This is a genomic window from Ideonella sp. sgz306126 (assembly GCF_056032705.1).
Genome location: NZ_JBVYWP010000001.1, coordinates 708913 through 820535 on the forward strand (window position 1 = coordinate 708913; position 111623 = coordinate 820535).

Genomic DNA, 111623 nt, shown 5'->3' on the forward strand with positions numbered 1-111623 from the left:
GGGGGCCTCGCCGAGCAGCTTGATCAGCAACCCGGCCGCCAGCAGCAGCGCGACGCGACGCGCCCGCCCCGGCCCGGCGCGCCACAGGTGCCAGGCGATGATCACCACGCCGGCGTGCAGCACCCCGGACAAGCCGGCATAGTGCAGCAAACCCGGTTGCAGCAGCAGCCCCGCCTGGGTCAGCGGCCAGGCGAGCAGCCAGGCGAGCGTCTCGGCCGGGCCCGCGCCAGCGCGCCAGCCCAGCCAGCCGACCAGCACCGCCGCGCCGGCGTTCATCATCGCGTGCCGTCCGCTCCAGTGCACCAACGCCGCCGTCCAGGCCCGCCACGGCTGGTGCGCGGCCAAGGCCGGCTGCCAGTCCCAGCGCGTCAGATCGGCCTGCAGCATCCACGCCGAACCCAGCAGCCAGAACGCCACCAGCGCCGGCCAGGCCAGGGCCCGCAAGCTCGGAGACGCGCCCGTCACGCGTCAAAGACCGCGCGCCACAAGGCGTGGATCGCCTCGCGTTCCCTGGCCAGCAGCGCCGGCTCGAACTGGGTCGGCTGTTCGTCCAGCCTGGCGCGGTGCTGAGCCCGGCGCAGTTCGCGGTAGGCGTCTGCCGCCGCGGTGCCCACCCCCGGCGGCAGCAGTCCCTCGGCCTCCGCGCGCTGCAGCAGCGCGATGTTGCCGGCGTTGTCCAGCAGCCGCGGGTGCCGGGCACCGAACTGCAGCACCAGGTACTGCACGGCGAATTCGGCGTCCATCATCCCGCCATCGCTGTGCTTGACGTCGAAGACCCCAGGCTTGACCGGCCGCGCCGCGCGGACCTTGTCGCGCATGCTGTGGACTTCGGCCTTGAGCGCCTGGGGATCGCGCTCGGCGCCGATCACCGCGCGGCGCGTGGCCTCGAAGCGCTTGGCCAAGCTGGCCGGGCCTGTCACGCAGCGGGCCCGCGTGATCGCCTGGTGCTCCCAGGTCCAGGCGGCGTTGCTGCCCCGACCACGCTGGTAGTTCTCGAACGAGGCGATCGAAGTCACCAGCAAGCCCGAGTTGCCGTTCGGGCGCAGCGCGGTGTCGATGTCGAACAGCTCGCCGGCGGCGGTGCGCAGCGTCAGCCAGCCGATCAGCTTGCGCACGAATGCCGAGTAGACCTCCTGTGCGCGGTCCGGGTCGGCCTCGTCGGCGTCGTCGTAGAGGAACACCACGTCCAGGTCGCTGCCGTAGCCCAGTTCGAGCCCGCCGAGTTTGCCGTAGGCGATCACCGCGAACTGCGGCACCTCGCGGTGGCGCTGCTTCAAATGGCTCCAGGCCCAGCGCACGCAGCAATCGAGCACGGCGTCGGCCAAGGCCGACAAGTCGTCGGCCACCTGCTCGACGGTGATGCGCTGCTCGACGTCGCGCACCAGCGTGCGAAACACCTCGGCGTGGTGCGCGCGGCGCAAGGTGTCGAGCAACGAGCCCTCGTCGGCCTCGCCCGAGCGCACCCAGGCGGCGTGGCGCTCCTCCAGGTCCGCAACGAAACTCGCCCGGCCGAAGCGCTCGGCGATCTGTCGCTCGTCGGCCAATTCGTCGATCACGCCGGGGTGCAGCATCAAGAATCGCATCGGCCACCGCGCCAGGCCCAGCAGGCGCAGCAGGCGCTGCTGCACGGCCGGCCGCTCGACCAGCAGCGACAGGTAGCTCTCGCGCCGCAGCAGCGGTTCGAGCCAGTCGACAAAGCGCTGCGCGGCCTCCAGCGTGCAGTGGCCATCGGCCACGGCAGCCGCGGCGCGCAGCACCAGCCGGCCCAGCCGCAACTTGCTTTCATCCCGCAAGGCCTGCACCCGCGGGCTTTGGGCGAACGGCCTGACGCGCTCGGCCAAGGCCGGCGGCAGCTTGTCGAGCAAGGTATCGCTGTCGAGCGGCAGCGGTCCGCCGCCGCAATGCCGGCAGCCGCCGGGACTCGACGGCGCGCCCGGCGCTCGGCCTTCGTGCAACAGCGCGTCGAACTCGGTCGCGACCAGTTCGCGCACCTCGCCCAGCTTGTCCAGCAATTCGCAGGCATCGGCGCTGCAGTTCAGCGCCAGGCTCGCGGCGATCCAGCCCAGGTCGCCGTCGGCCGTCGGCAGCAAATGGGTCTGCTGGTCGTCCAGGTACTGGATGCGGTGCTCGATCTGCCGCAGGAACACGTAGGCCCGGCCCAGCGCCGCCGCGGTGTCGCCCTTCATCAAGCCGCCGGCGGCGAGCTTGTCCAACGCCTTCAGCGTCGACCGGGTGCGGATCTCCGGAAACTGCCCCCCGCGCGCGACCTGCAGCAGCTGGACGATGAACTCGATCTCACGGATGCCGCCGCGCGACAGCTTGACGTCGTTGGCCCGCTCGGGGCGACCGGCAGCGCGGCGCTGCGCCTCCTCGCGAATCTTGCGGTGCAGCTGGCGCAGGCCCTCGAAGACGCCGTAATCGAGGTAGCGGCGGTAGACGAACGGCGTCACCAACGAACGCAGCTGCAAGGCCCGGCCGCTGAGTACGCTGGCGCGCGGCGCCACCACCCGGCTCTTGAGCCAGGCAAAACGCTCCCACTCGCGGCCCTGGACCAGGAAGTACTCTTCGAGCATCGCCAGGCTGACCACCGGCGGTCCCGAATTGCCATTCGGACGCAAGGCCAGATCGACGCGAAAGACGAATCCGTCGTCGGTGACGTCGCCGATCAGCGCGTAGAGCTTCTTGGCGACCCAGCCGAAGTATTCGTGCGCGCTGACCGCCAGCGGCCCGGTGGTCTGGCCATCGTCCTCGTACACATAGATCAAATCGATGTCGGATGACACGTTGAGCTCGCGCGCTCCGAGCTTGCCCATGCCGACGATCCAGAAGTCGACCGGCTGACCCTGGGCATCGCGCGGTTCGCCATGGCGCTCGTCGGCCTCGCGGCGCGCCTCGGCCAAGGCCAGCTCCAGCGTGGCCTCGGCCAGCGCGGTCATCGCGCCGGTGACCTGCGCCAGCGGTGCGGCCTGCTCGACGTCCAGCACGGCCAGGCGCTCGATCACCAGCTGCCTGGCCACGCGCAGCGCCGACGCCAGCGGCCGCCCAGCCGCTTGCAGCTCGCTCACCAGCGCGGTGATGACGGTCGCATCGGGAACGCCCTCGGGCAGGCGCGGCAGGTCGTCCCCATGGCGACGGCGCACGCGCTGCACGAAACGGCTGTGGTCGGCCCGGGGTGGCAAAAGTCGTGTCACTCGAGGTACGGAACCCATCAAAGGCGCAAAGTGACTGTGCTAGATTGATCCGGTGAGTCGGCGCGCATCGCGGGTGAGTGCCGCCAGCGGTCCTTCAGGCCGGAACACAGCGTATCGGTCTGACGTCTTCATGTCCCTGTCCTCGTCCTCTTCCGTGCCCCAGGCCTTGTCGCGCCGGCACGTCCCGCTGAGGTGGGCGCGCATCGCATGGCGCACCCTGCTGCTGCTCGTTTTAGCGCTGTGGAGCATAGTGCTTGTCGGGTGGCTGACACTGCATTGGGGGATTCTGCCGCACATCGACCATTGGCGGCCCGAGATCGAACGGCGTGTCAGCGCCGCGATCGGCGCGCCGGTCCGCATCGGTCGTATCGAGGTGCGCTCCTCGGGCTGGGTGCCCGCGCTGGAGTTGCGCGACGTGAGCCTGTCCGACCCGCAGGGCCGCGAGGCCTTGCGCCTGCCGCGGGTCGCCGCGGCGATCTCACCCCAGTCGCTGCTGACGCTGAAGCTGCGCTTCGCCCAGCTCTACGTGCAAACCCCGCAGCTGCTGGTGCGACGCGACGCGCAAGGGCGCTTGCATGTCGGTGGCCTGGCGATCGCCGGCGACGCTTCGCTGGGCGGCAGTGGGGCCGGCGACTGGCTCTTCGAGCAACAGGAGATCGACATCGAGGGCGGCTCGGTCACCTGGGTGGACGATATGCATCCGGCGCCGCCGCTGCAGTTGCAGAATGTTCGCGTGGTCCTGCGCAACAGCCTGCGCACCCACGCGTTGCGGCTGGATGCGACGCCGCCCGCGGCCTGGGGCGGTCGCTTCAGCGTTCGAGGTCGCTTCCGCCAGCCGCTGCTGGCGAGGGCGGGCGACTGGCAGCGCTGGAACGGCACGCTGTTCGCCGACCTGCCCTCGGCCGACGCGGCGGCGATCCGGAGCTACTTCCGGCTGCCGGTCGACCTGTCCAGCGGCATCGGTGCGCTGAGGGCCTGGCTGGACCTCGACCAGGGGCGTTGGCAGGCCGCCACCGTGGACCTGGCGCTGTCGCGGGTGGCGCTGCGCCTGGCCCCGTCGCTGGCGCCGCTGGACTTCGATCAGGTGCAGGGCCGCCTGTCGGCCCAGCGCGAACGCCAGGGCCTGCGCCTGACCCTGGATCGCTTCGGCTTCCATACCCGCGATGGCCTGGCCTGGCCGGCCAGCCACGCCTCGCTGGCATGGCGGCAGACCGGGGGAGCGAGCACGCTCGACGCCGCGTGGCCGGCCAGCCGCGACATCAGCGGCGGCGAGTTCAGCGCCGATCGCCTCGACCTGGCCGTGCTGGCCAGGCTCGCCGAGCGCTTGCCGCTGCCCGTCCCGGTGCGCCGCCAGCTGGCCGAGTTGAAGGCGCAAGGCGTGGTGACCGGCCTGACGACGCGCTGGACCGGCTCGCCCGACCAGCCCGCCAGCTACCGGGTGCGCGCCCAGATCGACGACTTGTCGATCGCATCGCAAGCCTCGCCCGAGCCTGACGGGGTCGGCCGCCCCGGTTGGCGCCATGCCAGCCTGACGCTGGACGCCAACGAAACCGGCGGGCAGGCGCAGCTGTCGCTGAAGAACGGCGCGCTGCTGCTGCCTGGCGTGTTCGCCGATCCGGTGCTGCCGCTGGACCGCTTCAGCAGCCAGCTGATCTGGCACATCCGGCGCGCGCCCCATGGCGAGAGCCGGCCCGCCGAGGTCGAACTGCTGCTGCCGGACGGGCGTTTCGCCAACGCCGATGCCGAGGGCGAGCTGCAGTTGCACTGGCAGACCGGCACCGGCTCGGCGCTGGGCAAGGGCGGACGCTTTCCTGGCGTCATCGATCTCACCGGCACGCTGCGCAAGGCCCGCGCCGCGGCTGTGGCCCGCTATCTGCCGCTGGGCGTGGCGGCTTCGGCACGCGACTACGTGGCCGCGGCCGTGCGCGACGGCCAGGTTCCCAAGGCCGTCTTCGTGGTCCGGGGCGATCTGGCGGACTTTCCTTTCGACCAGGCCCGCGATGGCGATTTCAAGGTGCAGGCCCAGGTCGAGAACGTGACGCTGGCCTACGTGCCGGACGATCCGACCGCGCCGGCCGGGCAGCCCGCGTGGCCGCCGTTCACCGGCGTGCGCGGCGATTTGCTGTTCGAGCGCGGATCGATGAGCATCCGCAACGCCCGCGCCAAGCTGTGGGGCATCGACCTGCGCAACGTCAACGGCAGCATCCCCGACCTGACCCAGCAGGCCGCGCTCCACATCGAAGGCGCGGGCCGCGGGCCCTTGACCGATGCGCTGAAGTTCGTCGCCTCGACGCCGGTGGGCGGCTGGACGAACCGAACGCTGGACGCGGCGATCGGCGGCGGCGACGCCGACCTGGCGCTGGCGCTGAACATCCCGCTCGAGCATGCCGATGCCACCACGGTGCGGGGCAGCGTCACGCTGGCCGGCAACGACCTGCGGCTGAGCCCCGCCGTGCCGCTGCTGGCCCAGGCCCGGGCCCGCATCGATTTCAACGAACGCGGCTTCGCCATCACCGGCGGCAACGCGACACTGCTGGGCGGGCCCGTCAGGATCAGCGGCGGAACGTCGGCCGATGGATCGGTGCGCATCGCCGCCACGGGCACCGCCACGGCCGAGGCGCTGCGCCAGGCGCAGGAGTGGGGGCCGCTGGCCCGGGCGGCCGCCGCGATGAGCGGCCAGGCCCGTTACCAGCTGCAGCTGGGCTTCGCCCGCGGCCAGACCGAGATGACCCTGAGCAGTCCGCTCACCGGCATCGCGCTGGACCTGCCCGCGCCCTGGCGCAAGGCGGCGGCCGAAACCTGGACGCTGCGCGTGCAGACCGCCCTGGTGAAGGACGGTGCCCCCCGCGCCACCCAGGATCACCTGCACATCGATCTGGCGCCGGCGCAGGGCCCGGCCTTGCAGGCCGACTACCTGCGCGACCTGGCCGGCGACAGCCCCCGCGTGCTGCGCGGTGCCGTCGGCGTTGGAGGCGACCTGCCGCCGCCGCCGTCCAACGGCGTGGCCGCGCGGGTGACGCTGGGGCGGGTCGATGCCGACGCGTGGTGGGCGGCAGCCCAGGGTCTGCTGGGCCCGGCGGGCGACGGGGCGGCCGCCGGCTACGCGCCGACCACGCTGCAGTTGAACGCCCAGTCGCTGAACCTGCACGGTCATGCGCTGACGCATGTGAGCGCGCTGCTGCAGCAGCCCGCCGTGCCCGCCCAGCCGTGGCGCGTCGCGCTGCAATCCGACCAGGCGCAGGGGCAGGTGGATTGGCAACCGGCAGGCGCCGTGCCCGCCCGCCTCAGCGCCCACCTCGACCGCCTGGTGATCGAGCCGGGCGCGGCCCCTCGGTCCGCGGTCGCCGGCATTTCCAAACCGGTCGACGACGGGCCCCAGGGCGCGCTGCCGGAGCTGGACATCGTCGTCGACGATCTGCTGTGGCACGGCCAGCACCAGGGCCAGCTGCGACTGGCGGCCGATGCCGCGCCAGCGACGGCGACCACCTGGACGCTGCCGCTGCTGTCGCTGGTGTCGCCCGAGGCCCAATGGAACGGCAGCGGCGTCTGGCTGCGGGGCCCGTCCGGCCACACCACGCTGAACCTGAGCTTGTCGATGCAGGACGCCGGCAAACTGCTGGAGCGCCTGGGCATGGGCCGCGTGCTCAGTGCGGGCCAGGGCCGGGTGACGGGCCAGCTCCGCTGGCCCGGCAATCCCGCGGCCTTCGACGGCTCACAACTGGGCGGCCATCTGGCGCTGAGCGTCGACAAAGGGCAGTTCCTCAAGGTGGAGCCCGGCGCCGCGCGCCTGCTGGGCGTCCTCAGCCTGCAGTCGCTGCCGCGCCGGCTGACGCTGGACTTCCGCGACGTGTTCGACCGCGGCTTCTCGTTCGACAACGTCAGTGGCGACATCGCGCTGAACCAAGGCATCGCCCGCACGGACAACCTGCGCGTGCGCGGCGTCCAGGCCGCCGTGCTGGTCTCGGGCCAGGCCGACCTGCACCGCGAGACCCAGGACCTGCACGTGGTGGTGGTGCCGGAGATCAACGCCGGCACGGCGTCGCTGGCCTACGCGGCGATCAACCCGGCCATCGGCCTGGGCACCTTCCTCGCGCAATTCCTGCTGCACGGGCCGCTCCAGCAAGCCGGCACGCGCGAGTTCCATGTCAGCGGCAGCTGGGATCAGCCCAGTGTCGAGACCGTCGAGGTCCACGCGGCCCCCGGCCCCGCCGCCTCCGGCCCGGTTGCACCGGCGGGCGCCGCATCGACCCCCGATCTCGCGGCGCGCTGAACGACCCGATGACCGAAGAGCCGCAGGGCCGCCGCCGCGGCCTTATGCTGTGCGCATGAAGATCGCCGCCCTGCAAATGGTGTCCACCCCCGACGTGGACCGCAACCTCGCCACCGCTGCCCGCCTGATCGCCCAGGCCGCCGACGCCGGTGCCCGCCTGGCCGCGCTGCCCGAATACTTTTGCCTGATGGGCCGGCGCGACGACGACAAGCTCGCCATCGCCGAGGCCGATGGCCAGGGCCCGATCCAGGCGTTCCTGGCTGCCGCGGCGCAGCGCCACGGGCTGTGGCTGGTGGGCGGCACGCTGCCGATCCGGGCGAACGCGCCCGGCAAGGTGCGCAATGCCTGCTGCGTCTGGGACCCGAGCGGCGCCCGCGTGGCCCGCTACGACAAGATCCACCTGTTCGGCTTCGACAACGGCAGCGAACAGTACGACGAAGGCCGGGTGCTGGAAGCGGGCAGCACGCCGGTGGCCTTCGAGGCCGAGAGCCTGCGGATCGGCCTGTCGATCTGCTATGACCTGCGCTTCCCCGAACTCTACCGGGCCTTGATGCACCCGCCTTGCGACCTGCTGGTGGTGCCGGCCGCCTTCACCCACACCACCGGCCAGGCCCACTGGGACTTGCTGCTGAGGGCGCGGGCAGTCGAGAACCAATGCCATGTGCTGGCCAGCGCGCAGGGCGGGCTGCATGAGAACGGCCGCCGCACCTGGGGGCACAGCCTGATCGCCGACCCCTGGGGCCAGGTGCTGGCGCAGCAGGACGGCGGTGAAGGCGTGGTGCTGGCCGAACTCGACACGGCACGCCGCGACGCCGTGCGCCGGCAGTTGCCGGCGCTGGCGCACCGGCGCCTGGCCTGACGCCAGGTTTCAGGCGCAGGCTGCGGCGATGCGCGGCGCATCAGCGCAAGCCCGCCGCCGGCCCGCGCAGCGTGGCGGCCAGGGCCTGGACCCGCACGCCGTGGCGGGCCAGCATCGCCGCGAAGGCGTCGCTGGCCAGCACCCGGGCCTCGGCTTCGCGCGCCGGCAGCAGCGCATCGTTGACGCCGTCGGCCGCGACGGCCGGGTGGACCATCAGCACGTCGCGCTCGGTCGCCCGCGCCAGCCAGGCATCGAGCAAGGACTCGAAGCCGGCGTCGTCGTGGTCGAAGCGGCGCACGCCCAGCAGGTGCGCGCTCTGCGCCAGGCCCAGGCGGCGGGCTCCGCGGGACAGGGCCTCGCAACCGAGCGTCTGGATGATCCAGGGCTTCACGCGCTCGGGCCACGGCAGGCCGGGCGCGCCCTGCAACGCCGGCGCCGGTCGGGCGCAGCGCCTGAGCCAGGGCCGCGCAGCAGAGCCGGGCCACCGCCGTGCGATCTCGCTCAGCAAGGCGTCGCGCACGACAGGCAACTGATGCACGTGCTGATGGCCATCGATGAAATCCGGACGGCGGCCGACGATCGTTTCGAAGGCATCGAGTTGGCGCGCGATCTCGCCGGCCAGCGCCGCGGCCACGCCCGAAGCGGCCAGCGCGCCGCGGTAGGCGTCGACGATCAGCGTGTTCAGCGGCCGGACCCAGCGCGCGCCGGGCAGCGCTTCGGTCAGGTTCAGGTGCAGGCCGCATTCAAGGGTATCGTGCGACACCTCGCCCAGTCCGCGGACCACCTCGGCCATCGCCGGCCCATCGACCAGACAGCTCCATGACGACACCCTGCCCTGTTGCGCCAAGGCCCGTGCCGCGCGGTTCACGCCGGCATGCAGGCCCAGATCGTCGATGCAGACCGCCAGCGGGCGCAGTGCGGGAGCTTGGGAGGCGGGGGCAGCAGGCATCGGCGTCCTCGTGGGGGGCGGCATGACCCGCCAGTTGTTCTGGTTCGTGATCGTCGGCATCGCCGCGGCAGCCACCCATCTCGGCGTCGTCGCGGTGCTGGTCGAGGGCCCGGGCCTGGCGCCGCAGCACGCCAACGTGCTGGCTTGGGCGGTGGCTTTCGGCGTGTCGTTCAGCGGGCACTTCCGGCTGACATTCTCCGGCAGCGGCGCCGCGCTGGGGCCGGCGGCCAGGCGATTCGCGCTGGTCAGCTTCGGCGGTTTCCTGGTCAACCAGGGCGCCTACACCCTGCTGCTGCGCTGGAGCCCGTGGAACTACGAGTTGCTGCTGGCGCTGGTGCTGGTCGGCGTCGCCGCACTGACCTTCGTGCTCAGCCGCTGGTGGGCGTTCCGCCACACAGCGCGGCGCGGGCCGCCGGAGCACTGAGGTCCAGCCGCAGCAGTTCGAGGTAGCGGGTACGGGCGATCAAGCTCGCCGTGGTCAATTCCGGCGGGCGCTTGACTTCGCTGACGACGACCCAGGTCACCGCCTGGCGGCAGAGTTGCGCGCGCAGGTCGCGCTGGTCGATCAGCACCCGCCGCGCCGCCGCCGGATCGAACTCGCCGGCATCGAACAGCTCCTTCTGCCAGCTGTCGCGCTTGAGCGCCACGGTGTCGTGCCAGTCGGTCACCGCCGCCACCGGCGCGGGCTCCTTCAGCAGCAGCGGCAGGTCGTAGGTGTAGCGGCCGACGATCAGCAGCGGCTCGCCCGGCTGGCGCTGGGCTTGCAGCGCCGGCACCAGCGGTGCGGCCGATTTCTTGTCGAACACCGTAACCGCGACGATGAAGGACAGCGACAGGGCCGCCGACAGCAGCGCCACCGCGTTGAAGCGGCGCGGCGGGACCTGGGCCCGCCAGGCCGCCGCCAGCACCGCCGCCAGCGGCGGCAGGGCCGGCAGCACGTAGCCGATCAGCTTGGACTTCGGCATCGAGAAGAAGCCGACGATCACCGCCATCCAGACCCACATCAGCAGGTTCAGGCGCAACGGATCGCCCCCCTCGCCCACCTCGCCCGCCACCGCCCCGCGCCGCTTCAGCGCCCACCACGCCCCCAGCGACCACGGCAGCACCAGCAACAGCGTGGCCGGCACGTAGAACCAGAACGGCTGCTGGTTGTTGAAGCCGCCTTCGGCGAAGCGTTGGAACTGCTGGTAGATGAAGAAGTAGTGCAGGAAATCGGGGAAGCGCTGCTGCATCGCGACGAACCACGGTCCGGCCACCGCCAGCATCAACAGCGGCCCGGGCCACCACAGCAGGGCCAGGATGTGCTTCGGACGGCGGCGCCACACCAGCCAGACCAGCAGCACGCCGCCGGGCAGCACGATGCCGATCAGGCCCTTGGCCAGCACGCCCAGGCCGGCCAGCGCCCAGGCCAGCAGCAGGCTGCGCCGATGCGGCTGGCCCAGCTCCAGCGCGCACATGGCGTCGACAGCGGCGCAGACCGTGGCGCTGATGCAGCCCGCCACCAGCATGTCCAGGTTGGCGTATTGCGCGCCGCCGAACAAGAACGGCGAGGTCGCCAGCACCAGCAAGGCCGCGCGAGCCTGGGCCTCGCCGGCGCGGCGGCGCAGCAGCCCGTAGAGCGAGCCGCCGGCCAGCATCGCTCCGATCAGCGGCGCGATGCGACCCGACCACGGATGCACGCCGAACACCTGCAGCGAGACCGCGGTGATCCAGTAGAACAGCGGCGGCTTGTGGAAGAACGGCAGGCCGTCCAGCGTCGGCACGCGCCAGTCGCCGCTGCGCAGCATCTCCCAGGCCACGCCGACGTAGCGCCCCTCGTCGGGCAGGGCCAGTGGCCGCAGCCACAGCGTGCACGCCAGCCAGAGGAACAAGGCCAGCAGGACGCGCGGCGGCGTCCAGGGGGATTTTTCGGTCATCAGGAAACAGTCTTGTCGTCGCTGCCGCCCAGACGGCGGCGCACCAGATAGATCGGCCGGGCCTTGACCTCGTCGAAGACCCGCCCCAGGTACTCGCCCAGGATGCCCACCGACAGCAGTTGGATGCCGGCGAACAGCAGCAGCAGCACGACGATGGTCGTCCAGCCCGACACGTCGGCGCCATAGAGCAGGTAGTTGATCGTCACGAAGGCCCCGTAGCCGAAGGACGCCAGCGCCAGCACCGCGCCGACGGCGCTGAACAGCCGCAGCGGCCAGGTGGTGAACGCGGTGACGCCCGACAGCGCCAGGCCCGCCAGCTTGAGCGGCTTGAAATGGCTCTGTCCGTGCACCCGCTCGTCCGGGCTGTACGGCAGCGCTTCGGTCCGAAAGCCGACCCAGGCGTACAAGCCCTTCATCAACCGGGTGCGCTCGGGCAGGGTCTTGAGCGCGTCGACCACCGCGCGGTCCATCAGCCGGAAATCGCCGGCGTTGTCCGGGATCGGCACCGGCGATCCGATGTTCATCAGACCGTAGAACGCCTTCGCGCCCAGGCGCTTGAGGGCTCCCTCGTCGTCGCGGTCCTGGCGCGCGGCATAGATCACGTCGGCACCGGCCTGCCAGCGCCGCACCATCTCGGTCACGTAGCGCAGGGGATGCTGGCCGTCGGCGTCCATCAGCACCACGGCCTCGCCACGGCTGGCGTCCAGCCCGGCGGTCAGCGCGGCCTCCTTGCCGAAATTGCGCGACAGCAGCAGGGCCCGGAAACCCGGCCGCCCGCTCCACTGCGCCAGCACCTCCGCGGTGTCGTCGCGACTACCGTCGTCGACCATCACGACCTCCCAGCGCGGGAAGCCGGCGCGCAGGTAGGCTTCGAGCTGCGGCAGCATCAGGCGCAGATTGGCCGCCTCGTTGTAGCAGGGCAGCACGCAGCTCAGGAACGGAGGGGCTGTGCGCCCGGCGGCGGTGCGCGGCGGCGAGGCCGCGTCGGCGTTGGCGACGACTTCGGGCACGATCGGTTCGATGGCGGGACGCACGACTGTGAAGGAAGCGGCCATTGTCGTGCATTGCGCCGGGCCAGGCCGCGTCAGCCCGGTGCAGGGCATCATGCGCAGAATGTGGCATCCGTCGCCGCGCCAGGAAAGGCCCCGCCCTTGCCCACCGCCTTCAATTTCAACGCCTCGCCGTTCGATTGCCTGAACAGCGAAGAACGCCAGCTGGTGCGCGAGCACCTGGATATCGCCTACTACCGCGAAGGCGAGGCGGTGCTGGAGCCCGGCACGCCCCCGACGCACCTGTTCATCATCATCAAGGGCTTCGTGCACCAGTTCGATGGCGACGAACCGGTGGCGACCTACGGCCCGGACGACAGCTTCGACGGCCGCGCCCTGGTGGCGGGCAAGGTCAGCAGCCGCTTCGTCGCCGCCGAAGAGCTGCTCGCCTACCAGCTGGCGCACCAGGCGGTGGCCGAACTGATCTCGCGCAACGCGACCTTCGGCGCGCTGCTGTTTGCCGATCTGTCGAAAAAGCTGTCTGCCTTGTCGGCGCAGGGCGATCCGCACGAAATGCAGGCGCTGACGCTGGCCCGGGTGCACCAGGCCGCCGTGCGACCGGTGCAGACCGTCGCGGCCGGCTGCGACATCGTGTCGGTGGTGCGGCTGTTCACCGCGGCCCGCACCGACCACGTGCTGGTGCGCGACGAGGCCGCGCAGCCGCCGCGCCTGGGTATCTTCACCACCACCGGCCTGCAGCGGGCGATCCTGAACGGCACGCCGCTGGCGCAGCTGGCGGTCGGTGAACTGGCCACGTTCGACCTGGTCAGCGTGCGACCCGACGACTACCTGTTCGACGCGCTGGCCACGATGATCCGCCACAAGGTCCGGCGCGTGGTGGTGGCCCAGCCCGGCGCGGAGGGCCCGCCGGCCATCCTGGGCACCTTGGACCAGCTCGACCTGCTGGGCTTCCTGTCCAATCACTCGACGCTGATCACCCGCCAGATCCTGGAGGCCGACGCGCTGCCGGCGCTGCAGGCCGCGGCCCGGCAGATCGACACGCTGATCGCGCTGCTGTACCGCGGCGGCACCAAGGTCGGCATGATCGCCCGCCTGGTGCAGGAGCTCAACGCCCAGCTGTTCGAACGCGCCTGGCGCTTGATCGCGCCGGCCGAGCTGGTGGCCAACAGCTGCCTGTTCGTGATGGGCAGCGAAGGGCGCGGCGAGCAACTTCTGAAGACCGACCAGGACAACGGCCTGGTGCTGCGTGACGGCTATGCGCCACCGCCCGATCTGGACGCGATCTGCCAGCGGTTCTCCGATGCGTTGGCCGATTTCGGCTACCCGGAATGCCCGGGCCGCATCATGGTCAACAACCCCGCATGGCGCCAGAGCGCCGCGGCCTTCCGTCAGACGGTGCGTACCTGGCTGCTGATCCCGACGCCGGAGACGCTGATGGCGCTGGCGATCTTCATCGACGCCCATGCCGTCTGCGGCGATGCCAGCCTGCTCGAAGCGGTGCGCGCCGAGATCTTCCAGCTGACCACCGACAACGACGCCGTGCTGGCCCGTTTCGCCTCGGCGTTGAACGCCTTCGACCAGGACCATGGCTGGTGGAGCCGGCTGCTGTCGCTGGGCGAGGATCACCAATTGCTCGACCTGAAGAAGGCGGGCACGTTTCCGCTGGTGCATGGCGTGCGCAGCCTGGCGCTGGCGCACCGCATCGCCGCCACCGGCACGGTGGCCCGCATCGAAGCGCTGGCTGCCGATCAGCGGCTGCCGGCCGATCTGGCCACCGATCTGATCGACAGCCTGCACTTCTTCATGGGCCTCAAGCTCAAGACCGGCCTCCAGGCGCGCGAGACCGGGCAGGTGCCGGGCGGCATCGCGGTGGGCAAACTCAGCAGCCTGGACCGCGACCTGCTGAAGGACACGCTGGGCGTGGTCAAGCGCTTTCGCACCATGCTGTTCCAGCGCTTCCGCCTCGACATGGTGTGACGCCTGATGAGCCTGCCGCCATCCCCGTCGGCGTGGAGCGCGCCCTGGCGCTCCCTCAAGCGCGAGTGGTTGCTGTACCACCTGGGCGATCAGCGCTTTCGCTTCCTCTACGACGCGCCGCCGCCCGACGAGTGGGTCTCGCTGGACTGCGAGACCACCGGCCTGAATCCGAACCGCGACGAGATCATCTCGATCGGCGCGGTGCGCATCGTCGGCCATCGGGTGCTGACCAGCGAGCGCCTGCAGCTGCTGGTCAAGCCCAGCAAGGCCATCTCCGCCGATGCGATGAAGGTGCACGGCCTGCGCGAGCGCGATGTGGCGGGCGGCCTGGACATCGACGAGGCGATGCGCCGGCTGCTGCGCTTCATCGGCCCCCGTCCCCTGGTGGGCTACTACCTCGAGTTCGACGTCGCGCTGATCAACCGCGCGATCTTCCCGATGCTGGGCGTGGGCCTGCCCCAGCCCAAGATCGAGATCTCGGCGATGTACTACGACTGGAAGCAGCGCAGCCTGCCGCAGTACCAGCACGGCGCCAGCATCGACCTGCGCCTGGCCACGCTGATGAACGACCTGGCCCTGCCGACCCGCCACGCCCACGACGCGCTCAACGACGCGATCATGGCGGCGCTGGCCTTCATCAAGCTGCGCGAGCTGCTGAAGGCCCGCTGAGGCGGCGGCGGACCGCGCGCGTCACCGCGGCCGCGACCGGTACGCGTCGATCAGCCTCTCCCACACCACCTCGAGCTCGTAGGCGGTGGAGCGCGCCAGGCCTTCGAGGTCGGGGAACAGCGAAGCGTGCGTGAGATTCATGCGGTAGAGCTGCTGCATCGCCTCGACGCGCATCTCCAGCGGCAGCACGTACTTGATCAGCAGCGGGTCGGGCGAGGCGTAACCCGCCAGGATGCGCTCCAGCGACTGATCCAGCACGCCGGGAATGACGAACAACCCGGACTGCGCCACCAGGCGCCTATCCATTTCCGAGGGTTCGCCAAACCAGATCAGCGGCCAGCGGTTGCCGAGGAAGTAGCGGTTGAAGTGCCCTGGCTGGCGCGGGTCGATGCGCTCGCGCGTCAGCGTCGTGTCGAAGCTGGGCGCGGCCTCCCACAACGCCGGCGTGTTCAGCGCATAGACCGCCGCATCGGTCACCGCCTCTTCCAGCGCGAAGAAGGCCGCGATGAAGGGTGACTTGGTGAAGTCCAGCAGGCGCGTCGGCGCGCCGTGGTGCTGCATCAGCGCCAGACAGCGCAGATCGTCGTCGAGCGCGCCGCGGTCGGGCAGATAGATGTGCGCCTTGCGTCGGAACACGCGCAGCGCACGCTCCTCGCGCAGCGGCCACAGCGTGCGGTCGTCGCAATAAGTCTGCAGGCGCCGCGTCAGCGAACTCACCAGCGGCCACTGCGCCGAGACCTCGCCGCGGAAGGCCCAGCCCGCGTGGGCCGCGGTCAGGCCGACGAATTCGTCCCAACGAGAGAGTCGTATCACCTTCATGCCGTTCTCCGGATCGCGAAGCGAACCTCGGGCAAACCCTCATGGCAAAGCCCGGCTCGTATGCCCATCATACTGCACATGTTCCAGATATGAATCACTGTTTCATATATGAAACGCACATCAAACCGGGCCGGAAGAACCGAAGGCCGGGCCCGGGGCGGGCGGCGTCCCTCACACCTTACAGGCTGCTGCCGCTGAACGGCACCGGCACGAACCCATGATCGAAATCGAGTTCCGTCATGTATGCAAGCGCTTCCCGACCCGGGACGGCAGTGTGCCGGCCTGGGCCGTGCGCGACCTGAACATCCAGGTCAAGAGCGGTGAGGTGGTGTCCATCATCGGTCCGTCGGGCTGCGGCAAGAGCACGCTGCTGAACATGGGTTCGGGCCTGTACCTGCCCACCGAGGGCGAGGTCTACGTGGGTGGCCAGCGCGTCACCAAGCCGATGCGCCAGGTGGCCTTCATGCTGCAGAAGGACTTGCTGATGCCGTGGCGCAGCATCCGCGCCAACGTCGAGCTGGGCATGGAGATCGACGGCGTGCCGGCGGCCGAGCGCCACCGCCGCGCCGACGAGCTGCTGGCGCGCTGCCACCTCAAGGGCTTCGGCGACCACTTCCCCTACCAGCTCTCCGGCGGCATGCGCCAGCGCGCGGCGCTGGCCCGCACGCTGGCCATTGAGCCCCAGGTGCTGCTGATGGACGAGCCGTTCTCGGCGCTGGACGCGCAGACCAAGATGGTGCTGCAGGAAGACCTGGCGCAGATGCTCTCGGAGCAGAAGAAGACCGCCGTCTTCATCACCCACGACCTGGCCGAGGCGGTGGTGCTGTCGGACCGGCTGCTGGTGATGAGCGCGCGCCCCGGCACCGTGATCGAGGAAATCCCCATCGACCTGCCGCACCGCGACGACCCTTTCAAGCGCCGCACCCTGCCCGAGATCGGCCCGCTGGTCGGGCGCCTGATGCAGTTGCTCAAGGTGGGCGACCCGGCCACCGAGCTGCACTGACCCTGCCCCCTCACCGCCCAAGGAGCCTCCGTGAACCTCTTTCTTCGTCCCCCCCTCCGCCGCAGCGTCGCGGCCCTGCTGCTGGCACTGGCCTCCGGGGCCCAGGCGGCGCCGGAAGAAGTGACCTACCTGCTGCCCGCGCCGCAGACGCTGCCGGCCTTCGCGCCGTGGATGATCGCGATGCAGAACGGCTACTACGCCGACGAGAACATCAAGGTCAACTTCGTCGCGGGCAAGGGCGGCGTCGACGTGGCCAAGCAGATCGGCGCGGGCAACGCGGTGATCGGCGGCGCGATCGGTGACACCCCCATCATCGTGCGCGCCAATGGCATTCCGGTGAAGGCCGTGGCGGTGCTGGGCGCGGGCTCGCTGACCCAACTGGCCACGCACGAGGCCGGACCGCTGAAGAAGATCGGCGACCTGCGCGGCAAGACCATCACCGTGATGGCCTACACCGACACCACCTACTACGCGCTGCTGGGCGCGCTGAAGTCGGCCGGCCTGAAGAAGGACGATGTCTCGGCCCAGGCCGCCGGCCCGGCCGGGGTGTGGCAGCTGTTCGCCAGCCACAAGTCCGACGCGATGGCCGCCGTGCCTGAATGGGTGGTCAACGCCGAGGACGCTGGCGCCAAGGTGCGCCTGATCCCCACCGTCGACGCCTTCCCCAGCATGGCCCAAGCCATCCTGGCCTCGGACGAGACCATCAAGAACCGGCCCGATCTGATCAAGCGCCTGGTGCGCGCCACGCTGCGCGGCATGCAGGACATCATGAAGGACCCCAAGGCGGCAGCGACGGTCTACGCCAAGGCCGTGCCCCAGTACAAGGGCAAGGAGGCCGAGGTCGAGCGCATCTTCGATCTGTACCGCGACCGCGTGTACGCCCACCAGACCGTGCTGGGGCAGATCGACGCCAGGCGCCTGGAGGCGGTGCAGAAGTTCTACGTCAGCGAAGGCATCGTCAACAAGGCGACACCGGTGGCCGACCTCTACACCAACCAGTTCGTCGGCGTCGCACGCTGACGCATCCGCCGGAATCGCAAGGACACCCGGGCATGAAACTGCTGAACCGTTCGACCCTGGGCAGCCTCGCGCTGCTAGGCCTCTTCCTGTCACTGTGGCAATGGGGCCCGGGCTGGCTGGGCATGCCCGAATTCGTGCTGCCGAAATTCTCGCGCTGCGTCGAAGAAGGGATCGACATGTGGCGCAACGCCGACCTGCTGCAGCACACCGGCATCACCGCGCTGGAAATCGTCGTCGGCTTCGTGCTGGGCTCGCTGCTGGGCATCTCGGTGGGCGTGGCGCTGGGCCTGTCGCCGGCCGCCGAGTCCATTCTGTCGCCCTACATCCTGGCCTTGCAGATCGCGCCCAAGGTGGCCTTCGCGCCGCTGTTCGTGATGTGGCTGGGCTACACCGTCTACCCGAAGATCCTGGTGGCGATCCTGATCGTCTTCTTCCCGATCATGATCAACGTGCTGTCGGCGGTCCGCACCGTCGACCCCGACATGATCAACCTGGTGCGCACCCTCAACGCCGGCCGGCTGCAGGTGTTCCGCCTGGTCGAATTCCCGTCGGCGCTGCCGGCGCTGTTCTCGGGTCTGCGCATCGGCTCGACCCTGGCGGTGATCGGCGTGACGGTGGGTGAACTGGTGGGCGGCAACCAGGGGTTGGGCTTCCTGCTGGTGTCGGGCGAAGGCCAGGGCGACACCGCCTCGGTGTTCGTCGTCATCACCGCGCTGACGCTGATCGGCATCGCGGCCTACGGCGCGGTCGTCTGGCTGGAAAAGCGGGTGCTGCACTATCTTCCGAGGGCGCAACATGCCACGGTCTGACCTTTTGTTGAGCGGGCGGCGGGTGCTGGTCACCGGCGGCAGCCGCGGCCTGGGCCTGGCTTTCACCCTCGCCATCGCCGCAGCAGGCGGTCGGGTGGTGATCGCCGACATCCGCTCCGACTTGGCCGCGCAATCAGCCGCCTTGCTGCGAGCCGACGGCCATGACGTGCAAGCACTGGCGCTCGACCTGGCCGACCCGGCCTCGGTCGAGCGCTGCGTGGCGCAAGCCGTGGCGCTGCTGGGAGGACTGGACGGCCTGGTCAACAACGGCGCGGTCACCGACTCGGGCGGTCGCTCGGCCGACGAGATCGAGATCGACACCTGGGACCGTGTGATGAACGTCAACGTGCGCGGCACCTGGCTGATGACACGAGCCTGCCACGCAGCGCTGGCGGCGAGCGGTCGTGGCGCGGTGGTGAACCTGGCGTCCGACACCGCGCTGTGGGGAGCGCCGCGCCTGCTGGCCTACGTGGCAAGCAAGGGCGCCGTGATCGCGATGACCCGCACGCTGGCGCGCGAACTGGGCAGCGAGGGCATCACCGTCAACGCCATCGCCCCGGGGCTGGTCGACGTCGAAGCCACGCAGTACGTGCCGGCCGAGCGCCATGCGCTGTACGTCAGCCAGCGCGCCATCCAGCGCGCCCAGCAGCCCGAGGATGTCAGCGGCGCGGTGATCTACCTGCTGTCCGACCTGGCGCGCTTCGTCACCGGGCAGACGCTGGCCGTCAACGGCGGCTTCGTCACGCACTGAAGGTGGCATCGATGAACGCCCTGGACACCCGCTTCCCGCTGCGCCGCGCCGAGTGCGCGCACGGCGTGCAGGCCTGGCGCGAGGCCGGCGCGGGCGAGCCGCTGGTGCTGCTGCACGGCATCGGCTCGGGCGCGCTGAGCTGGGCCGCCCAGCTGGAAGACCTGTCGGCGACGCACCGCGTGATCGCCTGGGATGCCCCGGGCTACGGCGAATCGTCCGCGCTGCCGCAGCCGCGCCCGCTGGCGACGGACTATGCCGATGCGCTGGAGGGCTGGCTCCAGGCCATTGGCGTGGACCGGCTGGTGCTGGTCGGCCACTCGCTGGGCGCGCTGGTGGCGTCGGCCTGGGCGCAGCGCCACCCAGATCGGCTGCGCCACCTGGTGCTGGCCAGCCCGGCTCGCGGCTACGGTCACACGTCGGCAGCCCAACAGGAACAGACGTGGCGCGCGCGCTGCGAACTCGTCGACCGCCTGGGTCCGCAGGGCATGGCCGAGCATCGTGCAGCAGCGCTGTGCAGCCCACAGGCCTCGGCGGCGACGATCGAGGCCGTGCGCTGGAGCATGGCCCGCGTGACCCGCGACGGCTACGCCCAGGCGGCGCACCTGCTGGCGCACGACGATCTGCTGACCCACGCGCGGGGCTTGAGCGTTCCGATCTCGGTGCTGTGCGGCGAGCTCGACCGCGTGACGCCGCCCGACGCGTGCGCCGCTCTCGCCAGCGAACTGGGCGCGACCTGGCACACGCTGCCCGGCGTGGCCCACGCCTGCTACGTCGAGGATCCGGTGCTTTTCAACGCTGCGCTGCGCGGCTGTGTGACCAGAAATAACACGAGGGACGTCCATGTCTGAGACCGATACCGAGCGCTATTCCGTGCCGGGCCTGGAGCGCGGCCTGCGCATCCTGGGCGAATTCAGCCGGCGCGAGCCGACGCTGAGCGCCCCCGAGCTTGCGCGCCGCCTGGGCGTGCCGCGCACGACGGTGTTCCGCCTGCTGGTGACGCTGGAGAGCATGGGCTTCGTCGAGCGCACGCCAGACGGGCACGCCTACCGGCTGGGCCTGGCGGTGCTGCGCCTGGGCTTCGAGTACCTGGGTTCGCTGGGCATGGTCGAGCTCGGCCGTCCGTTGCTGGACAAGCTGCGTGACGCCACCGGCTACGCCGCCAGCCTGGTGGTGCGCGACGGCCGCGACGTGGTCTACCTGTACCGCGCGGCCTCGGCCTCGCCGTTCGCCACGTCGGTGGCGGTGGGCACCCGATTGCCGGCGCACGCCACGGTGCTGGGCCACGTGCTGCTGGGCGACCGCTCGCTGGGCGATCTGCGCAAGCTCTATCCCGAGCCGCAGCTGGAAGGCCGCAGCCCCAACACACCGCGCGATACCGAGGCCTTGTTCAAGGTCGTGCAAGGCATCCGCGAGCGCGGCTGGGTGCTGGCCGAGGCCTACTTCGAGCCGCACATCTGCACCGTGGCCGCGCCGGTGCGCGACGAGACCGGCCACATCGTGGCTGCCATCGGCCTGACGGTGCCGGGCGGCGAGATCCCGGCCGAGCAGCGCGAGCCGCTGGCGCACCAGGTCCGCGACGCCTCGGCCGAGCTGTCGCGTCTGCTGAACTTCCACGACGACGGCCAGGGCAGCCCCCAGGTCGTGCCCCTGCGCTCCGCCTGAGGTCCGCCATGCTGACGATCGACCTGTCCTCTCGTGTGGCCGTGGTGACCGGCGGCAGCTCAGGCATCGGCTTGGCCAGCGCCGAGCTGTTCCTGCGTGCCGGCGCCGCCGTGGCGATCTGCGGCCGCGACGCCGAACGACTGCACGCCGCCGAGCAGCAGCTGCGGACCACCGTGCCCGACGCACGCCTGCTGGCCCAGACCTGCGACGTGCTGGACCCGGCACAGGTGAGCGACTTCGCCACCTCCGTGGCCCGGCGCTTCGGCGGCGTCGACATGCTGGTGAACAACGCCGGCCAGGGCCGCGTCTCGACCTTCGCCAAGACCCCCGATGCGGCGTGGACCGACGAACTGCATCTGAAGTTCTTCTCGCTGATCTACCCGACGCGCGCCTTCCTGCCGCTGCTGGAGAAGAGTCCCTGCGGCGCGATCGTCTGCGTCAACTCGCTGCTGGCGCTGCAGCCCGAGCCGCACATGGTGGCCACGTCGGCGGCGCGCGCCGGCGCGCAGAACCTGGTGCGCTCGATGGCCACCGAGTTCGCACCCAAGGGTGTGCGGGTCAACAGCATCCTGATCGGCCTGGTCGAGTCGGGCCAGTGGCGGCGCCGTTTCGAGGCCCGCGAAGACCGGGCGCAGACCTGGGAACAGTTCACCGCCGCGCTGGCCGCCAAGAAGGGCATCCAGCTCGGCCGCCTGGGCAAGCCCGACGAGGCCGCCCAGGCCATCTTTCACCTCGCCACGCCGCTGTCGTCGTACACGACCGGCAGCCACCTCGATGTCTCGGGCGGCCTGGCCCGTCATCTCTGAACGCATGCAAGCCAAAACCACCCCCATGAAAGTCACGGTCGGATACGTCATCGCGGCCTTCCTCGAGCGCTGCGGCGTCAAGGCCGCCTTCGGCGTGATCTCCATCCACAACATGCCCATCCTCGATGCCGTGGCCGAGCGCGGCGCGGTGCGCTTCATTTCGGCGCGCGGCGAGGCCGGCGCCACCAGCATGGCCGACGCCTGCGCCCGCACCACCGGCACGCTGGGCGTGGTCATCACCAGCACCGGCACCGCGGCCGGCAATGCCGCCGGCGGCATGGTGGAGGCGCTCACCGCCGGTACGCCGCTGCTGCACATCACCGGGCAGATCGAGACGCCTTACCTCGACCGCGACCTGGCCTACATCCACGAGGCCCCCGACCAGCTCAGCATGCTGCAGTCGGTGTCCAAGGGCGCTTGGCGCGTGCGCAGCGCCGAGACCGCGCTGGCCACCTTCCAGCAGGCGGTGCAGGTGGCGCTGACCGCGCCGAGCGGCCCGGTCAGCGTCGAAGTGCCGATCGACATCCAGGCCGCGCTGATCGACCTGCCCGACGATCTGGAGCCGCTGGCCGTGCCGGTGCAGCAGCCCGAGGCCCGCGCGATCGAGCGCCTGGCCGAGGCGCTGGCCCAGGCCCGCCGCCCGATGCTGTGGCTGGGCGGCGGCGCGCGCGGCGCCACTGCGGCGGTGGCCCGGCTGACGGCGATGGGCTTCGGCGTCGTCACCACCACCCAGGGGCGCGGCATCGTGGCCGAGCGCCATCCGCTGTCGCTGGGTGCCTACAACCTGCAGCCGCCGGTCGAGACGTTCTACGGCAGCTGCGATGCGATGCTGGTGGTCGGTTCGCGCCTGCGTGGCAACGAGACGCTGAAATACCAGCTCAAGCTGCCCCAGCCGCTGTACCGCATCGATGCCGATCCGAGTGCCAACGGCCGCTGCTACGAAAGCCGCCAGTTCGTCTGCGCCGACGCCGCACTCGCGCTGCACGCGCTGGCCGACCGCCTCGAAGGCCGCATGAAGGTCGATCCGGCCTTCGCCGCCGACCTGCGCCAGGCTCACGACCGGGCGGTGGCGGCCCTGCGCGACGGCCTGGGCCCCTACGCGGCCCTGGTGGACGCGGTGCAGGCCGCCGCCGGCGAGCGCTTCAACTGGGTGCGCGACGTGACCATCTCGAACAGCACCTGGGGCAATCGCGAGCTGCGCCTGAATGGCCCGCGCGACGGCGTGCATGCGCTGGGCGGCGGCATCGGCCTGGGGCTGGCGATGGCGATTGGAACGGCCATCGGTGCAGCCCAGCACGACACCGGCAAGAAGACCCTGCTGCTCAGCGGCGACGGCGGCTTCGTGCTGAATCTGGGCGAGCTGGCCTGCGCCGCACAGGAGAAGGCCGACTTCACCGTGGTCCTGATGAACGACCGCGCCTACGGCGTGATCAAGAACATCCAGGACGCGCAGTACGGCGGCCGCCGCGTCTACGCCGATCTGCACACGCCCGATTTCGCGCAGATCGCCAGCGCGCTGGGCATCGCCCATCGCCGCGTCGACACACTGGCCGCCGTGCCGGCGACGCTGGCCGAACTGGCCGGCCGGCCCGGCCCGAAGCTGCTGGAAGTGGACATGCTGGCCATCGGCGGCTTCAAGTCGGCCTTTGCCGGTCCGCCGGTGAAAACCAAGGGGGCCTGACATGGCACACCAAGCCCACCCCGGAATGCGCCGCATCGCGATGATCGGCTGCGGCGCCATCGGTGCCGCGGTGCTGGAGCTGCTGCAGGACGACCCGTTGCTGACGGTGACGCAGATCATCGTACCCGCCGCCAGCTTCGATGCGGCGCGGGCCACCTGCGCTCGGCTGGCGTCTCAGGCCCGGCTGCTCGGCGCGCTGGACCTGGACGGTGGCGACGCGCCCGACCTGGTGGTCGAGTGCGCCGGCCACGCCGCCGTCGAAGACCATGTGCTGCCGGCGCTGCGGCGCGGCATTCCGGCGGTGGTGGTCTCGATCGGCGCGCTGCACGAGGCCCAGGCCCTGGCCGAGCTGAACGACGCGGCCGCGCTGGGCGGCACCCAGGTGCACCTGGTGTCGGGCGCGATCGGCGGCATCGACGCGCTGGCCGCGGCACGCTTCGGTGGCCTGCAGAGCGTCGAGTACATCGGCCGCAAGCCACCGCAGGGCTGGCGCGGCACGCCGGCCGAGGCCTTGTGCGACCTGGGCCATCTGAGCGAGCCGTTCACGCTGTTCCAGGGCACGGCCCGCGAAGCCGCGCGGCGGTACCCGAAGAACGCCAACGTCGCCGCCACGGTGGCGATGGCCGGGCTGGGTTTCGACGCCACCCGCGCGACGCTGATCGCCGACCCGGCCGTCACGCGCAACGTGCACCGCATCGTCGCCAGCGGCGCCTTCGGCCGGCTCGACCTGGTGCTGGAGAACGAGCCGCTGGCCGCCAATCCCAAGACCTCGGCTCTCACGGTGTTCAGCATCGTGCGGGCCATCCACAACGCCTCGGACGCGATCTCGATATGAGCGACCCCCTGCAACCCCTGCTGCCGCGCCGCGCGCTGCCGATCTGCGTCGGCGGCGAATGGCGGCTCGGCCGCGGCCATGCCTACGCCAGCCTCTACCCGGCCGACGGCAGCGTCACTGCCGAGCTGTGCGCGGCCAGCGCCGACGACACCGAAGAGGCCATCCAGCGCTCGCACGAGGCCTTCAGCCGCAGCGACTGGGCCACGCGGGCGCCGCACGAGCGCGCCGCGGTGCTGTTCCGGGTTGCCGAAGGCATCCGCGCCCGGCGCGAGGAGCTGGCGCAATGGCAGCGCCGCGACAACGGCAAGCCGATCAACGAGACGCGCGCACTGGTCGACAGCGCGGCCGGCACCTTCCAGTTCTTCGCCGCGGCCTGCGAGACGCTGGAAGACCCGATCACGCCGCAGCGCGGCGCCAGCCTGACGATGAGCACCCACGAGCCGATGGGCGTGGTCGCGGCGATCACGCCGTGGAACTCGCCGATCGCCAGCGAGGCGCAGAAGATGGCGCCGGCGCTGGCCGCGGGCAACGCGGTGGTGGTCAAGCCGGCCGAGATCACGCCGCTGATGGCGCTGGAGCTGGCGCGCATCTGCGAGCAGGCCGGCGTGCCGCGTGGCATCGTCAGCGTGCTGCCGGGCAAGGGCTCGGTGATCGGCGACCTGCTGGTCAAGCACCCGCTGGTGCGCCGCGTGTCGTTCACGGGCGGCACCGTCACCGGCCGGCGCATCGCCCACGTGGCGGCCGACAAGATGATGCCGGTGTCGCTGGAGCTGGGCGGCAAGTCGCCCACCATGGTGCTGGACGACGCCGACCTGGACCACGCGGTGGCCGGCGTGCTCTACGGCATCTTCAGCAGCTCGGGCGAATCGTGCATCGCCGGCTCGCGGTTGTTCGTGCAGCGCCGCCTCTATGCCGAGTTCCTGGACCGCCTGGTGGCCGGCGCACGCGCGCTGCGCGTCGGCGACCCGGCCAGCGAACGCACCCAGATGGGCCCGCTGGTCAGCGAGGCGCACCGCGCATCGGTCGAGAGCTACGTGGCGCGCGGACTGGCCGACGGCGGCCGGCTGCTGACCGGCGGCCAGCGCCCGGTCGGCGAGGGCCGCGAGGCGGGCAGCTACTACCTCCCGACCATCATCGACGGCCTGCGCAACCCGCAGGCGATCTGCCAGGAGGAGATCTTCGGCCCGGTGCTGGTGGCGCTGCCCTTCGACGACGAGGACGACCTGGTCGCCCAGGCCAACGACAGCGTCTACGCGCTGGCCGCCGGCATCTGGACGCGCGACTACCGCCGCGCCTGGCGCATCGCGCGGCGCGTGCAGGCCGGCACGGTCTGGATCAACACCTACAAGCAGTTCTCGATCTCGACGCCCTTCGGCGGCTGGAAGGACAGCGGCGTGGGCCGCGAGAAGGGCCGCCTCGGGATCCTCGAATACATGGAACAGAAGAGCCTGTACTGGGGCCTCAACGACGCGCCGCTGCCCTGGGCGCAATGACTTCATCGCAAGGAGCAATTCATGAGCACCGCCACCGCCACCACGACGCCGAAATACCACCCGCCCGAGGGCATGAACCTCGCGCAGTGGCTCAAGACCCGTGTCGCCACCCGCGCCACGCGCAGCTACGACTGGAACGCGCTGAAGTTCCAGGCCGACTTCGACCCCAAGTACCGCCGCGCCCAGATGCGCTACGTGGGCACCGGCGCCACCGGCGTCGCCAGCGATGCCAATACCGTGCCGGCCGAGCACTTCACCTTCTCGACCATGATCCTGCCGGTGGGCGCCGAAGGACCGCTGCATCTGCACGAGGATGCCGAGGAGGTGTTCTTCGTGCTGCGCGGCAAGGTGCGCCTGATCGCCGAACTCAACGGCGAGACCTGGTCCATGGAGGCCGGCCACCGCGACCTGATCTCGTGGCCGGTGGGGGTGTACCGCGGCGTGCAGAACATCGGCGATGAAGAGGCGCTGATGTGCGTCATCGTCGGCAGCACCCAACCCGAGACCCCGACCTATCCGGCGGATCACCCGCTGTCCAAGATCGATCGCAAGAAGGCCAAGGCGGCCTGAGGCCGGCGCGCGGCCGTTCGTTTCCCGGAGCATCAGCATGAGCATTCAAGGCATCGACGAGATCACCTACGGCAGCGCCGACCTGGCCGCCTGCCGCCGGTTCTTCAGCGACTGGGGACTGCGCCTGGTCGACGAGGACCCGCAGCGCCTGGTCTTCGAGTCGCTCAACGGCTGCCGGGTCAACGTCGCGCAATCCGACACACCGGGCCTGCCGGCCGGCCTGGAGCCCGACCCGACGATGCGCGAGGTCGTCTGGGGCGTGGAGGATGGCGCCACCCTGACGGCGCTGCGTGCGAAGCTGTCCGGCCAACCCGGCTTCGTGGATCAGGGTGCGCGCATCGGCTGCACCGACCCGAACGGCCTGGCGGTGCGCTTCCAGGTCAGCGTCAAGCACGCGGTGGACGTCCAGGGGGCGCCGTCCAACACCTGGGACCGGCGGCCGCGCGTCGACCGACCCGGCGCGGTGTACGAGCGCGCCACACCGATCGAGGTCGGCCACGTGGTGTTCTTCGTCGCCAACCTGAAGGCCACCCAGGCGTTCTACGAGTCGATCGGCTTCGTGGCGTCGGACCGCTACCCCGAGCGTGGCACCTTCCTGCGCTGCGCCCCGCGCGGCGGCCACCATGATTTGTTCCTGCTGGCCACTCCCGACGGCAGGCGCGGTCTGAACCACGTGGCCTTCACGGTGCGCGACATCCACGAGGTGTTCGGCGGCGGCCTGCAGGTCAGCCGCTGCGGCTGGGAAACCCAGCTCGGCCCGGGCCGCCACCCGATCTCGTCGGCCTACTTCTGGTACTTCCGCAGCCCGGCCGGCGCGCTGTGCGAGTACTACGCCGACGAAGACGAGCTGACCGAAGCCTGGCAGGTGCGCGACTTCGAACCCGGCCCGACGGTGTTCGCCGAATGGGCCATCGAAGGAGGCATCGACGGCCACACCCGGCGCCAGATCGGCCGCAAGGCCGACGGCAAGTTCCTGACCGACAAGCGCGATTGAAACTGACATGAGTGACTCCCGTTGCTTCGTTGTCGTCGGCGCTGGCCAGGCCGCCCGCTGGGTGGTGCTGACGCTGCGTGCCGACGGTTACACCGGCCGGATCGTCTGGCTGGGCGACGAGCCCCAGCGTCCCTACGACCGGCCACCTCTGTCCAAGGCGGTGCTCAAGGGCGAGGCGGACCTGGCGCAGCTGATGCTGATCCCCGACGAAGCCTTCGCCGCGCTGGCGGTCGACTTCCGGCCCAGCACCTCGGTCACGGCGATCGACCGCACGGCCAGGGCGCTGCGCACGGCCGACGGCCAGACCATCGCCTACGACGCGCTGTTCCTGGCCAACGGCGGGCGCGCCCGCATGCTGCCGGGGCTGGCGCCGCACCCGCGCGTGCTGGCGCTGCGCACCTGGGCCGACGCCCAGGCGCTGAAGGCCGCGCTGGCCGGCGCCGGGCGCGTGCTGGTGCTGGGCGGCGGCTGGATCGGCCTGGAGGTGGCGGCCTCGGCGCGCCGCATGGGCCGGGAGGTGACCGTGCTCGAAGCGGCGCCGCGCCTGTGCGTGCGCACCGTGCCGCCCTGCGTGTCGCAGCACCTCGCCGACCTGCACACCCGCCACGGCGTGGCGCTGCGCCTGGGTGTGGCGGTGCAGGCGGTGACGCCTGGCGAGCAGGGGGTCGAGCTGCAGCTCGCCGACGGCCAGCGCCTGAGCGGCGACCTGCTGGTGGTGGGCATCGGCCTGGTGGCCAACGACGCGTTGGCCGCCGAGGCCGGTCTGGCCACCGACAACGGCGTGCTGACCGACGCATCGGGCCGCACCGGCGACCCGGCCATCTTCGCGGTGGGCGACGTGGCCAACGCCTTGCGCGCCGATGGCCAGCGCGTCCGCATCGAATCCTGGGAGAACGCGCAGCGTCACGGCGTGGCGGCGGCCAAGGCGGCACTGGGCCTGGCCCACGACCCCAACGCCGAAGGCCCGACCTGGTTCTGGTCCGACCAGTACGACGACAACCTGCAGGTGCTGGGCCAGCCGCTGGGGAGCCAGCGCGTCATCGAGCGCCAGGTGTCGGCCAAGGGCCAGCGCCTGTTCTTCTTCTGCGAGGGTGCGCGCATCCGGGCGCTGGCGGCGGTGAATGCCGGCCGCGAGCTCAAGCTGGTGCGCAAGTGGATGCGCGAAGACCGCTTCCCGCCCCTCGATCAGCTGGCCGATGCCGGCATCGAATTGAGCAAGTTGCCGCTGAGTGCAGCGGCCTGAACCCACGAGCGAGACAGGAGTGAACGCAATGAGTGAATGGACCGACGTCGGCGCCCGCCAGCAGGTGGACGGCGACAACCCGCTGGCCGCCAGCGTGGGCGAGCTGAAGGTGGGCGTGTTCGAAGTGGACGGCGAGCTGCACGCGGTGGAAGACGTCTGCCCGCACGCCTACGCGCTGCTGACCCAGGGCTTCCAGGACGGCGCCGAAATCGAATGCCCACTGCACAACGCCGTGTTCAGCGTGCTCGACGGCCAACATCTGCGCGGCGAACCCTGCCGCCATCTCAAGACATTCCCGGTCCGTGTGGTGGACGGCCGGGTCCAGGTGAGCGTCGCTGCGTGAGCCGCCCGCCATCCCATCCCCTCCACGGAGACATGACATGAACTACGCGATCCGCGACGACAACACCCTGGACGTCGACTTCAACCCGCACATGACGCCTTGGGAGAAGCCGAACCCGAACAACGTGGCCGGCAAGGGCTCGGTCGAGACCCCGGGGCAGGCGCCCAATTTGATCTGGCAGCACCGTGCCGCGCCGCCCTCGGCCTACGAGAACGCGCTGGGCGATGCGCTGGAAAAGGTCTTCGAGGCCGGCGCCACCGAGTTGACCGACGTGGTCCAGGCGCTCAACCGCCTGGGCGTGCGCATGCCCGACGGCCAGGACTGGACGCCCGCGCTGTTCGAAGCCGAAATGGCCCGCCTGGGCGCCTGATCTTCACAAGGACACGATGATGGACACCACGAACAAGGACCCGGCCGTCGAACGCGAGGCCGCCCGCATCCTCGACACCGGTCTGCGCAATCTCTGGCACCCGGTGGCCCCCAGCTGGCAGGTGGGCAACACGCCGGTGGGCGTGACCCGCCTGGGCGAGCGCATCGCGCTGTGGCGCGACGCCGAAGGCCAGGTGCACGCGATCGAGGACCGCTGCCCGCACCGCGGCGCCCGACTGTCGCTGGGATGGAACCTGGGCGAACGCCTGGCCTGCTGGTACCACGGCATCGAGCTCGACCAGGACGGCGTGGTGCGCTCGGTGCCGGCGGTCAAGAACTGCACGCTCGAAGGCAAGAAGTGCATCCGCTCGTACCGGGTGCAGGAGCGCGCCGGTGCGATCTTCCTGTGGTTCGGCCTCGACCCGAAGGCCGAGCCCGCCGAACTGTCGCTGCCCCCGGAACTGGAAGGCGACGACTGGTCGCGCTTCCTGTGCGTCTCGAACTGGAAGGTCAACTACCGCTACGCGGTGGACAACGTGATGGATCCGATGCACGGCACCTACCTGCACGCGGACTCGCACTCGATGGCCGATGGCGACAAGCAAGCCGACATGCGCGCCCGCAAGACGGAGACCGGCCTGATCTTCGAGAAGACCACGCAGCAGGGCGTGAACTTCGACTGGGTCGAGCTGGCCGACACCGGCGGCCTGTGGCTGCGCCTGTCGATCCCGTACCGCAAGCGCTTCGGACCGGGTGGCTCGTTCTTCATCATCGGCTTCGCGACGCCGGTGGACGAGCACAACTGCCAGGTCTATTTCTGGCGCTGCCGCAAGGTCGACGGCTGGCAGCGCGACGTCTGGCGCTTCTTCTATCGCAACCGCCTCGAGGGCCTGCACTGGGCCGTGCTGGAGCAGGACCGCGTCGTGCTGGAGACGCTGCCGGCCGATGCGCGCAAGCAGGAGTTCCTGTACGAGCACGACGTGGGCATGGCCCGCGTGCGCCGCCTGCTGGAACAACGCGCGATGGAGCAGGCCAAGACGCTGGTGGCGCACCAGGCCGCCTGACGCGGAAGCGCCCCCCCCCAAGCGGCCCCTCGGGCCGGCCAACGAAACGCGACGAGACGGGCGGGGATGGACGCCTCGTCGTGCCCTTCCCTGCGTGGCCGCAAGGCCCCGCCGCCATCCCGCGCCCCTATCCAAAGGACAAGAGAGACATGAAGCATTTCCGAATCCAAGCCCAGGTGCTTGCCACCACGGTGCTGGCGCTGACCAGCGGACTGGCCGCTGCGCAGAGCACGGTGCAGGTGTATGGCCAGGTCGACGTCAGCGCCGGCTCGTTCCAGGCGCCCGGCGCCGCGCGCGATAAGCGGGTCGAGTCGGGTGCGATGTCAGGCAGCTATCTGGGCTTCAAGGGCAGCGAGGACTTGGGCGGGGGGCTGTCGGCGCTGTTCGCGATGGAGTCCTTCTTCCAGGCCAACACCGGTGCCGCAGGCCGCACTATCCCGAACGACCCGTTCTGGTCGCGCAGCGTCTGGGCCGGACTGAAGGGCAACGCCGGTCAGGTGCGCATGGGCCGCATGACCACGCCGCTGGCGGTGTCGACCTTCGTGTTCAACCCGCTGGGCGACTCGTTCGATTTCTCGCCCATGGTGCGCACTTTCTTCGGCGCCACCGGCAAGGTCGCCGGGGACACTGGATGGAGCAACTCGGTCGCCTACACCTCGCCGAACTTCGGCGGCGCCACCGTCAATCTTCAGCACGCGTTCGCGGTCTCGCCCAACGGAAGCAACACCGGTGCAAGTGTGATGTATTTTGGCGGTCCGCTGGCCCTGACGGCCGTGGCCCAGCAGGTCGGCTCGCCGTTCGCCAGCGGCAAGCAAACCGCCTACCAGCTCGGCGCCACCTACGACTTCGGCGTCGCCAAGGTCTACGCGCTGTTGGGCCGGGTCGAGGAAGGCGCGACCGGCAAGCCAACCGCCAACAGCCACAACGACCTGGGCAACCTGGCGGCACGCATTCCGGCTGGCCCGGGATCGGTGATCGCCGGCTACGGCCAGTCCCGTACCGGCGGCGCGCTCACCGGCAAGCGTGAACACACGCTGCTGGGCTACGACATGGCCTTGTCCAAGCGCACCACGGTGTACCTGCTCGCCCTCCACGACAAGCTGACCGGCACCGGTACCGGCAACAGCATCGCCCTGGGCATGAAGCACAACTTCTGACACCGGAGCGCGCAGACTGAGGCCGCACGGCTGCGCGGCAACCGTGCGGCCCGTGGGCATCGCCGCGCAGGCTCGCGGCGATGTCCGCCGGTCAGCGTCCCAGCGAAGACTCCAGCTCGGCGAAGTTGTTCGAGTGCAGGTCGGCGCCGATCGGCATGCCGAGCGCGGCCTCGATGTGGCGGGCCGAGAACACACCGCGCAGCACCGGGCGTTCGGCGTGCGGCTCGATCACCAGCAGGTAGCGCAGGCTGTGCTCGCGCAGCGTGGCCACCACGTCGCCCAGGCGGGCGTGGTTCAGTTCGGCCACGTTCGCCACCTGCCATGCCGAGGCCGGGGTCATGACGTGCTGCACCACCAGGTCGTCGTGCTTGATGTGGTCGGCCAGCGCGCGCTGCACCGGCTTCTCGCCTTGCAGGTCGTCGCGGCTGACCATGCCGAGCACCTCGCCGTCGACGCCGCTGACCAGGGCCATGTGGACCTGCGAGCGCAGCATCACGTTGAGCGTGGCGTCCAGGCCGTCCATGTGGTCGACCACCACGCAGGGGCCTTGGCGAAAATCGGTCATCTGGACCAGGGCCGGATCGGCCAGCGCCGCCGGCGCCGTGATGGGCGCCAGCGCCGGGGCGGCACTGACGCCGGTCAGGGGTAGCGAGTGGTATTGCGCAGACAGTGACATCTCAACTCCATTCAGACAGAAGCAGGTGTTGGGGATCTTCGGCTCGTCGCACCGGAGGTGCCCGGCGCACGGCGGAATTCTCGGCCAGATTTTGGGCCGCCAGGCATCAGGGATGCATAAAGACGCCCCTCTTTTGCCGAGCCTAGGGGGCCGACGGGCAAAAAAAACCCGGGCACGGGCCCGGGTGGGTGACGCGGGCGCCCGGTGGGGCGCCCGCGTGACAGGTCGCTCAGTGACCCGAAGAAACGCTGGCACCGAGGCCGGTTTCCGAGCGCACCTGCTGCGCTGCAAAGGCCTCGCGCTCCTTGGCGGCCTGCGGGCTCTTGTCGAGCACGCTGAACAGCCAGATGCCGACGAAGGCGATGGTCATCGAGAACAGCGCCGGCGAGGTGTAGGGGAACAGCGCCGAGCCCTTGGGGTTGTGCAGCACCGCTTCCCACACCGACGGCGAGACCACCGTCAGGCCGACCGACGAGATCAGGCCGAGGAAGCCGCCGATCACGGCGCCCTTGGTGGTGCAATCCTTCCACAGCACGCTCATGAACAGCACCGGGAAGTTGGCCGAGGCGGCGATCGCGAAGGCCAGCGAGACCATGAACGCGATGTTCTGCTTCTCGAACGCGATGCCCAGCACCACGGCGATGATGCCCAGGAACACGGTGGTGATGCGCGACATCTTCAGCTCGGACGCGCTGTCGGCCTTGCCCTTCTTGAACACCGTGGCGTAGAGGTCGTGCGAGACCGCCGAGGCGCCCGACAGCGTCAGGCCCGAGACCACCGCGAGGATGGTCGCGAAGGCCACCGCCGAGATGAAGCCCAGGAAGACGTTGCCGCCGACCGCGTTGGCCAGGTGGATGGCCGCCATGTTGTCACCGCCCAGCAGCTTGCCCGCGGCATCCTTGAACTGCGGGTTGGCGCTGACCAGCACGATCGCGCCGAAGCCGATGATGAAGGTCAGCACGTAGAAGTAGCCGATCCAGGTGGTGGCCCAGAACACCGACTTGCGAGCTTCCTTGGCGTTGGGCACCGTGAAGAAGCGCATCAGGATGTGGGGCAGGCCGGCGGTGCCGAACATCAGCGCCATGCCGAACGAGATCGCCGAGATCGGGTCCTTCACGAAGTTGCCCGGGCCCATGATGGACAGGCCCTTCTTGGCCGCGCCGGCGATGGCTTCGGGCGTCTTGGCCGCGGCCAGCGCAGAAGCGGTCTTGATTTCCACCGCCTTGGCGAACAGCGCCTCGGGGCTGAATCCGAACTGCGACATCACCATGAAGGCCATGAAGGTGGCACCCGCCAGCAGCAGGCCGGCCTTGATGATCTGCACCCAGGTGGTGGCCGTCATGCCACCGAACAGCACGTAGACCATCATCAGCGCGCCGACAATGATCACGGCGTAAAGATAGTCCAGCCCGAACAGCAGCTTGATCAGCTGGCCGGCGCCCACCATCTGCGCGATCAGGTAGAACGCGACCACGACCAGCGTGCCCGAAGCCGCGAAGGCGCGGATCGGGGCCTGCTGGAAGCGGTAGGCGGCCACGTCGGCAAAGGTGAACTTGCCCAGGTTGCGCAGCTTCTCGGCCATCAGGAAGGTGATGACGGGCCAGCCGACCAGGAAGCCGATCGAATAGATCAGGCCGTCGTAGCCGTTGGCCATCACCGCCGCCGAAATACCGAGGAAGGACGCCGCCGACATGTAGTCGCCGGCGATCGCCAGGCCGTTCTGGAAGCCGGTGATGCCGCCGCCGGCGGTGTAGAAGTCGGACGCCGAGCGGGTCTTGGCGGCCGCCCACTTGGTGATGAACAAGGTGCCAACCACGAACAGCGCGAACATCGAGATCGCGGTCCAGTTGGTGGCCTGCTTCTGGGTTTCGCCCAGGTCGGGACCGGCCGCCAGCGCGGCGCCGCCGACCAGCAGCGCAGCCAGGGCGATCAGGACTTTGGAACTGCGGCTCACTTGGTCGCCTCCTTCAGGATTTGTTCGCTCAGCGCGTCGAATTCGTTGTTCGCACGGCGCACGTACAGGCCGGTGATCAGGATGGTGAAGACGATCACGCCGAAGCCGATCGGAATGCCCACCGTGGTCACGCCGGCGCCGATCGGCTGCGCCAGAAAGGCCTTGTCGAAGGCGATGTAGCCGATGTAGCCGTAATAGACCACCATCATGATGATGGTCAGCATCCAGCCGTAGCTCGTGCGCGTGCGCTTGAGCTGCTGGTACTTGGGGTTGGCCTGGATTCGGGCCACCATGGGGTCTGTCATGTCTCACTCCTGTTCAATGCTGAATGACCTACGAACGGCGAAGCGCCGGCGAGCCAATGCGCAGCGCAGTGTGGGAGGGCTGCCTGACCGCTAACTGACCCACGCCCCCCGGAGCAACCCTAGGTCCGCCGCGATGACGCAACGGTGACGCTGGCCAGGGTGGGCCGCGTCGGGCCCCCGGGCCGGCTCGGTCCGGCGCCGGTCGGCTTCGCTATGATCCGCCGCCCTGCCCTGTGAAACTGCCGATGTCCCAGCCCGCCGCGCCCCCCGCCACGCTCAACGCCGCCCAGATGGAGGCGGTGCATTACCTGGGCGGGCCGTGCCTGGTGCTCGCCGGCGCCGGCTCAGGGAAAACACGGGTCATCACGCACAAGATCGCGCGGCTGCTGCAGGCCGGCTTGGCGCCCAAGCGCATCGCCGCGATCACCTTCACCAACAAGGCGGCGCTGGAGATGCGCGAGCGCGCCAAGAGCCTGATCGGGGCCAAGGCGGCCAAGGACCTGGGCATCAGCACCTTCCATTCGCTGGGCGTGCGCATGCTGCGCGAGGACGGACAGCGCCTGGGCCTGAAGCCGAAGTTCTCGATCCTCGACAGCGACGACGTGCTGGGCGTGATCCGCGACGCCGGCGCCTGCACCGACAACAAGCTCGCCCGCCAGTGGCAGTGGACGATCAGCCTGTGGAAGAACCAGGGGCTCAACAGCGCGCTGGCGCTGGCTGCCGCGGCCGACGACGACGAACGCGTCGCGGCCAAGGTCATGAAGCTCTACGAAGAGCGCCTGGTGGCCTACCAGGCGGTCGATTTCGACGACCTGATCAGCCTGCCGCTGAAGCTGCTGCGCAGCGACGACGAGGCGCGCGCGAAGTGGCAGGCGCAGTTCGGCCACATCCTGGTCGACGAGTACCAGGACACCAACGCCGTGCAGTACGAGTTGCTCAAGGCGCTGGTGGACCACCCCGACGAGACCCGCCGCGGCCATTTCACCGCGGTGGGCGACGACGACCAGAGCATCTACGGCTGGCGCGGCGCGACGATCGAGAACCTCAAGCGCCTGCCCGAGGAATTCCCGAACCTGAAGGTCATTCCGCTGGAGCAGAACTACCGCTCCACCAGCGCCATCCTGCGCGCGGCCAACCAGGTGATCTCGGGCAACCCCAAGATCTACCCGAAGAAGCTGTGGAGCGAACTGGGGGCAGGCGAGCCGGTGCGCGTCGTCGAATGCGACGGCGAGGAGCACGAGGCCGAGCGCGCCGTCGCGCGCATCCAGGCGCTGATGGCCCAGGACGCGCGGCTCAAGCCGGCCGACTTCGCGATCCTCTACCGCACCAACTTCCAGGCCCGGCCCTTCGAGCAGAAGCTGCGCGCGGCGCAGATCCCGTACAAGGTCTCGGGCGGGCAGAGCTTCTTCGACCGCACCGAGATCAAGGACCTGTGCGCCTGGCTGCGGCTGTGGGTCAACCAGGACGACGACCCCGCCTTCCTGCGCGCCGTCACTACCCCCAAGCGCGGCATCGGCCACACCACGCTGGGTGCGCTGGGCGAGTTTTCGTCGAAGTGGAAAGTCAGCCTGTTCGAGGCCTTGTTTGCCGACAGCCTGGGCACCGCGTTGCCGGCCAAGGCGATCGGCTCGCTGCACGAGTTCGGCCGCTACGTCAACGATCTCGAATACCGCGCCCGCCATTGCGTCGGCGCGCAGGACGCGCGCGAACTGCTGCTGGGCTGGCTCAAGGACATCGAGTACGAGAAGCATCTGTTCGACAGCGAGGACAGCGACAAGCTCGCCGCCTCGCGCTGGACCAACGTGCTGGACTTCGTCGACTGGGTCGCCAGGCGCTGCGGCGGCGAGATCGCGCAGGATGGCGACGGCACCGAAAGCGAGCGCAAGAGCCTGCTCGACGTGGCCCAGACGATCAGCGTGATCCTCAGCCTGGCCGAGCGTGGCGACGAGCAGGACATGGTGACGCTGACGACGCTGCATGCCTCCAAGGGCCTGGAGTGGCCGCACGTGGTGCTGGCCGGCGTCAACGAAGGCATCCTGCCGTTCAAGTCCGAAGGCGAGGACATGACGCCGGAGCGCCTCGAAGAAGAGCGCCGGCTGATGTACGTGGGCATCACCCGCGCCCGCAGCTCGCTGGTCGTCAGCACGCTGCGCCGGCGCAAGAAGGGCCGCGAGACCGTGGCCGGCGTGCCCAGCCGCTTCATCGGCGAGATGAAGCTGCACGAAGCCGACGGCCAGGAAGATCCGCGCGAAAAACTCAAGCGGCTGCGCGCCGACATGGCCGCCCGCGTCGCCGCCAAGCCGCCGATCGAGCCCGGCATGGAAGGCACGGTGCGCTGAGCGCGGCGCCGAACGGCGCCGCGCTCAGCGGGTCACGGCGCCGTGCAGAGGCAATGCGTCAGCGCCATGAAGGGCCGACGCTGCCCCCCCATCTCGGCCAGCCAGCCCAGGTCGTGCTGGACCTGCAGGCCGACGCGCACCGGCACCGCCGCCGGCATCACCTTCAGGTCGAACTGCCGGGCCAGCAGGTCGGCCGCTTCGGTCTGCAGCGACTCCAGCAGGCGCTCGACGCGCCCCGGCTCGGCCTCCACATAGGTGACCCGGTAGCCGGCCGGCAGCTTGGCCAGCTTGGCGGCCGCCTTCAGCGCGTCGCCGTAGCTGCCCAGCGTGTCCACCAGGCCGCGGTCCTTGGCCTGCGCGCCGGTCCAGACGCGGCCCTGGCCCACCGCATCGATGCGATCGGCCGTGGTTTTGCGGGCCTGCGCGACGCGGCCGGTGAAGTCGGCATAGGTGTGGTTGATCAGCGACTGCATCATCGCCTCGTAGCGCGGGTCCAGCGCGCGGCGCGGGTCGCCGGCATTGCCCAGCCAGGTGGTGGCGCTGCCCTCGGCGTGCACGCCCAGCTTGTCCAGCGCCTTCTCGCCGGTGGGCAGCAGCGCGAACACGCCGATCGAGCCGGTGACGGTGGCCGGGTCGGCGAGCACCTGATCGGACGCCGTCGCGATCCAGTACCCGCCCGAGGCCGCGACGTCGCCCATCGACACCACGACCGGCTTGCCGGCCTTGCGGGTCAGCTCCAGCTCGCGGCGGATCAGCTCGGCACCGAAGGCACTGCCGCCGGGCGAATTGACGCGCAACACCAGCGCCTTGATGTGATCGTCCTCGCGCGCCTGACGGATGAGTGCCGCGGTCGACAAGCCGCCCACGGTGCCGGACGGTGCCGAGCCGTCGACGATCTCGCCCTCGGCGACGATCACTCCCACCTCGTCGGCGCCGGCGCCGTCCGGTGCCGGCAGGCGGCCGAGGTAGTCGTCGAACGAGATCCGGCGGTAGCCGTGGCCCTGGTCGGACTTGGCGCCATGCTCGAGCAGCACCGCATCCAGTTCGTCAGCGCTCTTCAGGCCATCGACGAGGTGGGCCGTCAGTGCGGCCTGCGCCGCGTTGCCGCCGGCCTGTGCGAGCAAGGTGTCGGCATGGTCGATGTAGGCCGTCACCGCCCCTGCCGGCAGCTTGCGGGCCGACTCGACCCCCGACAGATAGGTGGCCCACAGGCCATTGTTGAGGTAGGCCTGGGCTTCGCTCGCCGCGTCGGACGGGCTGTTGGCGATGTAGGGCTCGGCGAAGCTCTTGTAGATGCCGACCCGGATCAGGTGCGCGGTGATGCCCAGCTTGTCCAGCGCATCGCGGTAGTAGTTGCGCAACTGGCCGTAGCCGCGGAAATACACCATGCCCATCGGGTGCATCAGCACCTGGGTGGCGTGGGCGGCCAGGAAATACTGGCGCTGGTCGTAGCTCGACGCCCAGGCCACCACCGGCTTGCCGGTGGCCTTGAAGCGGTCGATCGCCGCCGCCACTTCGCGCAAGGTGGGCAGGCCGGCCCCTTCGAAATTGTCCAGCTCCAGCACCGCCTGGCTGATGTCCGGGTCCTTGGCCGCATGGTCCAGCACCGCCAGCACGTCGCGCAGCAGCATCAGCCGCGGGCCATCGCCCTGGGTCTGCTCCAGCACCGAATCCTTCAGGCTGCCCTTGCGCTGCTCGGCGATCTGGCCGGAGAGATCGAGCACCAGCGTGGTCTTGCGCTGCAAGGGCTCGGGGTGCGACTTCAGCGCCGCCGCCACCGCCAGCACCACGATCAGCAGGAACAGCAAATTGAAGACCAGGCGGCGGCTGGCATCGACCCACCCCCACAAACGAACCAGCCAACGCCACGGCGCCGGCGAACGCGACTCGGACATGCATCACCCTTGAGCGGCACCACCGGGTCCCGCCAGCGCCCATTGTCGACGACCTTGGAGGTTCATCGCCCGGACCACCCGCGGCCGGTGGCGAAGGGTGAGGCATGATCGCCGCCGTGAACCTGGATTTCGATTGCACCCAGTGCGCCCGCTGCTGCCAGCGCCTGCGCCTTCCGTTGACCCTGGCCGAGGCGCTGCGCTGGCTGGCCGACGGCCACCCGGTGCAGGTGCTGTGCGAAGCCCTGCCCTGGCCGGCCGAGCCGCCCGCCGACGACGTGGCCGCGGCCCACAAGCGGCGCCGCTCCTTCGCTGCCCACAGTGGCTCGCTGCCGGTGCGGGTGGTGGTGGTGCTGGCGGTGTCGCTCGAAGGCGCCTGCCCTTATCTGCGCGCCGACGGGGCCTGCGGCCAGTACGCGACCCGCCCGCTGGTGTGCCGGATCTACCCGGCCGAAGTCCACCCGCTGCTGGCGCTGGAGCCGGCCCACAAGGCCTGTCCACCCGAAGCCTGGGCGCCGGGACGAACTCCGCTGCTGCGCGGCGGGACACTGGTGGACGAGCGGGTCGAGGCCTGGGTGCGCCAGTCGCGCGACGCCGACGCGGCCAGCGTCGGCGCCAAGCAACGCCTGTGCGCGCTGCTGGGGCTGCAGGACGCCGCGATGGCCAACGACGGCTGGGTGATCCATGACCCCGACCCCGACGTGCTGCAGGCGGCGCTGATGTCGCTGGTGCGGCCCGGCGCCGCCGCCGAGGCGCCGGTTGAACCGACCAACTGGCGCCTGGTGTCGAACCAGCGCGAAACGCTGCAAATCCTGAACGAGATCGGTGCGAGCGCCGTGTTCAGCGACGCCGGCCTTCCCGGCGACGCCGTCTTCCAGCCGCTGCGGCCGGCCTGAATCGCATCACGTCGCCCCGCGGCCGACGCCGGCATCGGTCGCGCCCTCCGGCGCGAGCGCCAGCATCTGGTCGTAGAGCGCCCAGGCCTCCCGGGCCGCCTCGGCCGACACCTTCTGGACCACGTTGCCGAGGTGGATCATCACCATGTCGCCCGGCACCACGGTCTCGTGCTGCAGCAGGAACAGACTGGCGAGGCGCTCCACGCCCCGCGCCTCGCAGCGCACCGCCAGCCCGTCCACGGCCAGCACGCGCATCGGAATCGCCAGGCACATCGCGCCGCCTCCCTCCGGAGGTCGCCACGCGCCGACGGCCGCAGCCCCCCTAAGGACATCATAGGCCCCGGTTGGGCTGCCGGTTGTTTGACGAATGTCAACCACGCAGCCTGTCAAGGTCCCTACTGTCGCCCCAGGCTCCGACCCTCGGGGCTGGGCGAGGCACGCATGCCGGATTTCGATGACATCCTGGTGCTGGGTCTGGGCAACCGCCTGCTGGGCGATGACGCCGCCGGCCCGCTGGCGGTGGACGCGCTGGCGCCCCGGCCGGGCGTCCGGTTCCAGGACGGCGGCACGATCGGCCTGAGCCTGCTGCCGCAGATCGAGCGTGCGCGCGCGTTCATCGCGGTCGACGCGGCCACGTTCGGTGCGGCGCCCGGCACGGTGCGCGTCTTCGAGGGCGAGGCCATGGACGCCCAGCTCGGCGGGCGCAAGCGCAGTGCGCACGAAGTGGCCTTGTTCGACCTGATGGCGGCCGCCGCGCTGTGCGGCCACCTGCCGGCGCGCCGCGCGCTGGTGGCGGTCGAGCCGGCCAGCACCGCGCTCGCGCTGGCGCCGTCCCCGGCGGTGGCCGCGGCGATCGGCCCCTTGTGCCACGCGGTCGACGAGGTGCTTGCGCGATGGACCCGCTGCTGACCCCGCCGGCCATCCCGCCAGCGCCAGGCCCCGGCGTGGTCTGGGCCGTGCTGAACGAGGTGGCGCGCCTGCTCGCGCTGCTGGCCCGCGATCCGCTGTTCAGCGAGGCGATCGACCTGCAAAGCCTGCCGCTGGGCGAGCCCGAACGCGATCGTTTGCGCCGGCAACTGGGGCGGGGCGAGGTCGAGGTGCGGCTGGACCTCGCCGGCCCGAGCGAGGTCAGCGAGACCGCTTACGCCGGGGTCTGGTGGCTGCGTCACGCCGACGGCCAGGACCACACCGTGGCGGAGCAGATCGTGGTGGCGCGGGTGCCCGAGCTGCTGCTCGCCCACCCGCTCGACATCGGCGAGGCAGCCCGCCGCCTGGCGGACGATGTTGCGGCGGCAAGCCGCCAGGAGACGGCCCATGGCTGAGGTGAAGACACTGGGCGACCTGCTGCGCGAGCAGGGCGTGTCGCGACGGGTGTTTCTGAAGTACGCCAGCTACCTCGGTTCGCTGATGGCCTTGCCGCCCTCGGCCGCCGGCGCGATCGCCGAGGGGCTTGCGCAGGCCCGCCGCCAGGCCGTCATCTGGCTGTCCTTCCAGGAATGCACCGGCTGCACCGAATCGCTGACCCGGTCGTTCAGCCCCAGCCTCGAGGAGCTGATCTTCGACTTCATCTCGCTGGACTACCACCACACCTTGCAGGCGGCCTCCGGCGAGGCGGCCGAGAACGCGCGCCGCCGGTCGATGCGCGAGAACGAGGGCAAGTACATCGTCGTCGTCGACGGCTCGGTCCCGACGGCCGACGGCGGCGTCTACTCGATGATCGCCGGCCAGACCAACCTGGCGCTGTTGTCCGAGACGGTGCAGCACGCCGCCGCGGTGGTGGCCGTGGGCACCTGCGCGGCGTTCGGAGGCCTGCCCGGCGCCGACCCGAACCCGACCGGCGCGGTGCCGATCTCCACGCTGGTCTCGGGCAAGCCGCTGATCAACATCCCCGGCTGCCCGCCGATGCCGCAGGCGATGGCCGGCACGCTGGCCCACCTGCTGGCGTTCGGCAAGCTGCCCGAGCTGGACGCGCTGAACCGGCCGCGCGCGTTCTTCGGCGAAACCATCCACGACCGCTGTTATCGGCGCCCGTTCTACGAGCGCGGCCTGTTCGCCAAGCGCTTCGACGACGACGGCGCGCGCGAGGGCTGGTGCCTGTACGAGCTGGGCTGCAAGGGCCCGGTGACCTACAACGCCTGTGCGTCGCTGAAGTGGAACGGCGGCGTGTCGTTCCCGATCCAGTCGGGCCACGGTTGCATCGGCTGCTCCGAACCCCGGTTCTGGGACCGGGGTGGCCTGTACCGCCCGCTGTCTACCGGCACCACCGATGCCCGCAAGGTCATCAGCATCGCGGCGGTGGCGGGGGTCGCGCTGGGCGCCGGCGCGGCGGCGCTGGCGCGCGGGCGCCGTGCGGGCCGCGACCTGCCCGCTGCCCCTCCGAAGGAGTAAGCCATGAACCTGCTCGATTTCGCGCGCGGCCCGGCGCTGACCTTCGCCGGCGCGGTGTTCGTGCTGGGCACGCTGTGGCGACTGGCCGGCGTGCTGCTGCTGCCGCGCCTGCGCGACCTGTCGCCCCCCCGGGAAGGGGCGCCGGCGCCGTGGTGGGGTGCCTTGCGCGCGATCGTGCGACGGATGTGGCCGCGCCGGGAATTCCTGGCCACGACGATGTTCGCCACGGTCAACAGCTACCTCTTCCATCTGGGCCTGGCCATCGTGGTCTTCGGACTGGCGCCGCACATTCTGTTCATCCGCCATGTCATCGGCTGGAGCTGGCCGGCGCTGCCCAGCAATCTCGTGTACGCCGTGGGCGTGGTGACGCTGGCGGCGTTGCTGGCGGCACTGGCGCGGCGGCTGACCCATCCGGTGCTGCGGCTGATCTCGAACGGCGGCGACTATCTCAGCTGGGCCGTGACGGCGCTGCCGGTGGCCACCGGGCTGCTGGCCACCAGCCACCTGGGCGCACGCTATGAAACGCTGCTGGCCGTGCACATCCTCAGCATCGCCGTCTTCCTGATCTGGTTTCCGTTCGGCAAGCTGATGCATGCCTTCCTGTTCGCGTTTTCGCGCGGCGCCACCGGCATGCGCTTCAGCCATCGGGGGGTGAACCCATGACCGCCGCCACAGCGCCGGCGTTCGACCGGCAAGGCACACAGAGCGACGCGGCGCGGGTCGATGCAGCGATGCGCAGCTTCGTGCGCGAGTTCGGCGTCACCGCCGCACTGCACATGGAAGCCTGCGTGCATTGCGGGATGTGCGCCGAAGCCTGCCACTTCCACGTGGCCACCGGCGAGGCCAAGTACACGCCGGTCTACAAGCTCGAACCGTTCCGCCGCGCCTACCAGCGCGAAGCCGGTCCGTTCGCCCCGCTGGTGCGCGCGCTGGGGCTGGTGAAGAAGCTCGGCATCGACGAGCTGCAGCAGTGGCAGGAATTGATCTACGACGCCTGCACGATGTGCGGCCGCTGCACGATGATCTGCCCGATGGGCATCGACATCGCCGAACTGGTCAAGGAGGCGCGCCACGGCATGTTCAAGGCCGGCCTGGTGCCTGAGCGGCTGGCGCTGATGGACCGGGCGGCGCAGCAGTGGGGCAGCACGGCCACGCCCGGCGAGGACCTGGCCGACATCCTGCAGGAGGCGGCCGAGGAACACGGCGTGGCGATTCCCTGCGACCTGCCGCAGGCCGAGATGCTGGTCACGGCCGCACCGGCCGAGCTGGGCGAGCACACCAAGGCGCTGGCGGCGGCGGCCAAGATCCTGAACCACGTCGGCCTCTCGTGGACCATGCACAGCAGCGGCTTCGACGCGTCCAACATCGGCTTCAACAACGGCGACCTGGAACTGCAGGAGCGGCTGACCCGGGCCCTGGTCGACACCGCCGTGAAGATCGGCGCCAAGACCGTGCTGCTGCCCGAATGCGGCCACGCCTACGGTGCGGCGCGCTGGGAGGCGGCCCGGTGGTACGGCCGGGATCTGCCGGTGCGCATCCTCCACATGACCGAATTTCTCGACGAGATGATCTCGGCCGGTCGCATCCGGCTGAACCGGATCGGCGACAGCGCGACCTTCCACGACCCGTGCCAGATCGTGCGCCGCGGCGGCCTGGAGGCGGCGGCGCGGCGGGTGGTGGCCGCACTGGGCCTCGATCTGATCGAGCTGCAGGACCACGGCATGCTGGGCTACTGCTGCGGCGGCGGTGGCGGCGTGGTGTCCAACCAGCGCGCCGCGCCGTTGCGCTACAAGGTCTTCGAGATCAAGCGGGCCCAGGTCGACGCCACCGGTGCCAAGCGCTTCGTGACCAGTTGCGGCCAGTGCCGCATCACGCTGGAACAGGGCGCCCAGCATGCGCACTGGAACAAACTGCCCGAGAGCCTGCTCGAGCTGGTGGCCGACCAACTGATCGACAACCCGCCGCCGGTCGCTGCCCGCCCGCTCGCCTGAGGACACACCATGGTCAAGAGAGTTGTCGTCGACCCGATCACCCGCATCGAAGGCCATCTGCGCATCGAGGCCGAAACCGCCGCCGACGGCCGCATCACCGGCGCCTGGAGTTCGGGCACGATGGTGCGGGGCATCGAGCTGATCCTCAAAGGCCGCGACCCGCGCGAGGCCTGGGCCTTCGCCCAGCGCATCTGCGGCGTCTGCACCCTGGTGCACGGCATCGCTTCGGTGCGCGCGGTCGAGGACGCGCTGCACTGGCAGATCCCCGCCAACGCGCAGCTGATCCGCAACCTGATGGTCGCGGCCCAGCACGTGCATGACCACGTGATGCACTTCTATCACCTGCACGCGCTCGACTGGGTCGACGTGGTCTCGGCGCTGAAGGCCGACCCCAAGGCGACGTCGGCGCTGGCCCAGTCGATCTCGGGCTACGCCAAGTCCAGCCCGGGCTATTTCGCCGACACGCAAAAGCGCGTCAAGCAGTTCGTCGACAGCGGCCAGCTGGGCATCTTCGCCGGCGGCTACTGGGGCCACCCCGGCTACAAGCTGCCCCCCGAGGCCAACCTGATGGCGGTGGCGCACTACCTGGACGCGCTGGCCTGGCAACGTGAGGTGGTCAAGCTGCACGCCATCTTCGGCGGCAAGAACCCGCATCCCAACTTCCTGGTCGGCGGCTCGCCCAGTCCGATCAGCGCCGGCCCGGGCAGCAGCGGCGCCGCGGCGACCACGGTCAACATCGTGACGCTCGAGGAGGTGCGCGACATCATCCGCTCGATGCAGGCCTTCGTCGACCAGGTCTACCTGCCCGACACCCTGGCGATCGCCGGCTTCTACAAGGACTGGTTCGCCCGCGGCGAAGGGGTGGGCAATTTCATGACGGTGGGCGACTTCCCTTCCGGCGGCGGCAGCGACCCGGCGACGTGGCTGCTGCCGTCGGGCGTGATCCTGGGGCGCGACCTGTCGCACATCGAACCGGTGGACTTGCGCGACCCGGCCCAGGTGCAGGAGTTCGTCAGCCATTCCTGGTACGACTACGCCGGCGGCAAGCAGCAAGGCCTGCACCCCTACGTGGGCGAGACCCGTCTGCACTACACCGGGCCGCCGCCGCCGTACGAGCAACTCGATGTCGACGGCGGCTATTCGTGGCTCAAGTCGCCGCGCTGGCGCGGCAAGCCGATGGAAGTCGGCCCGCTGGCGCGTCTGGCGATGCTTTATGCCAAGGGCCACGAACCGACCAAGGTGCTGGCCGATCAGGTGCTGCGCACGCTGGACCTGCCGCTCGGCGCGATCTTCTCGACGATGGGCCGAACGGCGGCGCGGACGATCGAGTCCAAGGTCTACGCCGACCAGATGATGGGCTGGCTCGACGCGTTGATCGCCAACGTCAAGGCGGGCGACACGTCGGTCCACAACGCCGCGCTGTGGGAGCCCGCCACCTGGCCGGCCGAGGCCAAGGGCGTGGGCTTCATGGAGGCGCCGCGCGGCGCGCTGGCGCACTACCTGGTGATCAAGAACGGCCTGATCGACAACTACCAGGCGGTGGTGCCCAGCACCTGGAACGCCGGCCCGCGCGATGGCGTCGGCCAGCCCGGCCCGTACGAGGCGGCCTTGATGGACCGGCACGCGCTGCATGATCCGATGCAGCCGCTGGAGATCCTGCGCACCGTCCACAGCTTCGACCCCTGCATCGCCTGTGCGGTCCACGTGGTCGACCCGAAGGGCGAGGAACTGACCCGCGTGCGGGTGCGCTGAGCGGCAACCGAGCGCAAGGCCGGACCGGACCGTGCTCGCTCAGCCCGCCGGCTGGGCGGCCCGACTGACCGACTCTCCGTCGCGCGGGTGCAGTTGCCAGAACGACAGCGAGGACAGCGCCGTCAGCGCGCCCATGGTCAGGAAGGCGTGATGCAGGGCCGCGCGAACCGCCGCGTGGTCGCTTTGCGGCAGGTCGCCCAGGTACCCGGCGGTGATCAACGAGCCGCACGCCAGGCCGAAGCTCATCGACATCTGCTGCATCGAGCTGGCGATCGTGCTGGCCATGCTGCTGTCGGACGGAGGGATGTCCGCATAGGCCATCGAGTTCATGCTGGAGAACTGCAGGGAATTGAAGAATCCCTGCGTCAGGCTGAGCAACACGATCAGCGCCAGCGGCGTGGCCGGGCCGACCCAGGCGAAGCCGCTGATCGTCACGCCAATCATCACCGTGTTCATGGTCAGCACCCGGCGATAGCCGAAGCGCTGCAGGATGCGCACCGAGATCAGCTTCATGAACATCGCCGCCGCGGCGGCCGGCATCATCAGCAGCCCGGACTCCCAGGCCGGCAGACCCAGGCCCAGCTGGTACAGCAGCGGCAGCAGAAACGGCAGGCCGCCGACCCCCAATCGGGTCACGAAACCCCCCGCCACCGACACCCGGAAGGTGCGCACCCGCAGCAGCGCCAGCTTGAGCAAGGGATGCTCGGTCCCGCCTGCGTGCACCGCATAGCCGGCCAGCAGACTGAGCGCGAGCAGCAGCAGGATGGCGGCGGAGGTCGGGTCCAGGTGGTGCTCGCCGAAGACCTCCAGCAGCCAGGACAGCAAGGCCGCGCCGGCACCGAACAGCACCAGACCGACGACATCCAGCGGCCGCGCGTGTTCGCCGCGGTAATCGGGCATGTGGCGATGGATCAGCCATTGCGCCAGCAGCCCGACCGGCAGGTTGACGAAGAAGATCACCCGCCACGACAGCCAGTGCACGATCAACCCGCCCACCGTGGGCCCCAGCAGCGGCCCGATCAGCGCCGGGATGATGACGAAGTTCATCGCCGCCAGGAACTCCGATTTGGGAAAGGTGCGGATGATGGTCAGGCGCCCGACCGGCATCATCATCGCCGCGCCGATGCCTTGCAGCACCCGCGACGCCACCAGCATCGGCACGTTGATGGACAGGCCGCACAGCATCGACGAGACGCTGAACAGCGCCACCGCGGCGGCGAAGACCCGCCGGGTGCCGAATCGATCGGCCATCCAGCCGCTGACCGGAATGCACACCGCCAGGCTCAGGATGTAGCTGGTGACGACGGCCTTCAGGCTCAGCGGCGTGACCTGCAGGCTGGCCGCCATCGCCGGCACCGCGGTGTTGACGATGGTGGAATCGAGCTGCTCCATGAACAAGGCCGTCGCCACGACCCAGGGCAGGAAGCGTTTGACGGTGGAGAGATCGGCGCTCATGGTGACGCAGGGGGTGCTGAACACCAGGTCGGTGCGATGCATGCCCCAGCTCGGTCCAGGTGCGGATTGCAGCACAAAGCCCAACCCCCTGTGGCCACCGGGCCCAAGCCAGCGTCGCCGGGCCCCTTGAGGCCGCCGCAAGCGCCATCATCTGGGGTCAGAATGGCCTCCCTGCCCACGCCGCCGCTGGCGGCAAGAGGCGACCACCGAATTCCGCCGCCTGCATGCCTGACGACCTTTCCGCTCCCCCTGCCCACCACGCGGCGGCACAACGGCGGGCGCTGCGCGCGATTGCCGGCTTCGAGGCCTTGAAAGGATTCACGGCGCTGACGGCCGGCCTGGGCCTGTTGAACCTGGTGCACCACGACCTGCATCACCTGGCGGTGAGCCTGATCGACCGCATCGGCCTGCGCCCGCAGGCGCGCTACCCGGCGATGCTGCTGGACTATGTCGATGTGCTGCACAACACCAGCACGCAAACGCTGCTGCTGGTGGTGCTGGGCTATGTCGCGGTCCGCCTGACCGAGGCCTGGGGTCTGTGGCACGAGCGGACCTGGGGCGAATGGCTGGCGGCCTTGTCGGGTGCGCTCTATGTGCCCTTCGAGGTCCGCCACCTGCTGCACGACAGGTCCTGGGTCAGCGTGCTGGTGCTGGTCACCAACCTGACGATCGTGGCCTACCTGGGCTGGCAGCTCTGGCAGCAACGCCGGGCCCATCGGCAGCCCGCCGCGGCGCGAGCACGCTCCGAATGACACCGGCGCCGCCAGCGGCGCCGGCTCGACGAGGGAACTCAGCGCACCCGGTTGATCACCAGGCTCAGGCCCTGGGTGCCCGGTTTGATGACCGCGCTCTCGACGTACAAGTCCCCCGGTGCAGGCATCGCCGTTCCGCTGTGCGAGATGCGCGCCTCGACCACCACCGCGGTCGCGCCCGACAGCGTCGCCTGCGGGCTCATCGCGTTGCTGTCGTCGAGCCGGAAGTCCAGCGGCAGCTGGCCGGCCTTCAGGCGCTGGATCGCCAGCGGCATGCGCGAGCCTTGGCTGGGACGCGCCATCAGGAACAAGGTGTCTTCCGGATTCAGCTTGGCCGCCAGTTCGGGCGCCAGCGAGACATGGCCGGTGATCGCGCTGGCGTTCGCCGCCGCGGGATCCACGGCTGGCGCGGCGGGCGCGTCGCCCGTCTGCGGGCCGGCAGCCGCCATCGCGGCCGGGGCCTGGCCGCCACGCAGCGTGGTCAGCTGCTGGCTGACCCAGCGCGCATCCTCGGAATCCGGCGGCAACAGCTTCAAGGCGTGCTCGAAATAGCCGACCGCCGCCGCGGTGTCGTGCTTTTGCATCGCCTCGGTGGCCGCCAGTTCGACCGCCATCGGCTGATCGGGATCGAGTTGCAGCGCCTGCGCGATCAGCTGCGACGGCTTGCCCGCCATGTTGCCCTGGGCCAGGGTGGCCAGCGCGTCGGCGTATTCGCTCAGCAGCACCGCATCCTGGTTCAGGCTCGGCCCGATGTGCTCGAAGGCCTTGACGGCCTCGTCCATGCGTCCCATCACGTGGTAGCTGCGCGCCAGCATGGACCACCCCTTGGGGTCGTCCGGATGCTGCTGCAGGCGGGTCGCCAGCGTCGCCACCATGTTGTTGATCTGGTCCGGCGTGAAGGTCGGCGCTGCGGTCGTCGTGGCGCCGGGCAGCAAGGCCGCCGGCGTGCCCAGCACGGCGTACAGGCCTGCGGCGGCCAGCGGCAGCGCCAGCACCAGGCCCCAGACCGTGAAGCGACCCAAGCCGGACGCCACCGGCGACGGCGCGACGGTACCGGTGCTGACATCCTCCAGCAGGCGTCGCTCCAGTTCGGCACGCGCGGGCCCGATGTCGCCGGGGGCGAGCGTGCCCTGGGCCTGCTCGACATCCAGATCGGCGATCGCTTCGCGGTACAGCGCGGTGTTCAGGCCGACCGCGTCGGGGGTGGGTGTCGAACTGGGTCGACGGCGCTGCCAGGGACGGAACAACAGCAACAGGGTCGCCGCCACCATGGCCGCGGCGGCCAGCAGGAAATTCAAAGTCAACGCATCACTCCTTGGGCGCCAGCAGTTCGGCGGCGCGCTGATGTTCGGCCTCGCTCAGCGGGCGATCGACACGGCTGCGCAGGCGCTGGCGCAAAAACACCAGCAGGCCGGCCAGGCCGGCCAGCAGGAACAGGAACGGGCCGCCCCACAGCAGCCAGGTGTTGGACTGCACCGGCGGGCGGTACAGCACGAAATCGCCGTAGCGGGCGACGAGGTAGTCCTTGATCTGCTGATCGGTCTTGCCTTGGCGGATCTGCTCGCGGATTTCTTCGCGCAAATCGTGGGCCAGGTCGGCGCGCGAACTGGCCAGCGACTCGTTCTGACACACCAGGCAGCGCAATTCGCCGGCCAGGTTCACGAGCCGCGCTTCGACCACCGGGTCCTGCGCTAGCGGCGGCGCTTCGGTCGCCTGGGCTGCCGAGGCCGACAGCCACACCGCCAGGCAGGCAAACAACAGGCCGATCCAGCGGCCCAAGCCCATGACGCGCTTCATTTCTGCAGCTCCGCAATCTTCGGCAGCAAGGTGTTCTGCAGCACCTCGGGGGTGATCGGGCCGGTCTGCTTGTAGCGGATCACCCCGGCCTTGTCGATCAGGTAGGTTTCGGGCACGCCATAGACGCCGAAATCGATGCCGACCCGGCCCTTGGCATCCACCGCCACCACCTGGTACGGATTGCCGCCCTCGGCCAGCCAGCGCCGGCCGTCGGCATCCTGGTCCTTGTAGTCCAGCCCGACCAGCGGCACCGGCGACTGGCGCGAGAAATCGACCAGCAGCGGATGCTCCTCGCGGCAGGAGACGCACCACGAGGCCCACACGTTGAGCAGCCAGACCTTGCCCAGCATCGAGCGGCTGTCGAAGCTGCCCGGCGCCGCGGCGCTGGCGTCGACCGCCAGCCGCGGCACCGTGAACAGCGGCGCCGCCTTGCCGATCAACGGCGACGGCACGTCGTGGGGATCGTGCTTGAGGCCCAGCGCGAGAAACACCGCCAGTCCCGCGAACACCAGCAGCGGAATCAGGAACAGCTTCTTCACGCCAGGCTCCCCTGCGCCGCCAGCACCTTTTCGCGGTGCAGCCGGTAGCGGCGATCGGCCGCCGCAAACATGCCGCCCGCGGCCATCAGCAGGCAGCCCGCCCAGATCCAGTCGACGAAGGGCTTGTAGTAGACCCGCACGGCCCAGGCCGTGCCGTTGTCCAGCGGCTCGCCCATCGACACGTAGACGTCGCGCAGCAGGCCCGAGTCGATCGCCGATTCGGTCATCGGCATCGCCGACGAGTTGTAGGTCCGCTTCTCCGGCTGCAGCGTGCGCAGGACCTCGCCATGACGCGAGAGTTCGAACTCGCCACGGTCGGCCCGGTAGTTCGGCCCGGGCACGGTCTCGATCTTCTTCAGCGTGAAGGTGTAGCCGGCGACCTCGACGGTCTGGCCGATCTCCATGCGCACGTCCTTCTCGACCTCGTAGCCCTTGACCAGCGTGACCCCGATCACGAACACCGCGACGCCCAGGTGGGCCAGTTGCATGCCCCAGTAGGAAGCCGGGGGCCGTCCCGAGCGCAGCCGCGCGCGGACCTGCGCCGCGACGCTGGCGATGATCCATGTGGCGCTGGCCAGGCCCAGCGCGACCAGCAGCGACCAGGCACCGAACAGCAGCGGCGCCAGCGCGCCGACCAGCACGGCCACCACGCCGGGAACCACCAGTCGCCGGGCGATGTCAGGCAGTTCGGCCCGCTTCCAGCGCGCCAGCGGACCGGCCGCGATCAGGAACAGCAGCGGCAGCATCAGCGGCACGAAGACCGTGTCGAAATAGGGCGGGCCGACGGAGATCTTGCCCAGGCCCAGCGCGTCGATCAGCAGCGGGTAGAGCGTGCCCAGCAGCACCGAGCCCGCCGCGACCACCAGCAGCACGTTGTTGACCAGCAGCAGCGTCTCGCGCGACAGCAGCGCAAAACTGCCGCCCAGGCCGACCTTGGGCGCGCGCCAGGCGAACAAGGCCAGCGAACTGCCGATCACCACGCACAGGAAGATCAGGATGAAGATGCCGCGGCGCGGATCGGACGCGAACGCGTGGACCGAGGTCAGCACGCCCGAGCGGACCAGGAAGGTGCCCAGCAGCGACAGCGAGAAGGCGGCGATCGCCAGCAGCACGGTCCAGTTCTTGAAGCTGCCGCGCTTTTCGGTGACCGCCAGCGAGTGGATCAGCGCCGTGCCCACCAGCCAGGGCATGAACGAGGCGTTCTCGACCGGATCCCAGAACCACCAGCCGCCCCAGCCCAGCACGTAGTAGGCCCAGTGCGAACCGAGCGCGATGCCCAGCGTCAGGAAGACCCAGGCGGCCGTCGTCCAGGGGCGCGACCAGCGCGCCCAGGCGGCGTCGAGCCGGCCCGAGATCAACGCCGAAATGGCGAACGCGAAGGCCACCGAAAAGCCGACGTAGCCCATGTAGAGAATGGGCGGGTGGGAGACCAGGCCCGGGTCCTGCAACAGCGGGTTCAGGTCCTGACCGTCGGCCGGCGCCGGCAGCAGCCGGCTGAACGGATCGGAGGTGAACAGGATGAACATGTTGAAGCCGGCCGACACCAGGCCCAGCACGCTGATCACGCGGGCCACCATGTCCAGCGGCAACCGGCGCGAGAACAGGCTGACCGCCAGCGTCCACACATTGAGCAGCAGCAGCCACAGCAGCAGCGAGCCCTCATGGCCGCCCCACACGGCGGCGAAACGGTAGATCGCGGGCAGCTGCGCGTTGGAGTGCTCGGCGACGTAGCGCACCGAGAAGTCGCGCCCGACGAATGCGGCCGCGAGGCAGGCGAACGACAGCGCGACCAGCAGGAACTGGGTCTGCGCGGCCGGCCGGGCCAGTGCGGCCCACGAGGTGCGGTTGCGCTGTGCGCCGATCAGCGGCAGCACGCCCTGGACCAGCGCGACCAGCAGCGCCAGGATCAGGGCCAGGTGTCCAAGTTCAGGGGTCATGGCTTGAGGGTCTTTGCGGCTTTGGTGGCATCCAGCGCGTGCTGGGCTTCGGGAGGCATGTAGTTCTCGTCGTGCTTGGCCAGGATCTCGGTCGCGACGAACTGACCCGACCCATCGAGTTCACCCTGTGCCACGGCGCCGCGGCCTTCCTTGAACAAGTCGGGCAGGATGCCGGTGTAGCGCACCGGCACCTCGTGGGCCAGGTCGGTGATGACGAAACTCACGGTCATCTCCTTGCGCTGCAGCGAGCCGGACTTGACCAGCCCGCCGACACGGAACACGCGCGCCCGCGGCGCGTCGCCCGCCGCCACCTGGGTGGGGGTGTAGAAGAAGGCCAGGTTGGTTTGCAGCGCGCTCAACACCAGCGCCGTGGCGATGCCAAGCACCGACAGCGCGCCGAGGATGATGGCCAGTCGCTTGTGACGGGGCTTCACGGGCGATTCCTTGTCGTGATCGGAGTGACGGTGGCGGGGGTGGAAGCGGCGGCCTGCGCATCGAAGGCCTCGGCCTGCCGTTCCTGCCGGATCTCTGCCACGGCGCGGCGATGGCGCCGGGCGATCAGCCAGGGTTCGATCAGCATGCCCAGCGCGCAGGCACCCAGGCTGCCCCAGACGTAGCCGGCATAGCCGCCCATCGCAAAAAATTCGGCTGCACTATGCCACTGCATGTTGGGCCCATTGAGTGTGAGATTCGCGCTCGAGCATGACGGCGCGCACGCGCGCCAGTGCCACCGCGATCGAGTACATCCAGAACGACAGGGCCAGCAGCAGCATGCCCCAGAGCATGGTGTGGGCCATCGACGGCGACTTCGTCATCGAGACCGAAGCGCCCTGGTGCAGCGTGTTCCACCACCGCACCGAGAAGTAGATGATGGGCACGTTGACCACGCCCACCAGCGCGATGATCGCACCGGCCTTGTCGGCGCGACGAGGGTCGTCGATGCCGGCTTGCAAGGACATGTATCCCAGATACAGGAAGAGCAGGATCAGTTCGGAGGTCAGGCGCGCGTCCCAGACCCACCAGGTGCCCCACATCGGCTTGCCCCACAGCGAACCGGTGAGCAGCGACAGGAAGGCGAACATCGCGCCGGTGGGCGCCAGGGCCTGGGCCATCATCGCCGACAGCCGGGTCTTGAAGCTCAGGCTCAGCGCGGACCAGAAGGCCATCACGCAGTAGATGAACATCGACATCCAGCTGGCGGGCACATGAACGAAGATGATGCGGTAGCCCTCGCCCTGCTGGGCATCGGTGGGAGCCACGAACAGCCCCATCCACAGCCCGGCGAGGCCGAACATCACTGCCGCCGCCATGAACCAGGGCTGAAGCCGGCCCGCCAACGGGTAGAACGTGGCCGGGGAAGCGTAATGGTAGAAGGTGTCGCTGAAACTTTTCATCACAAACTCACAGGGTCATTCGACGGCAATGCGCAACGCAGCGGTCGTCACCCAGGGGGCAAAAAACACCGCCAGCACCAGCATCGCGGCCAGCACCAGCAGATGACCGCTGGCGCCCAACCCGGCGGCATGGGCCTCGACGGCACCGGCGCCGAAGATCAGCGTCGGAATGTACAGCGGCAGCACCAGCAATGAGAGTAACACCCCTCCGCCGCGCAAGCCCAGCGTGAGGGCGGCACCGATGGCGCCGATCAGGCTCAGCACCGGCGTGCCCAGAGCCAGCGCCAGCACCAACACCCCGAGTGTCCCGGCGTCGAGGTCGAACTGCAGGCCCAGCAACGGCGCCAGCACCAGCAGCGGGGCGCCGCACATCAGCCAGTGAGCGCCGATCTTGCCCGCCACCAGCAGTGGCAAGGGCTGCGGCGAGAGCAGCATCTGCTCGAGCGTGCCGTCGGCGTGGTCGGCAGCGAACAGGCGCGGCAAACCCAGCATCGTCGCCAGCAGGGCCGCCACCCACAGCACGCCGGGGGCGATGCGGCGCAGCAGCGCGGTCTCCGGGCCGATGCCCAGCGGAAACAGGCTGACCACGACGATGAAGAAGAACAACCCGGTCAGCACCTCGCTGCGCCGGCGGGCCGCCAGCAACAGGTCGCGGCGCAGCGCGCCCCAGGTGGCCTGCAGCGGGTTCACAGCGCCAGCTCCAAGCCACCCGCCAGCGGGATCGCCTGGTGGCTGGTCAGCACCGTCATGCCGCCGCGCGCCAGATGCTCCTCGACAAGTTGGCAGAGCAGGGTCACCGCAGGTCCATCCAGGGCATTGAAGGGTTCGTCCAGTACCCACAGCCGGGCCGGGCGCAGCAGCAGCCGGGCCTGCAGCGTGCGGCGCTTCTGCCCCGCCGACAGCACCCGCGCAGGCAGATGCTCGCGCCCGCGCAGGCCCAGCCGCGCCAGCGCCGCATGCAGTGCGTCCTCGCTCGCGCTCAGGCCGTCCAGCGCGAGGGCCCAGCGCAGGTTCTCGATCGGGGTCAGTTCGTCCTTCACACCGGCCTGATGGCCCAGGTACAGCAGGTCGGCACGAAAGGCCTCGGGCTGCTCGCCGATCGGCTGGCGGTTCCAGCAGATGCGGCCCGAGTCGGCCGGCGACAGGCCGGCCAATGCGCGCAGCAGCGTCGTCTTGCCCGAGCCGTTGGCGCCGCAGACATGGAGCCACTGTCCAGGAACGAGCTCAAAGCCCAGGCCGGAAAACAGGGTTCGCTGTCCGCGCGAACAGCTCAGATCGGAAACGGACAGCATGCCTTGCATTGTCGGGGATACGGCAACCGACACCCGGCGGCCATGGAGCCGGCATGATGCATGGCGCCGTCGGCCGGTCTCTTGACAAGTATCAAGAGGCCGGCCGTCGCGCCGCTTTCGGCGGTGACTGCAGGTCGGCACCGGGGCGCCGCTGCCGGGAACCCGGCGGTCGGACTCACTCCTCGTCGGGGTCGCGGTATTCCTTGGGCAGGTGGTGCGCGATGCCCTTGTGGCAATCGATACAGGTTTTGCCGTCGGCCTTGGCCTGCATGTGCTTCTTGTAGACCGTCTGCTTCTGGATCTGGTCGCTCATCGCGTCGAAGTTGTGGCAGTTGCGGCACTCGCGTGAACCCGAGGCTTCCATGCGCGCCCATTCGTGCGTCGCCAGCGTCATGCGCTTGGCTTCGAACTTGGCCGGCGTATCGACGTCACCGGTCAGCTTGCCCCAGACCTCGAACGAGGCTTGCGCCTTGCGCAGCATCATGTGCGGCCAGTCCTTGGGCACGTGGCAGTCCGGGCACGCGGCCCGCACGCCGGTGCGGTTGCTGTAGTGGATCGTCTGCTTGTATTCCTGGTACACCGTGTCACGCATCTCGTGACAGGTGATGCAGAAGCTCAGCGAGTTCGTGGCCTCGATGGCGGTGTTGAAGCCGCCCCAGAAGATCACGCCGCCGCCAAAGCCGACGAACAGGAGCGCGAGCATCGAATACTTCGCGCTGGGACGCTTCAGCGCGTTCCAAAACCGGCGCATGCGGCCGGGCTGACGGACTTGGTCCATTGATTTCTCCGGGAATCGACAAAGGCGCGCCCGGGCATTTCGCGGTCAGCTGCAAAAGGCCGGGGCTGCGCACCCCGTTACTGGAAGCGGTAGCGATAGGCGACGAACAGGCTGTTGATCGTGTAGGTCGGCGCCAACTGGTTGGTCGGCAACATCGTCGAGGCGGTGTAGCCCGCCTGGTAGACGTTGTAGAAGTAATCCTGCGCATCCAGCCGCTGGAACGAGTAGCCCATCAGCACGTCGCTGACCTTGTTCAGCCTGTAGGTTCCATTGACCCTGAAGCGCGCCGACTCGTTCTTGAAGTTGGGCAAGGCCCCGCAACTGAGGTTCGACGTCGCCACGCAGGTCGTGCTCGCGTACCGCAACTGGGTCGAGTAGCCCGTGCTGCCCAGCGAGTAGGACAGGTCCTCGCGCAAAGCCAGCTTGCCGTGCAGCAGGCCGTCCTGCCGACCGCCGATGCCGATCGTGCCTTCCTGGTCATCCATGCGGTTGGTCCACAGGTTGGGCAAGGCGGCCACGGCATTGCGGCCATTGGCGGACAGCAAATCCCGCGTCCTGTCCTGCCAGCTGGCGTAAGCCGAGAACGAACTCGTTTCCGACACGGTGTACGCGGCATCGACGTTGATGCTCGAGGTCCTGCCGTTCTGCACGCCCAGCGTCGAGCCGTACTTGTCGTCCTGGTAGCGGGCGTTCAGGCCCAGGTTCAGGTTCTCGCGCGCCTGGACGTTCACTCCCAGCTTGACCTGCTGTTCGGTGCGCGACGCGTCGAAAAAGGCCAGGTAGCCGAAGTTCTCGAAGCCCTCGCCGCCGTCCTGCACCTGCATCGGGTTGTAAAACGAGCTGTTGACGGTGGCGTCGCGCTTGCCGTAGCTGTAACCGGCGTTGACGCTCACGTTGTCGCTGGCCTTGAGCTTGTAGCCGAGGCTCAGCTTGCTTTCCTTGTCCTCCGGCACCTGCACGCACGACGCGGTGGTGTAGTAGCCGGTGTTGACCGCCGACAGGAAGCCCTGCGCATTGTTCGCAGCGGCGTTGTTGCACCAGCGCTGCATCTGCTCGTAGTCGTAGCCGACATGCAGGCGCTGGCGCGGATCGATCCGGTACTCGGCCGCCAACTCCAGCTGGGTGCGCCGGTAGCTCATCGGCGCATTCGTCACTTCGGTGGTCACGCCGCCCAGATCGCGGAAGGTGTACTGGCTCGACGCCGTCTGGTTGTCACGCTCGTTGTACTTGAGACCGGCCATCAGGTTCAGTGCGGAACTGGCCTGATGGGTCAGCTTCAAGTCGGCATGGGTGTTGACGACCAGACCGCCGAGCGACGCCACGGGAAGGCCCGCCGCCGTGTTGGGTGTGGTGGTGTAGGTCCCGGCGTAGGCGGCGTCCTGCGTGTTGCGGCCATAGGACAGCCCGCCCGACAGATGGGTCTTCGCATCGAAGGCATAGCCGCCCGTCAGACTGAACTGATGGAAGGCATTGCTCGGCGGCGTGCTCATCGTGTCGACCGGGAAACCGCCGGCGCCCGGCGAGGTGCCGGTGGCCGGCGCGACCCAGGCGCCCGAGTTGGCCACGAACGGGTTCGACCAGGACAGGCCGGCATTCGCGTCATCGAACAACGAACCGAAGTACGCCAGGCTGGCGTAGGCTTTCTCGCCCACCCAGTCGAGCGAGAGATTGAAGGTCTCGGTCTTGTAGTTCGTCGGCGTCATCAGGATGGCGATGCGCTCGCCGCCCCAGGCCATGCCGCCGGTGGCCGTCGTGTTGTACGCGTCGGTGCCCGAGCCGATCAGCTTCGCTCCGGACTGGTCGAGCTGGCTGAAGTCCAGCTTCACGCCCCAGTTGCGGTTGAAGTTGTAGGCGGCGCTGAACGTGGCGTTCTTGCGCTCGCTGTAGACATGCTCGGTGTGGAACATCGCCAGCTGGGCCGGCGTCAGTGTCCGGGTGCCGCTGCCTCCGGTGTTGACGACCCCGAAGGACGCCGGCAGCGTGAAGCTGTTGTCGCCCATGGCGCCGACGAACGGCGTCTGGTAGGTGTCGGTGATGTGGTGGCGCAACTGGTCGTAGCCGATTCCCAGCTTCCACACGCCCTGGTCGCTGATGCTGGCGCCCAGCGAGCGCGAGGTCGTGCCCAGGTCGGTGCCGTAGATTGCCCAGCGCCTCAAGCCGCTGCCCTGGCCGTAGGCGTCGCCGCCACGGACATCGAAGTTCCCGACCGCATATGCGCCGGAGGCGTCCAGGCCGTTGTACTCGCCGAACTTGGCCGAGTCCTTCGAGACGCCGCCCAGGCCGATTTCGAAGTAATTGGTCGGCGAAATCAGCGCCTTGACCTCATCGCTGGGCGCGTCCTGCGCCATGCCGATCATCGGCACGGCGACCATCGCCATCATCGCTGCGCGCACCGCCAGGACAATTGCGCTGGCAGCGAAGCCTTGTGCATTCGTTCTCATAGCAAGCTCCATGTTCAGATTTAGCGGTGCAGATAGGCACCGGCAGGCGAGTTCGAACCGTGAACCATGACGTGGCAGTTCATGCAGGCCCGTCCGTTGGCACTGGTGTTCGGGTTGCCGTTGGCCGGCAGCAGGCCGCCTTGCAGGCCCGCGGCACCGGTGCCATAGGGCGCCTGGCTGTTGTGGGGGCCGTCGTGGCACTCATCGCACAGGAAGGGCGCACGCGACTTGAGCAGCGGCGTGATGTTCGAGCCGTGCGGCGTGTGGCAGTTGGTGCAGTCCTCGCTGACCGGCTGGTGCTCCCACAGGAACGGGCCGCGCTTTTCGGCATGGCAGGTCGTGCAGGTTTCGGTGACGGTGTTCTTCTTCAGCAGCTTGGGACCGGCCGAACCGTGCGGGTTGTGGCAATCGCTGCAAGCCATCTTGCCGGCATCCAGCGGGTGGGTCGACACCAGATGGGTCTGCGCGCGCTGCTCCTTGTGGCAGGCGAAGCAGACCTCGGGCTGGGTGACCTTGTTGAGCACCGGGTCCGACTTGACGTGCACCTTGTGGCAGGTGGCGCAGGGGATGTCCTGGCTCTGATGCTGGCTGCCGTCCCAATGGGTGCGCAAGCCGCCCTTGTGGCAGGTGATGCAGGCCGCGACCTGGGTCGCCGCCTCGGAGGGCTTGTAGACGCTGCCCCGCGGCTTGAACAGCACGTCGGGCGCCGGGCGGCTGGCATCGCCGACGCCCTTGCCGCCTGCCACGTGCTGGGTGCTTTCACCGTGGCAGCTCTGGCAGGTCGGGGTGCGGGCATCACCGCGCACGCCGTGTGGCGTCTGGTAGATCGACAACACGGGCCGGGATTCGGACTCGTCGTGGCAGCGGGTGCAGACCGCGTCCTTCTTGAGACCGGCTGCGGCCGTGTCCTGAGCGGCGCTGGCGCCGACGACGGCCAAGGGGGCCGCGCCGGCGGGCGCCAGCCCGACGAGGCCGACCAGCAGCGTGAGCACTGCAGCAATTCGTGAGAAGCACTTCATGGCTTTTCCTCGTGTGATCTGCCGGCGGCGCCGGCGGCGATGTGGGTTTTCAGGACGAACGCATCCCGGGCGGCGGGTTGCCACCCAAGTCACATTCAGCAGGGAAACCTGGCTTAGAGCGACAGGATCCAGTCGACCAGGTTCTTGGTGTCCGCCGCGCTGGGGGCCTTGATGATCTTGTGGTCTTCTTCGTGCCCGTCAGGGAACTTTGCCTTCTCGCCGGTGGTCAGATGCTTGATCAGGCGGGCTTCGGCATCCGGCTTGCCCTTGAGCTTGGTCGCGACATCTTTCCAGGCCGGACCGTCCTTGGCTTTTTCGACGCCGTGGCACTTGAAGCAGTTGTTCTGGCGCGCCAGGGCGCGGGCAGCATCTTCGTCGGCGGCCGAGGCCTGGACGGAGAACAAGGCCAGCGCGAGGGTCACGCCAAGGCCGGCAACGCGGGGAGAGAGTGCTTTCATGATCCCAAGATTCCTTTTGAGCTCTTTTTTTTACCCGGACCCTGGCCTTGGGTGACAAGCGCCGTTGTCCGGACCTCTGACTGCAGGTCCGTTGCCTGAGGTACTTCCTATGCACCGCCCAACGTTTCCGGCATGTATCTACTCTATGCCTGTGAGTAAGTCGTGGCGGGCAAAAAGCCAGGGGGGGTTGAGATATCTCAAGCCGCACCCTGCTCGCCCGGAGTGCTGTTGCAGCGCAGCATCAATCGGGCTGGTTTGATGGAAATCAGTGCCTGGCGGACCGATTCACGACAAGCGGCAAGGACAACCACCTCTTGTGAAACGGGTTTGACAGGCCTCAAGACATTGATTCCGCTCTTGCTTCTATGCGCGCCTCAATGGAGCCGGACCCTGGTTGACAGGGATCACCCAGAGTCCGACCTGATGGCCTTGCGCGCCGACCTTCTTCAGCGCCGCGGAGGCTGACCGACAATCTGGCCTTGTCGCCGCCCCATGGCGCCCCGTCGCCCCCCACCATGTCTGAATCCCTGACCGCCCCGCCCCTGCCGCCCACCAAGACCTCCTCCGCCCGCGGGCGCATGAGCCCGCTGGAGCGGCGCGCCAGCATCACGCTGGCGTCGATCTACGGCCTGCGCATGCTGGGCCTGTTCCTGATCCTGCCGGTGTTCTCGATCTATGCCGCCACGCTGCCCGAGGGCCACAGCCATGTGCTGGTCGGCATGGCGTTGGGCATCTACGGGCTGACGCAGGCGATGCTGCAAATCCCGTTCGGCATGGCCAGCGACCGTTTCGGCCGCAAGCCGGTGATGATGGTGGGGCTGGCGGTCTTTGCGTTCGGCTCGTTCATGGCGGGCGCCTCGCATTCGCTGGAGGCCATCATCGTCGGCCGCGCGATCCAGGGCGCTGGCGCCATTTCGGCCGCCATCTCCGCGATGATTGCCGACGCCACCCAGGACCAGAACCGCACCAAGGCGATGGCGATGGTCGGGATGACCATCGGCATGAGCTTCATCGTCTCGCTGATCGCCGGCCCGATGCTTTATCACTCGATCGGCGTGCCCGGCATGTTCGACCTGACCGGGGTGCTGGCGCTGCTGGCGATCGCCGTGATCCAGTGGATCGTGCCCGACGTACCGATGAGTCACCGCGCCGAGGAACTGGGACCCGGCGCCCCGCGCGATTCGGTGTTCTCGCCCGCGCTGCTGCGCCTGCACTTCAGCATCTTCGTCGTCAACTTCACGCAGATGGCGATGTTCGTGATCGTGCCGCTGGCCCTGGTGCACGATGCAGGCATCGAGGTCAGCCGGCACTGGGAGGTCTACCTGCCGATCACCGTGGGCTCGTTCGTCGTCGCGATCCCCGGCATCATCTGGGCCGAGAGCCGCGGCTACATGCGGGCGGTCTTCCGCTCGGCGGTGGCGCTGATGATGGTGGTGATGCTGGCCTTCGCGTTCAGCTACACCCACCCGGTGGCGCTGCTGGCGTCGATGTTCTTCTTCTTCGTCTCGTTCAACGTGATGGAAGCGCTGATTCCGTCGCTGGTGTCGCGCACCGCGCCGCCTGCGCGCAAGGGCCTGGCGATGGGGGTCTACAACACGGCGCAGTCGCTGGGGCTGTTCGCCGGCGGGGCGCTCGGCGGCGTGATCGCCAAGTACGGATCCGGCGAAGGCGTGTTCCTGGCCTGTGCCGCGCTGGCGGCGGTCTGGCTGGTGGTGGCCTGGTTCATCCAGCCCCCCGCCGCCCGCGCGCACTGAGCCCCGCCGCGGCCGCCGGACGCACGGCCGCCCGGGCTCCCTCGCCCGTCAGTCGAGCAGCGCTTTCGCAAACTCGCGCGCGCTGAAGGTCTGCAAGTCCTCGAGCTTTTCGCCAACGCCGATGAAGTACACCGGCACGCTGGACGCATCGCCGCGCAGCACCGCCCGGTCGCGGGCCCACAGCGCGATGGCCGCCAGCACGCCGCCCTTGGCGGTGCCGTCGAGCTTGGTGATGATCAGGCCCGTCAGTTCCAACGCCTCGTCGAAGGCCTTCACCTGCGCCAGCGCGTTCTGCCCGGTGTTGCCATCAACCACCAGCAACACCTCGTGCGGGGCGGAGGCATCGGCCTTGGTGATCACGCGGCGGATCTTCTTCAACTCCTCCATCAGGTGCAGTTGCGTGGGCAGGCGTCCCGCGGTGTCGGCCAGCACCACGTCGCAGCCGCGCGCCCGCCCGGCCTGGACGGCGTCGAAGGTCACCGCCGCCGGATCGCCGCCTTCCTGGCTGACGATCTCGACCCGGTTGCGGTCGGCCCACACGCCCAGCTGTTCGCGCGCCGCGGCGCGGAACGTGTCGGCGGCGGCCAGCAGCACCTTGCAGTCGTTCTCCGCCAGGTGCCGGGTGAGCTTGCCGATGCTGGTGGTCTTGCCGGCGCCGTTGACGCCCACGACCATCATCACCGTGGGGTGGTGCACCCCCACCACCAGCGCCTTTTCCAGCGGCGCCAGCAGCTCGGCGATCGCATCGATCAGCAAGGCCTTGACCTGCGAGGGCTCGCTGGCCTTGGCGGTCTTGACGCGGCGCTTCAGGTCGGCCAGCAGATGCTCGGTGGCCTTCACGCCGGCATCGGCCATCAGCAACGCGCTCTCCAACTCGTCGTAGAGCGCATCGTCGATCCGGGTGCCGGTGAACACCTGGCTGAGGCTGGAGCCGGTGCGCGCCAACCCCTGGCGCAAGCGGCCGAGCCAGCCCGCGCGCGGCGCCGCGGTCTCCTCGGCTGGCAGGGCGGGCGCCGCCGTGCCGGCAGGCGCTGCGGGTGGGAGGGCGGCGGCAGGCGCCGCGGGCGGCACGGCCGGCGCGGGCTTCTTGCGGAAAAAACTGAACATGGCGCTATTGTCGCGGCAGTGGCGGCGATGCGCCGCAGCGACGGCCCGCGCGGCTGGGCGCCGACAAACAGCCGGCGCTATCACCTGCTGTTTGCGGCTTTGCACGAGGGCACCGGCCTCTAGCATCCGGGAAATCTCCCCCCGCCCGCCCTTCCGCTGGAGACCCCCATGGCCCACACCGCCCGCCGCCGCCCCGCCCTGCCGTTGCGCCCTGCCGCCCGGCTGCTGCAATCGATGCGCCTGGGCACCAAGGCGGCGGTCGTGTCGCTGGCCTATGCCGCCACGGCCTGCGGTGGCGTGGGCCTGGCCTGGCAACTCGATGCGCCGACCTGGCAGCTCGTCGCCCTGGCGGCCGGCTTCGCCATCGTGGCCGTCCTGCTGGGCGCGATCTACGCGGGCCTGGCCGATGGCCTGGCCCAGATCGAAACCGCCAGCCAGGCCTTGGCCCGCGGCGACCTGTCGCAGTCGGTGCAAGTGGCGGGACGAGACCAGGTGGCCGTCATCGCGCAGACCCTGGATGCGATGAACGCGCGCCTGTCCGCGCTGGTGGCCGACGTGCGCAGCGAATCCACGCTGCTGTCGCAGGCCAGCCGATCGCTCGCGTCCGACACCGGCGACCTGGCGGGACGCACCGATCGCCAGGCCAGCAGCCTGGAGCAGACCTCGGCCAGCGTGCAGCAGCTCAGCGGCACGATGCACCAAAGCAGCGCCGACGCCCAGACCGCCGGCCACCTCGCCGGCAGTGTCCACGAACGTGCCCTCAGCGGCGGGCAGGCGATGCGCGACGCGGTGGCCGCGATGAACGCGATCAAGACCAGCTCGCAGAAGGTGCACGACATCATCGGCGTGATCGACGGCCTGGCGTTCCAGACCAACATCCTGGCGCTCAATGCCGCGGTCGAGGCCGCCCGGGCCGGCGAACAGGGACGCGGCTTCGCGGTGGTGGCGGCCGAAGTGCGCTCGCTCGCGCTACGCAGTTCCACGGCAGCGCAGGAGATCAAGACCCTGATCTCGCAGTCCAGCGCCCAGGTCGAAGCCGGCGCCGGCCACATCGCCCAGGTCAACGACCAGCTCACGGCGGTGGTCGACGGCGTCGGCCAGGTCACCGACAACGTCAGCGCGATCACCGCTGCCGCCACCCAGCAGAGCGCCGGACTGGCGCAGATCAGCCAGGCCATCGTCAGCCTGGACGAGATCACACAGAGCAACTCGAAGATGGTGGAGCAGGTCTCCGGGGCGGCCGCCACGCTCGGCCAGCGCTCGCAGCGGCTGGCCGAATCGGTGGCGGGCTTCCGCCTGCGCCAGGGCACGGCGGACGAGGCGTTCCGCCTGGTCCAGCAAGCCGTCGAGCGATTCAAGGCGCAAGGCGCCGCGGCGCTGGCGCAGATCACCGACCCGGCCAACGGCTTCATGGACCGCGACATGTACGTCTTCGCCTGGGACCGGCAAATGGTCTACCGGGCCTTTGCCGGCAAGCCCGCCAACGTGGGCAAGCACGCCGCCGAGATCCTGGGCACCGAGGTCAGCCAGCTGGGGCGCGACGTCTGGGCCGCGGCCGAAGCCGGCGGCGGCTGGGTCGACTACGACTTCCTCAACCCGCAGACCGGCCAGATCGCGCCCAAGACCTCGTACGTGGTGCCAGTGGGCGACGGTCTGGTGCTGGGCTGCGGCATCTACAAATCGGTGAACCGCTGAGCCGTCGGCGGCTCGTCGACGCGCCGCTGCCGCCCGCGCCTCAGACCCGCTCGACGATCAGCGCGATCCCCTGCCCGACGCCGATGCACATCGTGCACAGCGCGTAGCGCCCGCCCCGTCCGCCGTTCATGGTGTGCAGCTGGTTGACCGCCGTGGTCACCAGGCGCGCGCCGCTGGCGCCCAGCGGATGCCCCAGCGCGATCGCACCGCCGTTCGGATTGACGCGGGGATCGTCGTCCTGCAGGCCCAGGTCCCGCAGCACCGCCAGGCCTTGGGCCGCGAACGCCTCGTTCAGCTCGATCACATCCATCTGGGCCAGGCTCAGGCCGGTGAGCTCCAGCACCTTGCGCGTCGCCGGGGCCGGGCCGATGCCCATGATGCGCGGTGCCACGCCGGCGGTGGCCATGCCGACCACGCGGGCGCGCGGCGTCAGGCCGTGCTGGCGGGCACCGGCCTCGTCGGCCAGCAACAGCGCGCAGGCCCCGTCGTTGACGCCGCTGGCGTTGCCTGCGGTCACGGTGCCGTCGGGGCGCACCACGCCCTTCAACTTGGCCAGCGCCTCCAGGCTGGTGTCGCGCGGATGCTCGTCCTTGGCGACGAGCACCGGATCGCCCTTCTTCTGCGGAATCGTCACCGGCGTGATCTCGGCATCGAAGAAGCCGCGCTGCTGCGCCGCCACCGCCTTCTTCTGCGACGCGAGCGCCATGCGGTCCTGCGCCTCGCGCTCGATGCCGAAATCGCTGGCCACGTTCTCGGCGGTCTCGGGCATCGCGTCCACGCCGTACATCGCCTTCATCTTCGGGTTGACGAAGCGCCAGCCGATGGTCGTGTCGTAGATCGCGTTGCTGCGGGTGAAGGCCGACTCGGCCTTGGGCATCACGAAAGGCGCGCGGCTCATGCTCTCGACGCCGCCGGCGATCATCAGGCCGGCCTCCCCTGCCTTGATCGCGCGCGCCGCGGTCCCCACCGCGTCCATGCCCGAACCGCACAGGCGGTTGATCGTGGCGCCCGGCACCGCCAGCGGCAGGCCCGCCAGCAGCGAGGCCATGTGGGCCACGTTGCGGTTGTCCTCGCCGGCCTGGTTGGCGCAGCCGTAGATCACGTCGGTCAGCGCGGCCCAGTCGACCGTGGGGTGGCGGGCCATCAGGGCCTGGATCGGGATCGCGCCCAGGTCGTCGGCGCGCACACCGGACAGGGCGCCGCCGTAGCGGCCGAAGGGGGTGCGCAGGGCGTCGCAGATGTAGGCTTGGCGAGCAGTCATGGGGTCGTCCAGGAGAAGGTGGGTTGAAGAGAGGTCGGCCGGCGCTCCAGGAGCCCGGTCAGACCCCCAGGAAGCGGTGCAGCACGGCTTCGTCGGCGGCGAGATCGTCGGATTTTCCTTCCAGCACGATGCGGCCCTTCTCCAGCACGATGCAGCGGTCGGAATGGGACAGCACCTGGCGGAAGTTCCGGTCCACCACCAGCGACGCGATGCCGCTGGCGCGCACCAGGCCGATGACGCGCCAGATCTCGGCCACCACCAGCGGTGCCAGCCCCTCGGTGGCTTCGTCGAGGATGATCAGGTCGGGATGGGTCATCAGCGCCCGGCCGATCGCCAGCATCTGCTGCTCGCCGCCGCTGAGCTGGCCGCCGCCGTGGCCCAGGCGCTCGGCCAGGCGTGGGAACGTGTCCAGCACCCGCTCGAAGGTCCAGTCCGCCTGGCCCCGGGTGCCGGGGCGCGCGGCCATCACGAGGTTCTCGCGCACGCTGAGATTGGGGAACACGCCGCGCCCTTCGGGAACCACCCCGATGCCCAGCCGCACGATGTGCTCGGTCGGCTCGCGCGTCACGTCGCGGCCCGCCACCGTCACGCGGCCACTGCTGGCGCGCAGCTGCCCCAGCACGGTGCGAATCAGCGTCGTCTTGCCCATGCCGTTGCGCCCCAGCAAACCGATCGACTCGCCGGCGCGGATCCCGAAGCTGATGCCGTGCAGGATGTGGCTCTGGCCGTAATGGGCGTGAAGGTCCTGGGCCTGAAGGACGAACTCGGTGCTCATGTCAGTGGTCGCCCAGGTACGCGACCTGAACCTCGCGGTTGCTGCGGATGGCCTCGGGCGCATCGCTGGCGATCACCCGGCCGTTGACCATCACGGTGATGCGGTCGGCGACGCGGAAGACCGCGTCCATGTCGTGCTCGACCAGCAGGATGGCGTGGTCGCGCTTCAGTTCGTCGAGCAAGGCCAGCATGCGATCGGTTTCTTCGGCCCCCATGCCCGCCAGCGGCTCGTCCAGCAACAGCACCCGCGGTCCGCTCGCCAGGCACATCGCGATCTCGAGCTGGCGCTTTTGTCCATGCGACAGCGTGCCGGCGGGGCGCGCCGCGTGCTCCGCCAGGCCGGCGCGGGCCAGCGCTTCGTCGGCGGCGGTGTTGGCGTTGCTGCAGCGCGTGGCGGGGGTCCACCAGTCCCACGGGCGTTGCCAGCGGGCCTGGGCGGTCAGGCGGCAGTTCTCGCGCACGGTGAAATCGCTGAAAAGGGTGTTGCGCTGGTAGCTGCGGCCCAGCCCCGCGCGGGCGCGACGGGGCTGGCTCCAGCGCGCGACGTCGCGGCCCATCAGCAGCACCTCGCCCCGGGTCAGCCCCAGCTCGCCCGAGAGCAGGTTGATCAGCGTCGACTTGCCGGCGCCGTTGGTCCCGATCACCGCGTGCAGGCTGCCTTCGGACAGTGCGATCGACACCCCCTCCACCGCCTTCAGTCCGCCGAAGAACCGGGACACGTCGCGGGCTTCGAGCAGCATCTCGGGGGCCGGCGTCATGCGGCCTCCCTGCTCGCCCGCAGGCCGATCAGCCCGCGCGGCATCCACGCCACGAAGGCGATGATGGCCAACCCCAGCATCAGCGGCCAGTGCTTGGCGAAGGCGCCGAACACGGCCTGCGACTGAAACAACTCCTGCAGCAGCGTCAGCGCAAGCGCGCCCAGCAGCGCCCCGCGCAGATGGCCCAGGCCGCCCAGGATGATCATGATCAGCACGGCTCCGCTCTGGTGCCAGCTCAGCAACTCGGGGTTCACGAAACCGTCCTTCAGCGCGAACAGATAGCCGGCCAGCGCAGCCAGCATGGCCGACAGCACGAACACCACCAGCTTGTAGCCGAAGGTGGCGTAGCCGGCGGCGCGCATGCGTTGTTCGTTGGCCTTGATGCCGGCCAGCGCGCGGCCGAAGCGGCTGCGCAGCAGCACCGCCACCGACACGAAAGACGCCGCCAGGCAGGCCCACACCGCGTAGTACAGCGTGGCGCCGGCGTCCAGGTCGAAGGGCTTGACGCCGAACAGCGTCGCGTCGGGCTTGAAGTACAGGTAGATGCCGTCGCTGCCGCCTCCCAGCGGGGTGTCGTGCGCGACGAAGTACGCCATTTGCGCGAAGGCCAGCGTGATCATGATGAAGTAGACGCCGCGGGTGCGCAGCGACAGGGCCCCGACACCCAGCGCATAGAGGCCCGCAGCCCCCAACGACGCCGCCAGCGTGAGCCACAGCGAGGCGGGCTCGCCTTGGGGCGACATCAGCGTGACCCCGTAGGCGCCGATGCCGAAGAAGGCGGCATGGCCGAAGCACACCAGCCCGGTCTGGCCGACCAGCAATTCCAGGCTGAGCGCAAAGAGGGCCAGGACCATGATCTTGACCGTCAGGTCCAGATAGAAGCCTTGCAGCACCAGGGGCAGCGCGGCCAGGGCAAGGAAGGCCACGATCACGGGCCAGGACTTTCGCGGCAAGCCCAGCGGCCCTCGCCGAACGGGCTCCGCCAGGCCGCTGAGGGCGCCCCCTTGAGGGGGAGCGCCGAAGGCGCTGCGGCGATGGGTCATTTGAACAGCCCTTCAGGCTTCCACAGCAGCATGGCCGCCATCAGAAGGTACACCGACACCCCCGCGATCTGGGGCAGCAGCACCTTGCCGAAGGTGTCGACGAAACCCACCATCAGCGCCGCGACCAGCGCGCCCTTGATCGAGCCGATGCCGCCGATCACCACCACCACGAAGCAGATGATGAGCACGCCGGCGCCCATGTTCGGATACACCGATGAGACCGGTGCGGCGATCATCCCGGCCAGCGCCGCCAGGGCCACGCCGACGGCAAAGACGATGCGGTACAGCAGTCGGATGTTGACGCCCATCGCGCGCGCCATCTCCCGGTTGCTGGCGCCGGCCCGGATGCGCATGCCCAGCCGCGTCCGGGTCATGACCGCCCACATGCCCGCCGCCACCGCCAGGCAGACCGCCGAGATGAACAGGCGGTAGACCGGGTAGGCCATCATGTCGCCCAGCGGCAGGCTGCCGGTCAGCCAGTCGGGCGGCGACACGCCGTGCACGTCGTCGCCCACCAGGATGCTGCGCAACTCCTCGAACACCAGGATGAGCCCGTAGGTCATCAGCACCTGCTGCAAATGCTCGCGCTCGTACAGGTAGCTGAAGAACGCCCACTCCAGCACATAGCCCAGCAGCACCGACAGCGCGATGCCCAGCCCCAGCGCGGTGAAGAATCCGCCGCCCCAGGTCTGCACCACCGGCGCCAGCGCATAGGCCATGTAGGCGCCGATCATGTAGAAGCTGCCGTGGGCGAGGTTGATCACGCCCATGATGCCGAAGATCAGCGTCAGGCCGGACGCCACCAGGAACAGCAGCAGGCCGTACTGAACCGCGTTCAGGCACTGGATGAGAAAAGTGGCGAGATCCACGGAGGCGTACCAAGGGGTCAGGCGCGTTCGACAGGAGCACACCCTGTCAAGCAACCACGGCGGATCCGGCTCCGCCGGTCCGCTCGTGGTGCCCCCCTGAGGGGGCGCGCGTCAGCGCGTAGGGAGTGGGTCACAACTTGCAGCCGCGGGCAGGATCGGCCAGCGCCTTGGCGGCAATGCCGATCACCTTGTTTTCCTTGCCCACCACCTGGCGCAGATAGATGTCCTGCACCGGGTTGTGCGCCTTGCTCAGCGAGAAGGGGCCGCGCGGGCTGTCGATCCGCGCCTTTTCCACCGCGGCAGCGAACTCGGCCTTCTTGTTCACGTCCCCCTTCACCGCCGCCAGGCCGATCGCCAGGATCTGTGCCGCGTCGTAGCCCTGAACGGCGTACACGTCGGGCTGCAGCTTGTAGGTCTTGGCGTACGCCAGACGGAAGGCCTTGTCGCGCGGGGTGTCCAGGCTGTCACCGTAGTGCAGCGCGGTGACCAGGCCCTCGGCCGACGCGCCCTGCGCTTCGAGCGTGCCGTCGGTCAGGAAGCCCGAGCCGTACAGCGGGATCGACTTCTTCAGACCGGCCGCGTCGTAATCCTTGACGAACTTCACCGCACCGCCGCCGGCGAAGAAGGTGAAGACGGCGTCCGGCTTCAGCGCTGCGATCTCGGTCAGCAGCGCCTGGAACTCGACGTTCGGGAACGGCAGCGTCAAGTCCTTGACGACCGTGCCGCCCGCCTTGGTGAAGGCTTCCTTGAAGCCATTGACGGCCTCGGTGCCGGCGGCGTACTTCCAGGTGATGGTGACCGCCTTCTTGATGCCCTTCTTGGCCATCACCTCGCCCATCGCATACCCCGGTTGCCAGTTGCTGAACGAGCTGCGGAAGATGTTCGGCGCGCACATCGGGCCGGTCACGGCATCGGCACCGGCGTTGGGCACGATCAGCAGGGTGTTGCTGTCCTTCGCCGCCTTGGCCATCGCCATCGCGACGCCGGAGTGCACGGTACCGACCAGCACGTCCACGTGATCGCGCTTGATCAGCTTGCCGACGTTCTCGGTGGCCTTGGACGGATCGGATTCGTCGTCCACCTTGACGTACTCGATCTCGCGGCCGCCGACCTTGCCTCCCTGCTCTGCCACGTAGAGCCTGAAGCCGTTCTCGATCGCGGTGCCCAGGGCCGCGTAGGTGCCGGTGTAGGGCAACATCAGGCCGACCTTGAGTTTGGCGCCTTGGGCCAGCGCGCCGGCGCAGACCAGCAGCGAGGCCGCAGCCGACAGTGCCAGCAAGGGAGTGCGAATGTTCATGGGTTTGTCTCCTTCTTCGTCAGCGAAAACCAGAAGGCAGCGCAAGCCGCCACCACCTGATCGGGTCGATCGCGGTGCGGCGAATGGCCGCACGCATCCAACTTGAGCAGCGTCGTCTGCGCCACGGCGGCCGCGATGCCGTCGATCTGCGCCAGGGTTCCGTACGGATCCTCCAACCCCTGGATGGCGAGTACCGGCGCCCTAATTTGATTTAGTTCTGAAGTAATTTGCCATAAGGGAAAGTCCGGTGCGAGCCAGATGTCGTTCCAGCCCCAGAAGGCCGAGTCCACGTCGTCGTGGTACTTCGCCAGGCCGGCACGCAGGCGGCCGTGCAGATACTGCTGGCGGGCCTCGCGGATGCTGGCCAGGCCGAACTCCTCGACCAGGATGTGCGGCGCCATCACCACGGCCGCCGCCACGCGGTCCGGCGCGTGCGCGGCGTGCAGCAGCGCGATCGAGCCGCCATCGCTGTGGCCGAACAGCAGGTAGCGCCCCTGCACGTCCAGCGCGTCCAGCAGCGCCGGCAACACCTGTCGGGCCTGATGGTGCATGAAGTCCCGTCCCCAGCGTTCGTCGGGCGGACGCGGCGTCGAGCGGCCGTAGCCGGGGCGCGAGTACACCAGGCCTCGCCAGCCGCAGGCCTGGCACAGGCGCTGCGGAAAATCCTTCCACATCGCCACCGAGCCCAGGCCTTCGTGCAGGAAGACCGCCAGCGGCGCCGACGGATCGGTCGCGCCGACCCAGGCCACCTCGATGTCCAGGGCTCGCCCGCCGGTCTGGATCGCGACCCGTTCGCTCACGATGCCTGCTTTTCCTGCTCGCGCAGCTTGAAGCGCTGGATCTTGCCGGTGGCCGTCTTGGGCAGTTCGTCGACGAAAACGATCTGGCGCGGGTACTTGTACGGCGCCAGATGATCCTTGACGAAGGCCTTCAGCGCCTCCTCGGTGGTGCGCTGGCCGGCCTTGAGCACGACGAAGGCCTTGGTCTTGGTCAGGCCGTCGGCATCGGCCACGCCGATCACCGCAGCCTCCAGCACCGCCGGGTGCTGGACCAGCGTCGCCTCGACCTCGAAGGGGCTGACGTAGATGCCGCTGACCTTGAGCATGTCGTCGCTGCGGCCGCCGTAGGTGTAGCTGCCGTCGGCATTGCGCACGTACTTGTCGCCGCTCTTGGTCCAGCCGCCCTGGAAGGTCTCGCGGGTCTTGGCCTGGTTGCCCCAGTACATCATCGCCGCCGACGGGCCCCGGATGTACAGGTCGCCGGGCTCGCCGTCGGGCACCGCGCCGCCCTCTTCGCCGCGCAGCTCGATGTCGTAGCCCGGCACCGGCCAGCCGGTGGTGCCGTAGCGGACCTTCTCGGGCGTGTTCGAGATGAAGATGTGCAGCATCTCGGTCGAGCCGATGCCGTCGACGATGTCGACCCCGAAGTGGCGCTGGAACCGCTCGCCGAGGTCGGCCGGCAGCGCCTCGCCGGCGGACGAGACGAGGCGGATCGCCAGGTCCTGGCGGGCCGGCAAGGCCGGGTGGGCCAGCATGCCGGCAAAGCCGGTCGGAGCGCCATAGAACACGGTCGGCTTGCGTCCCCCGACCTGTCCGAGCCAGCGCTTGAACGTCGCCTCCGGCGTCGGCCGCTCGGCCATCAGGATCACGGTCGCCCCGACGCTCATCGGAAAGGTCAATGCGTTGCCCAGGCCGTAGGCGAAGAACAGCTTGGCGGCCGAGAAGCAGACATCGTCCTCGCGCAGCTTCAGCAACCGCTTGCCGTAGAGCTCGCAGGTCCAGTACGGGTTGGCGTGCGAATGGACGGTCCCCTTGGGCCGCCCCGTCGAACCCGACGAATAAAGCCAGAAGCCCGGCGCGTCGGGGCCGGTGGACGCGGGCCGGGGCAGCGGCGCCTGGCTCGCCAGGAACGCCTCGAACTCGACCTCCGCCGGGTGCAGCGGCGCCACCGGTCGCGAGACGATGACCTTCTGCACTTCATGATCCGACTTGATCAGCGCCGAGGTCAGCGCCGGCAGCAAGGCCCCGGAAACCAGCACCGCCTGGGCGCGCGAGTGTTCCAGCATGTAGGCGTAGTCGTCGGCCGTCAGCAAGGTGTTGACCGCCACCGGCACCACGCCGGCGTACATGGCCCCGAGAAAGGTCACCGGCCAATCGCTGCAGTCCTGCATCAGCAGCAGCACCCGCTCTTCGCGCTTGACGCCCAGCGCGCGCAGGGCGGCGGCCATGCGGCGGATGCGATCGTCGAGCTGGCCGTAGGTCAGCGAGCCCGCGTCGTCGATGAACGCGGTCTTGTCGTGGCGACCGGCGTTCTCGGCCAGCAGGTGCTGGGCGAAGTTGAAGTGCTCGGCGGGTGCGGCGACGTCGGGCGTGGTCGCGGATACGGCGTTGGCATTCATGGCGTCTCCTGGTCTTTCAATAGGGTGCGGGCGTGGCGCCCAGGGCGGCCAGCACGGCGGGGCTGGCTTGCACGGCGGCACGGCGCTGGTAGAAGCCCAGCGCGCGCAGGCCGCCCAGTTCCTCGCCGCCGCCGGCGCGGCCGGGTCCACCGTGCAGCGAGTGCGGCATGACGTTGCCGTGGCCGCTGTGCAATCGGGCCACGTCCGGCGTCACGACGTGAACGCGGCCGTGGCTGTTGGCCAGGTCGGTGGCCATCGCGGCCAGCGCCCCCGGGTCGTCGCCATACAGCGAGCACACCAGCGAGCCCTCGCCGCGGCGGATCAGCGCCGTGGCCTGATCGGCGTCGCGATACGGCATCAGCGTGGCGCAGGGACCGAACACCTCGACGTGGTGCACCCGGTCGGCGGCGTCGGGATCGCGCGTGCCCAGCAGCGTGGGACCCAGGCAGGCGGCGACGGTCGGGTCGGCATCGATCAGCGGCGTCTTGCGGCCATCGTGCAGCACCTCCGCCTGGGCGCTCAGCGCCTCCAGCCCGTCCAGCACGTTGCGCCACTGCTCGCGATTCACCAGCGAGCCCATGCGCACGGCCTCCGAGCGCGGATTGCCCACCGTGACCTGGGACAGGCGGGCGCCGATCGCTTCGGCCGCTGCGTCGTAGAGCGCTTGCGGCACGAAGGCGCGCCGGATCGCCGTGCACTTCTGGCCCGACTTGACGGTCATCTCGCGCACCACCTCGCGCACGAACAGCTCGAACGGCTCGGAACCTGCCGCCGCCCCCGGCATCAGCAGGGCCGAGTTCAGGCTGTCGGCCTCGATGTTGACGCGCACCGAGCGCGCGACGACCTGCTCGTGGGAGCGGATCAGCGCCGCGGTCTCGGCCGAACCGGTGAACGACACCACGTCGAAGGGCTGCAAGGCATCGAGCAGGCCGGCCGAACTGCCGCACAGGATCGACAGCGCCCCGGCCGGCAGCACGCCGGCGGCCACCACGTCGGCCACCATGCGCTGCGTCAGCCAGGCGGTGGTGGTGGCCGGTTTGACGATCACCGGCACGCCCGCCAGCAGCGCCGGCGCGGCCTTTTCCCACAAGCCCCAGGCGGGGAAGTTGAAGGCATTGATGAACAGCGCGACGCCGCGTGTGGGCACCCGCAGGTGCTGCGACTGGAAGGCCGCATCCTTGCTCAGGTCCACCGCCGCACCGTCGAGCAGCACGCGGGCATCGCCCAGGCCGGCACCCCAGCGCGCGTACTGGCCCAGCGTGTAGATCGCCCCGTCGATGTCGACCGCCGAATCGGCCGCCACGGTGCCGGCGTTGGCGGTGGCGATGGCGAAATAGTCGTCGCGATGGGCCGCCAGCACGCCGCCGATCGCCTTGAGCAGGCCGGCGCGCTCGCCGTAGCTCAGGGCCCGCAGCGCCGCACCGCCCCGATCGCGGGCGAACGCGAAAGCGGCCGGCAGGTCGACCCCGCTGCTGGACACCCGCACCAGCGTGTCGCCGGTCACCGGGTCGTGCAACGCGGTGCCCTCGCCGCGGCCCGCCACCCATTGGCCGGCCATGAAGTTCTTCAGCAGTTCGATCGTCATCGGCGTCTTCAGGTACAGGTGAATTGAATCGCCCCTTGGGGCAGCAGGTACAGCACATGGGCCCGGCCACCGGTTACCGTGGGGCGGTGCGCGCTGCCCGGCCCGTAGACCTTCCAGCCGGCGCCCTGGCCGTCGAAGCGCGCATCGCCTTGCAGCGGCAGGACCAGGTCGATCTCGCCCTGGGGGTGCACATGGTGCGGGCCGACGACGTCCTGCATGTCGACCACGTCGACCGAGAAGCCGTGCGTGGCGGGCGTGGCCTTCAGCACCCGCCCGTAGCGCAGGCCGCCAGCCTCGTGCTGGCACATCCAGCCTTCGGCCGCGCCGGTCCGGCAGGCCGCGGCGATCGCTTCGTAGAGCGGACTGCCGGCAGGGTGCAGGCGGTTCAGGTCGGCCGCCAGCGCATCGTCCAGCGCGCGGCCCGCCAGCGTGGCGGTGAGCGAGGCGATCAAGGACTGAAAGTCGTCAACAGAGGTCATGGCAGGGTTCCCCGTTCAAGCCCCAGGCGCAGTCCCGGTTGTCGAGTTCTTGCGCCGGGTCGCTTGTGGAAATTTAGTGCATGACCGAAACTTACCCGGCTGACGAACCGGAGTCAAGCAATATATTGCATACCGCGGGTAGACACTACATCATGGACGACCTCGACACCTCGCTGGCCGACCGGCCTGCCGCCGAACGCACCAGCGATCCGCGCGATCCCTTTCTAACCACGCTGGGCGAGCGGGTGCGCGCGGTGCGTGCCCGTCGCGGCATGACGCGGCGCGTGCTGTCGCAGGCGTCGGACGTCTCGGAACGCCACCTGGCCAACCTGGAATCGGGCGTCGGGAACGCCTCCATCCTGGTGCTGCGCCAGGTCTGCCGGGCGCTGGATTGCGAACTGGCCGAATTGCTCGGCGACGAGACCGCCACCTCGCCCGAGTGGCTGATGATCCGCGACCTGCTGCGCGGGCGCACCGATGACGACCTGCGCCGCGGCCGGCTGGCGCTGGCGGACCTCTACGGCCAATCGGGCCCACCCGACGCACGGCTGCAGCGCATCGCGCTGATCGGGCTGCGCGGCGCCGGCAAGTCCACGCTGGGCCGGCGGCTGGCCGAGTCGCTGGACGTGCCCTTCGTCGAGCTCAACCAGGAAATCGAGCGCGTGGCCGGCTGCAGCCTGCCCGAGATCCACAACCTGCTGGGCGCCGCCGCCTACCGCCGCTACGAGCGACGCGCGCTGGAGGAAACGATCCAGCTCTACCCGGACGCCGTCATCGCCACGCCAGGGGGCGTGGTGTCGGACCCGGCCAACTTCAACCTGCTGCTCGCCCATTGCTACACCGTGTGGCTGAAGGCCTCGCCTGAGGAGCACATGAGCCGCGTGCTGGCGCAGGGCGATCTGCGGCCGATGTCGGGCAACCGCGAAGCCATGGACGACCTGAAGCGCATCCTCAACGAGCGCGCGGCGTTCTACGGCAAGGCCGACCTGGCGATCGAGACCGGCGGCAAGCCGCTGGAGCAGGCCGAACAGGAACTCCAGGCGGCACTGCGAAAGGCGATCAAGCATTAAATTGCATTTTCTGCTTGACGTGTCATGTAGATGCATTATGATGCCTGTCATTCGCGGTCGGGACATTCCGTCGCCACACCGCACTCACAGGCCGCCCACAGGAGACTGGCATGAATGCACCCCTCGCCCCCGAGACCCTGGCCGCCCGCCCGGTCGACTACCGCACCGAGCCCGGCCAATACCACCACTGGTCGCTGAGCGTCGAAGGCCCGGTGGCCACGCTGGCGATGAACGTCGATGAGAACGCCGGCCTGCGCCCCGGCTACAAGCTCAAGCTCAACAGCTACGACCTGGGCGTGGACGTGGAACTGCACGACGCCATCAACCGCATCCGCTTCGAGCATCCGCAAGTGGGCAGCGTGGTGATCACCTCCAGCCGCGATCGCATCTTCTGCTCCGGCGCCAACATCTTCATGCTGGGCGTGTCCAGCCACGGCTGGAAGGTGAACTTCTGCAAGTTCACCAACGAAACCCGCAACGGCCTGGAAGACTCGTCTAAGCATTCGGGCCTGAAATTCCTGGCCGCCGTCAACGGTGCCTGCGCCGGCGGCGGCTACGAGCTGGCCCTGGCCTGCGACGAGATCATCCTGGTCGACGACCGCTCCAGCGCCGTGAGCCTGCCCGAGGTGCCGCTGCTGGGCGTGCTGCCCGGCACCGGCGGCCTGACCCGCGTGACCGACAAGCGCCATGTGCGCCACGACCTGGCCGACATCTTCTGCACCACCACGGAAGGCGTGCGCGGCCAGAAGGCCAAGGATTGGCGGCTGGTCGACGAGATCGTCAAGCCCGCCGCGTTCGCGGCCAAGGTCCAGGAACGCGCGCTGGCGCTGGCGGCGACCAGCGACCGTCCGGCCGACGCGCAGGGCGTGGCGCTGACCCGCATCGAGCGCAGCCAGGATGCAGACAGCCTGCGCTACGAGCACGTCAGCGTCGAGATCGACCGGGCCCGCCGCCAGGCCGTCTTCACCGTCCAGGCCCCGACCGGCCCCCAGCCCGGCACGGTGGACGCCATCGTGGCCGCCGGCGCGGCCTGGTACCCGCTGGCCATGGCGCGCCAATTGGACGACGCCATCCTGCACATGCGCACCAACGAGCTGGACATCGGCACCTGGGTGCTGAAGACCCGCGGCGACAGCGCGGCCGTGCAGGCCCTGGATGCCCAGTTGCTGGCCCACCCAGATCACTGGCTGGTGCGCGAGACCATCGGCCTGCTGCGCCGCACGCTGTCGCGCATCGACGTCTCGTCGCGCTCGCTGTTCGCGCTGATCGAGGAAGGCTCGTGCTTCACCGGCACGCTGGCGGAACTGGCCCTGGCCTGCGACCGCAGCTACCACCTGGCGCTGCCTGACGATGCCGCCAAGGCCCCCAAGCTCGCGCTGACCGAAGCCAACTTCGGCCTCTACCCGATGGCCACCGGCCAGTCTCGCCTGGGCCGCCGCTTCTACGACGAAGCCGCCCCGATGGCCGCCGCCCGGGCCGCGATCGGCCAGGCGCTGGATGCCGACGCCGCGCTGGCCCTTGGGCTGGTGACCTCGGCACCCGACGACATCGACTGGGCCGACGAGGTGCGGATTGCGCTGGAAGAACGTGCCGCGATGTCGCCCGACGCGCTGACCGGCATGGAGGCCAACCTGCGCTTCAACGGTCCCGAGAACATGTTCACCCGCATCTTCGGCCGCCTCACCGCCTGGCAGAACTGGATCTTCCAGCGCCCCAACGCGGTCGGCGAGAAGGGCGCGCTGAAGCTCTACGGCAAGGGCGAAAAAGCGCAATTCGACATGAACCGCGTCTGACCAGACGGCCACCCCACGTACCGAAAGCACACGATGTCCACGATCAATTACAGCGAGAAGATCCCCAACAACGTCGCCCTGTCGGAAGACAAGACGCTGCAGCGCGCGCTGGAACACTGGCAGCCCAACTACCTGAACTGGTGGAACGACATGGGCCCGGACGGCTCGCAGGGATTCGATGTCTACCTGCGCACCGCGGTCAGCGTCGAGGCCGACGGCTGGGCCCAGTTCGGCCACGTCAAGATGCCCGATTACCGCTGGGGCATCTTCCTGAACCCCAAGGAAGAGGGCAAGCAGGTCAACTTCGGCGAGCACAAGGGCGAGGCCGCCTGGCAGGACGTGCCCGGCGAGCACCGCGCCAACCTGCGCCGCATCATCGTCACCCAGGGCGACACCGAACCGGCGTCGGTCGAACAGCAGCGCCACCTGGGCCTGACCGCCCCCAGCCAGTACGACCTGCGCAACCTGTTCCAGGTGAACGTGGAAGAAGGCCGCCACCTCTGGGCGATGGTCTACCTGCTGCACAAGTACTTCGGCCGCGACGGCCGCGAAGAAGCCGATGCGCTGCTGCAGCGCAACTCCGGCGACGCCGACAACCCGCGCATCCTGGGCGCCTTCAACGAGCAGACCCCGGACTGGCTGGCGTTCTACATGTTCACCTACTTCACCGACCGCGACGGCAAATTCCAGCTCTGCGCGCTGGCCGAGAGCGGCTTCGATCCGCTGGCGCGCACGACCAAGTTCATGCTGACCGAAGAGGCGCACCACATGTTCGTCGGCGAATCGGGCGTGAGCCGCGTGATCGCCCGCACCTGCCAGGTGATGAACGAGCTCAAGACCGACGATCCCGCCAAGGTGCGCGCGGCCGGCGTGATCGATCTGCCCACCCTCCAGCGCTACCTGAACTTCCACTTCTCGGTGACGATCGACCTGTTCGGCGCCGATGAATCCAGCAACGCGGCGATCTTCTACAACTCCGGCCTGAAGGGGCGCTACGAGGAGACGAAGCGTGGCGACGACCACCGCCTGCAGGGCCAGACCTACAAGGTGCTGGCGGTGCAGAACGGCCAGTTGGTGGAGCGCGAGGTGCCGATGCTCAACGCGCTCAACGAAGTGCTGCGAGACGACTACATCAAGGACTCGATCGCTGGCGTCAACCGCTGGAACAAGGTGATCGAGAAGGCCGGCATCCCGTTCAAGCTGGTGGCCCCGCACAAGGTCTTCAACCGCAAGATCGGCACGCTGGCCGGCGCCAACGTGACGCCGGAGGGCCGGGTCGTGAGCGCCGCCGAATGGGCCCAGAACGAGAAGCACTGGCTGCCCTCGGCCGAAGACCGCGCCTTCGTCGCCAGCCTGATGGGCCGCGTCACCGATCCGGGCAAGTTCGCCAACTGGATCGCGCCGCCGGTGATGGGCATCAACCGCCAGCCGGTCGACTTTGAATACGTTCGCTTTTCCTGAGGCCTGACGCCTGCGCGGCGGGTGCGCGGCTCGGGCTTGTCCCGACACGCCACCCGCCGTTTCACTTGTACCGTCGGCACTCTCCCGCCAGCCTCCCAGCCGGACCCCATCATGAACGCTCCGATGCCTGCCGTGCTCAAGCAGCACCTGATCGACCCCGAGATCTGCATCCGCTGCAACACCTGCGAGGCCACGTGCCCGGTGAACGCCATCTCGCACGATTCGCGCAACTATGTCGTCGACGTCAACGTCTGCAACTGGTGCAACGCCTGCATCTCGCCCTGTCCCACGGGCTCGATCGACAACTACCGCAGCGTGGCCGCCACCCGGCCCTACACGCTGGACGAGCAGTTCAGCTGGGACGAACTGCCCGCCGAACTGAGCCGCGAGCAATTGGCCGCGCTGGTGGGTGACGCGACGGGTGATGCGGCCGGCGATGCCGCCGTGGCCGATGCCCCTGCTGAAGCCGCCCCCGCGGCAGCCGCCACCACCGCCACGGGCGAGGCACCCTTCCGCGCGGGCGACTACGGCGCCACGCTGCCGCCCTGGTCGGCCGCGCACGCCTACACCAACCTCTACGGCCCCAAGTCGGCGCAAAAGACCACCACCGCCACCGTGGTGGGCAATGTGCGCGTCACCCAGGTGGGCACCGAGTACGACACCCACCACCTGATGCTGGACTTCGGCAGCATGCCCTTTCCGGTGCTGGAAGGACAGTCCATCGCCGTCATCCCGCCGGGCGTGGACGGCGCCGGCAAGCCGCACCACCCGCGGCAGTACTCCATCGCCAGTCCGCGCAACGGCGAGCGGCCCGGCTACAACAACCTCTCGCTCACCATCAAGCGCGTGCTTGAAGACCACTCGGGCAAGCCGGTGCGCGGTGTGGCCAGCAACTACCTGTGCGACCTGAAGGTCGGCGACACGGTGCAGGTGATCGGGCCCTTCGGCACCAGCTTCCTGATGCCCAACCACCCGAAGTCGAACATCGTGATGATCTGCACCGGCACCGGCAGCGCGCCGATGCGCGCGATGACCGAATGGCGCCGTCGATTGAGAGCCACCGGCAAGTTCGAGGGCGGCAAGCTGATGCTGTTCTTCGGCGCCCGCACCAAGGAGGAGCTGCCCTACTTCGGGCCGCTGATGAACCTGCCCAAGGACTTCATCGACATCAATCTCGCGTTCTCGCGCACCCCTGGCGCGCCCAAGCGCTATGTGCAAGACCTGATGCGCGAGCGCGCCGCCGACCTGGGCCCGCTGCTGAAAGACCCCAACACCTACTTCTATGTCTGCGGCCTGAAATCGATGGAAGAAGGCGTGGTGCTGGCCTTGCGCGATTTGGCGACCGGCACCGGACTGGCGTGGGAGACACTGGGCGCCGAGCTGAAGGCACAAGGCCGACTGCACCTGGAAACCTACTGACCTCACGCATGAGATGAGCTACACCACGCTAGAGCTGCAGCACGGACCCGTCAGCCGGGTGCGCATGAACCGCCCGCAGGTCTTCAATGCCTTCGACGAGGCGATGATCGGCGAACTGGACCGGGCCTTCGCCATGCTGGAAACCGACGACGCGGTGCGCGTGATCGTGCTCGAAGGCGCGGGCAAGGCCTTCAGCGCCGGCGCGGACCTGCAGTGGATGCAGCGCGCCAGCGCCGCCAGCCTCGAATGGAACGAGGCCGATGCGCGCCGCTTCGCGGCCATGCTCCATCGCATCCACGCCTGCGCCAAGCCCACCATCGCGCGCGTCCAGGGCGTCGCGCTGGGCGGCGGCGTGGGCCTGACCGCCGCCTGCGATCTGGCCATCGCCGGCGACGACGCGAAGTTCTCGGTCAGCGAGGCGCGCTTCGGCATCCTGCCCTCGGTGATCGGCCCCTATCTGACCAATGCGGTGGGCAAGCGCCAGGCCTTGCGCCTGGCCTTGACCACCTCGCGCATCGGCGCCGCCGAGGCGCTCGCCATCGGCCTGGTGCACCAGGTGGTGCCGGTGGCGGAGCTGGACGCCGCCGTCGACGCGCTGGTGGCCGAACTGCTGAACGGCGGCCCGCAGGCGCAGCGCGAAATCAAGGCGCTGTTCGCCCGCTTCGACGTCGGTACGATCACGCCCGAGGTGCGCGAGCTGACCGCCCGCACCATCGCCCGCGTGCGCGGCACCGAGGAAGCGCGCCAGGGCTTCGCGGCCTTTCTGGCCAAGCAGCCCGCCCCGTGGATTCCCCGAGACGACAAGACATGAACACCTTCGAATTGAGCAGCACCCCGGTGCTGGTGGTGGGCGCCGGCATCATGGGCGCCGGCATCGCGCAGGTGGCGGCCCAGGCCGGCCACGCGGTGCAGCTGCACGATGCCCGGCCGGGTGCCGCCGCCGACGCCAAGGACAAGCTTGCCGCCGGCCTGCAGGCCCTGGTGACCAAGGGCCGGCTGACGGCCGAGAACGCAGCCGCGACGCTGGCTCGCATCACCCCCCTCGACGCCCTGGCCGAAGCGGCCGGCGCAGGGCTGGTGGTCGAGGCCATCGTCGAGAAGCTGGAGGTCAAGCGCGCGCTGTGGCGGGACCTGGAAGCGCTGGTCTCGCCCGAGTGCGTGATCGCCACCAACACCTCGTCGATCTCGGTCACCGCGCTGGCCAACGGCATGGCCCGGCCCGAGCGTCTGGTGGGCATGCACTTTTTCAACCCGGTGCCGCTGATGAAGCTGGTCGAGGTGGTCTCGGGGCTGCACACCGCGCCTGCGGTGGCCGACGCCATCTTCAAGCTGTCCGCGGCCTGGGGCAAGACGCCGGTGCACGCGCGCTCGACCCCCGGCTTCATCGTCAACCGCATCGCCCGCCCCTATTACGCCGAGACCCTGGCGCTGCTGGCCGAACAGGCCGCGACCCCGGCCGTGCTGGACGCCTGCCTGCGCAGCGCCGGTTTCCGCATGGGCCCCTGCGAGCTGATGGACCTGATCGGCCACGACACCAACTTCGCCGTCACCCAATCGGTCTTCGAAGCGAATTTCTTCGACAAGCGCTACGTGCCCTCCGGCGTGCAACGCGAGCTGGTCGACGCCGGCTGGCTCGGCCGCAAGAGCGGCCGGGGCTTTTACCGCCATCCGCAGAGCGAGGCCGACAAGGCCCTGCCCGCGGCGGCGCCGCAGGCCGCACCCGGCGCGGTCACCGTGACCGGCCGTTGCGCCTGGGCCGAACAGATCGCCGCCCGGCTGATGGCCGGCGGTCTGCGCGTGAGCCGTGACACCGGCACCGCCGACGTCGGCCTGACGCTGGCCGCGGGCCGGCTGGTGGTCAGCGACGGCCGCACCGCGACCGAGCGGGCCGCCCGCGGCGGCGAACGCAACCTGGCGGTGTTCGACTGGCAGGTCGGCGGCGAGCCGCCGGCAGGCACGCCCCTGGCATTTTCGGTGGCGGCGTCGGCGACCGAAGGCTTCACCCTGGCGGCCGCGGGTGCACTGGCCGCCGCCGGCTGGCACCCGCTGCGGGTGGCCGATGCGGCAGGCCTGGTCGTCGCTCGCACGATCGCGATGCTGGTCAACGAGGCGGCCGATGCGGTGCTGCAAGGCGTCTGCTCCCCCGAGGGGGCCGATGCGGCGATGAAGCTGGGCGTCAACTACCCGGCCGGCCCGTTCGACTGGCTGGCCCAGGTCGGCACCGGCCCGGTCGTGGGCTTGCTGGACGCGCTGGACGCGCACTACCGCGGCGAGCGCTACCGCGTCAGCCCCTGGCTGCGCCAGCGGCTGCTGGCGGAACAGGCGGCGCGATGAAATTCGCCGAATTCCACGCCGGTCAGGTCATCGAGGCCGGGCCTTACGCGATCAGCGAAGCCCAGATCCTGGCCTTCGCGACCGAGTGGGATCCGCAGTGGTTCCACACCGACCCGGAGGCCGCCGCGCAAGGCCGCTTCGGTGGCCTGATTGCCAGTGGCTGGCAGACCTGCGGGATCGCGATGCGGCTGGTGGCCGACGCGGCGTTGAAGGGGTCCGAATCCTTCGCATCGCCCGGTCTGCAGTACGTGAAATGGCCCCACCCGGTGCGCCCGGGCGACCGCCTGCACCTGGTGGCCACCGTGGTCGAGGCCCGCTGCTCGGACAAGCGGCCCACGCTGGGCATCCTGCGCTGGCGCTGGCAACTCTTCAACCAGCACCAGCAACCGGTGCTGGACCTGGAAGCCACCAGCCTGTTCGATCTGGCGCGATCGCCTCCCGCGCAGCCGCTATGATGCGGGCCTGGCAGGAGAGCGCCGGCCCCTCGGGCCGGCCACCGAAGGCGCAAACTCCCATGCACGCTCAGGTTCCGTACTGCCACGGTCAGAACGCCGTCTGGAGAGCCGTCAGCCACCGCTGATGCACCGAAGGAGCAAGGCCCGGCCCGACCGCCGCGGCTGAATCTCTCAGGTACCAAGGACAGGGGGAGCGGCACGCACCACGCCCGACCGCGTGGCGGGTGCGCCACCGCTTGCTCTCTGGAGAGTTCCCCGATGAACGTCATCGTTCTGGGTGCCGGCCTGCTCGGCACCACGTCCGCCTATTACCTGCGCCAACTGGGCCACGAGGTCACCGTGGTCGATCGCCAGGCCACCCCCGCCGCCGAAACCAGCTTTGCCAACGGCGGCCAGATCTCGGTCAGCCACGCCGAGCCCTGGGCCAACCCCGGCGCGCCGCTGAAACTGCTGAAGTGGCTGGGGCGGGAAGACGCGCCGCTGCTGTTTCGCCTGCGCGCCGACCTGCGCCAGTGGCTCTGGGGCCTGCAATTCCTGCGCGAATGCACGCCCGCGCGCACCCGCCACAACATCGAGCAGATCGTCCGCCTGGGCGCCTACAGCCGGGCCGAGTTGCAGGCGCTGCGCGCCGCGCGCGGCATCGCCTATGACCAGCGCACCCAGGGCATCCTGCATTTCTACACCAACGAGAAGGAGTTCGACGCCGCAGAGGCCCCCGCCGCGCAGATGCGCGCGCTGGGCTGCGACCGGCGCGTCATCTCGGCCGACGAGGCGGTGGCGATCGAGCCGGCGCTGCGCCACATCCGGCCGCAGCTGGCCGGCGCCACCTACACCGCGGAGGACGAATCGGGCGATGCCAACCGCTTCGCCCGCGAACTGGCCCGGCGCTGCGCGGACGATGGCGTGCACTTCCTGATGAGCCACACGGTGACCGCGCTGCGCAGCGCCGCCGGCGAGATCGACCACGTGGAGGCCACCGATGCTGAAGGCCGCTTCCAGCGCCTGCGCGCCGATGCCTATGTGCTGGCGATGGGCTCGCTGAGCCCGGTCCATGCCAGGCCGTTGGGCCTGAACCTGCCGATCTATCCGGCCAAGGGCTACTCGGTCACCATGCCGGTGAAGAACGCCTCGCTGGCCCACCAGGTCTCGCTGACCGACGACGAGTTCAAGCTGGTCTTCTCCAGGCTGGGAGACCGGTTGCGCATCGCCGGCACGGCCGAGCTGAACGGCTACGACCGCGACCTGAACCGCGTCCGCTGCGAAGCCATCGTGCGGCGCACCGAGCAGCTGTTTCCCGGCGCGGGCGACACCACCCAGGCCCAGTTCTGGAGCGGTCTGCGTCCGGCCACGCCGTCCAACGTGCCGTTGATCGGCAGGAGCCGCATCGGTCGCCTGTTCCTCAACACCGGCCACGGCACCCTGGGCTGGACGCATGCCTGCGGCTCGGGCAAGAGCATCGCCCGCATCGTCAGCGGCCTGCCGCCGGAGCTGGATTTCGCCTTCGCAGGCGTCGGGCACTGACGCGGCCTGGACGGCCTGGCCCGGCGGCCGCCGGGCCAGGCCGTCCGTGCTGATCAATCGATCTTCACGTACTCGTAGTCCACCGGCTGTTGGTTGATGCCCATCCGCGGTGGCGCGATCCAGCGGGCGTACTGGCCCGGCGCATGGCAGGGCCGCATCAGCGAATGGATGAAGTCGATGTCGGCCGCGTTGGGCAGCCATTCGTCCTTCAGGGCCGCCCAGCTCTCGGCCCCCAGGATCTCGCCGGTCGGGCTGATCGCGTGGCCGCCGAATTCGCCGATCCGGCGGTTGAAGCCCTTGTGCGGCTGGGTGAACCGGAAGTCGATGCCCGCTTTCTCGATGGTCTTGTTCCAGCGATCCAGCCCGCCCTGGCAATCGGCGATGTAGTCGTCCAGCAGACGGGCGTTGATGGCGCGCAGCGCGGGGGTGTCCTCGACCACCAGCTCGCCGTCGACCACCCGCATCACCGGATACGTGGCGTTCTGCAGCTCGTGGTCGTCGCCGGTCAGCCTGGCCTCGTTGAAGCGCCCCTTGAGTCCGGCGCTGAACGCTTCGGCGGCGTTGCTGCTGATCTCGCTGCCGAACAGGTCGCGGGTCACGCTCATGTGGAAGTTGGCCTTGCGCTGCAGCAGCGGCAGGTCGACCACGCCCAGCGACCGGATGCGCTCCACGTCGTACGGATCGGTGATGCCGGCCTGGACCATCGCGGCACAGGTGGCCTCGACGGTGCGGCCGACGCCGGTCTCGCCGACGAAGAGGTGATGGGCCTCTTCCGTCAGCATGAAGCGGCAGCTGCGGCTCAACGGGTCGAAGCCGCTTTCGGCCAGCGCCGCCAGCTGCATCTTGCCGTCGCGGTCGGTGAAGTAGGTGAACATGAAGAAGCTCAACCAGTCGGGCGTGCGCTCGTTGAACGCGCCCAGGATGCGCGGGTTGTCCTGCTGGCCGCTGCGGCGTTCCAGCAAGGCCTGGGCTTCCTCGCGCCCGTCCTTGCCGAAGTACTTGACCAGCAGGTAGACCATGGCCCACAGGTGGCGGCCTTCCTCGACGTTGACCTGGAACAGGTTGCGCAGGTCGTACAGGCTGGGTGCGGTCGCGCCGAGGTGGCGTTGCTGTTCGACCGACGCCGGCTCGGTATCGCCCTGCACCACGATCAGCCGGCGCAGCAGCGAGCGGTATTCGCCCGGCACCTCCTGCCAGGCCGGCTCGCCCTTGTGGCGACCGCAGGGAATGGTGCGGCCCTCCACCTTCGGCGCGAGCAGGATGCCCCAGCGGTAGTCGGGCATCTTCACGTAGCCGAACTTGGCCCAGCCCGCCGGATCCACGCCGACCGCGGTGCGCAGGTAGACCTCGGCCTGCTGGAAGCCTTCGGGCCCCATGTCCTTCCACCAATCGAGGTAGGCCGGGTGCCAGCTCTCCAGCGCGCGCAGCAACTGCCGGTCGCTGGCGAGGTCGACGTTGTTGGGAATGGCATCGTCGTAGCGGACCTCGACGAAACGGTCGCTGGCGACCGACTCGCGGGCTTCGATCAAGGTGTCGTCCGGTGTGCTGCTCATCGTGGTCTCCTGGGGTGGCTGAGGGAAGGGTTTTCCATGCACTTTCATGCTCTTATCGATGCATGACATGCAGTATCATGCTTATTCACCGGTCGGCAGTTTGCGCTAGATCAGTAAAACGGCACCGCAGCGTCGACCTTCCACGGCCCCCCCAGGAGACACCGATGGCGGCATTCGTCGACGACCCCGACAACCTCGCGCCCCCCCGGGCCGAACGGCTGGACCTGACCGACGGCAGCTTCGTGCTGCGCTCGCCCCAGGCGCTGGGGCCTTATGCGCGCTGCATCGGCGACTGGCTGGAACGCTGGGCGCGGGACACGCCCGACGCGCCGGCCTTTGCCGAGCGCGCGCCGAACGGCGAGTGGCGCCAGCTGAGCTGGGCCCAGACACGCACGGCCGTGGGCCGGGTGGCGCAAGGCCTGCTGGGCCTGCGCCTGCCCGCCGGCAAGCCGGTGGTGGTGCTGTCGGACAACTCGATCGACCACCTGGTGCTGATGCTCGCCTGCATGCACGTGGGGCGCCCGGTGTGCACCGTCAGCAGCGCCTACTGCAGGCTGAGTCAGGACTTTGCGAAGATCCGCGACATCGTGCAGATGCTCGATCCGGCGCTGGTCTATGCCTCGGATGCCAAGGTCTACGGTGGGGCGATCCGCGCCTGCCTGGACCAGGGCGCGCTGCACGGCGTGGTGGTGCTGGGCCAGGGCGCCGACGAGGTGCCTGGCGCCTTTCCGTGGGAGCTGCTGGCCAGCCGCCCCGAAGGCCCCGCGGTGATGCAGGCCTTCCAGGCGGTGCTGCCCGACGACACCGCGAAGTACCTGCTGACGTCGGGCTCGACCGGCCATCCCAAGGTGGCGATCAACACCCACCGCATGCTCTGCGCCAACCAGCAAATGATTGCCCAGACCTGGCGCTTCCTGAAGCGCGAGAAGCCGGTCCTGCTGGACTGGCTGCCATGGAGCCATACCTTCGGCGGCAATCACAACCTGAACATGGTGCTCTGCCACGGCGGCACGCTCTACATCGACGACGGCCGACCGGTCCCTGGGGCGATAGAAAAGACCGTGCGCAACCTGCGGGACTGCAGCCCCAACATCCACTTCAACGTGCCGCGCGGCCTGGACATGCTGATGAACTTTCTCGACGCCGATCCGGCGCTCGCCAGGAAGGTGCTGGCGCCGCTGCGCGCGGTGTTCTACGCCGGCGCCGCGCTGCCGCAGGCGAGCTGGCAACGGCTGCAAGGCATCGCCCGCAAGGTACGCGACGAGCCGCTCTGGTTGACGACGTCCTGGGGCTCGACCGAGACCGCGCCGGCCATCACCAGCGCCCACTGGATGCTGGAAGGCGCGGGCTGCATCGGCCTGCCGCTGCCCGGTATCGAGCTGAAATTCATCCCCAATGGCGAAAAGCTGGAAATGCGGGTGCGCGGCGTCAACATCTTTCCCGGCTACCGCAACGCGGCGCGACTGAGCGCCGAAGCCTTCGACGAAGAGGGCTACTACCGGATCGGCGACGCCGGCTACCTGGTCGACCCGGCCCACCCCGAGAAGGGCGTGATGTTCAACGGCCGCGTGGCCGAGGACTTCAAGCTGACCACCGGCACCTGGGTGTCGGTGGGCACGCTGCGCGTCAAGCTGGTCTCGGCGTTGGCACCGCTCGCGACCGATGCGGTGATCACCGGGCACGACCGCGACGAGATCGGCGCGCTGGTCTTCCTGAGCCCGGCGGGCCAGGCCACCGCGCGCGGCGAGTTGCACGACAAGGTGCAGGCCGCGCTGCAGGAACTCCGGCGCGGCGGCGGCTCGTCGCAATGCCCAGGACGAGTGCTGCTGATGACCGAAGCCCCCAACGCCGACGCCGGCGAAATCACCGACAAGGGCTACGTCAACCAGCGCGCGGTGCTGAGCCGGCGCGCGGTGGAGGTGGCCACGCTGTACGCCGACGCCGCCGACGAGCGCATCGTCACGCTGACCCACTGAAGTGGCAGGCGAACGGCTGCGCCGCAGCGCCGGTGGCCAGGGCATGGCCGTGCGGTTGGCGAATCCCACTGCGGCCTGATCCGTTCCCGCGCCCAAAATGAAAATTTCAGGCTATACTTGCGGGCTCTAGGCGCTTTAGCTCAGCCGGTTAGAGCGACGGAATCATAATCCGCAGGTCCGGGGTTCGAATCCCTGAAGCGCCACCAAAACCCAAGAGGCTTGTAGGTCAACGACTTACAAGCCTTTTTCTTTGCCAGGGGTGCCACTTGGGGGTGCCACTTGGGCTCCGTCGACACACCACGCCTGTACCGCAAACCCTGCGGAACGTACTTCATCCGGATCCTGCTACTTCAGGCTCCGTCTTCCTCAAGTTCCGGCCCGCCCGGCCGTTATACGCGTGTGGAAGTCCGCCAGTCGCTGCGGACCAAGAACCCCGACCTCGCACGAAGCATGCCGTGCGAATCCTCAACCTGCTCGACAGGTTCGTTGTGCACGTGGACCGCGACGAGCGGACCTCCTCGTGGCATCCCAAGGCCTGCGTAGTCCGGTGGTCGTAGACGGCGATCTCGTGCTGCACTGGTTGCTCCGGCAAGTTGAAGGAGCGGCCAGTGTTCCGAGCTGGCCCAGTTCAGACGGAGGACAAATTTCGAACGTCGCTCCCGATCGACGATCGAGCCGGGTGCCAGAGACCCTGCGCCCCGAACGTCGACGGGGCACGACATGCGGGCATCTCCGCCCCGATCTATGGCTTAGGAACCGACGCCCTGGTGAGGGAGTCCGCTCATGCGCCGCCCGAGTGGATCTCCTGACGCAGCTTGTTGGGGCCGACGTTGATAGGATTTAAGCGCCGGGTTTGCCGTGACCCGGCCGGTCGGAATTCAAGGTCGACGCGGCGAGCAGATTGCTTGCTCGGGCTCTGTTACCGAGCGGCATGTGACTCGAATCGACGGCGGCACCAACACGGATGGGGCTTAGGCGTTAAAGATCCAACACCAGCCTGGGTGATCTGGCGCGAGAGCAGCAGAGCAACATTTGATCGTTGGCAGCCTGCTCTTCGGGTGTGAGGTAGACATCGCGATGATCCGGTTCACCCTGCAGTACGCGAGTCAAGCATGTGCCACAGACGCCTTGTTCACAGGCTGTCTGAACCACCACCCCCGCCTTGGCTAGCGCCTGCACGATGGTCTGGCCCCGCTGCACGTCCACCAACTGACCGTTGCTGGCAAGCTGCACTTCGAATGCCATATCGCCATCGGCCACCACCACCTCAGCGCCGAAGTATTCACGGTGCAATTGCGCTTCGGGCCAGCCCAGCGCGCGCGCGGTATTCAGCACTGCGTCCATGTAGCCCTTTGGACCACAAACGTACAGATGACGGTCCACAGGCGGCATCATCAGCAGCGCCCTCAGGTCCAGCTTCTGTGCCTCATCACCGTCGTCGAAGTGCAAGTGCACTCGCGATGCGAAGCTCGATGTCGCGATACGTTCACGAAACGCCATACGGGCAGGAGCACGAGCGCTGTAGTGCAGTTCGAACTCAGCTCCCTCGCGCGCCAGTTGCTCGGCCATGGCGAGAAGGGGGGTGATGCCAATGCCACCGGCCAACAACAGGCTGCGGTGGGTGCCCTTGTGCAGCGTAAAGCAGTTCCTGGGCCTGCTGATGTTCAACGTCTGGCCTTCTTGCAGGTACTCGTGCACAGCTGCCGAGCCGCCGCGCGATGCGGGGTCGAGCAGGACACCCAGCTGGTAGCGGTGGGTCTCCATCGGATCGTTGCACAGCGAATAGGCGCGCATCAGGCCACCCGGCAAATGCAGCTCCACATGAGCGCCTGCTGAAAACGCCGGTAGAGCGCCATCGTCCAGAGCCACCAACTCCAGCCCGCAGATGTCTATGGCTTCATGGCTCTTGCGCGCAACACGCACGGTCAGAAGCGTTGTCATGCCGGTTTCCTCATACGCCCACTGACGCGGTGCCGCCAACTTGTTCCGCCGCGATCACCCGATCGATAACGCGCCGTGCCTGCACACCACCCGAGTCGATGTTGAGCATCAACAGCTTGCGGTCAGGCCAACGCAGCAGGTTGCGCTGTTGGCGCTCCAGCATCTCTCGGTCTTCGGCAAAGATCTTGCCCTGCCCCTCGCGAATCTGGGCCGTGAGTGTGGCGTCCTCGGGTTTGAAGTGGCGCGCCATGCCCCAGAAATAGTGAATCGAGGTGTCGGATTCTGGCGTGATGAAGTCCACCACGATACAAGACACCTTCACGTCTTTGGGGGCAGCGTGACCGCCATGTCCAGCCAGTGCCACGCCGACCTCGATCAGCACATGGCTAGGCGGGGTGAAGTGGCAGATCTGCCAGCGGTCCACGAGCTGGTCGTCGGGCAGGCCGTTCATGCGCAAGGCCATCTTCCAAAACGAGGGAGGCTCGATGCCTTCCATGAATCGACTGGTGATGACCTCCTCGCCTTCGGTGCGCGTTGCGCAGGGGGTTTCATCGATCTCTTTCTGGCCGATGCTCGCGGAATGAACGTAGGTCTCGTGTGTCAGGTCCATCAGGTTGTCGACCATGAGCCGGTAGTCGCAGGCGATGTGGTACAGCCCGCCGCCATAGGCCCACTCTGGACTGTCGGCCCAGGGTAGGTGCTGGATCTTTGCCACCTCGGCCAGGGCCGCGTCGCCGGGCCAGACCCAGACAAAGCCATGGCGCTCCACCACCGGGTAGCTACGGATCGATGGAAAGCCACGCACGCGCTGACCGGGCATGGCCACGGTCTTGCCATCGCAGCCCATTTCCAGGCCGTGGTAGCCGCACACCAGCTTGCCTTCGCAAACGCGCCCCAGCGACAGCGGCGCGCCCCGGTGCGGGCAGTAGTCTTCCAACGCTGCCACGACGCCGTGCCCATCCCGGTAGAACACCATGGGTTCGCCACAAATCTGGCGCCCCAATGGGCCAGCGCCGATCTCGTCGGACGTGCATGCCACGTACCAAGCATTGCGAGGGAACATGCTATCGTTTCCTTCTAAATTGGATCCAATAATTGGATCCAATTGTCGCAATCTAGCCTAAGAATGCACCATTAGGGTAAGTATGTGGATCCAATAGAACCGGTTGCCAGTGCTAGCGTGGTGGCCTCTCTAAGGCAACTCATCATCGAAGGGCGCTTTGCCCCCGGCGAGCGTCTGGCTGAAATTCCCGTGGCCGAACGGCTGGGTGTGTCGCGTACGCCCGTGCGGCTGGCATTTCGCACCTTGGAGCAGGAAGGCCTGCTGCAAAAGGTGGGCAAGCGCGGCCTGGTGGTGCGTGCATTCTCGGAAGCCGACGTCTTCTGCGCCATCGAAGTTCGAGGGGCGCTGGAGGGCCTGGCAGCCAGGCGCCTGGCCGAGCAAGGTCTTCCCGAGGCTGTGCGAGCCAAGCTGCAGGCGTGCGTGGACGAAGGCGAACGCCTGCTGGCAAGCGGCACCTTGGCCGAGGAGGGCATCGGCCCCTGGGGTCGCTTGAACGAGCGTTTTCACAGCACCATCGTGCATGCCGGCGGTGGCCGTGTGGTGGCCGATGCCATCGCACGCAACAATCACCTGCCGTTCGCCTCCGCCGAGTCGCTGATCATCGACCGCACAGCGCTGGACCAGGAGTTTCGCAAGCTGAGCGTGGCTCAACTGCACCACCGACTGGTATTGAGCGCATTGCAACGGGGCGAGTCGGCGCGGGTCGAGACGCTGATGCGCGAGCATGCCTGTGTGGCGCTGCACTATGCACCCCTGTTCGGGCTGAAAGCTGGGGCCCTGTGATGCCGATATTGCGCCAATCAGTGATCCGGTACGCCAGCCTCGCGCCTCAGCAGCCTTTGGCCTGGAAGGTCAGGCTCAAAGCGGCGCCTGGACTGCAGAACAGTGCCGTCGGTGCTGGCGCGGTTGCCAGCCTGTCCCTGGCCTGTGCCAGCCATGCCGCTCAGGCGACCGGTTGACCCAGGAAGTGCCCGCCCTCTACGATCTGCCGCCCCTCGTCGCTGGCCAGACTTCCCGTACGCTTCAAGAGATCTTGGCTTCTCGCTTGTGAGCCTGGATCACCGGGCCGTTGCATGTCGCGACTCTGTGGCGCCGGCCGTACAGCGCATGGGCCTCCCGCAGGTGCGCCAGTGAATGCATGCACCCGCTTGGCGTCAACCATTCGACCGCCTGCCTCGCCGTCGCACAAGCAGGGCCTGATCCTCGGGGCACCCGGCTCCCCGGGCAATGTCGAGGACACCCGCGGGGCCAAGTTCCAGCGTAGAACATTCGACAAACCGCACAGTCGTCTCCACCTCAATGGCTGGCCCACTGGCACCGATGTCGCCGGACCGGGTTGACGGGCGGCAAAAATTGTCTTTCCCATCAACGCGTTAGCTTTTCTACGACCTGCCGCGTCAGGCTGGCACGTCGATTGCGATTCAGTGCCCAGCTGCCACCCAGACAGCAGTTGGAGCACACGATGGACACCGCCAAGCCGATCTACCTGGACTACGCCGCCACCACGCCAGTGGATCCGCGGGTGGTGCAGGTCATGGTGCCCTTCCTGTACGAACAGTTCGGCAACCCGGCGTCGCGCAGCCACGCCTTTGGCTGGGTCGCCGAAGAGGCGGTGGAGATCGCCCGTGAACACGTCGCGGCCTTGATAGGCGCCGACCCGCGCGAGATCGCCTGGACTTCCGGCGCCACCGAATCGAACAACCTCGCCATCAAGGGTGCGGCACAGTTTCATCAAGGCAAGGGCAAGCATCTCATCACCGTGAAGACCGAACACAAGGCCGTGCTCGACACCATGCGTGAACTGGAGCGCGCGGGCTTCGAGGTCAGCTACCTCGATGTGCTTCCCAACGGCTTGATGGACCTGGACGTGCTGAAGGCCGCACTGCGCCCCGACACCCTCCTGGTCTCGGTGATGGCCGTGAACAACGAGATCGGCGTGGTGCAAGACATCAACGCCATCGGCAGGCTCTGCCGCAGCAAGGGCGTCCTGTTCCATGTGGACGCTGCCCAGGCCAGTGGCAAGATCGAACTGGACATGAGCAGCCAGCCGGTCGACCTGATGAGCCTGTCGGCCCACAAGACCTACGGGCCCAAGGGCATAGGCGCGCTGTACGTGCGACGCAAGCCGCGCGTGCGCATCGAGGCCCAGATGCATGGCGGCGGCCACGAGCGCGGCATGCGCTCGGGCACGCTGCCCACGCACCAGATCGCCGGCATGGGCGAGGCCTACCGCCTGGCCAAGCTGCACATGGCGAGCGAGAACGAACGCATCCGCGCGCTGCGCGACCGCCTGTTGCAGCGCCTGTCCAGCATCCCCGAGATCCTGATCAACGGCGACGTGGAACAGCGCGTGCCGCACAACCTCAACGTCAGCTTCAAGTTCGTCGAGGGCGAATCGCTGCTGATGGGCATCAAGGGCGTGGCGGTGTCTTCCGGCTCGGCCTGCACCTCGGCCAGCCTGGAGCCCAGCTACGTGCTGCGCGCGCTGGGCCTCTCGGACGAAGTGGCGCACAGCTCCATCCGCTTTTCCATCGGCCGCTTCAGCACCGAGCAGGACATCGACTCGGCCGCCGAGCGTGTGCGCGTCACCGTGGAGCGACTGCGCACCGTCAGCCCGCTGTGGGACATGCACCAGGCCGGCATCGACCTGGCCAGCATCCAGTGGGCCGAGCACTGACCCACACCCCCTCCAGGAGCACCAACATGGCATACAGCGACAAGGTCATCGAGCACTACGAAAACCCCCGCAACGTGGGCGGCTTCGAGGCCGGTGACGAAGGCGTGGGCACCGGCATGGTGGGCGCTCCCGCCTGCGGCGACGTGATGAAGTTGCAGATCAAGGTGAACCCCCGCACCGGCGTGATCGAGGACGCGCGCTTCAAGACCTACGGCTGTGGCTCGGCCATTGCCAGCAGCTCCCTGGTCACCGAATGGGTCAAGGGCAAGACGCTGGACCAGGCGCTGGACATCAAGAACACGGCCATCGCCGAAGAGCTGGCGCTGCCGCCCGTGAAGATCCATTGCTCCATCCTGGCCGAAGACGCCATCAAGGCCGCCGTGAGCGACTACCGGCAAAAGGCCAGCGGCGCCACGATCGAGAAGGCCGCTTGCGCCCCCGCGAGCAACTGAGCCGTCATCCACCCCCGTCCCCACCGGAGAACCCCATGGCCTGCCAATCCCAACCCAACGCGTCCGGCGCCAGCTGCTCTACTTCGGCCGCGCCACCGCCCATGCGCACGCTGGCCGATGGCGCGCCCGCGCTCAACATCAGCGACGCCGTGGTGGGCAAGGTGGGCGCCATGCTGGCCGAAGAGAACGATCCTGAACTGCGCCTGCGCATCTTCGTCACGGGTGGCGGCTGCTCGGGCTTCCAGTACGGCTTCTCGTTCGACGACGCGGTGAAGGAAGACGACGTGGAAGTCGCGCGCGGCAACATCCGCGTGCTGGTGGATGCGATGAGCCTGCAGTACCTGATGGGCGCCGAGATCGACTATGAAGACAGCCTGGAAGGCGCGCGCTTCGTGATCCGCAACCCCAACGCCACCAGCACCTGCGGCTGCGGCAGCTCCTTCAATGTCTGAACGAGGTTGAAGTCATGGCCGTCACCGTCACCCCCAAGGCTGCCAAGCAGATCCAGAAGGCGCTCACCCAGCGCGGCTCGGGCCTGGGCCTGCGCGTGGCGGTGAAGACCAGCGGCTGCTCTGGCTACGCCTATGCGCTGGAGTTTGCCGACGCCGCCAACCCCGAAGACCGGGTGTTCGCCAGCGAGGGCGTCAACGTGCTGGTGGACGCGCACAGCCTGCCGCTGGTGGACGGCACCGAGCTGGATTGGGTGCGCGAAGGCTTGAACGAAGGCTTCAAGTTCAACAACCCGAATGCCTCTGCCGCCTGCGGCTGTGGCGAGTCGTTCGCGGTCTAGATGGCCCACCCGCTACCGCCTTCGGCGGCCCCCTCAAGGGGGCACCACCAGCGGCCCGGCAGAGCCGGTTCCGCGGCGGTTGCCAGGTTGGGCCTGCGCAAGGCGGCGTGCGGCGCGGTATCGATGCACTAGGTTCGAATTCTCTGGAGTCTCAACATGGCCTTGCTGCAAATCGCCGAACCGGGCCGCGCCGCAGCACCGCACCAGCACCGCCTGGCGGTGGGCATCGACCTGGGCACCACCAACTCGCTGGTGGCCACCGTCCGCAGCGGCCTGCCCGTCGTGCTGCCCGATGAACAAGGCCGCTCACTGCTGCCCAGCGTGGTGCACTACGCGGCGGATGGCGCCACCACCGTGGGCCATGCCGCCCTCGCGCTGGCCACGCACGACCCTCTCAACACCATCGCCTCGGCCAAGCGGCTCATTGGCCGCGCGCTGGGCGACATCGCCCCCGGCGTGGTGCCCTACCCACTCGAGGCCATGGGCCCCAGCGCCGTGGGCGTGCGCACCGTGGCCGGCCTGCAGAGCCCGGTGTCCGTGGGCACCGAAGTGCTCAGGGCCCTGCATGAACGCGCCGCGGCCGCCCTGGGCGGCCCGCTGGTGGGTGCCGTGATCACCGTGCCCGCCTACTTCGACGACGCTCAGCGCCAGGCCACGAAGGACGCCGCCAGCAAAGCCGGCCTGAACGTGCTGCGCCTGCTCAACGAGCCCACCGCCGCCGCCGTGGCCTACGGTCTGGACACCGCCAGCGAGGGCGTCTACGTGGTCTACGACCTGGGCGGCGGCACCTTCGACGTGAGCATCCTGCGCCTCACCCGCGGCGTGTTCGAGGTACTGGCCACCAACGGCGATGCGCAGCTGGGTGGCGATGACGTGGACCAGGCCCTGGTGGACTGGTTCCGCGCGCTGGACCCCGGCTTCACCTGGGCGAGCGCCGACGCTGGCGCGCTGCGCGCCGCCGCCCGCGCCGCCAAGGAATCGCTCTCTGAGGTGGAAACCACCACCCTGCGCTGCGTGCGCAGCAGCGACGGTGCCAGCCAGAGCGCCCTGCTGGGCCGCGACGAATTCGACCGTCTGGTGCAGCCGCTGGTGGAACGCAGCCTGGGCCCGGTGAAGCGCGCGCTGCGCGACGCCGGACTGAAGGCCGGCGAGGTGGACGGTGTGGTGCTGGTGGGCGGCTCCACGCGCCTGCTGCAGGTGCGCCGCGCCGTGGCCAGGCTGTTTGGCCGCGAACCCTACACCGGCATCAACCCCGACGAGGCCGTGGCCCTGGGCGCCGCCATCCAGGCCGACCAGTTGGCCGGCAACCGCGCTGCCGGATCGGAAGGCCTGCTGCTGCTCGACGTGTGCCCGCTCTCGCTGGGCCTGGAGACCATGGGCGGCCTGGTGGAGAAGGTCATCCCCCGCAATTCCACCGTGCCTACCGCACGGGCGCAAGAGTTCACCACCTTCAAGGATGGCCAGACAGCCATGGCCATCCACGTGGTGCAGGGCGAGCGCGAGCTGGTGAGCGAATGCCGCTCGCTGGCGCGCTTCACACTGCGCGGCATCCCGCCCATGGTGGCCGGGGCGGCGCGCATCCGCGTCACCTTCCAGATCGACGCCGACGGCCTGCTGAGCGTGAGCGCGCAAGAGCAGGTGAGCGGCGCGCAGGCCCATGTGGAAGTGAAGCCCAGCTACGGCCTGGTGAACGACGAAGTGGCCGGTATGCTGCAAGACGCCATCGGCCATGCCGAGACCGACGCCATGGCCCGCATGCTGCGCGAAGCCGAAGTGGAAGCGCGCCAGCTGCTGGACGCGGTGGAAGCCGCCGTGCGCCAGGACGACCACCTCATCACGCCGAAGGAACAGTTCGGCATCCTGCGTGCCATGCAGGACGTCGCCGACGCGCTGGAGCAATGCGCCGAGGGCGAAGGCATCACCCTGGCCGAGCAGAAGCAGCTGCGCGAAGCCCTGAAGCGCTCGACCGAGGGCCTGAATCAGGCCACCACCGCCTTTGCTGGCCGGCGCATGGACGCCAGCGTGCGCGATGCGCTGGCCGGCCAGCGCATCGACACGCTGGACGTGGGGCTGCCCACAGGCGCCGCCAGCGCCGACAGCCATACCGCCGCCCGCGCTTGAGCCCTGCCATGGCCGACAGCCTCATCACCTCGACCGTACGCGTGCTGCCCCACCCCGATCTGTGTCCCGATGGCCGGGTGCTGGAAGGCCGCTGCGGCCAAAAACTGGTGGACGCGCTGCTCAAACACGGCATTGCCATCGAGCACGCCTGCGAGAAGGTGTGCGCCTGCGCCACCTGCCATGTGCACATCCGCGAAGGCCTGGACGGCATCGCCCCCGCCAGTGACGACGAGGAAGACCAGCTCGACGACGCCTGGGGTCTGGACGCGCAGTCACGCCTGGCATGTTGCGTGAAACTCGGCGGCGCGCCCCTGGTGGTGGAGCTGCCCCGCTACACCAAGAACCACGCCCGCGAAAAGTAGCCCGTTGCAGCGCGGGCCCGCCAGCCCGGTGCCCACCCTCAAAAAGAATCGCATGCCACCGCCATCACCTACGCCATGCGCTGTATTGATAACACCATAACGATCACCCCCAACCGGACCCACACCATGCCCACGTCTCCCCGCTCCGCCGTCATGCTCGCTCTTCTGGCCTCGCTGGCCTTCGGCGCCCGCGCCGACGAGGTCTCGGTGGCCGTGGCGGCCAACTTCGCCGGGCCGCTGGCCAGGATTGCCGAAGGCTTCACCGCCGCCACCGGCCACACGGTCAAGCTGTCGGCCGGCGCCACCGGCAAGTTCTACGGACAGATCGTGGCGGGCGCGCCGTTCGACGTGCTGATCGCCGCCGACGACGAGACGCCCAGGAAGCTCATCGCGGAGGGCCACGCCGTGGCCGGCAGCAACTTCACCTACGCGATCGGCCAGCTGGTGCTGTGGAGCGCCCAGCCCGGCCTGGTGGACGACGAGGGCGCCGTGCTGGCAAAGGGCCACTTCGCGCACATCGCCGTGGCCAACCCCAAGCTGGCGCCCTACGGGCTGGCCGGCATGGAGGTGCTCAAGGCCAAGGGGTTGGACGCCACGCTGGCACCCAGGATCGTGCTGGGCGAAACCATCGCCCAGGCCTACCAGTTCGTCAGCACCGGCAATGCCGAGCTGGGCTTTGTCGCGCTCTCGCAGGTGGCCGTGCCGGGCAAGCCGGTGGTCGGCTCGATGTGGCGCGTGCCGGCCAACTTGTATGGCGAGATCCGCCAGGACGCGGTGCTGCTCAAGACCGGGGCCGACAAGCCCGGCGCCAAGGCCTTGCTGGCCTACCTCCAGACCGCGCCGGCCAAGGCCGTCATCCAGAGCTACGGCTACGGTCAATGAAAGCCCCTGACCGTCACGAACTCGCCCGCGAGCCCCGCGCAGGCGGGAACGCGGGAGGCATCGCATGACCGACGCCACCTGGGTCACACTGCAGCTCACCGCCGCGTTGGCCGGCCTCGTCACGGTGCTGCTGTTGCTGGTGGGCACGCCGATGGCCTGGTGGCTGGCCCGCACACGCTCGCGCGCCAAACCCTTCGCCGCCTCGCTGGTGGCCATGCCGCTCGTGCTGCCGCCCTCGGTGCTGGGCTTCTACCTGCTGCTGCTGATGGGCCCGCAAGGGCCGGTGGGCCGGGTCACCCAGGCGCTGGGCCTGGGGCGGCTGCCCTTCAGCTTTGCCGGCCTGGTGGTGGCCTCGGTGCTGTACAGCATGCCCTTCGTGGTGCAGCCGCTGCAGCAGGCCTTCGAAGCCATCCCCCAGCGCCTGCTGGAAGCCGCCGCCACGCTGCGCGCCGGCCCCTGGGACCGCTTCGCGAGCGTGGCGCTGCCGCTGGCCCGCCCCGGTTTCGTCACCGCCGCCGTGCTGGGCTTTGCGCACACGGTGGGCGAGTTCGGCGTGGTGCTGATGATCGGCGGCAACATCCCCGCCCGCACGCGCGTGCTGTCGGTGGCCATCTACGAGCATGTGGAAGCGGGCGAGTACGACCAGGCCCACCGCCTGGCCGGCGGCCTGGTGGTGTTTGCCTTGGTGGTGCTGGTGGCGCTGTACCTGGCCAACCAGCCGGCCCGGGAAGACAGGCCCGCGGCCCCATGATCGATCTCGCCCTGCGCCTGCCGCGCGGCAGCTTCATGCTGAACGTGGCGCTGCAACTGCCCGAGCGTGGCATCACGGCGCTGTTCGGCCCCTCGGGCTGCGGCAAGACCACGGTGCTGCGCGCGCTGGCCGGGCTGGAGCACGCGCAGGGCCATGTGCGCTTGGGCTCCGAGGTGTGGCAGGACGACGCGAAACACCTCTGGGTGCCCACGCACCAGCGCGCGCTGGGTTATGTCATCCAGGAGGCCGCCCTGTTCCCGCACCTGAGTGTGGCGCAGAACCTGGCGTATGGGCAAACGCGGGGACAACGCCATGCCGCCGCACCGGCCCCGGGGTTGGACGCCATCGTCGCGCTGCTGGGCATCGCGCCGTTGTTGTCGAGGCGACCAACCACACTTTCGGGTGGCGAGCGCCAGCGCGTGGCCATTGCCCGCGCGCTGGCCAGCGCGCCGCGCCTGCTGCTGATGGACGAGCCCCTGGCCGCGTTGGACGCCGCGCGCAAGGCCGAGATCCTGCCCTACCTGGACCGGCTGCACCGCGAACTGGCCCTGCCCATCGTCTACGTTACCCACGCGCTGGACGAAGTGGCCCGCCTGGCCGACCACCTGGTACTGCTGCAGCAGGGCCGCGTGCAGGCCCAGGGCCCGGTGGCCGAGCTGATGGCCCGCGCCGACCTGCCGCTGGGCCACCTGGACGAGGCCGGCGTGCTGATCGACGCCGAGGTGGCCGAGCACGACCGCGCCTACGGCCTCACCCGCATCGCCTTTGCCGGCACCGGCCTGTGGGTGGGCGAGCTGGCCCAGGCGCCGGGCCAGCGGGTACGCGCCCGCGTGCTGGCCCGCGACGTGAGCGTGAGCCGCTGCGCGCCGCAGCAGTCCAGCGTGCTGAACGCGCTGCCCGTCATCCTGCAAAACCTTCACCCCGCCGACGCCACCACGCTGCTGCAACTGCGCACCGACGGGGCCGACAACGCGGGCGTTCCGCTGCTGGCCCGCATCACGCGGCGCAGTGCCGAGTCGCTGGCCCTGGCGCCCGGCGACCCGCTGTTTGCCCAGGTGAAGGGCGTGGCCTTGATGAGCGAAGGGAGCTGACCGAAGTGGATCGCGCCTCCGACCTGTGGCAGGCCCGCCTGCCCGAAAACCTGCACCCCCACGTGACCCGGCCCGTGCGCGTGGAAGCCCACCACGACGACGGCGTGCCGGCCTCCAAGTGGCGCGGCTACGATGTGCTGGGCCTGCTGTGCTGGTACCGTCACCGATACGCGCAGTGGGACGCCGCCTTCGACGACGATGACCAACCCATGGCCACGCTGCTGCGCGAGGAAGAGTTCGAGGCCTGGCGCACCCTCACCGGCCCGTGGATACGCCGCGTGCAGCGTCTGCAGGGCGACGGCCGACCCTGCGGCGTCCTGGAAGACTCGGGCTTCGAGGTGGTGCCGCCGAACGAGATCCCGCGGCTGTAGGTGCGCGCGGGCCCGCCGCGCCGGCGCAGAACCGGTTTGCGTTCAGCGGCGTGCCCGGCCCAGGTGGGTATCACGGGCAAGGGCAACGCAGCTCCGAACCCTCGGCCTCTGGCCCGACCGCGGTGCCGATCGTCCACCCGACAGCGCCACCAAGGAAGGGCCGCTTTGATGAGCGCAACCAAACCGCTGTCCTGCTTCGCGGCGCCAGGGCGCTTGCAGGCAAGGTGGTGGAGGGCGCCTCGGCATTGATTGGGGCTGATCCGCGGGGATGGTAGATGGCGGCAAGAGACTGACCTCAGGCATCCGAACTCGACTGCCGAACGACGGGTTGACGATCGACAGCTGACGTCCACCATCCAAGTTGGACTGGTGGTGCTCCTGACGATGCATGCCGCTCGGAGGTGGCCGGCTCGGTATCTGGAATGGGTCGAGCCCCGTTCCGCCACTTGACAATCGCTAAGAGATCACGCCAGTAGCATCATGTCTCGGCAAAAGTCATCTGCGGCTTTCCAGCCCAGGTGCAGCACGATCTCATGAGCCATGCTTCTCGTCTGGTACTGGTCAAAGACAGGGTCGAGATGCTTTGCCAAGTGCTCAAAGCAGGCCGTAGTCGCTTTGTGAAAGGACCCGTCTTCCCAGTGCAGAGCCTGGTTACGTGCCTGCCAGATGACTTCGTGCAGAGTCAATCCAGCGATCAACCGCCCATCGGGGCAACCCTTCCTTTCCTTGCCGAAATGAAGCGCTACACCTTGCTTTGCGTACTGGAGGAGCGATCCGCACATCGCGTCGACGGCGAACTCATGCGCCGCAACGCGCTGAATCGCCTCGTCTGCCTCGGCCTTCTTGTGATAGCGATCTTTGTCAGGCCCGAAGTAGGTGTCCCAATGGATTGCCGTTCCGAGGCCTTCGTCGTCTAGTTCCGGATTCATCGCCAAGAACTCCGCGCGCCGATAGCCATCGTCGGTGGCCTCGGTTAGTGCGCCGAGCTCCTTTCGGAGGTCGTCCACACGACTCTGCTCGCCATGGATCGCGGCAATGGCAACGTCGACCGCGTGCCGGACTTCCTTGAGGTAGTCAGGTATCTTCATTTCCGTGGCTTGAGCATGACCTAGCCGGCTATTTGCCCCACGCCTCCAGCCGAAGTGTCACCTCGTCTTTCGGCAGGCGACATCTCACATGCGCCGCGATCCCGGTCAATCCTTGGTGAAGTGTGGCGTGGTCAACGCCGAGTCCTACCAACTGATCAAGCAACCACAGCAGACCGTACGTGGGTGTCTTCTCTTTTTCCGCTTCGCTCCTCAGGTTACGGTCACCCGTAACCAGAGCGTGGTCCTTTCGTAGGGCTAGCACCAGCGCGAAGCAATCAGCCAATGAGAGCACTGGGCGTCGAAGTTTGATCGTCTGAACGAGCTGCAACTCTGGCGGGTCCAGCGCCAAGACCCCCAGTCCCAACGCGCGCAGATAGGGCCCGTTCGTATTCTCTAGTTCATCCTCGTATAGCAAGTCTGGCACCACCATGCTCAGACCGCTCGCGAACGCCGGCACCAACAGGTTGCCGCGCTCGAGATCGATGAGCACAGAGGTGTCCGAGACGAGGAAGGGCATCGACTACGCCCCCTGCACCATGATGCGATTCAGATCGCGGACCGTCATGTGCAGCAGTTCTGCGGCCTTGGCATCGGACAACGCGTCCTCGGCAACGGCGCGCAAGCAGAGCCGCTCCATCCGCTGCGGTCGTTCCGGTGGCAGCTCGTTGGGTTCCTTGGCGCCAGGTGAATTCAAGCCTAGCGCTCGGATGTGCCCCCACAGTTTGCCGTACGCGGCCTTCGACAAGATCTCCAGTTGCGAGCAGCGCACGACTAGACACGCGATGCTCACTTTGAACAGCCTTTGGAGTTCGGCAAGTTCACCGAGTGAAATGTACGTTCGGCTCCCGCCGAGGAGCCGCTTCATCATCTCCTTCGCCATCAAGAAGGCACCGGCGAAACGGTCCGCGGCTTTCTCCTCTTCTTTGTCGCTCAGCCCAACGCACTTGAGCACGAGATGAGCCAGTTCGTGCGCAAGCGTGAATCGCTGACGCATGCCGTTGTGTTTCCCATTGACGACGATGACCGGGACGCCCGGCGCGCCTGGCCTCTGCACGAACGCCTTGGAGCCTGACACCTCCTCCGCGAGTTCGATGGCGATGATCTTGATGCCCTTTTCCTCCATCAGTTCGGCCATCTGCGGGATGGGGTCGACGCCTAGCTTCCAAAGCTCCCGGAGCTTGTTCGCCGCCAATTCCGCGTCTTCGATCCGGCGAATCTGGAACTCCGGCTCGTCGGGTGCTTCCCACGTCGCGTCCAAGTCCGGAAGCAACTCCTCAAGCTCCAAGTACCTCTCGACCCGGTCGAGAACCGCCGCTTCAACTGCGCGCTCTTCCTTCGCGCCCGTATGCGGAGCCTTGCGGAAGTCGATGCCCGTCAGCTCGATCTCGCGCGTGGCCAACAAATAGTCAGGCCGTACCTTCAGAGCCTTGGCAAGCGCCAGCAAGACCGTGGAGCTCGGCATCATCTCGTCTCTCTCGTACTTGCCGATGGCTTGCGCCGATACGAGCCCATTGATCGCTGCTTCCAGCTCCCGCAAGGAGAAGGCCGTGGCTTCCCTTGCTCGCTTCAATCGGTTGCCGATCATGTATGTGCCTCCAGTTCAATCGATGTACCTCCTTGGGTCGTCGCCAATCAGTTTACAGATTGACTTCGTGGATTGTTATTTGTAAACTCAACGCCGTCAACCTTTTGGAGGGCGACATGGGTAATCGAAACAACGTTCATGTGGTGCAGCGCGGGTCCCAGTGGGGGGCGCTCAGGGAGGGCGGCCAGCGAGCGAGCGGCGTCTTTGACACCCAAGCTCAGGCGATCGAAGCCGCCCGCCAGATGGCGCGCCAAGGGCAAGGCGAGCTGCTGGTCCATGGAGAAAACGGGCGCATCCGCGCCAGGGACTCCTATGGCAACGACCCCTGCCCCCCGAAGGATGCGGCTTGACGCTCACACGGTCGGCACAACCAGATGGGAAGGAGCGGAACGTGAAGCACCAATAGAAAACAGCCGAGTACGAAATCGCACTCGGCTGTCGGGTAGAACGAGCGCTACGCAACTCGCTCAGGTTTGGCGACCGCGATTCTCCGTAGCGACCTACCCGCTGTCAAGTGCGCGCCACCCGCCGGCGAATCTGCCGGCTTGGACCTGCACTTTTCGGAGAATCCGATGGAAACGATTGACCAAGCGGCCCACGCGGCCAGCCCCCATCCCAAAGTCCACGACATCGTCGTCAATGGCAAACCTCGCCAAGTCGAAGGCCCAACCATTTCCTACGAGGAGGTAGTCCGCCTTGCCTTCCCCGAGGGGCCGTTCGACATCATCTACACGGTCGCTTACTCGAACCCCCACGGGCACGATGGGACGCTTGCCCCAGGACAAAAGACGGCCGTTCACGACGGGATGGAATTCCGTGTCCGCAAGACCAGCCGCAGCTGACCCCGCGCTGCAGCGGCTTCTCGACGAGGGCTTCGAAGCGGAGGTGCGCCAGCAGCATCTGCTGGTGCACTCCGTGCCCTACACGGACGCAAACCGGGAAGTGAAGCTCGGCACGCTGGTCTGCAAGTACGTCGAAGACGCGGGATCCATCCTTCCCCCCACCGCGCCTGGTGACGATCATCAGGTCTGGTGGGTCGGTGGATTCCCGTGCCGCGCGGATGGCAGGCCTCTCACAGAACTGGTCGCGGACACGCGCCCACAGGCGCTTCACGTCTTCGATGGTTGCATCGCGCAGCACCGTTTCTCGAACAAGCCCGACGAGTGGTCCGGCGGCTTCCCGAATCACTACGAGAAGATCACGCACTACGTGGCCGTGATTCAAAGCCAGGCGAGGGCTATTGATAGTGACGCGGACGCGCGCACCCGACGAATCGTTGAGCCGCGTGAGGAAGACTCCGTGTTCCGATACGCGGACACGGCCAGCGTCCGCGCCGAGATCGTGGCGACCTCCTCGCGGCTGAAATTGCGCAAAGTCGCAATCGTAGGGCTGGGTGGCACCGGCGCCTACGTTCTCGACCAGGTGGCAAAGACTCCGGTCTGGCAAGTGGACATCTTCGATGGCGACGTGTTCAAACAGCACAACGCCTTTCGCGCGCCCGGTGCGGCGACAAAGGACGCCCTTCGCAAGCGGATGAAGAAGGTGGACTACTACTTCGAGCTCTACGACCCGATGCGCAGAGGGATCATCCCGCATCCCTACTACCTCGATACCGCCAACGTCACAGAGTTGTCGGACTTCGACTTCGTGTTCGTTTGTGTCGACCGGGGGCAAGTGCGGAAGACGGTATGCGAGTACTTGGCAAGTCAAGGCATCCCGTTCATCGATGTCGGAATGGATGTCGTGATGGATCCCGAAACGCTTGAGCTTGACGCGACTTGTCGAGTGACCACCGTGACGCCTCGGATGAACGAACACCTGGCGCGTTCAGTGCCGATGGATCTGGATGACGGCGACGCGCTATATCGGCAGAACATTCAGGTCGCCGACCTGAATGCCTTGAACGCGCAGCTCGCGGTCATCAAGTGGAAGCAGCTATTCCGCTTCTACGAGGATGGTGCGCGCTCTCACCACACCGCTTACACCGTCGCCATGCAGTCCCTTACCCGCGGAGAGCAGGGGCAGGAGCCAACAGAGTGAGAGCGAACGACATTCGGCCGCGCTTCGTCGAGTTCATCCCTGAGCATTTGGAGGAAGGTGTCCTGTACATCAGTGAGCGATACCGGACTTGCTCCCACAAATGCTGCTGTGGGTGTGGCGAAGAGGTCGTGACGCCTTTGTCGCCGTCAGAGTGGAAGTTGACGCGGGAAGGCGATCTGGTCTCGCTCTGGCCCTCAGTTGGTAACTGGGAATACGCATGCCGCTCTCACTATGTCATCCGACGCAATCGAGTGAAGTGGGCGGGGCCGATGACCGCCAGGCAAGTTGCGAACGTGCAAAGGCGCGACGCCGCCGACCTCGCACGCATGGTCGCCAAGCGCAATGCAGCGAAAGACAGGGAGGCCTTGCCTGCTCGCGACGACGCCTCCCAGGCGTCGGCTCCATTGGCGGACACCGAGAAAGGTGCTCAACCTGCTCGCCGCCGGAAGAAGCGTCTGCTGAGCTGGCTTCTTGGGGACGACACATAACCGTCTTCCGGGACGCTACGGTACAAGTTCAGCGCAGCGCAAACGCCATCGTCGCCAAGCTCGAGTTGGCCGCAACAGACAGCGCTCACGGCACCACCTCGCTCGCCCGCTCTTTGGCAGAAAGCGTGAGTTGGAAGGGGGATGCGCTAATGGCTGCAAACGCTGCATCGCAGCCGCCCACAACCCCGCGACCTTCACCGCGCGGGCCATGGCCTGGTTGAAGGCCCCGCCCCTCCCGCTGTCAACAACCCGACAAAACCCACACCCCTGCGGCGCACCTGCCTGCGGCCAAGAACCCCAATGAAATCAGACCCTTAGCGGCGGCGAACATCATGGCACACCCCTTGCGTTGAGCACCCGCATCAACGCAGGACGTCACCATGGACACCCCGGACCCGACCTGGCCTTTCACCATCAACGACACCACGCTGCGCGACGGCGAGCAGACCGCGGGCGTGGCGTTCACCGATGACGAGAAGCTGGCCATCGCCCGGGCGCTGGACGAGGCGGGCGTGCCCGAGATGGAGATCGGCGTACCGGCCATGGGCGGGCACGAACTGGCGTTGATTCGAAGCATCAGCCGCCTGGGACTGAACGCCCGCACCATGGTGTGGGCCCGCATGCGCGACGAAGATCTGGCCGACGCGCTGCGCTGCGAGGCCGATGTGGTGCATCTCTCGGTGTCGGTCTCCGACATCCAGATCGAACGCAAGCTGCAGCAGGACCGGGCCTGGGTGCTGCGCACGATCACCCGCTTCGTGCACCTCGCGGCCGATGCCGGCGCGCTGGTGAGCGTGGGCCTGGAGGATGCCTCGCGCGCCGACAATGCCTTCCTGGCCCGCGCCGCCGCCGCCGCGCAGGCCGCCGGGGCCGTGCGCGTGCGCTATGCCGACACGCTGGGCATCCTGGACCCGTTCAGCACCTATCGCCGCATCGCGGCGCTGCGCCGCGAGGTGGACATCGCGATCGAGATCCACGCTCACAACGACCTGGGCCTGGCCACGGCCAACACACTGGCTGCCTGGTGTGCCGGCGCCACGCACGCCAGCACCACGGTGAACGGCCTGGGCGAGCGCGCCGGCAACGCCGCGCTGGAGGAAGTGGTGATGGCCATGCGCCATTTGCACGGCGTGGACAGCGGCGTGCGCAGCCAGGCGCTGGGTGGCATCTCGGCCTTGGTGGCGCGGGCCTCGGGCCGGCGCGTGGCCGAGGGCAAGAGCATCGTGGGCGATGCGGTGTTCACGCACGAGTCGGGCATCCATGTGGACGGCTTGCTGAAGGATCCCGCCAACTACCAGGGATTCGACCCTGCCGAGCTGGGCCGCCGGCACACCACGGTGCTGGGCAAGCACTCGGGATCGCATGCGGTCATGGCCGCCTACGAGGGACTGGGCCTGCCGTTGAGCACCGAGGGCGCCCGCGTGCTGCTGGACAGCATCCGCGCCCATGTGCTGGCCACCAAGCAGTCACCCACGCCGGACGATCTGCGCCGCTTCTACCTCGATGCACTGCAGCCGGCCGACGCACTGCTGGCGGCCTGAGCACCCCACACCCCTACGCTACCTGGAGACCCCCGCGATGAGCGATCTCACCACCCGGCTGAAGGCCCTGTCCAGTGCCAACGAGTTCCTGGAGTTCTTCGGCATCCCCTATGACGAAGCGGTGGTGAACGTGAACCGCCTGCACATCCTCAAGCGCTTCTACCAGTACCTGCACAAGGCCGACGGCCTGGCCGGGCTGGACGAGGTGGCCATGTTCGGCCGTTACCGCGAGATGCTGGCCCGGGCCTACCAGGACTTCACCACCTCGAACGCGGTGGCCGAGAAGGTGTTCAAGGTGTTCCAGGACGCCACCGGCCAGCAGACCGTCTCGGTGAGCAAGCTGCGCGAGAGCCTGGCCGAGCGCCGCGCCGCCTGAGTCATCCACGAACGCGCGCCCGGCGCAGAGCAGGAGCCCACCCCATGCACATCGTCGTCTGCATCAAGCAGGTGCCCGATTCGGCGCAGATCCGCGTCCACCCGGTCACCAACACCATCATGCGGCAGGGCGTGCCGGCCATCGTCAACCCCTACGACCTGTTTGCGCTGGAGGAAGCCCTGCGGCTGAAGGACCAATTCGGTGGCCGCGTCACCATGCTGTGCATGGGCCCGCCGCAGGCCGAGGACGCGCTGCGCAAGTGCATCAGCTTCGGGGCCACCGACGCGGTGCTGGTCACCGACCGCGCCTTCGCCGGCGCCGACACGCTGGCCACCAGCTACGCCCTCACCGCCGCCATCCGCAAGATCAGCCAGGAGCAGGCGGTGGACCTGGTGTTCACCGGCAAGCAGACCATCGACGGCGACACCGCCCAGGTGGGCCCGGGCATCGCCAAGCGCCTGGGGGTGAACCTGCTCACCTACGTCAGCAAGATCAACGAGGTCGACCTGGACGGCCGCACCATCACCGTAGAGCGCCGTGCCGAAGGCGGCGTGCAGCGCCTGAAGACCACGCTGCCCAGCCTGATCACCATGCTGGAAGGCACCAACGAGATGCGATTCGCGACCATGGACGACATGCTGCGCGCCGGCCGCTGCCAGGTGCGCAAGTGGAACAAGGACGACGCTGGCATCGAGGACATCACCAAGATCGGCCTGAAGGGCAGCCCCACCATCGTCAGCAAGGTGTTCGCGCCCAAGGCACGCAGCCAGCGCGCCGAGATGCAGGAAGTGGGCGACGGCACCAGCATCAGCGACGTGTGCCTGAACCTGCTGCAGAAGATCTTCACCACGCACCCGACGCTGGAAGAAGAAACCGTCGAACGCCTGAGCGCCTGACCCCTTCCAGCCCGCACCCCGAACAGGAGCAGACCCACCATGGCCGAACCCGACAAGCCCGCAATGGCCGCCGCTGCGGCGGCCGGCGCCGCCAAGACCGCCGGCCGCTCCGGCCGCAGCACCGAACTGCCCGAACACCTCAAGACCTACAAGGGCGTATGGGTCTTCATCGAGCACGACCGCGGCCAGGTGCACAGCGTGAGCTGGGAGCTGATGGGCGAGGCCCGCAAGCTGGCCGACAAGCTGGGCGTGGACGTGAGCGGCGTGCTGCTGGGCGGCCCGGCCGACCGGCTGGAGGACTTCGCCAAGGAGGCCTGCATCTGCGGCGCCGACCACTGCTATCTCATGCGCGACCCGGCGCTGCAGGGCTACCGCAACGAGCCCTACACCAAGGGCCTGACCGACCTGGTGAACAAGCACCAGCCCGAGATCTTGCTGCTGGGCGCCACCGCCATGGGGCGCGACCTGGCCGGCAGCGTGGCCACCACGCTGGGCACGGGCCTGACGGCCGACTGCACCGAACTGAACATCGACGGCCGCGCGCTGGCCGCCACGCGGCCCACCTTCGGCGGCAGCCTGCTGTGCACGATCATGACGCTGGCCTACCGGCCGCAGATGGCCACGATGCGCCCGCGCACCGCGCCCATGCCGGTGCGTGACGAACGCCGCACCGGCGACATCGTCACGATGGCGCTCGGCATGATCGAGACCGACATCGTCACCAAGCTGCTCGAGTTCATTCCCGACGGCAACCGCAACACGGTGAACCTGGCCTATGCCGACATCATCGTCACCGGCGGCAAGGGCCTGAAGAACGCCGACAACTTCCGCCTGGTGTGGGACCTGGCTCGCGTGCTGGGCGCCGAGGTGGGCGCCACCCGAGCGGTGACGCAGGCCGGCTGGTGCGAAGCCGAGCGCCAGGTGGGCCAGACCGGCAAGACGGTGCGACCCAAGCTCTACATCGCCGCCGGCGTGTCGGGCGCCATCCAGCACCGCGTGGGCATGGAGGCGAGCGACATCATCGTGGCGATCAACACCGACGCCAATGCGCCGATCTTCGATTTCGCCCACCACGGCATCGTAGGCAACGCCCTGCAGGTGCTGCCCGCACTCACCGAAGCCTTCCGAACCCGTCTGGGCAAGCAGATCCGCAAAGTGGCTTAAACCTGACCCGAGGCCGCCTGCGGCGACCGCCCCCCGAGGGGAGCGTCGTTGCTTGGATCGGCCGGGCGCAACGACCTGAGGAGCACCCCATGGGGAGCAAGGAAAAGTTTGATGCGATCGTGGTGGGCGCGGGCCCCTCGGGCAATGCCGCCGCCTACACCCTGGCCAAGGCCGGCCTGAAGGTGCTGCAGATCGAGCGGGGCGAGTACCCCGGCAGCAAGAACGTGCAGGGCGCCATCCTCTACAGCGACGCGCTGGAGAAGATCATCCCGGACTTTCGCGACGACGCACCGCTGGAGCGCCACATCATCGAGCAGCGGGTGTGGGTGATGGACGACGAAAGTTTCGTCGGCACGCATTACCGCAGCGACACCTACAACAAGCCGCCCTACAACCGCTACACCATCATCCGGGCGCAGTTCGACAAGTGGTTCAGCGCCAAGGTGCGCGAAGCCGGCGCGCTGCTGATCTGCGAGACCACGGTGGAAGAGCTGCTGCTCGACGGCGAGCGCGTGATCGGTGTGCGCTGCGACCGCCTGGGCGGCGAGGTGTATGCCGACGTGGTGGTGCTGGCCGACGGCGTCAACAGCACGCTGGCGCGCAAGGCCGGTTTCCACGGCGAGCTGCAGGCGGGCAACGTGGCGCTGGCGGTGAAGGAGATCCTCTTCCTGCCCGAAGAAGTCATCCAGCAGCGTTTCAACGTCAAGGAAGAAGAAGGCGTGGTCATCGAGCTGATGGGCAAGGTGACCGAGGGCATGGTGGGTACCGGCTTCCTCTACACCAACAAGGACTCGCTCACCATCGGCGTGGGCTGCATGTTGTCCGACTTCAAGGCCAACCCGCTGCGCACCAAGCCCTACGAGCTGCTGGAAAAGCTCAAGAAGCACCCCAGCATCGCGCCCATGATCGAGGGCGGCGAGATGAAGGAGTACTGCGCCCACCTGATCCCCGAGGGCGGCTTCAACGCCGTGCCCCGCATCTACGGCCATGGCTGGCTGATCGTCGGCGATTCGGGCGGCTTCGTGAACGCGGTGCACCGCGAGGGCAGCAACCTGGCCATGACCAGCGGCCGCCTGGCCGGCGAGACCGTCATCGCGCTCAAGGCCGCGGGGCAGGAGCCCACGCTCAAGAACCTCAAGGCCTACAGGGACCGCATGGACGACTCCTTCGTGATGAAGGACTTGAAGAAGTACCGCAAGCTGCCCGACGTGCTGCACGGCAACCCGCAGTTCTTCACCGCCTACCCCGAGCTGGTGAACCAGGCCGCCAAGACCTTCTTCACCGTGGACGGCGTGGACAAGGGCACCAAGGAGAAGCAGATCATGGGCAGCTTCCGCCGTGCACGCAGCCTCACCGGCCTGGTGGGCGATGCATTCAAACTCTGGAGGGCATCCAGGTGAAAGCTACTCACGCCCATCGATCGCAGCGGCCTGAGCGCCGGGCCGCTCCCAAGCCAGGCCGCATCCCCTCGGGGATTCGGCTGATGTCCTCATCAGACAAGGGGCCGACATGTCTCCGGTGAATGTGGAAGAAAAGCTGTTCCAGAACCGCTACAAGGTCGACCATGGCCGCCCGCACATCCAGATCAAGGACGTGGCCATCTGCGCCAACGACTGCGCGTCGCAGGCCTGCACCTACATCTGCCCGGCCGGCTGCTACAAGGCCGAGGGCAACCGCTCGGTCATGCTGATCACCGACGGGTGCCTGGAGTGCGGCAGCTGCCGGGTGATCTGCAACGAGCACCTGAACGTGGCCTGGGAATATCCGCGCGGCGGGCACGGCATCCTGTTCAAGTTTGGGTGAGGCTGGACATGAACCGGCGCCTGC

Annotated in this window: 105 protein-coding genes, 1 tRNA gene and 1 riboswitch (1 of these 107 running past the window's edge); of the genes, 64 read left to right on the plus strand and 42 right to left on the minus strand. The window is 68.8% G+C overall.

Annotation, left to right across the window (positions count from 1 at the left end):
• Positions 1-465, minus strand: partial view of a rhomboid family protein gene (locus tag AC0N04_RS03260; RefSeq protein ID WP_474278567.1) — the 5' portion only. It extends 144 nt beyond the left edge of the window; 465 of the gene's 609 nt are visible here — the first part of the coding sequence; its start codon is at positions 463-465; its stop codon lies beyond the left edge, outside the window.
• On the minus strand, positions 462-3191 hold the full coding sequence (gene glnE, locus AC0N04_RS03265; RefSeq protein ID WP_474278569.1) for a bifunctional [glutamate--ammonia ligase]-adenylyl-L-tyrosine phosphorylase/[glutamate--ammonia-ligase] adenylyltransferase: 2730 nt from the start codon (positions 3189-3191) through the stop codon (positions 462-464). The genes AC0N04_RS03260 and glnE overlap by 4 nt, the downstream gene beginning before the upstream one ends.
• A 130-nt stretch (positions 3192-3321) precedes the next feature.
• Between glnE and AC0N04_RS03270 the strand changes: the two genes are divergently transcribed.
• Both AC0N04_RS03270 and AC0N04_RS03275 read left to right on the plus strand, forming a co-directional pair.
• Positions 3322-7461, plus strand: coding sequence for a YhdP family protein (locus AC0N04_RS03270; RefSeq protein WP_474278571.1), 4140 nt, complete (start codon positions 3322-3324; stop codon positions 7459-7461).
• A 55-nt stretch (positions 7462-7516) separates the two neighbouring features.
• Entirely contained in the window at positions 7517-8320 is an 804-nt protein-coding gene (locus AC0N04_RS03275; RefSeq protein ID WP_474278573.1) for a carbon-nitrogen hydrolase family protein, read from the plus strand.
• A gap of 40 nt (positions 8321-8360) precedes the next feature.
• Here the strand turns inward: AC0N04_RS03275 and AC0N04_RS03280 are convergent, their stop codons facing one another.
• On the minus strand, positions 8361-9269 hold the full coding sequence (locus AC0N04_RS03280) for a ChbG/HpnK family deacetylase (protein ID WP_474278575.1): 909 nt from the start codon (positions 9267-9269) through the stop codon (positions 8361-8363).
• 22 nt (positions 9270-9291) lie between these two features.
• Between AC0N04_RS03280 and AC0N04_RS03285 the strand changes: the two genes are divergently transcribed.
• Positions 9292-9693, plus strand: a complete 402-nt coding sequence (locus AC0N04_RS03285) for a GtrA family protein (RefSeq protein WP_474278578.1) — start codon at positions 9292-9294, stop codon at positions 9691-9693.
• On the opposite strand, the gene AC0N04_RS03290 is transcribed toward AC0N04_RS03285, so the two are convergent.
• Positions 9638-11185 (minus strand): ArnT family glycosyltransferase, encoded by a 1548-nt coding sequence (locus AC0N04_RS03290; RefSeq protein ID WP_474278580.1) that lies wholly within the window; start codon positions 11183-11185, stop codon positions 9638-9640. The two genes, AC0N04_RS03285 and AC0N04_RS03290, sit on opposite strands and share 56 nt — an antisense overlap.
• Positions 11185-12195 carry a glycosyltransferase family 2 protein gene (locus AC0N04_RS03295; RefSeq protein WP_474278582.1) on the minus strand — a complete coding sequence of 337 codons (1011 nt, stop codon included), beginning with the start codon at positions 12193-12195 and terminating at the stop codon, positions 11185-11187. The genes AC0N04_RS03290 and AC0N04_RS03295 overlap by 1 nt, the downstream gene beginning before the upstream one ends.
• 141 nt (positions 12196-12336) lie before the next feature.
• Here AC0N04_RS03295 and AC0N04_RS03300 point away from each other — a divergent pair, with 141 nt between their 5' ends.
• Together AC0N04_RS03300 and AC0N04_RS03305 are read left to right on the plus strand one after the other, a co-directional pair.
• Positions 12337-14172, plus strand: coding sequence for a DUF294 nucleotidyltransferase-like domain-containing protein (locus AC0N04_RS03300; RefSeq protein WP_474278584.1), 1836 nt, complete (start codon positions 12337-12339; stop codon positions 14170-14172).
• Positions 14173-14178: 6 nt separating this feature from the next.
• The gene (locus AC0N04_RS03305; RefSeq protein WP_474278586.1) at positions 14179-14841 is read left to right on the plus strand and encodes a 3'-5' exonuclease; all 663 of its coding nucleotides are present in this window, start codon (positions 14179-14181) and stop codon (positions 14839-14841) included.
• 21 nt (positions 14842-14862) lie between these two features.
• Here the strand turns inward: AC0N04_RS03305 and AC0N04_RS03310 are convergent, their stop codons facing one another.
• Positions 14863-15660 (minus strand): FRG domain-containing protein, encoded by a 798-nt coding sequence (locus AC0N04_RS03310; RefSeq protein WP_474278588.1) that lies wholly within the window; start codon positions 15658-15660, stop codon positions 14863-14865.
• A gap of 217 nt (positions 15661-15877) precedes the next feature.
• Between AC0N04_RS03310 and AC0N04_RS03315 the strand changes: the two genes are divergently transcribed.
• From AC0N04_RS03315 to AC0N04_RS03395, 17 genes are all read left to right on the plus strand, one after another.
• The gene (locus AC0N04_RS03315; RefSeq protein ID WP_474278590.1) at positions 15878-16663 is read left to right on the plus strand and encodes an ABC transporter ATP-binding protein; all 786 of its coding nucleotides are present in this window, start codon (positions 15878-15880) and stop codon (positions 16661-16663) included.
• A gap of 30 nt (positions 16664-16693) precedes the next feature.
• Positions 16694-17683, plus strand: a complete 990-nt coding sequence (locus tag AC0N04_RS03320) for an ABC transporter substrate-binding protein (RefSeq protein WP_474278592.1) — start codon at positions 16694-16696, stop codon at positions 17681-17683.
• Between the two features lie 32 nt (positions 17684-17715).
• Positions 17716-18492 (plus strand): ABC transporter permease, encoded by a 777-nt coding sequence (locus AC0N04_RS03325; RefSeq protein ID WP_474278594.1) that lies wholly within the window; start codon positions 17716-17718, stop codon positions 18490-18492.
• Positions 18479-19243 carry an SDR family oxidoreductase gene (locus AC0N04_RS03330; protein WP_474278596.1) on the plus strand — a complete coding sequence of 255 codons (765 nt, stop codon included), beginning with the start codon at positions 18479-18481 and terminating at the stop codon, positions 19241-19243. Before AC0N04_RS03325 ends, AC0N04_RS03330 begins: the two co-directional genes overlap by 14 nt.
• Positions 19244-19254: 11 nt before the next feature.
• Positions 19255-20091 carry an alpha/beta fold hydrolase gene (locus tag AC0N04_RS03335; RefSeq protein WP_474278598.1) on the plus strand — a complete coding sequence of 279 codons (837 nt, stop codon included), beginning with the start codon at positions 19255-19257 and terminating at the stop codon, positions 20089-20091.
• Positions 20084-20905: an IclR family transcriptional regulator gene (locus tag AC0N04_RS03340; protein WP_474278600.1), complete on the plus strand. Its 822-nt coding sequence runs from the start codon at positions 20084-20086 to the stop codon at positions 20903-20905. Before AC0N04_RS03335 ends, AC0N04_RS03340 begins: the two co-directional genes overlap by 8 nt.
• Positions 20906-20913: 8 nt before the next feature.
• Positions 20914-21711, plus strand: coding sequence for an SDR family oxidoreductase (locus AC0N04_RS03345; RefSeq protein WP_474278602.1), 798 nt, complete (start codon positions 20914-20916; stop codon positions 21709-21711).
• A gap of 25 nt (positions 21712-21736) precedes the next feature.
• A complete protein-coding gene (locus AC0N04_RS03350; RefSeq protein WP_474278604.1) occupies positions 21737-23392 on the plus strand; it encodes a thiamine pyrophosphate-binding protein in 1656 nt (551 codons plus the stop codon).
• Between the two features lie 25 nt (positions 23393-23417).
• Positions 23418-24227: an aspartate dehydrogenase gene (locus tag AC0N04_RS03355; protein ID WP_474279050.1), complete on the plus strand. Its 810-nt coding sequence runs from the start codon at positions 23418-23420 to the stop codon at positions 24225-24227.
• Positions 24224-25720 (plus strand): aldehyde dehydrogenase, encoded by a 1497-nt coding sequence (locus tag AC0N04_RS03360; protein WP_474278606.1) that lies wholly within the window; start codon positions 24224-24226, stop codon positions 25718-25720. Before AC0N04_RS03355 ends, AC0N04_RS03360 begins: the two co-directional genes overlap by 4 nt.
• A 72-nt stretch (positions 25721-25792) precedes the next feature.
• Positions 25793-26290: a cupin domain-containing protein gene (locus AC0N04_RS03365; RefSeq protein ID WP_474279052.1), complete on the plus strand. Its 498-nt coding sequence runs from the start codon at positions 25793-25795 to the stop codon at positions 26288-26290.
• A 37-nt stretch (positions 26291-26327) separates the two neighbouring features.
• Positions 26328-27284, plus strand: coding sequence for a VOC family protein (locus tag AC0N04_RS03370; RefSeq protein WP_474278608.1), 957 nt, complete (start codon positions 26328-26330; stop codon positions 27282-27284).
• Positions 27285-27291: 7 nt separating this feature from the next.
• Entirely contained in the window at positions 27292-28527 is a 1236-nt protein-coding gene (locus AC0N04_RS03375) for an NAD(P)/FAD-dependent oxidoreductase (RefSeq protein WP_474278610.1), read from the plus strand.
• 28 nt (positions 28528-28555) lie between these two features.
• A complete protein-coding gene (locus tag AC0N04_RS03380; RefSeq protein WP_474278612.1) occupies positions 28556-28870 on the plus strand; it encodes a non-heme iron oxygenase ferredoxin subunit in 315 nt (104 codons plus the stop codon).
• Between the two features lie 37 nt (positions 28871-28907).
• Positions 28908-29240, plus strand: a complete 333-nt coding sequence (locus tag AC0N04_RS03385) for a recombinase-like helix-turn-helix domain-containing protein (RefSeq protein WP_474278614.1) — start codon at positions 28908-28910, stop codon at positions 29238-29240.
• Positions 29241-29259: 19 nt separating this feature from the next.
• On the plus strand, positions 29260-30303 hold the full coding sequence (locus AC0N04_RS03390; RefSeq protein WP_474278616.1) for an aromatic ring-hydroxylating dioxygenase subunit alpha: 1044 nt from the start codon (positions 29260-29262) through the stop codon (positions 30301-30303).
• Positions 30304-30452: 149 nt separating this feature from the next.
• The gene (locus AC0N04_RS03395; protein WP_474278618.1) at positions 30453-31460 is read left to right on the plus strand and encodes a porin; all 1008 of its coding nucleotides are present in this window, start codon (positions 30453-30455) and stop codon (positions 31458-31460) included.
• Positions 31461-31551: 91 nt separating this feature from the next.
• Here AC0N04_RS03395 and AC0N04_RS03400 read toward each other — a convergent pair whose 3' ends face one another.
• From AC0N04_RS03400 to AC0N04_RS03410, 3 genes are all read right to left on the minus strand, one after another.
• Entirely contained in the window at positions 31552-32136 is a 585-nt protein-coding gene (locus tag AC0N04_RS03400) for a CBS domain-containing protein (RefSeq protein WP_474278620.1), read from the minus strand.
• Positions 32137-32365: 229 nt separating this feature from the next.
• Entirely contained in the window at positions 32366-34090 is a 1725-nt protein-coding gene (locus tag AC0N04_RS03405) for a cation acetate symporter (RefSeq protein WP_474278622.1), read from the minus strand.
• The gene (locus AC0N04_RS03410) at positions 34087-34395 is read right to left on the minus strand and encodes a DUF485 domain-containing protein (protein ID WP_474278624.1); all 309 of its coding nucleotides are present in this window, start codon (positions 34393-34395) and stop codon (positions 34087-34089) included. The genes AC0N04_RS03405 and AC0N04_RS03410 overlap by 4 nt, the downstream gene beginning before the upstream one ends.
• A gap of 245 nt (positions 34396-34640) precedes the next feature.
• Between AC0N04_RS03410 and AC0N04_RS03415 the strand changes: the two genes are divergently transcribed.
• A complete protein-coding gene (locus AC0N04_RS03415) occupies positions 34641-36734 on the plus strand; it encodes an ATP-dependent helicase (RefSeq protein WP_474278626.1) in 2094 nt (697 codons plus the stop codon).
• Between the two features lie 32 nt (positions 36735-36766).
• Here AC0N04_RS03415 and sppA read toward each other — a convergent pair whose 3' ends face one another.
• Positions 36767-38629, minus strand: a complete 1863-nt coding sequence (gene sppA, locus AC0N04_RS03420) for a signal peptide peptidase SppA (RefSeq protein WP_474278628.1) — start codon at positions 38627-38629, stop codon at positions 36767-36769.
• Between the two features lie 104 nt (positions 38630-38733).
• Here sppA and AC0N04_RS03425 point away from each other — a divergent pair, with 104 nt between their 5' ends.
• Entirely contained in the window at positions 38734-39522 is a 789-nt protein-coding gene (locus AC0N04_RS03425; RefSeq protein WP_474278630.1) for a YkgJ family cysteine cluster protein, read from the plus strand.
• Positions 39523-39528: 6 nt separating this feature from the next.
• Here the strand turns inward: AC0N04_RS03425 and AC0N04_RS03430 are convergent, their stop codons facing one another.
• Positions 39529-39795, minus strand: coding sequence for a HypC/HybG/HupF family hydrogenase formation chaperone (locus AC0N04_RS03430; protein ID WP_474278632.1), 267 nt, complete (start codon positions 39793-39795; stop codon positions 39529-39531).
• Between the two features lie 168 nt (positions 39796-39963).
• Here AC0N04_RS03430 and AC0N04_RS03435 point away from each other — a divergent pair, with 168 nt between their 5' ends.
• From AC0N04_RS03435 to AC0N04_RS03460, 6 genes are read left to right on the plus strand one after another with little or no spacing between them, the layout of a single operon-like run.
• On the plus strand, positions 39964-40431 hold the full coding sequence (locus tag AC0N04_RS03435) for a hydrogenase maturation protease (RefSeq protein WP_474278635.1): 468 nt from the start codon (positions 39964-39966) through the stop codon (positions 40429-40431).
• Positions 40416-40844 carry a hydrogenase expression/formation C-terminal domain-containing protein gene (locus AC0N04_RS03440; protein WP_474278637.1) on the plus strand — a complete coding sequence of 143 codons (429 nt, stop codon included), beginning with the start codon at positions 40416-40418 and terminating at the stop codon, positions 40842-40844. Before AC0N04_RS03435 ends, AC0N04_RS03440 begins: the two co-directional genes overlap by 16 nt.
• Positions 40837-41910 (plus strand): hydrogenase small subunit, encoded by a 1074-nt coding sequence (locus AC0N04_RS03445; RefSeq protein WP_474278639.1) that lies wholly within the window; start codon positions 40837-40839, stop codon positions 41908-41910. Before AC0N04_RS03440 ends, AC0N04_RS03445 begins: the two co-directional genes overlap by 8 nt.
• A 3-nt stretch (positions 41911-41913) precedes the next feature.
• Positions 41914-42573 carry a nitrate reductase gene (locus tag AC0N04_RS03450; RefSeq protein ID WP_474278641.1) on the plus strand — a complete coding sequence of 220 codons (660 nt, stop codon included), beginning with the start codon at positions 41914-41916 and terminating at the stop codon, positions 42571-42573.
• Positions 42570-43901 (plus strand): (Fe-S)-binding protein, encoded by a 1332-nt coding sequence (locus AC0N04_RS03455; RefSeq protein WP_474278643.1) that lies wholly within the window; start codon positions 42570-42572, stop codon positions 43899-43901. Before AC0N04_RS03450 ends, AC0N04_RS03455 begins: the two co-directional genes overlap by 4 nt.
• Before the next feature lie 9 nt (positions 43902-43910).
• Positions 43911-45653: a nickel-dependent hydrogenase large subunit gene (locus AC0N04_RS03460; RefSeq protein ID WP_474278645.1), complete on the plus strand. Its 1743-nt coding sequence runs from the start codon at positions 43911-43913 to the stop codon at positions 45651-45653.
• Between the two features lie 39 nt (positions 45654-45692).
• Here AC0N04_RS03460 and AC0N04_RS03465 read toward each other — a convergent pair whose 3' ends face one another.
• Positions 45693-47108, minus strand: a complete 1416-nt coding sequence (locus tag AC0N04_RS03465) for a DHA2 family efflux MFS transporter permease subunit (protein WP_474279054.1) — start codon at positions 47106-47108, stop codon at positions 45693-45695.
• A gap of 224 nt (positions 47109-47332) precedes the next feature.
• On the opposite strand from AC0N04_RS03465, the gene AC0N04_RS03470 reads away from it, so the two are divergent.
• On the plus strand, positions 47333-47860 hold the full coding sequence (locus AC0N04_RS03470; protein ID WP_474278647.1) for a DUF2127 domain-containing protein: 528 nt from the start codon (positions 47333-47335) through the stop codon (positions 47858-47860).
• 38 nt (positions 47861-47898) lie between these two features.
• On the opposite strand, the gene ccmI is transcribed toward AC0N04_RS03470, so the two are convergent.
• The 13 genes from ccmI to AC0N04_RS03535 form a co-directional block, all read right to left on the minus strand.
• Positions 47899-49164, minus strand: coding sequence for a c-type cytochrome biogenesis protein CcmI (ccmI, locus tag AC0N04_RS03475; protein WP_474278649.1), 1266 nt, complete (start codon positions 49162-49164; stop codon positions 47899-47901).
• A 4-nt stretch (positions 49165-49168) separates the two neighbouring features.
• Positions 49169-49657 (minus strand): cytochrome c-type biogenesis protein, encoded by a 489-nt coding sequence (locus AC0N04_RS03480; RefSeq protein WP_474278651.1) that lies wholly within the window; start codon positions 49655-49657, stop codon positions 49169-49171.
• Complete coding sequence (locus tag AC0N04_RS03485; RefSeq protein WP_474278653.1) at positions 49654-50196, minus strand: DsbE family thiol:disulfide interchange protein; 543 nt, start codon at positions 50194-50196, stop codon at positions 49654-49656. Before AC0N04_RS03485 ends, AC0N04_RS03480 begins: the two co-directional genes overlap by 4 nt.
• Positions 50193-52133 carry a heme lyase CcmF/NrfE family subunit gene (locus AC0N04_RS03490; RefSeq protein WP_474278655.1) on the minus strand — a complete coding sequence of 647 codons (1941 nt, stop codon included), beginning with the start codon at positions 52131-52133 and terminating at the stop codon, positions 50193-50195. Before AC0N04_RS03490 ends, AC0N04_RS03485 begins: the two co-directional genes overlap by 4 nt.
• On the minus strand, positions 52130-52567 hold the full coding sequence (gene ccmE, locus AC0N04_RS03495) for a cytochrome c maturation protein CcmE (protein ID WP_474278657.1): 438 nt from the start codon (positions 52565-52567) through the stop codon (positions 52130-52132). Before ccmE ends, AC0N04_RS03490 begins: the two co-directional genes overlap by 4 nt.
• Positions 52564-52800 (minus strand): heme exporter protein CcmD, encoded by a 237-nt coding sequence (gene ccmD / locus AC0N04_RS03500; RefSeq protein ID WP_474278659.1) that lies wholly within the window; start codon positions 52798-52800, stop codon positions 52564-52566. Before ccmD ends, ccmE begins: the two co-directional genes overlap by 4 nt.
• Complete coding sequence (locus AC0N04_RS03505; protein WP_474278661.1) at positions 52787-53527, minus strand: heme ABC transporter permease; 741 nt, start codon at positions 53525-53527, stop codon at positions 52787-52789. Before AC0N04_RS03505 ends, ccmD begins: the two co-directional genes overlap by 14 nt.
• Positions 53528-53542: 15 nt before the next feature.
• The gene (gene ccmB, locus AC0N04_RS03510; RefSeq protein ID WP_474278663.1) at positions 53543-54217 is read right to left on the minus strand and encodes a heme exporter protein CcmB; all 675 of its coding nucleotides are present in this window, start codon (positions 54215-54217) and stop codon (positions 53543-53545) included.
• Positions 54214-54819, minus strand: coding sequence for a cytochrome c biogenesis heme-transporting ATPase CcmA (gene ccmA, locus AC0N04_RS03515; RefSeq protein WP_474278665.1), 606 nt, complete (start codon positions 54817-54819; stop codon positions 54214-54216). Before ccmA ends, ccmB begins: the two co-directional genes overlap by 4 nt.
• Before the next feature lie 175 nt (positions 54820-54994).
• Positions 54995-55597, minus strand: coding sequence for a NapC/NirT family cytochrome c (locus tag AC0N04_RS03520; protein WP_474278666.1), 603 nt, complete (start codon positions 55595-55597; stop codon positions 54995-54997).
• A 77-nt stretch (positions 55598-55674) separates the two neighbouring features.
• Entirely contained in the window at positions 55675-58038 is a 2364-nt protein-coding gene (locus AC0N04_RS03525) for an MtrB/PioB family decaheme-associated outer membrane protein (protein ID WP_474278668.1), read from the minus strand.
• Between the two features lie 20 nt (positions 58039-58058).
• Positions 58059-59057 (minus strand): DmsE family decaheme c-type cytochrome, encoded by a 999-nt coding sequence (locus tag AC0N04_RS03530; RefSeq protein ID WP_474278670.1) that lies wholly within the window; start codon positions 59055-59057, stop codon positions 58059-58061.
• 113 nt (positions 59058-59170) lie between these two features.
• Entirely contained in the window at positions 59171-59515 is a 345-nt protein-coding gene (locus AC0N04_RS03535; RefSeq protein WP_474278672.1) for a c-type cytochrome, read from the minus strand.
• 578 nt (positions 59516-60093) lie between these two features.
• On the opposite strand from AC0N04_RS03535, the gene AC0N04_RS03540 reads away from it, so the two are divergent.
• A complete protein-coding gene (locus tag AC0N04_RS03540) occupies positions 60094-61269 on the plus strand; it encodes an MFS transporter (protein ID WP_474279056.1) in 1176 nt (391 codons plus the stop codon).
• Positions 61270-61317: 48 nt separating this feature from the next.
• On the opposite strand, the gene ftsY is transcribed toward AC0N04_RS03540, so the two are convergent.
• The gene (ftsY, locus tag AC0N04_RS03545; RefSeq protein ID WP_474278674.1) at positions 61318-62376 is read right to left on the minus strand and encodes a signal recognition particle-docking protein FtsY; all 1059 of its coding nucleotides are present in this window, start codon (positions 62374-62376) and stop codon (positions 61318-61320) included.
• Positions 62377-62544: 168 nt separating this feature from the next.
• Here ftsY and AC0N04_RS03550 point away from each other — a divergent pair, with 168 nt between their 5' ends.
• Positions 62545-64071 carry a methyl-accepting chemotaxis protein gene (locus AC0N04_RS03550; RefSeq protein WP_474278676.1) on the plus strand — a complete coding sequence of 509 codons (1527 nt, stop codon included), beginning with the start codon at positions 62545-62547 and terminating at the stop codon, positions 64069-64071.
• Positions 64072-64111: 40 nt separating this feature from the next.
• On the opposite strand, the gene pcaF is transcribed toward AC0N04_RS03550, so the two are convergent.
• The 10 genes from pcaF to AC0N04_RS03600 form a co-directional block, all read right to left on the minus strand.
• On the minus strand, positions 64112-65332 hold the full coding sequence (pcaF, locus tag AC0N04_RS03555) for a 3-oxoadipyl-CoA thiolase (protein ID WP_474278678.1): 1221 nt from the start codon (positions 65330-65332) through the stop codon (positions 64112-64114).
• 58 nt (positions 65333-65390) lie between these two features.
• Entirely contained in the window at positions 65391-66107 is a 717-nt protein-coding gene (locus AC0N04_RS03560; protein ID WP_474278680.1) for an ABC transporter ATP-binding protein, read from the minus strand.
• A 1-nt stretch (position 66108) separates the two neighbouring features.
• A complete protein-coding gene (locus AC0N04_RS03565; protein WP_474278682.1) occupies positions 66109-66864 on the minus strand; it encodes an ABC transporter ATP-binding protein in 756 nt (251 codons plus the stop codon).
• On the minus strand, positions 66861-67796 hold the full coding sequence (locus AC0N04_RS03570; protein ID WP_474278684.1) for a branched-chain amino acid ABC transporter permease: 936 nt from the start codon (positions 67794-67796) through the stop codon (positions 66861-66863). Before AC0N04_RS03570 ends, AC0N04_RS03565 begins: the two co-directional genes overlap by 4 nt.
• Before the next feature lie 107 nt (positions 67797-67903).
• Entirely contained in the window at positions 67904-68776 is an 873-nt protein-coding gene (locus AC0N04_RS03575; RefSeq protein WP_474278686.1) for a branched-chain amino acid ABC transporter permease, read from the minus strand.
• Positions 68777-68906: 130 nt separating this feature from the next.
• Positions 68907-70073: an ABC transporter substrate-binding protein gene (locus AC0N04_RS03580; protein WP_474278688.1), complete on the minus strand. Its 1167-nt coding sequence runs from the start codon at positions 70071-70073 to the stop codon at positions 68907-68909.
• Positions 70070-70876 (minus strand): alpha/beta fold hydrolase, encoded by an 807-nt coding sequence (locus AC0N04_RS03585; protein ID WP_474279058.1) that lies wholly within the window; start codon positions 70874-70876, stop codon positions 70070-70072. The genes AC0N04_RS03580 and AC0N04_RS03585 overlap by 4 nt, the downstream gene beginning before the upstream one ends.
• Positions 70870-72471 (minus strand): benzoate-CoA ligase family protein, encoded by a 1602-nt coding sequence (locus AC0N04_RS03590; RefSeq protein ID WP_474278690.1) that lies wholly within the window; start codon positions 72469-72471, stop codon positions 70870-70872. The genes AC0N04_RS03585 and AC0N04_RS03590 overlap by 7 nt, the downstream gene beginning before the upstream one ends.
• Before the next feature lie 16 nt (positions 72472-72487).
• Positions 72488-74056, minus strand: coding sequence for a 3,4-dehydroadipyl-CoA semialdehyde dehydrogenase (locus tag AC0N04_RS03595; RefSeq protein WP_474278692.1), 1569 nt, complete (start codon positions 74054-74056; stop codon positions 72488-72490).
• Positions 74057-74064: 8 nt separating this feature from the next.
• The gene (locus AC0N04_RS03600; RefSeq protein ID WP_474278694.1) at positions 74065-74535 is read right to left on the minus strand and encodes a 4-hydroxylaminobenzoate lyase; all 471 of its coding nucleotides are present in this window, start codon (positions 74533-74535) and stop codon (positions 74065-74067) included.
• Between the two features lie 152 nt (positions 74536-74687).
• Here AC0N04_RS03600 and AC0N04_RS03605 point away from each other — a divergent pair, with 152 nt between their 5' ends.
• The 8 genes from AC0N04_RS03605 to AC0N04_RS03640 all read left to right on the plus strand — a co-directional run bounded on the left by AC0N04_RS03605 (position 74688) and on the right by AC0N04_RS03640 (position 84588).
• Positions 74688-75605 carry a helix-turn-helix transcriptional regulator gene (locus AC0N04_RS03605; RefSeq protein WP_474278696.1) on the plus strand — a complete coding sequence of 306 codons (918 nt, stop codon included), beginning with the start codon at positions 74688-74690 and terminating at the stop codon, positions 75603-75605.
• A 110-nt stretch (positions 75606-75715) separates the two neighbouring features.
• Positions 75716-77398, plus strand: coding sequence for a 2,3-epoxybenzoyl-CoA dihydrolase (boxC, locus tag AC0N04_RS03610; protein ID WP_474278698.1), 1683 nt, complete (start codon positions 75716-75718; stop codon positions 77396-77398).
• Positions 77399-77431: 33 nt separating this feature from the next.
• On the plus strand, positions 77432-78859 hold the full coding sequence (gene boxB, locus AC0N04_RS03615; protein WP_474278700.1) for a benzoyl-CoA 2,3-epoxidase subunit BoxB: 1428 nt from the start codon (positions 77432-77434) through the stop codon (positions 78857-78859).
• A 111-nt stretch (positions 78860-78970) separates the two neighbouring features.
• Positions 78971-80278: a benzoyl-CoA 2,3-epoxidase subunit BoxA gene (boxA, locus tag AC0N04_RS03620; RefSeq protein ID WP_474278702.1), complete on the plus strand. Its 1308-nt coding sequence runs from the start codon at positions 78971-78973 to the stop codon at positions 80276-80278.
• A 13-nt stretch (positions 80279-80291) separates the two neighbouring features.
• Positions 80292-81089 (plus strand): enoyl-CoA hydratase-related protein, encoded by a 798-nt coding sequence (locus AC0N04_RS03625; RefSeq protein ID WP_474278704.1) that lies wholly within the window; start codon positions 80292-80294, stop codon positions 81087-81089.
• Positions 81086-82612, plus strand: a complete 1527-nt coding sequence (locus AC0N04_RS03630) for a 3-hydroxyacyl-CoA dehydrogenase (protein WP_474278706.1) — start codon at positions 81086-81088, stop codon at positions 82610-82612. The genes AC0N04_RS03625 and AC0N04_RS03630 overlap by 4 nt, the downstream gene beginning before the upstream one ends.
• On the plus strand, positions 82609-83067 hold the full coding sequence (locus AC0N04_RS03635) for a MaoC family dehydratase (RefSeq protein ID WP_474278708.1): 459 nt from the start codon (positions 82609-82611) through the stop codon (positions 83065-83067). Before AC0N04_RS03630 ends, AC0N04_RS03635 begins: the two co-directional genes overlap by 4 nt.
• Before the next feature lie 90 nt (positions 83068-83157).
• A riboswitch (glycine riboswitch) is annotated at positions 83158-83265 on the plus strand.
• A 60-nt stretch (positions 83266-83325) separates the two neighbouring features.
• Positions 83326-84588 carry a D-amino acid dehydrogenase gene (locus tag AC0N04_RS03640; protein WP_474278710.1) on the plus strand — a complete coding sequence of 421 codons (1263 nt, stop codon included), beginning with the start codon at positions 83326-83328 and terminating at the stop codon, positions 84586-84588.
• 53 nt (positions 84589-84641) lie between these two features.
• Here AC0N04_RS03640 and boxB (AC0N04_RS03645) read toward each other — a convergent pair whose 3' ends face one another.
• Positions 84642-86141 carry a benzoyl-CoA 2,3-epoxidase subunit BoxB gene (gene boxB / locus AC0N04_RS03645; RefSeq protein ID WP_474278712.1) on the minus strand — a complete coding sequence of 500 codons (1500 nt, stop codon included), beginning with the start codon at positions 86139-86141 and terminating at the stop codon, positions 84642-84644.
• A 164-nt stretch (positions 86142-86305) separates the two neighbouring features.
• Here boxB (AC0N04_RS03645) and AC0N04_RS03650 point away from each other — a divergent pair, with 164 nt between their 5' ends.
• On the plus strand, positions 86306-88117 hold the full coding sequence (locus AC0N04_RS03650; protein ID WP_474278714.1) for a feruloyl-CoA synthase: 1812 nt from the start codon (positions 86306-86308) through the stop codon (positions 88115-88117).
• A 129-nt stretch (positions 88118-88246) separates the two neighbouring features.
• A tRNA-Met gene (locus tag AC0N04_RS03655) sits at positions 88247-88323 on the plus strand.
• Between the two features lie 772 nt (positions 88324-89095).
• Here the strand turns inward: AC0N04_RS03655 and AC0N04_RS03660 are convergent.
• Together AC0N04_RS03660 and AC0N04_RS03665 are read right to left on the minus strand one after the other, a co-directional pair.
• Positions 89096-90058 (minus strand): PDR/VanB family oxidoreductase, encoded by a 963-nt coding sequence (locus AC0N04_RS03660; protein WP_474278716.1) that lies wholly within the window; start codon positions 90056-90058, stop codon positions 89096-89098.
• A 10-nt stretch (positions 90059-90068) separates the two neighbouring features.
• Positions 90069-91121, minus strand: a complete 1053-nt coding sequence (locus tag AC0N04_RS03665; protein WP_474278718.1) for a Rieske 2Fe-2S domain-containing protein — start codon at positions 91119-91121, stop codon at positions 90069-90071.
• 84 nt (positions 91122-91205) lie between these two features.
• Here AC0N04_RS03665 and AC0N04_RS03670 point away from each other — a divergent pair, with 84 nt between their 5' ends.
• The 11 genes from AC0N04_RS03670 (at position 91206) to AC0N04_RS03720 (ending at position 100618) form a co-directional block, all read left to right on the plus strand.
• Positions 91206-91904, plus strand: coding sequence for a GntR family transcriptional regulator (locus tag AC0N04_RS03670; RefSeq protein ID WP_474278720.1), 699 nt, complete (start codon positions 91206-91208; stop codon positions 91902-91904).
• A gap of 679 nt (positions 91905-92583) precedes the next feature.
• Positions 92584-93798: an IscS subfamily cysteine desulfurase gene (locus AC0N04_RS03675; RefSeq protein ID WP_474278722.1), complete on the plus strand. Its 1215-nt coding sequence runs from the start codon at positions 92584-92586 to the stop codon at positions 93796-93798.
• 26 nt (positions 93799-93824) lie between these two features.
• Entirely contained in the window at positions 93825-94250 is a 426-nt protein-coding gene (gene iscU / locus AC0N04_RS03680) for a Fe-S cluster assembly scaffold IscU (protein ID WP_474278724.1), read from the plus strand.
• Between the two features lie 35 nt (positions 94251-94285).
• Entirely contained in the window at positions 94286-94702 is a 417-nt protein-coding gene (gene erpA / locus AC0N04_RS03685) for an iron-sulfur cluster insertion protein ErpA (RefSeq protein ID WP_474278726.1), read from the plus strand.
• 14 nt (positions 94703-94716) lie between these two features.
• Positions 94717-95040 carry a HesB/IscA family protein gene (locus AC0N04_RS03690; RefSeq protein WP_474278728.1) on the plus strand — a complete coding sequence of 108 codons (324 nt, stop codon included), beginning with the start codon at positions 94717-94719 and terminating at the stop codon, positions 95038-95040.
• 156 nt (positions 95041-95196) lie between these two features.
• Entirely contained in the window at positions 95197-97161 is a 1965-nt protein-coding gene (gene hscA / locus AC0N04_RS03695) for a Fe-S protein assembly chaperone HscA (RefSeq protein ID WP_474278730.1), read from the plus strand.
• A gap of 8 nt (positions 97162-97169) precedes the next feature.
• A complete protein-coding gene (fdx, locus tag AC0N04_RS03700; RefSeq protein WP_474278732.1) occupies positions 97170-97523 on the plus strand; it encodes an ISC system 2Fe-2S type ferredoxin in 354 nt (117 codons plus the stop codon).
• 126 nt (positions 97524-97649) lie between these two features.
• On the plus strand, positions 97650-98405 hold the full coding sequence (modA, locus tag AC0N04_RS03705) for a molybdate ABC transporter substrate-binding protein (protein WP_474278734.1): 756 nt from the start codon (positions 97650-97652) through the stop codon (positions 98403-98405).
• Between the two features lie 64 nt (positions 98406-98469).
• Complete coding sequence (modB, locus tag AC0N04_RS03710) at positions 98470-99156, plus strand: molybdate ABC transporter permease subunit (protein WP_474278736.1); 687 nt, start codon at positions 98470-98472, stop codon at positions 99154-99156.
• Complete coding sequence (gene modC / locus AC0N04_RS03715; protein WP_474278738.1) at positions 99153-100247, plus strand: molybdenum ABC transporter ATP-binding protein; 1095 nt, start codon at positions 99153-99155, stop codon at positions 100245-100247. The genes modB and modC overlap by 4 nt, the downstream gene beginning before the upstream one ends.
• 5 nt (positions 100248-100252) lie before the next feature.
• Complete coding sequence (locus AC0N04_RS03720; protein ID WP_474278740.1) at positions 100253-100618, plus strand: hypothetical protein; 366 nt, start codon at positions 100253-100255, stop codon at positions 100616-100618.
• A gap of 464 nt (positions 100619-101082) precedes the next feature.
• Here AC0N04_RS03720 and AC0N04_RS03725 read toward each other — a convergent pair whose 3' ends face one another.
• From AC0N04_RS03725 to AC0N04_RS03735, 3 genes are read right to left on the minus strand one after another with little or no spacing between them, the layout of a single operon-like run.
• Entirely contained in the window at positions 101083-101706 is a 624-nt protein-coding gene (locus AC0N04_RS03725) for a hypothetical protein (RefSeq protein ID WP_474278742.1), read from the minus strand.
• Between the two features lie 28 nt (positions 101707-101734).
• Positions 101735-102223: a PIN domain-containing protein gene (locus tag AC0N04_RS03730; protein WP_474278744.1), complete on the minus strand. Its 489-nt coding sequence runs from the start codon at positions 102221-102223 to the stop codon at positions 101735-101737.
• Between the two features lie 3 nt (positions 102224-102226).
• Complete coding sequence (locus AC0N04_RS03735) at positions 102227-103291, minus strand: ImmA/IrrE family metallo-endopeptidase (protein ID WP_474278746.1); 1065 nt, start codon at positions 103289-103291, stop codon at positions 102227-102229.
• A gap of 116 nt (positions 103292-103407) precedes the next feature.
• On the opposite strand from AC0N04_RS03735, the gene AC0N04_RS03740 reads away from it, so the two are divergent.
• From AC0N04_RS03740 to AC0N04_RS03785, 10 genes are all read left to right on the plus strand, one after another.
• Positions 103408-103641 (plus strand): DUF2188 domain-containing protein, encoded by a 234-nt coding sequence (locus tag AC0N04_RS03740; RefSeq protein ID WP_474279060.1) that lies wholly within the window; start codon positions 103408-103410, stop codon positions 103639-103641.
• A 222-nt stretch (positions 103642-103863) separates the two neighbouring features.
• Complete coding sequence (locus tag AC0N04_RS03745) at positions 103864-104133, plus strand: multiubiquitin domain-containing protein (RefSeq protein WP_474278748.1); 270 nt, start codon at positions 103864-103866, stop codon at positions 104131-104133.
• Positions 104108-105331 (plus strand): ThiF family adenylyltransferase, encoded by a 1224-nt coding sequence (locus AC0N04_RS03750; RefSeq protein WP_474278750.1) that lies wholly within the window; start codon positions 104108-104110, stop codon positions 105329-105331. The genes AC0N04_RS03745 and AC0N04_RS03750 overlap by 26 nt, the downstream gene beginning before the upstream one ends.
• Complete coding sequence (locus AC0N04_RS03755; RefSeq protein ID WP_474278752.1) at positions 105328-105819, plus strand: ubiquitination-like system serine protease family protein; 492 nt, start codon at positions 105328-105330, stop codon at positions 105817-105819. Before AC0N04_RS03750 ends, AC0N04_RS03755 begins: the two co-directional genes overlap by 4 nt.
• 380 nt (positions 105820-106199) lie before the next feature.
• Positions 106200-107360, plus strand: a complete 1161-nt coding sequence (nifV, locus tag AC0N04_RS03760) for a homocitrate synthase (RefSeq protein WP_474278754.1) — start codon at positions 106200-106202, stop codon at positions 107358-107360.
• Between the two features lie 37 nt (positions 107361-107397).
• The gene (gene nifW / locus AC0N04_RS03765; protein ID WP_474278756.1) at positions 107398-107736 is read left to right on the plus strand and encodes a nitrogenase stabilizing/protective protein NifW; all 339 of its coding nucleotides are present in this window, start codon (positions 107398-107400) and stop codon (positions 107734-107736) included.
• Between the two features lie 44 nt (positions 107737-107780).
• Entirely contained in the window at positions 107781-108632 is an 852-nt protein-coding gene (locus AC0N04_RS03770) for an electron transfer flavoprotein subunit beta/FixA family protein (protein WP_474278758.1), read from the plus strand.
• A 39-nt stretch (positions 108633-108671) separates the two neighbouring features.
• Positions 108672-109796 carry an electron transfer flavoprotein subunit alpha/FixB family protein gene (locus AC0N04_RS03775; protein ID WP_474278760.1) on the plus strand — a complete coding sequence of 375 codons (1125 nt, stop codon included), beginning with the start codon at positions 108672-108674 and terminating at the stop codon, positions 109794-109796.
• A gap of 89 nt (positions 109797-109885) precedes the next feature.
• Positions 109886-111196, plus strand: a complete 1311-nt coding sequence (locus tag AC0N04_RS03780; protein ID WP_474278764.1) for an FAD-dependent monooxygenase — start codon at positions 109886-109888, stop codon at positions 111194-111196.
• Positions 111197-111305: 109 nt separating this feature from the next.
• On the plus strand, positions 111306-111599 hold the full coding sequence (locus tag AC0N04_RS03785; RefSeq protein ID WP_474278766.1) for a ferredoxin family protein: 294 nt from the start codon (positions 111306-111308) through the stop codon (positions 111597-111599).
• The last annotated feature ends 24 nt before the right edge of the window (positions 111600-111623 follow it).

What these genes read in the sequence shown, in the direction of transcription:
- AC0N04_RS03270 (WP_474278571.1), top strand. Translation starts at nt 3,322, where the DNA reads ATGTCCCTGTCCTCGTCCTCTTCCGTGCCCCAGGCCTTGTCGCGCCGG.
- AC0N04_RS03275 (WP_474278573.1), top strand. Translation starts at nt 7,517, where the DNA reads ATGAAGATCGCCGCCCTGCAAATGGTGTCCACCCCCGACGTGGACCGC.
- AC0N04_RS03280 (WP_474278575.1), bottom strand. Translation starts at nt 9,269, where the DNA reads ATGCCTGCTGCCCCCGCCTCCCAAGCTCCCGCACTGCGCCCGCTGGCG.
- AC0N04_RS03285 (WP_474278578.1), top strand. Translation starts at nt 9,292, where the DNA reads ATGACCCGCCAGTTGTTCTGGTTCGTGATCGTCGGCATCGCCGCGGCA.
- AC0N04_RS03290 (WP_474278580.1), bottom strand. Translation starts at nt 11,185, where the DNA reads ATGACCGAAAAATCCCCCTGGACGCCGCCGCGCGTCCTGCTGGCCTTG.
- AC0N04_RS03305 (WP_474278586.1), top strand. Translation starts at nt 14,179, where the DNA reads ATGAGCCTGCCGCCATCCCCGTCGGCGTGGAGCGCGCCCTGGCGCTCC.
- AC0N04_RS03310 (WP_474278588.1), bottom strand. Translation starts at nt 15,660, where the DNA reads ATGAAGGTGATACGACTCTCTCGTTGGGACGAATTCGTCGGCCTGACC.
- AC0N04_RS03315 (WP_474278590.1), top strand. Translation starts at nt 15,878, where the DNA reads ATGATCGAAATCGAGTTCCGTCATGTATGCAAGCGCTTCCCGACCCGG.
- AC0N04_RS03325 (WP_474278594.1), top strand. Translation starts at nt 17,716, where the DNA reads ATGAAACTGCTGAACCGTTCGACCCTGGGCAGCCTCGCGCTGCTAGGC.
- AC0N04_RS03330 (WP_474278596.1), top strand. Translation starts at nt 18,479, where the DNA reads ATGCCACGGTCTGACCTTTTGTTGAGCGGGCGGCGGGTGCTGGTCACC.
- AC0N04_RS03335 (WP_474278598.1), top strand. Translation starts at nt 19,255, where the DNA reads ATGAACGCCCTGGACACCCGCTTCCCGCTGCGCCGCGCCGAGTGCGCG.
- AC0N04_RS03340 (WP_474278600.1), top strand. Translation starts at nt 20,084, where the DNA reads ATGTCTGAGACCGATACCGAGCGCTATTCCGTGCCGGGCCTGGAGCGC.
- AC0N04_RS03345 (WP_474278602.1), top strand. Translation starts at nt 20,914, where the DNA reads ATGCTGACGATCGACCTGTCCTCTCGTGTGGCCGTGGTGACCGGCGGC.
- AC0N04_RS03350 (WP_474278604.1), top strand. Translation starts at nt 21,737, where the DNA reads ATGAAAGTCACGGTCGGATACGTCATCGCGGCCTTCCTCGAGCGCTGC.
- AC0N04_RS03355 (WP_474279050.1), top strand. Translation starts at nt 23,418, where the DNA reads ATGCGCCGCATCGCGATGATCGGCTGCGGCGCCATCGGTGCCGCGGTG.
- AC0N04_RS03360 (WP_474278606.1), top strand. Translation starts at nt 24,224, where the DNA reads ATGAGCGACCCCCTGCAACCCCTGCTGCCGCGCCGCGCGCTGCCGATC.
- AC0N04_RS03365 (WP_474279052.1), top strand. Translation starts at nt 25,793, where the DNA reads ATGAACCTCGCGCAGTGGCTCAAGACCCGTGTCGCCACCCGCGCCACG.
- AC0N04_RS03370 (WP_474278608.1), top strand. Translation starts at nt 26,328, where the DNA reads ATGAGCATTCAAGGCATCGACGAGATCACCTACGGCAGCGCCGACCTG.
- AC0N04_RS03375 (WP_474278610.1), top strand. Translation starts at nt 27,292, where the DNA reads ATGAGTGACTCCCGTTGCTTCGTTGTCGTCGGCGCTGGCCAGGCCGCC.
- AC0N04_RS03380 (WP_474278612.1), top strand. Translation starts at nt 28,556, where the DNA reads ATGAGTGAATGGACCGACGTCGGCGCCCGCCAGCAGGTGGACGGCGAC.
- AC0N04_RS03385 (WP_474278614.1), top strand. Translation starts at nt 28,908, where the DNA reads ATGAACTACGCGATCCGCGACGACAACACCCTGGACGTCGACTTCAAC.
- AC0N04_RS03390 (WP_474278616.1), top strand. Translation starts at nt 29,260, where the DNA reads ATGGACACCACGAACAAGGACCCGGCCGTCGAACGCGAGGCCGCCCGC.
- AC0N04_RS03395 (WP_474278618.1), top strand. Translation starts at nt 30,453, where the DNA reads ATGAAGCATTTCCGAATCCAAGCCCAGGTGCTTGCCACCACGGTGCTG.
- AC0N04_RS03400 (WP_474278620.1), bottom strand. Translation starts at nt 32,136, where the DNA reads ATGTCACTGTCTGCGCAATACCACTCGCTACCCCTGACCGGCGTCAGT.
- AC0N04_RS03410 (WP_474278624.1), bottom strand. Translation starts at nt 34,395, where the DNA reads ATGACAGACCCCATGGTGGCCCGAATCCAGGCCAACCCCAAGTACCAG.
- AC0N04_RS03415 (WP_474278626.1), top strand. Translation starts at nt 34,641, where the DNA reads ATGTCCCAGCCCGCCGCGCCCCCCGCCACGCTCAACGCCGCCCAGATG.
- sppA (WP_474278628.1), bottom strand. Translation starts at nt 38,629, where the DNA reads ATGTCCGAGTCGCGTTCGCCGGCGCCGTGGCGTTGGCTGGTTCGTTTG.
- AC0N04_RS03425 (WP_474278630.1), top strand. Translation starts at nt 38,734, where the DNA reads ATGATCGCCGCCGTGAACCTGGATTTCGATTGCACCCAGTGCGCCCGC.
- AC0N04_RS03430 (WP_474278632.1), bottom strand. Translation starts at nt 39,795, where the DNA reads ATGTGCCTGGCGATTCCGATGCGCGTGCTGGCCGTGGACGGGCTGGCG.
- AC0N04_RS03435 (WP_474278635.1), top strand. Translation starts at nt 39,964, where the DNA reads ATGCCGGATTTCGATGACATCCTGGTGCTGGGTCTGGGCAACCGCCTG.
- AC0N04_RS03440 (WP_474278637.1), top strand. Translation starts at nt 40,416, where the DNA reads ATGGACCCGCTGCTGACCCCGCCGGCCATCCCGCCAGCGCCAGGCCCC.
- AC0N04_RS03445 (WP_474278639.1), top strand. Translation starts at nt 40,837, where the DNA reads ATGGCTGAGGTGAAGACACTGGGCGACCTGCTGCGCGAGCAGGGCGTG.
- AC0N04_RS03450 (WP_474278641.1), top strand. Translation starts at nt 41,914, where the DNA reads ATGAACCTGCTCGATTTCGCGCGCGGCCCGGCGCTGACCTTCGCCGGC.
- AC0N04_RS03455 (WP_474278643.1), top strand. Translation starts at nt 42,570, where the DNA reads ATGACCGCCGCCACAGCGCCGGCGTTCGACCGGCAAGGCACACAGAGC.
- AC0N04_RS03460 (WP_474278645.1), top strand. Translation starts at nt 43,911, where the DNA reads ATGGTCAAGAGAGTTGTCGTCGACCCGATCACCCGCATCGAAGGCCAT.
- AC0N04_RS03465 (WP_474279054.1), bottom strand. Translation starts at nt 47,108, where the DNA reads ATGAGCGCCGATCTCTCCACCGTCAAACGCTTCCTGCCCTGGGTCGTG.
- AC0N04_RS03470 (WP_474278647.1), top strand. Translation starts at nt 47,333, where the DNA reads ATGCCTGACGACCTTTCCGCTCCCCCTGCCCACCACGCGGCGGCACAA.
- AC0N04_RS03480 (WP_474278651.1), bottom strand. Translation starts at nt 49,657, where the DNA reads ATGAAGCGCGTCATGGGCTTGGGCCGCTGGATCGGCCTGTTGTTTGCC.
- AC0N04_RS03490 (WP_474278655.1), bottom strand. Translation starts at nt 52,133, where the DNA reads ATGACCCCTGAACTTGGACACCTGGCCCTGATCCTGGCGCTGCTGGTC.
- ccmD (WP_474278659.1), bottom strand. Translation starts at nt 52,800, where the DNA reads ATGCAGTGGCATAGTGCAGCCGAATTTTTTGCGATGGGCGGCTATGCC.
- AC0N04_RS03505 (WP_474278661.1), bottom strand. Translation starts at nt 53,527, where the DNA reads ATGAAAAGTTTCAGCGACACCTTCTACCATTACGCTTCCCCGGCCACG.
- ccmA (WP_474278665.1), bottom strand. Translation starts at nt 54,819, where the DNA reads ATGCTGTCCGTTTCCGATCTGAGCTGTTCGCGCGGACAGCGAACCCTG.
- AC0N04_RS03520 (WP_474278666.1), bottom strand. Translation starts at nt 55,597, where the DNA reads ATGGACCAAGTCCGTCAGCCCGGCCGCATGCGCCGGTTTTGGAACGCG.
- AC0N04_RS03525 (WP_474278668.1), bottom strand. Translation starts at nt 58,038, where the DNA reads ATGAGAACGAATGCACAAGGCTTCGCTGCCAGCGCAATTGTCCTGGCG.
- AC0N04_RS03530 (WP_474278670.1), bottom strand. Translation starts at nt 59,057, where the DNA reads ATGAAGTGCTTCTCACGAATTGCTGCAGTGCTCACGCTGCTGGTCGGC.
- AC0N04_RS03535 (WP_474278672.1), bottom strand. Translation starts at nt 59,515, where the DNA reads ATGAAAGCACTCTCTCCCCGCGTTGCCGGCCTTGGCGTGACCCTCGCG.
- AC0N04_RS03540 (WP_474279056.1), top strand. Translation starts at nt 60,094, where the DNA reads ATGAGCCCGCTGGAGCGGCGCGCCAGCATCACGCTGGCGTCGATCTAC.
- ftsY (WP_474278674.1), bottom strand. Translation starts at nt 62,376, where the DNA reads ATGTTCAGTTTTTTCCGCAAGAAGCCCGCGCCGGCCGTGCCGCCCGCG.
- AC0N04_RS03550 (WP_474278676.1), top strand. Translation starts at nt 62,545, where the DNA reads ATGGCCCACACCGCCCGCCGCCGCCCCGCCCTGCCGTTGCGCCCTGCC.
- pcaF (WP_474278678.1), bottom strand. Translation starts at nt 65,332, where the DNA reads ATGACTGCTCGCCAAGCCTACATCTGCGACGCCCTGCGCACCCCCTTC.
- AC0N04_RS03560 (WP_474278680.1), bottom strand. Translation starts at nt 66,107, where the DNA reads ATGAGCACCGAGTTCGTCCTTCAGGCCCAGGACCTTCACGCCCATTAC.
- AC0N04_RS03565 (WP_474278682.1), bottom strand. Translation starts at nt 66,864, where the DNA reads ATGACGCCGGCCCCCGAGATGCTGCTCGAAGCCCGCGACGTGTCCCGG.
- AC0N04_RS03580 (WP_474278688.1), bottom strand. Translation starts at nt 70,073, where the DNA reads ATGAACATTCGCACTCCCTTGCTGGCACTGTCGGCTGCGGCCTCGCTG.
- AC0N04_RS03590 (WP_474278690.1), bottom strand. Translation starts at nt 72,471, where the DNA reads ATGAATGCCAACGCCGTATCCGCGACCACGCCCGACGTCGCCGCACCC.
- AC0N04_RS03595 (WP_474278692.1), bottom strand. Translation starts at nt 74,056, where the DNA reads ATGACGATCGAACTGCTGAAGAACTTCATGGCCGGCCAATGGGTGGCG.
- AC0N04_RS03600 (WP_474278694.1), bottom strand. Translation starts at nt 74,535, where the DNA reads ATGACCTCTGTTGACGACTTTCAGTCCTTGATCGCCTCGCTCACCGCC.
- AC0N04_RS03605 (WP_474278696.1), top strand. Translation starts at nt 74,688, where the DNA reads ATGGACGACCTCGACACCTCGCTGGCCGACCGGCCTGCCGCCGAACGC.
- boxC (WP_474278698.1), top strand. Translation starts at nt 75,716, where the DNA reads ATGAATGCACCCCTCGCCCCCGAGACCCTGGCCGCCCGCCCGGTCGAC.
- boxB (WP_474278700.1), top strand. Translation starts at nt 77,432, where the DNA reads ATGTCCACGATCAATTACAGCGAGAAGATCCCCAACAACGTCGCCCTG.
- boxA (WP_474278702.1), top strand. Translation starts at nt 78,971, where the DNA reads ATGAACGCTCCGATGCCTGCCGTGCTCAAGCAGCACCTGATCGACCCC.
- AC0N04_RS03625 (WP_474278704.1), top strand. Translation starts at nt 80,292, where the DNA reads ATGAGCTACACCACGCTAGAGCTGCAGCACGGACCCGTCAGCCGGGTG.
- AC0N04_RS03630 (WP_474278706.1), top strand. Translation starts at nt 81,086, where the DNA reads ATGAACACCTTCGAATTGAGCAGCACCCCGGTGCTGGTGGTGGGCGCC.
- AC0N04_RS03635 (WP_474278708.1), top strand. Translation starts at nt 82,609, where the DNA reads ATGAAATTCGCCGAATTCCACGCCGGTCAGGTCATCGAGGCCGGGCCT.
- AC0N04_RS03640 (WP_474278710.1), top strand. Translation starts at nt 83,326, where the DNA reads ATGAACGTCATCGTTCTGGGTGCCGGCCTGCTCGGCACCACGTCCGCC.
- boxB (WP_474278712.1), bottom strand. Translation starts at nt 86,141, where the DNA reads ATGAGCAGCACACCGGACGACACCTTGATCGAAGCCCGCGAGTCGGTC.
- AC0N04_RS03650 (WP_474278714.1), top strand. Translation starts at nt 86,306, where the DNA reads ATGGCGGCATTCGTCGACGACCCCGACAACCTCGCGCCCCCCCGGGCC.
- AC0N04_RS03660 (WP_474278716.1), bottom strand. Translation starts at nt 90,058, where the DNA reads ATGACAACGCTTCTGACCGTGCGTGTTGCGCGCAAGAGCCATGAAGCC.
- AC0N04_RS03665 (WP_474278718.1), bottom strand. Translation starts at nt 91,121, where the DNA reads ATGTTCCCTCGCAATGCTTGGTACGTGGCATGCACGTCCGACGAGATC.
- AC0N04_RS03675 (WP_474278722.1), top strand. Translation starts at nt 92,584, where the DNA reads ATGGACACCGCCAAGCCGATCTACCTGGACTACGCCGCCACCACGCCA.
- iscU (WP_474278724.1), top strand. Translation starts at nt 93,825, where the DNA reads ATGGCATACAGCGACAAGGTCATCGAGCACTACGAAAACCCCCGCAAC.
- erpA (WP_474278726.1), top strand. Translation starts at nt 94,286, where the DNA reads ATGGCCTGCCAATCCCAACCCAACGCGTCCGGCGCCAGCTGCTCTACT.
- AC0N04_RS03690 (WP_474278728.1), top strand. Translation starts at nt 94,717, where the DNA reads ATGGCCGTCACCGTCACCCCCAAGGCTGCCAAGCAGATCCAGAAGGCG.
- hscA (WP_474278730.1), top strand. Translation starts at nt 95,197, where the DNA reads ATGGCCTTGCTGCAAATCGCCGAACCGGGCCGCGCCGCAGCACCGCAC.
- fdx (WP_474278732.1), top strand. Translation starts at nt 97,170, where the DNA reads ATGGCCGACAGCCTCATCACCTCGACCGTACGCGTGCTGCCCCACCCC.
- modA (WP_474278734.1), top strand. Translation starts at nt 97,650, where the DNA reads ATGCCCACGTCTCCCCGCTCCGCCGTCATGCTCGCTCTTCTGGCCTCG.
- modB (WP_474278736.1), top strand. Translation starts at nt 98,470, where the DNA reads ATGACCGACGCCACCTGGGTCACACTGCAGCTCACCGCCGCGTTGGCC.
- modC (WP_474278738.1), top strand. Translation starts at nt 99,153, where the DNA reads ATGATCGATCTCGCCCTGCGCCTGCCGCGCGGCAGCTTCATGCTGAAC.
- AC0N04_RS03725 (WP_474278742.1), bottom strand. Translation starts at nt 101,706, where the DNA reads ATGAAGATACCTGACTACCTCAAGGAAGTCCGGCACGCGGTCGACGTT.
- AC0N04_RS03730 (WP_474278744.1), bottom strand. Translation starts at nt 102,223, where the DNA reads ATGCCCTTCCTCGTCTCGGACACCTCTGTGCTCATCGATCTCGAGCGC.
- AC0N04_RS03735 (WP_474278746.1), bottom strand. Translation starts at nt 103,291, where the DNA reads ATGATCGGCAACCGATTGAAGCGAGCAAGGGAAGCCACGGCCTTCTCC.
- AC0N04_RS03740 (WP_474279060.1), top strand. Translation starts at nt 103,408, where the DNA reads ATGGGTAATCGAAACAACGTTCATGTGGTGCAGCGCGGGTCCCAGTGG.
- AC0N04_RS03745 (WP_474278748.1), top strand. Translation starts at nt 103,864, where the DNA reads ATGGAAACGATTGACCAAGCGGCCCACGCGGCCAGCCCCCATCCCAAA.
- nifV (WP_474278754.1), top strand. Translation starts at nt 106,200, where the DNA reads ATGGACACCCCGGACCCGACCTGGCCTTTCACCATCAACGACACCACG.
- nifW (WP_474278756.1), top strand. Translation starts at nt 107,398, where the DNA reads ATGAGCGATCTCACCACCCGGCTGAAGGCCCTGTCCAGTGCCAACGAG.
- AC0N04_RS03770 (WP_474278758.1), top strand. Translation starts at nt 107,781, where the DNA reads ATGCACATCGTCGTCTGCATCAAGCAGGTGCCCGATTCGGCGCAGATC.
- AC0N04_RS03775 (WP_474278760.1), top strand. Translation starts at nt 108,672, where the DNA reads ATGGCCGAACCCGACAAGCCCGCAATGGCCGCCGCTGCGGCGGCCGGC.
- AC0N04_RS03780 (WP_474278764.1), top strand. Translation starts at nt 109,886, where the DNA reads ATGGGGAGCAAGGAAAAGTTTGATGCGATCGTGGTGGGCGCGGGCCCC.
- AC0N04_RS03785 (WP_474278766.1), top strand. Translation starts at nt 111,306, where the DNA reads ATGTCTCCGGTGAATGTGGAAGAAAAGCTGTTCCAGAACCGCTACAAG.